General features: G+C 64.0%; 112 protein-coding genes (2 of these 112 running past the window's edge). 42 read left to right on the forward strand and 70 right to left on the reverse strand.

The features are described from left to right. The 15 genes from ACDK93_RS13350 to ACDK93_RS13420 all read right to left on the reverse strand — a co-directional run. Positions 1-111, reverse strand: the 5' end (the start) of a protein-coding gene (locus ACDK93_RS13350; RefSeq protein WP_458069265.1) for a sulfotransferase family protein. It extends 762 nt beyond the left edge of the window; only the first 111 of its 873 coding nucleotides appear in the window; the start codon lies at positions 109-111; its stop codon lies off the left edge, out of view. Positions 112-471: 360 nt separating this feature from the next. Then, on the reverse strand, positions 472-1470 hold the full coding sequence (locus tag ACDK93_RS13355) for a helix-turn-helix domain-containing protein (protein ID WP_458069266.1): 999 nt from the start codon (positions 1468-1470) through the stop codon (positions 472-474). Further along, positions 1467-2747 carry an MFS transporter gene (locus tag ACDK93_RS13360; protein WP_458069268.1) on the reverse strand — a complete coding sequence of 427 codons (1281 nt, stop codon included), beginning with the start codon at positions 2745-2747 and terminating at the stop codon, positions 1467-1469. Before ACDK93_RS13360 ends, ACDK93_RS13355 begins: the two co-directional genes overlap by 4 nt. Positions 2748-3106: 359 nt before the next feature. Beyond that, on the reverse strand, positions 3107-4363 hold the full coding sequence (locus tag ACDK93_RS13365) for a glutamate-5-semialdehyde dehydrogenase (protein ID WP_458069269.1): 1257 nt from the start codon (positions 4361-4363) through the stop codon (positions 3107-3109). Then, complete coding sequence (proB, locus tag ACDK93_RS13370; RefSeq protein ID WP_458069271.1) at positions 4360-5508, reverse strand: glutamate 5-kinase; 1149 nt, start codon at positions 5506-5508, stop codon at positions 4360-4362. Before proB ends, ACDK93_RS13365 begins: the two co-directional genes overlap by 4 nt. Beyond that, positions 5505-6800, reverse strand: a complete 1296-nt coding sequence (argH, locus tag ACDK93_RS13375; RefSeq protein WP_458069272.1) for an argininosuccinate lyase — start codon at positions 6798-6800, stop codon at positions 5505-5507. Before argH ends, proB begins: the two co-directional genes overlap by 4 nt. After that, positions 6797-8161: a proline--tRNA ligase gene (gene proS, locus ACDK93_RS13380; protein WP_458069274.1), complete on the reverse strand. Its 1365-nt coding sequence runs from the start codon at positions 8159-8161 to the stop codon at positions 6797-6799. Before proS ends, argH begins: the two co-directional genes overlap by 4 nt. 51 nt (positions 8162-8212) lie before the next feature. After that, a complete protein-coding gene (gene argC, locus ACDK93_RS13385) occupies positions 8213-9199 on the reverse strand; it encodes an N-acetyl-gamma-glutamyl-phosphate reductase (protein ID WP_458069276.1) in 987 nt (328 codons plus the stop codon). Between the two features lie 4 nt (positions 9200-9203). Continuing rightward, positions 9204-10520, reverse strand: coding sequence for an acetylglutamate kinase (locus tag ACDK93_RS13390; RefSeq protein ID WP_458069277.1), 1317 nt, complete (start codon positions 10518-10520; stop codon positions 9204-9206). Next, positions 10507-11646, reverse strand: coding sequence for an acetylornithine deacetylase (locus ACDK93_RS13395; RefSeq protein ID WP_458069278.1), 1140 nt, complete (start codon positions 11644-11646; stop codon positions 10507-10509). Before ACDK93_RS13395 ends, ACDK93_RS13390 begins: the two co-directional genes overlap by 14 nt. Next, entirely contained in the window at positions 11646-12854 is a 1209-nt protein-coding gene (locus ACDK93_RS13400; RefSeq protein WP_458069279.1) for an argininosuccinate synthase, read from the reverse strand. The genes ACDK93_RS13395 and ACDK93_RS13400 overlap by 1 nt, the downstream gene beginning before the upstream one ends. A 37-nt stretch (positions 12855-12891) precedes the next feature. Further along, positions 12892-13365, reverse strand: coding sequence for an OsmC family protein (locus tag ACDK93_RS13405; protein WP_458069281.1), 474 nt, complete (start codon positions 13363-13365; stop codon positions 12892-12894). A gap of 8 nt (positions 13366-13373) precedes the next feature. Further along, a complete protein-coding gene (locus tag ACDK93_RS13410; RefSeq protein WP_458069283.1) occupies positions 13374-14000 on the reverse strand; it encodes an FMN-binding negative transcriptional regulator in 627 nt (208 codons plus the stop codon). A 4-nt stretch (positions 14001-14004) separates the two neighbouring features. Then, positions 14005-15012, reverse strand: coding sequence for an N-acetylornithine carbamoyltransferase (locus ACDK93_RS13415; RefSeq protein ID WP_458069284.1), 1008 nt, complete (start codon positions 15010-15012; stop codon positions 14005-14007). A 355-nt stretch (positions 15013-15367) separates the two neighbouring features. Beyond that, a complete protein-coding gene (locus tag ACDK93_RS13420; RefSeq protein WP_458069286.1) occupies positions 15368-15949 on the reverse strand; it encodes a glycine zipper 2TM domain-containing protein in 582 nt (193 codons plus the stop codon). Positions 15950-16128: 179 nt separating this feature from the next. On the opposite strand from ACDK93_RS13420, the gene cysS reads away from it, so the two are divergent. Together cysS and ACDK93_RS13430 are read left to right on the forward strand one after the other, a co-directional pair. Further along, positions 16129-17499, forward strand: coding sequence for a cysteine--tRNA ligase (gene cysS / locus ACDK93_RS13425; protein ID WP_458069288.1), 1371 nt, complete (start codon positions 16129-16131; stop codon positions 17497-17499). A 50-nt stretch (positions 17500-17549) separates the two neighbouring features. Next, on the forward strand, positions 17550-17981 hold the full coding sequence (locus tag ACDK93_RS13430; protein ID WP_458069290.1) for a SufE family protein: 432 nt from the start codon (positions 17550-17552) through the stop codon (positions 17979-17981). A 93-nt stretch (positions 17982-18074) separates the two neighbouring features. Here ACDK93_RS13430 and ACDK93_RS13435 read toward each other — a convergent pair whose 3' ends face one another. Further along, positions 18075-19406 carry an IS4 family transposase gene (locus ACDK93_RS13435; RefSeq protein ID WP_458069291.1) on the reverse strand — a complete coding sequence of 444 codons (1332 nt, stop codon included), beginning with the start codon at positions 19404-19406 and terminating at the stop codon, positions 18075-18077. Between the two features lie 127 nt (positions 19407-19533). Then, positions 19534-20724, reverse strand: a complete 1191-nt coding sequence (gene dksA, locus ACDK93_RS13440) for an RNA polymerase-binding protein DksA (RefSeq protein WP_458069293.1) — start codon at positions 20722-20724, stop codon at positions 19534-19536. A 115-nt stretch (positions 20725-20839) separates the two neighbouring features. Here dksA and yidD point away from each other — a divergent pair, with 115 nt between their 5' ends. Then, positions 20840-21112 carry a membrane protein insertion efficiency factor YidD gene (gene yidD, locus ACDK93_RS13445; protein WP_458069295.1) on the forward strand — a complete coding sequence of 91 codons (273 nt, stop codon included), beginning with the start codon at positions 20840-20842 and terminating at the stop codon, positions 21110-21112. After that, positions 21102-21950, forward strand: coding sequence for a M23 family metallopeptidase (locus ACDK93_RS13450; RefSeq protein WP_458069297.1), 849 nt, complete (start codon positions 21102-21104; stop codon positions 21948-21950). Before yidD ends, ACDK93_RS13450 begins: the two co-directional genes overlap by 11 nt. A gap of 26 nt (positions 21951-21976) precedes the next feature. On the opposite strand, the gene folE2 is transcribed toward ACDK93_RS13450, so the two are convergent. From folE2 to efp, 7 genes are all read right to left on the reverse strand, one after another. Beyond that, positions 21977-22924, reverse strand: a complete 948-nt coding sequence (gene folE2, locus ACDK93_RS13455; protein ID WP_458069298.1) for a GTP cyclohydrolase FolE2 — start codon at positions 22922-22924, stop codon at positions 21977-21979. Positions 22925-23116: 192 nt separating this feature from the next. Beyond that, a complete protein-coding gene (locus tag ACDK93_RS13460) occupies positions 23117-23962 on the reverse strand; it encodes a squalene/phytoene synthase family protein (RefSeq protein ID WP_458069300.1) in 846 nt (281 codons plus the stop codon). A gap of 1 nt (position 23963) precedes the next feature. Beyond that, on the reverse strand, positions 23964-24635 hold the full coding sequence (gene gph / locus ACDK93_RS13465) for a phosphoglycolate phosphatase (protein ID WP_458072463.1): 672 nt from the start codon (positions 24633-24635) through the stop codon (positions 23964-23966). Between the two features lie 11 nt (positions 24636-24646). Then, positions 24647-25369, reverse strand: coding sequence for a bifunctional 2-polyprenyl-6-hydroxyphenol methylase/3-demethylubiquinol 3-O-methyltransferase UbiG (gene ubiG / locus ACDK93_RS13470; RefSeq protein WP_458069302.1), 723 nt, complete (start codon positions 25367-25369; stop codon positions 24647-24649). A gap of 26 nt (positions 25370-25395) precedes the next feature. After that, positions 25396-25650: a YciI family protein gene (locus tag ACDK93_RS13475; protein WP_458069304.1), complete on the reverse strand. Its 255-nt coding sequence runs from the start codon at positions 25648-25650 to the stop codon at positions 25396-25398. Between the two features lie 25 nt (positions 25651-25675). After that, the gene (locus tag ACDK93_RS13480) at positions 25676-27004 is read right to left on the reverse strand and encodes a TRZ/ATZ family hydrolase (protein ID WP_458069305.1); all 1329 of its coding nucleotides are present in this window, start codon (positions 27002-27004) and stop codon (positions 25676-25678) included. A 118-nt stretch (positions 27005-27122) separates the two neighbouring features. Further along, positions 27123-27701, reverse strand: coding sequence for an elongation factor P (gene efp / locus ACDK93_RS13485; protein WP_458069306.1), 579 nt, complete (start codon positions 27699-27701; stop codon positions 27123-27125). A 98-nt stretch (positions 27702-27799) separates the two neighbouring features. On the opposite strand from efp, the gene epmB reads away from it, so the two are divergent. Both epmB and ACDK93_RS13495 read left to right on the forward strand, forming a co-directional pair. Beyond that, positions 27800-28822 carry an EF-P beta-lysylation protein EpmB gene (gene epmB / locus ACDK93_RS13490; protein WP_458069308.1) on the forward strand — a complete coding sequence of 341 codons (1023 nt, stop codon included), beginning with the start codon at positions 27800-27802 and terminating at the stop codon, positions 28820-28822. 146 nt (positions 28823-28968) lie between these two features. Further along, entirely contained in the window at positions 28969-31047 is a 2079-nt protein-coding gene (locus ACDK93_RS13495) for an EAL domain-containing protein (RefSeq protein ID WP_458069309.1), read from the forward strand. Positions 31048-31145: 98 nt separating this feature from the next. Here the strand turns inward: ACDK93_RS13495 and rplS are convergent, their stop codons facing one another. The 5 genes from rplS to ffh form a co-directional block, all read right to left on the reverse strand. Then, positions 31146-31556 (reverse strand): 50S ribosomal protein L19, encoded by a 411-nt coding sequence (rplS, locus tag ACDK93_RS13500; protein ID WP_458069310.1) that lies wholly within the window; start codon positions 31554-31556, stop codon positions 31146-31148. Between the two features lie 71 nt (positions 31557-31627). Continuing rightward, on the reverse strand, positions 31628-32377 hold the full coding sequence (gene trmD, locus ACDK93_RS13505) for a tRNA (guanosine(37)-N1)-methyltransferase TrmD (RefSeq protein WP_458069311.1): 750 nt from the start codon (positions 32375-32377) through the stop codon (positions 31628-31630). 61 nt (positions 32378-32438) lie between these two features. Further along, on the reverse strand, positions 32439-32954 hold the full coding sequence (gene rimM, locus ACDK93_RS13510) for a ribosome maturation factor RimM (RefSeq protein ID WP_458069313.1): 516 nt from the start codon (positions 32952-32954) through the stop codon (positions 32439-32441). A 2-nt stretch (positions 32955-32956) separates the two neighbouring features. Continuing rightward, positions 32957-33211, reverse strand: coding sequence for a 30S ribosomal protein S16 (gene rpsP / locus ACDK93_RS13515; RefSeq protein WP_458069314.1), 255 nt, complete (start codon positions 33209-33211; stop codon positions 32957-32959). A gap of 284 nt (positions 33212-33495) precedes the next feature. Beyond that, the gene (gene ffh, locus ACDK93_RS13520) at positions 33496-34899 is read right to left on the reverse strand and encodes a signal recognition particle protein (RefSeq protein WP_458069316.1); all 1404 of its coding nucleotides are present in this window, start codon (positions 34897-34899) and stop codon (positions 33496-33498) included. Between the two features lie 96 nt (positions 34900-34995). Here ffh and ACDK93_RS13525 point away from each other — a divergent pair, with 96 nt between their 5' ends. After that, a complete protein-coding gene (locus ACDK93_RS13525; RefSeq protein ID WP_458069318.1) occupies positions 34996-35799 on the forward strand; it encodes a cytochrome C assembly family protein in 804 nt (267 codons plus the stop codon). Here the strand turns inward: ACDK93_RS13525 and radA are convergent, their stop codons facing one another. The 7 genes from radA to ACDK93_RS13560 form a co-directional block, all read right to left on the reverse strand. Continuing rightward, positions 35800-37185 (reverse strand): DNA repair protein RadA, encoded by a 1386-nt coding sequence (gene radA, locus ACDK93_RS13530; protein WP_458069319.1) that lies wholly within the window; start codon positions 37183-37185, stop codon positions 35800-35802. A gap of 111 nt (positions 37186-37296) precedes the next feature. Continuing rightward, a complete protein-coding gene (alr, locus tag ACDK93_RS13535; protein WP_458069321.1) occupies positions 37297-38385 on the reverse strand; it encodes an alanine racemase in 1089 nt (362 codons plus the stop codon). Between the two features lie 157 nt (positions 38386-38542). After that, entirely contained in the window at positions 38543-39937 is a 1395-nt protein-coding gene (locus tag ACDK93_RS13540; protein ID WP_458069323.1) for a replicative DNA helicase, read from the reverse strand. 238 nt (positions 39938-40175) lie between these two features. After that, entirely contained in the window at positions 40176-40625 is a 450-nt protein-coding gene (rplI, locus tag ACDK93_RS13545) for a 50S ribosomal protein L9 (protein ID WP_458069324.1), read from the reverse strand. A 133-nt stretch (positions 40626-40758) separates the two neighbouring features. Continuing rightward, positions 40759-40989, reverse strand: a complete 231-nt coding sequence (gene rpsR, locus ACDK93_RS13550) for a 30S ribosomal protein S18 (protein WP_007081973.1) — start codon at positions 40987-40989, stop codon at positions 40759-40761. Positions 40990-41004: 15 nt separating this feature from the next. Continuing rightward, a complete protein-coding gene (gene rpsF / locus ACDK93_RS13555) occupies positions 41005-41415 on the reverse strand; it encodes a 30S ribosomal protein S6 (protein WP_458069326.1) in 411 nt (136 codons plus the stop codon). Between the two features lie 258 nt (positions 41416-41673). Beyond that, on the reverse strand, positions 41674-42000 hold the full coding sequence (locus tag ACDK93_RS13560) for a HesB/IscA family protein (RefSeq protein WP_458072465.1): 327 nt from the start codon (positions 41998-42000) through the stop codon (positions 41674-41676). Positions 42001-42222: 222 nt separating this feature from the next. Between ACDK93_RS13560 and asnS the strand changes: the two genes are divergently transcribed. From asnS to ACDK93_RS13595, 7 genes are all read left to right on the forward strand, one after another. Continuing rightward, positions 42223-43638 carry an asparagine--tRNA ligase gene (gene asnS / locus ACDK93_RS13565; protein WP_458069327.1) on the forward strand — a complete coding sequence of 472 codons (1416 nt, stop codon included), beginning with the start codon at positions 42223-42225 and terminating at the stop codon, positions 43636-43638. A 14-nt stretch (positions 43639-43652) separates the two neighbouring features. After that, entirely contained in the window at positions 43653-44522 is an 870-nt protein-coding gene (locus tag ACDK93_RS13570) for a hypothetical protein (RefSeq protein ID WP_458069328.1), read from the forward strand. Further along, positions 44519-44830 (forward strand): hypothetical protein, encoded by a 312-nt coding sequence (locus ACDK93_RS13575; RefSeq protein WP_458069330.1) that lies wholly within the window; start codon positions 44519-44521, stop codon positions 44828-44830. Before ACDK93_RS13570 ends, ACDK93_RS13575 begins: the two co-directional genes overlap by 4 nt. Before the next feature lie 19 nt (positions 44831-44849). Then, complete coding sequence (locus ACDK93_RS13580) at positions 44850-45641, forward strand: SDR family oxidoreductase (protein WP_458069332.1); 792 nt, start codon at positions 44850-44852, stop codon at positions 45639-45641. 11 nt (positions 45642-45652) lie between these two features. Continuing rightward, positions 45653-46444, forward strand: coding sequence for an endonuclease VIII (gene nei, locus ACDK93_RS13585; protein ID WP_458069334.1), 792 nt, complete (start codon positions 45653-45655; stop codon positions 46442-46444). Between the two features lie 58 nt (positions 46445-46502). Beyond that, the gene (can, locus tag ACDK93_RS13590; RefSeq protein WP_458069335.1) at positions 46503-47171 is read left to right on the forward strand and encodes a carbonate dehydratase; all 669 of its coding nucleotides are present in this window, start codon (positions 46503-46505) and stop codon (positions 47169-47171) included. A 322-nt stretch (positions 47172-47493) separates the two neighbouring features. Then, positions 47494-47640, forward strand: a complete 147-nt coding sequence (locus ACDK93_RS13595; RefSeq protein WP_458069337.1) for a hypothetical protein — start codon at positions 47494-47496, stop codon at positions 47638-47640. An 82-nt stretch (positions 47641-47722) separates the two neighbouring features. Here ACDK93_RS13595 and hutG read toward each other — a convergent pair whose 3' ends face one another. The 3 genes from hutG to ACDK93_RS13610 all read right to left on the reverse strand — a co-directional run bounded on the left by hutG (position 47723) and on the right by ACDK93_RS13610 (position 51261). Then, positions 47723-48502, reverse strand: a complete 780-nt coding sequence (hutG, locus tag ACDK93_RS13600) for an N-formylglutamate deformylase (protein WP_458069338.1) — start codon at positions 48500-48502, stop codon at positions 47723-47725. A gap of 53 nt (positions 48503-48555) precedes the next feature. Continuing rightward, positions 48556-49905 carry a glutathione-disulfide reductase gene (gorA, locus tag ACDK93_RS13605; RefSeq protein WP_458069339.1) on the reverse strand — a complete coding sequence of 450 codons (1350 nt, stop codon included), beginning with the start codon at positions 49903-49905 and terminating at the stop codon, positions 48556-48558. A gap of 96 nt (positions 49906-50001) precedes the next feature. Further along, complete coding sequence (locus tag ACDK93_RS13610) at positions 50002-51261, reverse strand: NAD(P)/FAD-dependent oxidoreductase (RefSeq protein ID WP_458069341.1); 1260 nt, start codon at positions 51259-51261, stop codon at positions 50002-50004. A gap of 159 nt (positions 51262-51420) precedes the next feature. Between ACDK93_RS13610 and ACDK93_RS13615 the strand changes: the two genes are divergently transcribed. The 3 genes from ACDK93_RS13615 (at position 51421) to ACDK93_RS13625 (ending at position 53725) form a co-directional block, all read left to right on the forward strand. After that, positions 51421-51813 carry a BlaI/MecI/CopY family transcriptional regulator gene (locus ACDK93_RS13615; RefSeq protein WP_458069342.1) on the forward strand — a complete coding sequence of 131 codons (393 nt, stop codon included), beginning with the start codon at positions 51421-51423 and terminating at the stop codon, positions 51811-51813. Further along, positions 51810-53090, forward strand: a complete 1281-nt coding sequence (locus tag ACDK93_RS13620; protein ID WP_458069344.1) for a M56 family metallopeptidase — start codon at positions 51810-51812, stop codon at positions 53088-53090. Before ACDK93_RS13615 ends, ACDK93_RS13620 begins: the two co-directional genes overlap by 4 nt. A 137-nt stretch (positions 53091-53227) precedes the next feature. Further along, positions 53228-53725: a C40 family peptidase gene (locus ACDK93_RS13625; protein WP_458072467.1), complete on the forward strand. Its 498-nt coding sequence runs from the start codon at positions 53228-53230 to the stop codon at positions 53723-53725. 66 nt (positions 53726-53791) lie between these two features. On the opposite strand, the gene ACDK93_RS13630 is transcribed toward ACDK93_RS13625, so the two are convergent. Together ACDK93_RS13630 and ACDK93_RS13635 are read right to left on the reverse strand one after the other, a co-directional pair. After that, on the reverse strand, positions 53792-54277 hold the full coding sequence (locus ACDK93_RS13630) for an FKBP-type peptidyl-prolyl cis-trans isomerase (protein ID WP_458069345.1): 486 nt from the start codon (positions 54275-54277) through the stop codon (positions 53792-53794). 36 nt (positions 54278-54313) lie between these two features. Next, entirely contained in the window at positions 54314-55546 is a 1233-nt protein-coding gene (locus ACDK93_RS13635; protein ID WP_458069346.1) for an MFS transporter, read from the reverse strand. A gap of 302 nt (positions 55547-55848) precedes the next feature. On the opposite strand from ACDK93_RS13635, the gene ACDK93_RS13640 reads away from it, so the two are divergent. Beyond that, positions 55849-57177, forward strand: coding sequence for a DEAD/DEAH box helicase (locus tag ACDK93_RS13640; protein WP_458069348.1), 1329 nt, complete (start codon positions 55849-55851; stop codon positions 57175-57177). Between the two features lie 72 nt (positions 57178-57249). Here the strand turns inward: ACDK93_RS13640 and fghA are convergent, their stop codons facing one another. Both fghA and ACDK93_RS13650 read right to left on the reverse strand, forming a co-directional pair. Then, positions 57250-58098 carry an S-formylglutathione hydrolase gene (gene fghA / locus ACDK93_RS13645; protein ID WP_458069349.1) on the reverse strand — a complete coding sequence of 283 codons (849 nt, stop codon included), beginning with the start codon at positions 58096-58098 and terminating at the stop codon, positions 57250-57252. 5 nt (positions 58099-58103) lie between these two features. Continuing rightward, positions 58104-58853, reverse strand: coding sequence for an SDR family oxidoreductase (locus ACDK93_RS13650; RefSeq protein WP_458069350.1), 750 nt, complete (start codon positions 58851-58853; stop codon positions 58104-58106). 153 nt (positions 58854-59006) lie between these two features. Between ACDK93_RS13650 and ACDK93_RS13655 the strand changes: the two genes are divergently transcribed. Together ACDK93_RS13655 and ACDK93_RS13660 are read left to right on the forward strand one after the other, a co-directional pair. Further along, the gene (locus ACDK93_RS13655) at positions 59007-60998 is read left to right on the forward strand and encodes a DEAD/DEAH box helicase (RefSeq protein WP_458069352.1); all 1992 of its coding nucleotides are present in this window, start codon (positions 59007-59009) and stop codon (positions 60996-60998) included. A 175-nt stretch (positions 60999-61173) separates the two neighbouring features. Then, positions 61174-61956 (forward strand): dioxygenase family protein, encoded by a 783-nt coding sequence (locus ACDK93_RS13660; RefSeq protein WP_458069353.1) that lies wholly within the window; start codon positions 61174-61176, stop codon positions 61954-61956. A gap of 27 nt (positions 61957-61983) precedes the next feature. Here the strand turns inward: ACDK93_RS13660 and ACDK93_RS13665 are convergent, their stop codons facing one another. After that, on the reverse strand, positions 61984-62358 hold the full coding sequence (locus ACDK93_RS13665; RefSeq protein ID WP_458069355.1) for a YkgJ family cysteine cluster protein: 375 nt from the start codon (positions 62356-62358) through the stop codon (positions 61984-61986). A 69-nt stretch (positions 62359-62427) separates the two neighbouring features. Next, complete coding sequence (gene ypfJ, locus ACDK93_RS13670) at positions 62428-63288, reverse strand: KPN_02809 family neutral zinc metallopeptidase (protein ID WP_458069356.1); 861 nt, start codon at positions 63286-63288, stop codon at positions 62428-62430. Positions 63289-63408: 120 nt separating this feature from the next. Here ypfJ and ACDK93_RS13675 point away from each other — a divergent pair, with 120 nt between their 5' ends. Both ACDK93_RS13675 and ACDK93_RS13680 read left to right on the forward strand, forming a co-directional pair. Continuing rightward, a complete protein-coding gene (locus tag ACDK93_RS13675; protein ID WP_458069358.1) occupies positions 63409-63804 on the forward strand; it encodes an MAPEG family protein in 396 nt (131 codons plus the stop codon). Between the two features lie 35 nt (positions 63805-63839). Then, positions 63840-64661, forward strand: a complete 822-nt coding sequence (locus ACDK93_RS13680) for a CPBP family intramembrane glutamic endopeptidase (RefSeq protein WP_458069360.1) — start codon at positions 63840-63842, stop codon at positions 64659-64661. A 20-nt stretch (positions 64662-64681) separates the two neighbouring features. On the opposite strand, the gene ACDK93_RS13685 is transcribed toward ACDK93_RS13680, so the two are convergent. From ACDK93_RS13685 to ACDK93_RS13715, 7 genes are all read right to left on the reverse strand, one after another. Next, on the reverse strand, positions 64682-65254 hold the full coding sequence (locus ACDK93_RS13685) for a Maf family protein (protein WP_458069361.1): 573 nt from the start codon (positions 65252-65254) through the stop codon (positions 64682-64684). Between the two features lie 77 nt (positions 65255-65331). Further along, entirely contained in the window at positions 65332-65802 is a 471-nt protein-coding gene (gene rlmH / locus ACDK93_RS13690) for a 23S rRNA (pseudouridine(1915)-N(3))-methyltransferase RlmH (RefSeq protein WP_458069363.1), read from the reverse strand. 109 nt (positions 65803-65911) lie between these two features. Beyond that, positions 65912-66298 carry a ribosome silencing factor gene (gene rsfS / locus ACDK93_RS13695; RefSeq protein WP_179479612.1) on the reverse strand — a complete coding sequence of 129 codons (387 nt, stop codon included), beginning with the start codon at positions 66296-66298 and terminating at the stop codon, positions 65912-65914. Between the two features lie 74 nt (positions 66299-66372). After that, the gene (locus tag ACDK93_RS13700; protein ID WP_458069365.1) at positions 66373-67467 is read right to left on the reverse strand and encodes an NAD(P)H-dependent flavin oxidoreductase; all 1095 of its coding nucleotides are present in this window, start codon (positions 67465-67467) and stop codon (positions 66373-66375) included. A gap of 113 nt (positions 67468-67580) precedes the next feature. Then, on the reverse strand, positions 67581-67877 hold the full coding sequence (locus ACDK93_RS13705; protein ID WP_458069366.1) for a pentapeptide MXKDX repeat protein: 297 nt from the start codon (positions 67875-67877) through the stop codon (positions 67581-67583). A 121-nt stretch (positions 67878-67998) separates the two neighbouring features. Further along, a complete protein-coding gene (locus ACDK93_RS13710; protein ID WP_458069368.1) occupies positions 67999-68757 on the reverse strand; it encodes a DUF1345 domain-containing protein in 759 nt (252 codons plus the stop codon). A gap of 151 nt (positions 68758-68908) precedes the next feature. Next, positions 68909-69196 (reverse strand): GNAT family N-acetyltransferase, encoded by a 288-nt coding sequence (locus tag ACDK93_RS13715; protein ID WP_458069370.1) that lies wholly within the window; start codon positions 69194-69196, stop codon positions 68909-68911. A gap of 151 nt (positions 69197-69347) precedes the next feature. Between ACDK93_RS13715 and ACDK93_RS13720 the strand changes: the two genes are divergently transcribed. Continuing rightward, positions 69348-69770, forward strand: a complete 423-nt coding sequence (locus ACDK93_RS13720) for an OsmC family protein (RefSeq protein WP_458069371.1) — start codon at positions 69348-69350, stop codon at positions 69768-69770. 97 nt (positions 69771-69867) lie between these two features. On the opposite strand, the gene ACDK93_RS13725 is transcribed toward ACDK93_RS13720, so the two are convergent. Next, entirely contained in the window at positions 69868-70956 is a 1089-nt protein-coding gene (locus ACDK93_RS13725) for a 3-deoxy-7-phosphoheptulonate synthase (protein WP_458069372.1), read from the reverse strand. A gap of 289 nt (positions 70957-71245) precedes the next feature. Between ACDK93_RS13725 and ACDK93_RS13730 the strand changes: the two genes are divergently transcribed. Further along, positions 71246-72217, forward strand: coding sequence for an oxygenase MpaB family protein (locus tag ACDK93_RS13730; RefSeq protein ID WP_458069374.1), 972 nt, complete (start codon positions 71246-71248; stop codon positions 72215-72217). Between the two features lie 3 nt (positions 72218-72220). Here ACDK93_RS13730 and ACDK93_RS13735 read toward each other — a convergent pair whose 3' ends face one another. Further along, positions 72221-73438, reverse strand: coding sequence for a GGDEF domain-containing protein (locus ACDK93_RS13735; protein ID WP_458069376.1), 1218 nt, complete (start codon positions 73436-73438; stop codon positions 72221-72223). 175 nt (positions 73439-73613) lie between these two features. Between ACDK93_RS13735 and ACDK93_RS13740 the strand changes: the two genes are divergently transcribed. From ACDK93_RS13740 to msrB, 3 genes are all read left to right on the forward strand, one after another. Then, positions 73614-75482 carry a 3'-5' exonuclease gene (locus ACDK93_RS13740; protein WP_458069377.1) on the forward strand — a complete coding sequence of 623 codons (1869 nt, stop codon included), beginning with the start codon at positions 73614-73616 and terminating at the stop codon, positions 75480-75482. Positions 75483-75616: 134 nt separating this feature from the next. Continuing rightward, positions 75617-75781, forward strand: coding sequence for a hypothetical protein (locus ACDK93_RS13745; protein WP_458069378.1), 165 nt, complete (start codon positions 75617-75619; stop codon positions 75779-75781). Positions 75782-75909: 128 nt separating this feature from the next. Next, positions 75910-76380, forward strand: coding sequence for a peptide-methionine (R)-S-oxide reductase MsrB (gene msrB / locus ACDK93_RS13750; protein ID WP_458069380.1), 471 nt, complete (start codon positions 75910-75912; stop codon positions 76378-76380). Positions 76381-76489: 109 nt separating this feature from the next. On the opposite strand, the gene nadD is transcribed toward msrB, so the two are convergent. The 8 genes from nadD to ACDK93_RS13790 all read right to left on the reverse strand — a co-directional run bounded on the left by nadD (position 76490) and on the right by ACDK93_RS13790 (position 85254). Further along, positions 76490-77128 (reverse strand): nicotinate-nucleotide adenylyltransferase, encoded by a 639-nt coding sequence (gene nadD / locus ACDK93_RS13755; protein ID WP_458069382.1) that lies wholly within the window; start codon positions 77126-77128, stop codon positions 76490-76492. Next, complete coding sequence (gene holA, locus ACDK93_RS13760; RefSeq protein WP_458069384.1) at positions 77128-78150, reverse strand: DNA polymerase III subunit delta; 1023 nt, start codon at positions 78148-78150, stop codon at positions 77128-77130. Before holA ends, nadD begins: the two co-directional genes overlap by 1 nt. Beyond that, positions 78150-78728, reverse strand: coding sequence for an LPS-assembly lipoprotein LptE (locus ACDK93_RS13765; protein ID WP_458069385.1), 579 nt, complete (start codon positions 78726-78728; stop codon positions 78150-78152). Before ACDK93_RS13765 ends, holA begins: the two co-directional genes overlap by 1 nt. A 5-nt stretch (positions 78729-78733) precedes the next feature. Next, the gene (leuS, locus tag ACDK93_RS13770; protein ID WP_458069387.1) at positions 78734-81541 is read right to left on the reverse strand and encodes a leucine--tRNA ligase; all 2808 of its coding nucleotides are present in this window, start codon (positions 81539-81541) and stop codon (positions 78734-78736) included. Positions 81542-81658: 117 nt separating this feature from the next. Beyond that, a complete protein-coding gene (locus ACDK93_RS13775; RefSeq protein WP_458069389.1) occupies positions 81659-82306 on the reverse strand; it encodes a PqiC family protein in 648 nt (215 codons plus the stop codon). Then, the gene (locus ACDK93_RS13780; protein ID WP_458069391.1) at positions 82303-84000 is read right to left on the reverse strand and encodes a PqiB family protein; all 1698 of its coding nucleotides are present in this window, start codon (positions 83998-84000) and stop codon (positions 82303-82305) included. Before ACDK93_RS13780 ends, ACDK93_RS13775 begins: the two co-directional genes overlap by 4 nt. Further along, a complete protein-coding gene (locus ACDK93_RS13785; protein WP_458072469.1) occupies positions 83993-84622 on the reverse strand; it encodes a paraquat-inducible protein A in 630 nt (209 codons plus the stop codon). Before ACDK93_RS13785 ends, ACDK93_RS13780 begins: the two co-directional genes overlap by 8 nt. Before the next feature lie 14 nt (positions 84623-84636). Further along, complete coding sequence (locus ACDK93_RS13790) at positions 84637-85254, reverse strand: paraquat-inducible protein A (RefSeq protein WP_458069392.1); 618 nt, start codon at positions 85252-85254, stop codon at positions 84637-84639. Between the two features lie 161 nt (positions 85255-85415). On the opposite strand from ACDK93_RS13790, the gene trxA reads away from it, so the two are divergent. Continuing rightward, positions 85416-86285, forward strand: a complete 870-nt coding sequence (trxA, locus tag ACDK93_RS13795; protein WP_458069394.1) for a thioredoxin — start codon at positions 85416-85418, stop codon at positions 86283-86285. A 34-nt stretch (positions 86286-86319) separates the two neighbouring features. Beyond that, positions 86320-86772 carry a DUF4442 domain-containing protein gene (locus tag ACDK93_RS13800; RefSeq protein WP_458069396.1) on the forward strand — a complete coding sequence of 151 codons (453 nt, stop codon included), beginning with the start codon at positions 86320-86322 and terminating at the stop codon, positions 86770-86772. A 43-nt stretch (positions 86773-86815) separates the two neighbouring features. Here ACDK93_RS13800 and ACDK93_RS13805 read toward each other — a convergent pair whose 3' ends face one another. Together ACDK93_RS13805 and ACDK93_RS13810 are read right to left on the reverse strand one after the other, a co-directional pair. Then, positions 86816-87466, reverse strand: a complete 651-nt coding sequence (locus ACDK93_RS13805) for a hypothetical protein (RefSeq protein WP_458069397.1) — start codon at positions 87464-87466, stop codon at positions 86816-86818. A 2-nt stretch (positions 87467-87468) separates the two neighbouring features. Beyond that, positions 87469-87996 (reverse strand): RNA polymerase sigma factor, encoded by a 528-nt coding sequence (locus ACDK93_RS13810; protein WP_458069398.1) that lies wholly within the window; start codon positions 87994-87996, stop codon positions 87469-87471. 133 nt (positions 87997-88129) lie between these two features. Here ACDK93_RS13810 and ACDK93_RS13815 point away from each other — a divergent pair, with 133 nt between their 5' ends. From ACDK93_RS13815 to rapA, 6 genes are all read left to right on the forward strand, one after another. After that, positions 88130-88807 carry a DUF502 domain-containing protein gene (locus ACDK93_RS13815; RefSeq protein ID WP_458069399.1) on the forward strand — a complete coding sequence of 226 codons (678 nt, stop codon included), beginning with the start codon at positions 88130-88132 and terminating at the stop codon, positions 88805-88807. A 44-nt stretch (positions 88808-88851) separates the two neighbouring features. After that, positions 88852-90621 (forward strand): M14 family metallopeptidase, encoded by a 1770-nt coding sequence (locus ACDK93_RS13820; protein ID WP_458072471.1) that lies wholly within the window; start codon positions 88852-88854, stop codon positions 90619-90621. A gap of 283 nt (positions 90622-90904) precedes the next feature. Beyond that, positions 90905-93046 (forward strand): M13 family metallopeptidase, encoded by a 2142-nt coding sequence (locus ACDK93_RS13825; RefSeq protein ID WP_458069401.1) that lies wholly within the window; start codon positions 90905-90907, stop codon positions 93044-93046. 372 nt (positions 93047-93418) lie between these two features. Continuing rightward, on the forward strand, positions 93419-95779 hold the full coding sequence (locus tag ACDK93_RS13830) for a catecholate siderophore receptor Fiu (RefSeq protein ID WP_458069403.1): 2361 nt from the start codon (positions 93419-93421) through the stop codon (positions 95777-95779). A gap of 105 nt (positions 95780-95884) precedes the next feature. Further along, positions 95885-96562, forward strand: coding sequence for a Fe2+-dependent dioxygenase (locus ACDK93_RS13835; RefSeq protein WP_458069404.1), 678 nt, complete (start codon positions 95885-95887; stop codon positions 96560-96562). Positions 96563-96685: 123 nt separating this feature from the next. Continuing rightward, positions 96686-99541: an RNA polymerase-associated protein RapA gene (rapA, locus tag ACDK93_RS13840; RefSeq protein ID WP_458069405.1), complete on the forward strand. Its 2856-nt coding sequence runs from the start codon at positions 96686-96688 to the stop codon at positions 99539-99541. Positions 99542-99543: 2 nt separating this feature from the next. Here the strand turns inward: rapA and ACDK93_RS13845 are convergent, their stop codons facing one another. The 4 genes from ACDK93_RS13845 to ACDK93_RS13860 form a co-directional block, all read right to left on the reverse strand. Next, a complete protein-coding gene (locus ACDK93_RS13845) occupies positions 99544-100209 on the reverse strand; it encodes a rhomboid family intramembrane serine protease (RefSeq protein ID WP_458069406.1) in 666 nt (221 codons plus the stop codon). A 221-nt stretch (positions 100210-100430) separates the two neighbouring features. After that, entirely contained in the window at positions 100431-101150 is a 720-nt protein-coding gene (locus tag ACDK93_RS13850; protein WP_458069407.1) for a C40 family peptidase, read from the reverse strand. A gap of 243 nt (positions 101151-101393) precedes the next feature. Next, positions 101394-102104, reverse strand: a complete 711-nt coding sequence (locus ACDK93_RS13855) for a YggS family pyridoxal phosphate-dependent enzyme (protein WP_458069408.1) — start codon at positions 102102-102104, stop codon at positions 101394-101396. A 16-nt stretch (positions 102105-102120) separates the two neighbouring features. Continuing rightward, positions 102121-103545 (reverse strand): M20 family metallopeptidase, encoded by a 1425-nt coding sequence (locus ACDK93_RS13860; protein WP_458072473.1) that lies wholly within the window; start codon positions 103543-103545, stop codon positions 102121-102123. Between the two features lie 233 nt (positions 103546-103778). Between ACDK93_RS13860 and ACDK93_RS13865 the strand changes: the two genes are divergently transcribed. From ACDK93_RS13865 to ACDK93_RS13875, 3 genes are all read left to right on the forward strand, one after another. Continuing rightward, the gene (locus ACDK93_RS13865) at positions 103779-104150 is read left to right on the forward strand and encodes a ComEA family DNA-binding protein (protein ID WP_458069409.1); all 372 of its coding nucleotides are present in this window, start codon (positions 103779-103781) and stop codon (positions 104148-104150) included. Between the two features lie 132 nt (positions 104151-104282). Further along, positions 104283-104768: an SET domain-containing protein-lysine N-methyltransferase gene (locus ACDK93_RS13870; protein WP_458069410.1), complete on the forward strand. Its 486-nt coding sequence runs from the start codon at positions 104283-104285 to the stop codon at positions 104766-104768. After that, positions 104761-105300 carry a GNAT family N-acetyltransferase gene (locus ACDK93_RS13875; RefSeq protein WP_458069411.1) on the forward strand — a complete coding sequence of 180 codons (540 nt, stop codon included), beginning with the start codon at positions 104761-104763 and terminating at the stop codon, positions 105298-105300. The genes ACDK93_RS13870 and ACDK93_RS13875 overlap by 8 nt, the downstream gene beginning before the upstream one ends. A gap of 120 nt (positions 105301-105420) precedes the next feature. On the opposite strand, the gene ACDK93_RS13880 is transcribed toward ACDK93_RS13875, so the two are convergent. Together ACDK93_RS13880 and ACDK93_RS13885 are read right to left on the reverse strand one after the other, a co-directional pair. Continuing rightward, positions 105421-106266, reverse strand: coding sequence for a hypothetical protein (locus ACDK93_RS13880; protein ID WP_458069412.1), 846 nt, complete (start codon positions 106264-106266; stop codon positions 105421-105423). 50 nt (positions 106267-106316) lie between these two features. After that, the gene (locus ACDK93_RS13885) at positions 106317-108593 is read right to left on the reverse strand and encodes a M1 family metallopeptidase (protein ID WP_458069413.1); all 2277 of its coding nucleotides are present in this window, start codon (positions 108591-108593) and stop codon (positions 106317-106319) included. A gap of 276 nt (positions 108594-108869) precedes the next feature. Here ACDK93_RS13885 and ACDK93_RS13890 point away from each other — a divergent pair, with 276 nt between their 5' ends. The 4 genes from ACDK93_RS13890 to ACDK93_RS13905 form a co-directional block, all read left to right on the forward strand. Then, positions 108870-109559, forward strand: a complete 690-nt coding sequence (locus tag ACDK93_RS13890) for a response regulator (RefSeq protein WP_458069414.1) — start codon at positions 108870-108872, stop codon at positions 109557-109559. Further along, the gene (locus tag ACDK93_RS13895; protein ID WP_458069415.1) at positions 109556-110965 is read left to right on the forward strand and encodes a sensor histidine kinase N-terminal domain-containing protein; all 1410 of its coding nucleotides are present in this window, start codon (positions 109556-109558) and stop codon (positions 110963-110965) included. The genes ACDK93_RS13890 and ACDK93_RS13895 overlap by 4 nt, the downstream gene beginning before the upstream one ends. 213 nt (positions 110966-111178) lie before the next feature. Further along, a complete protein-coding gene (locus ACDK93_RS13900) occupies positions 111179-112639 on the forward strand; it encodes an efflux transporter outer membrane subunit (protein WP_458069416.1) in 1461 nt (486 codons plus the stop codon). Then, positions 112639-113061 carry the 5' end (the start) of an ABC transporter permease gene (locus ACDK93_RS13905; protein WP_458069418.1) on the forward strand. The gene runs 708 nt beyond the window's last position, so the window shows 423 of its 1131 coding nt (coding positions 1-423); the start codon lies at positions 112639-112641; the stop codon falls past the right edge of the window. The genes ACDK93_RS13900 and ACDK93_RS13905 overlap by 1 nt, the downstream gene beginning before the upstream one ends.

Raw genomic sequence — 113061 nt, forward strand, 5'->3', positions numbered from 1 at the left:
CAACGTGGAACCCGATCTCGGGAGACCCGAGATGAAGTGAACTGGACGCACTGACTTTCCCCCTGCTGTTGCGACGCTGAATTCCGTTAGCTGTGGTGGAGCAACGTCCATGCCATCAATGCAACCGAGTCACTCCATCGCCCCTCACGTTGACCTAGGCCTGACGAGTCCTTTGAATCCCGTTTACCTGCAAAAGATTTCGATGACGCCATCAACACAGATTTCGTCCGTCAACTGTTGAGCAACTTCTTCGCGTAACCGCCCTCTCTACCTCAAGTTTTTGCGGATTACGACAACCTCCCCGCATGCCTCGAGCAATCTCTTACGCCGATCGCAACGATTAGATAAACGATTCGTGACGTGGATCACACTCTGGATGTTAGAAGTCCATGCCGTAAATCAACATGTCTGTCCGTCGCATGTTCGGGACGGGAGTGCATGACGCTGGAGCGCAACAGCTGCCGTGATCGACTACTTCAGCTCGCTCATGCTGTTGAACCAGCGCCTTGTCATCAGGTCGACAGACGGGTTTTGCGCGCCGCGGATGCTCGCAGCTCGGTAGGCGCCAGGCGCCATGCCGAACGCCTGTTTGAATAGTCGACTTGCGTGACTTTCACCGGAAAATCCGGAGAGTGGTGCAAGCTCCGCGAGCGGCTGGCTGTCGAAGGCGCGGTCATCCAGGCGATCGCGAAGATGTTGCAACCGACGCAACTGGATAAACCGCGCCACGCCTCCCTGTGGCTCAAATAGGCGGTAAAGGCTGGCGCGAGCGATACCGGTGGCGCTGACGATGTCCTGTACGGAAAAATCGGACCTGCACAGGTTTGCCTCAATAACGCGAACAGAAGCTTCGCGACGCACATATTCCAGCCGATGGAAATCGGATCGGGCTGCAGTGCCTCCCGGATTGAGTGCAACAGCCAGCAGGTCAACGATGATGCGCGTAATCGCGGCATATGCGCCCAGCGGCAGCCGCGAGGCCTCCCTCACCAGTGCCTGCAGCATCGGCGATAGCAACGCTCCCTCCGTTACACCAATACGATAGCCATGCAGGCCCGACAAACTGCCAGCGGCGGCATGCATCGCATCGCGAGTTAGGCTTACCGTGATGAGCTTCACCGAGCGCGCGCCGCTTTCCATCGGCTTGCTGGTATCGAGCACCAGCGTCTCTCCTGCAGCGATCGACTTGGGGCTGCCATCGGCACCGCCGGTCAATTCGCCGCTCAGCACGTGGTGCAGCACAAAATGATCGAATCCGTCGCGCTTGACCCGCTCGCCGCGCCGATGACGCACCCCGCCGTACTCCCGCATGAACAACAGCGTGCGATCCAGCCTCCAGCTTTGTACTCGTGCGAAAAAAGGACCTGACACACGTTCCGTATCGCTGCCGTACGCATAAAGATCGCAATACCTGGCAAACCCGGTGGCGGGATCGTAGTCGGCGCTGTCGAATGCAAATATCTCGCTCATCGGGCTATCGCCGCCCAACCCTTTCGCCACAGAAGGTGGGCGATCGCCGCGGCCGCGATGCCGGCAAGCGCTACGGACACGCATACCTGATAAAGAGCAAGCGACAGACGATGCCCCCCCATTCCCAAGCCGTCACTGACCACGCCGGCCATGAACGGGCCCAGCGAAAAGCCAAGCAAGGTGATGGTGGCTAGGAACAGCCGCAGCCCGACATCGCGCAACGATGAGGGCAGCAGCCACGGGACGCCGGCGAGCGCCGCCACCGCTGCCGTACCCCCGACCAGCGAGACAAGTGCGAACAAACCGCAGGCTACCGCAGGCGATGAGGCCCGCGGCATCTCCCAAAGCAGGGGCACGGCAAGCAACAGTGCGAGTGCCACGACCGCCATCGGCGACAATTTTTTTATACGCATGTCGACCAAGGTGCCTGCCAGCATGTGGCCCAAGGGTGAAGCTGCCATCAGCGATACACCGAAAACGAGCGCCGCGGTTCCAGGCACCAGCCCCTGCTCACGATGCAGCACCGAGGGCGCCCACGCGCCAATGGTCTGGATAATCAGCACGCTGGCGCAGGCGCTAAACGCGTAAGCGCACATAAGCGTGGGTTGTTGCCGCAACGCGCTCAAAAGTGACCTGAAGATACGCGGCTGCGAAGGCGCAGATGCCGGCGACAATTCGTCGCGATGCAGCAGCAAGAGGATGAGCACGAGATTCGGCGTCGCCATGACCAGAAACAGAAGCCGCCAGTGCGCAAGATAAGACGGCGATTCCCATCGGGAAAGCAGGGTCAAGGCAGCGCCACCTAGCAGCGCAGCCAGGCTTCGGCCAATCACGGCTGCCGCCGTGAAAATGGCGATCGAGCGCGCGCGCCACCGTGCTGCACTGCGTTCCACAATCAGGCTCAATGCCAGCGGCACAAACGCCGACTGCCCGAAGCCGACGACCGCGCGAGCCACGACGAGCACGCCGAACGATTTTCCCAACGCAAACACGAGCATGCCCAGTGCCCAGATGGCAACGCAACCGGCCAGCAGCCGAAACCGATATCGCGAATTCGTCAGCGGCAGGCTCGCAAACATGCCGAGGACGTAAGGCAGGGCAAATGCCGGACCATCCAGAAACCCCAGCCGGGCGTCCGATAGCGACAGGTCGAGCTTCAGCAGCGGCGCCGCCACGCCGGACAGGTTTCGGTCGATGAACGCCATGCCGTGGCCGACAGCGAGCAGAAACACCAGCGACATCGACCGGCGTGTTGAATCTCCGTGTGAATCAGACAACGCGCTGCACCTTATCCATATGCACCAGCAATAACTTCATCGTTCGATTTAAAAAAGGGCCATAGCGAGTGCCCGCATGCATTTCTGGATATTTTCTGTCGGCCCGCTGTTGGCCGGCGTTGTTGAGTGACAGCACAAACCGCACCGCTCATGAAATATCGGATCGCTGTTCCCCTTCATTAAGCAGCTGTAGCTTGAATCCCACGGTTGCGCGACCCGACCACGGATGCCCAGCAACCCCGGCGCGCGGCGTCATGACTCGTTCGTTTGTCGGTGAGACGAGGCGTCGCAAAGCACGGCTTGTGCCAACACGATGATCTACCGGAATGACGCTCCCGTCCAATCCAACGTGGCGAACTTCAGCCTGCTGGGTGCCTTACTTGCCCGTGTCCACGCACAACGAACCGTTCGACGGTGAGCGACTCGGCTCCCATCGGCCCGTAGGCATGCAGGCGGCTGGTGGAGATGCCGATTTCGGCACCGAGGCCGAGCTGGCCGCCGTCGGAGAAACGCGAGGAGGCGTTGACCATGACGACGGCCGAACGTAGCGCGTGCACGAAGCGATTCGATGCCACCTCGTCGGCGGTGGCAATGACTTCGGTGTGGTCCGAACCGTAGCGCTGGATATGTGCGAGGGCGTCGTCGAGATCGTCGACCACGCGAACGGCGAGGATCAGATCGAGGAACTCGGCGGCGTAGTCGTCATCCGTCGCTGACTTTATACCGGGCACAAGGCGGCAGCTGCGCTCGCAGCCGCGCATTTCTACCTGATGGTCGTGCAAAGCTGCCGCTGCCATGGGCAGGAACTTGTCCGCGATATCTGCGTGCACCAGCAGCGTCTCCAGCGCATTGCACACGCCCGGACGAGTCGTCTTGCCGTCGATCAGCAAGGCCAGCGCGAGTTTCAGATCGGCGGCCCGGTCCACGTAAAGGTGGCATACACCCTTGTAGTGCTTGATCACCGGCACGCGAGCGTGTTCGGCAACAAAGCGAATTAGACCTTCGCCGCCGCGCGGAATCGCCAGGTCCACGATATCGGTGAGCTGCAGAACTTCGACCATCGCCTCGCGACTAAGATCGTCGATCAAGGTCAGCGCCGCCGTCGGCACGTCGTGGGCATGCAGCGCCGCATGCAGTGCGGCAGCAATAGCCAGGTTGGAACGCCGCGCCTCCGAACCGCCGCGCAGGATCACGCCATTGCCTGCGAACAGGCACAGCGCTGCGGCGTCGGCGGTTACGTTGGGGCGCGCCTCGTAGATCATCGCAATCACACCCAGCGGCACGCGCACGCGCTCGATGCTGAGGCCGTTCGGCCGCGTTTCGCGGCGTGTGACCATGCCAACCGGATCGGGCAGTCCGGCGACTTCGCGCAGCGCCACGGCAATGGCCTGCACACGCGGTGCATCGAGCTTCAGGCGATCGAACATCGCACCCTGTACGCCTCTCTCCGCGGCCAGCCGCATGTCCTCGACGTTGGCTTCGAGCACGGCATCCGTTTGGGATTCGAGCGAACTTGCCATAGCGCGCAGCAGTTGCCGCTTGGCGGCGGTATCCAGGGCAGCCACGGATCGGGCCGCGTCACGGCAGGCCAGTGCCTGGTTACGTATCGCACTCATGCTCTGCTCTCCTTCGCGCCGATGGTCGCCATGTCGTCGCGGTGAACCATCTCACCGCCATAGCTGTAGCCGAGCAGCGCGGCAATCTCGCGACTGTGATGCCCTGCCAATCGACGTACTTCGACGGCGGCGTATTGGCTGAGGCCACGCGCAATGGCGCGCTGATCAACGTCCACGATCTCGACGATGTCACCGCGATGGAACTCACCCTCCGCACCCAGCACCCCGCCCGGCAACAGCGAGGCGTGGCCTGCGGCGAGCGCGAGCGCTGCGCCGGCATCCACCACGATGCGCCCGGGTGCGGCCGGCGCATGGCGCAGCCAGTATTTGCGTGCCTGCATGCGGCTGCCAGACGCGTGCACCAGCGTGCCACGCAGCCTGCCCTCGCCCAGCGCCTGCACGGTCGCTGCGTCGCTGCCGCAAAACAACGCCGTGGGAATGCCGGCGGCGGCGGCCTTGGTTGCCGCTTCCAGTTTCGTGCGCATCCCCCCGGTGCCGACGCGACTGCCGCTGCCTCCGGCCATCGCCAAGATGGCCGGAGTGAGTTCGGTAACGTTCGCGATCGGTGTCGCCGCGTGATCGATACGCGGATCGGCGGTATACAACGCATCGACATCCGACGCGATCAGCAGCAGGTCGGCGTCGACCAGCGCGGCCACGATGGCCGCGAGATTGTCGTTGTCGCCGAGCTTCAATTCGTCGACGGCCACGGTGTCGTTCTCGTTGATCACCGGCAGCACGTCGAGCGCCAGCAGTTCGCGCAGCGTGGCACGCGCATTGAGGTAGCGCCGACGGTGACGCAGATCGTCGTGCGTCAGCAGCACCTGCGCCACCGGGCGCATCGAGAGACCTTGCCACAGCGCAATCATCGGGGCCTGCCCCAGCGCCGCCAGCGCCTGCCGCGCGACCAGATCACCGCCGCTAGCCGCGTGCTTGCGCAGCAACGCGCGTCCCGCAGCCACCGCGCCGGAGGAAACCAGCACCACCTGTTTGCCCTGCGCATGGCTGTCCGCGATGAATTGCACCAGCGCCGACGCATGACGCGCGGTGAGGCCGCCGCCATCGGCCGCGAGCAGGTTGCTGCCGACCTTGAGCACCGCGCGGCGCCAGGGCGGCAAGGTCTGCGCGGGCAGCGCGACGCTCATGCGTCCAGCTGCGCCAGCCGTGCAGCGAGTTCATCCAGGCGCAGATCGTGGCCGGCACCGGGCGACGTGCGCGCCGCCAGGCTGGATTCGGGCGTGCGACCTTCGCCGGCATTCGCTGCGGCTTCGGCCGCCGCGCGATATGCATCGCGGAACGGCACGCCGGCCGCAGCCTGCTCGATCGCCACATCCGTGGCGTACATCGCCGGGTCGATCGCCGCGCGCATCGGCGCCTCGTTCCACTGCAGCCGCGCCAGCAGATCGGGCACCAGCGACAGCGCCATCAGGCCGCGTCGGCAGCCGTGAAACAGCGAACCCTTGGAAAACTGCAGATCGCGCTGGTAGCCCGACGGCAGCGACAGCAGCTGCTCGATCTCGGTACGCGCCGCCGCCACGCTCGCGTAACTGGCACGCAACAGCTCCACCACGTCGGGATTGCGCTTGTTCGGCATGATTGAGCTGCCGGTGGTGTACTCCGACGGCAGGCTGATGAAATTGAATTCCGCGGTGGTGAACAGCGACAAATCCCAGGCCAGCCGCCGCAGGTCGAGCAGCGCGCTGGCGATGGCCTCAAGCACGGCCATCTCGAACTTGCCGCGCGACAGCTGCGCGTAGATCGGCGACACCTGCATGCGCGCAAAACCCAGAGCCCGCGTAGTGTGCTCCCGATCCAGCTTGAGGTTGACGCCGTAGCCGGCCGCGGTACCCAGCGGATTGGCATCGACCCATTCGGATGTCTGTTTGGCACGCAGCGCGTTGTCGATAAAGCCTTCGGCAAAGCCGGCGAACCACATACCTGTCGACGAAACCACCGCGCGTTGCAGGTGCGTGTAACCCGGCAGCGGTATTGCCGGTTGCGCAGCGCGGTCGAGGCAGACCTGCGCAATTGCGCGGCAGTACGACTGCAGCGTGGCGAGCTGCTCTTTCAGCCACAGGCGCGTGGCAACCAGGATCTGGTCGTTGCGGCTGCGACCCGTGTGCACGCGACGACCGGCATCGCCGAGTCGTTCGGTGAGGCGCGCCTCGATCGCCGAGTGACCGTCTTCGTAGCGATCGTCCAGCACGAAAGCGCCACTGCGAAAGTCGTCAGCCAAAGCGTCGAGCTCGCGCTTCAGCGACGCGGCTTCATCAGCCGTGACGACGTTGATGTTGGCGAGGCCTTCGACATGGGCCTTGCTGGCGGCGACGTCGTGCAGAAAGAACTCGCGATCGAGCAGGACATCGTCACCGGCGAGAAACGCCATGATGCGTGCATTCGTCGTTACGCCCGCTTTTTGCCACAGAAGATCAGTCATGATCTCGTTTCACCTGAATAATTGCCGGCCAGATTGGCATGCGATGCCGTCAGTAATTTTATGGCTGCCTCGATCGGAAATTCCTGACGCTCACCATTGGCGCGCTGCTTTAGTTCTACCACGCCCGCATCGAGGCCACGCGGACCCACGATGAGTTGCCAGGGCAGCCCGATCAGATCCATCTTGGAAAACTTCGCGCCGGCGCGGTCGTCGGTGTTGTCGTAAAGCACGCTCACGCCCGCTGCCTGGAGCTGTGCGTAGAGCGTTTCGCAGGCTTCATCGGTGCGCGTATCGCCGAACTTCAAGTTGACCAGACCGACATCAAACGGGGCTACCGTTGCAGGCCACACGATGCCCTGCTCGTCATGGCTTGCTTCGATGATGGCACCAATCAGGCGTGATATGCCCACGCCGTAACAGCCTCCGTGAATCGGGCGAGCCACTCCATCCGCGCCGGTTACCGTCGCCTTCATCGGCAGCGAATATTTGGTGCCGAAGTAGAAAATTTGTCCAACTTCGATGCCGCGCGTGTGCACACGATTCGGTGGCGCCACCTCGCGCTCGAAGCGCGCGGGATCATGCACGTCCTCGGTCGCCGCGTAGAGTCGAGTCCATTGATCGATCACCGGCTGCAGATCGCCGGCGTAGTCGACGTCTGAGGCTGGCACCGGCAGATCGAGTACGTCGCGGTCGCAGTAGACGGCCGACTCGCCGGTCTGCGCCAGCACGATGAACTCGTGCGACAGGTCGCCACCGATCGGGCCGGTTTCCGCGCGCATGGGAATCGCCTTCAGGCCCATGCGCGCGAACATGCGCAGGTAGGCGACGAACATCCGCCGATAGGAGCGCTTCGCGCCGGCTTCGTCCAGGTCGAACGAATAGGCATCCTTCATCAGAAATTCGCGTCCGCGCATCAGGCCGAAGCGCGGGCGCTGCTCGTCGCGAAATTTCCACTGCACCTGGTAGAGGTTCAGCGGCAGGCTCCGCCAGGAGCTGACGTGGCTGCGAAAAATATCGGTCACCATTTCCTCGTTGGTCGGCCCATAAAGCAGTTCGCGGTCGTGCCGGTCGGTAATGCGTAGCATTTCCGGACCATAGGCATCGTAGCGACCGCTTTCACGCCATAAATCGGCCAACTGCAGGGTCGGCATCAGCAGCTCGACCGCCCCCGCCCGATCCATTTCCTCGCGCACAATGCGCTCGACGTTGCGCAGCACGCGCAGGCCCAGCGGCAACCACGCATAGATGCCGGCGGCTTCCTGCCGGATCATGCCTGTGCGCAGCATCAGTCGGTGCGAGACGATCTGCGCTTCGGCGGGATCGTTTTTCAAGGTGGGTAATAAATAGCGGGACAAACGCATGGTGGATCTCCGGAAGTGGACATAGGCGACGATGCGAGCGGCTGTGACGCTTCACGGTCGTGCCGTCGCTTCCGGATCGATGCCGGCCAGCTCGGCGCAGCCGATGGGCAGGTTGATGTTCTGCATCGCCTGCGTGGCCGCGCCCTTGAGCAGGTTGTCCAGTGTCGCCACGATCACCACGCGCTTGCCGTCGGCGGACAAGGCAAAGCCGCCGATCTCGGCATGGTGACGATGCGCGATGCGGCTGACCCAGGGCGCCTCGTCGACCACGCTGACCAGCGGCTCGTCGTCGTAGGCATGACGAAAGCGCTGCAGCACGTCCTCGCGCGTCATCTTGCGCGACAGATACAGATTGGTGGTGACGGTAAGCCCGCGAAAATGCGGCGCCACGTGCGGCATGAATTCCACCGGCACGCCGAGATGGCGCGAGGCTTCCTTCTCGTGCATGTGGCCGGTCAGCGCATACGGCATCAGGTTGTCGCGCAGCTTTTCCGGATCGTTCTTGTCCGATGGCGTGGTGCCCGCACCCGAATAGCCCGATACACCAAAGCACACCGGCGGCGCGGCGAGCAGATCTTTCAGCGGCGCGATGGAAAGCTGCATGGCGGTCGCATAGCAACCGGGGTTGCTGATGCGCGTCTGACCGCGCCACTTGTCGCGGGTGAGTTCGGGCAGGCCGTAATACCAGCGCTCGTCGAAGCGGTAGTCGGCCGACAGATCCAGCATCAGCGTCTGCGGATGCGCGGCCTCGATCGCCTCCACGTACGGGGCCGCCTTGCCGTTGGGCAAGGCCAGGATCACCACATCGGCTGCCTGCGCCGCCACCGCCGACGCATCCAGACTGGCATAGCGCAGCCCACCGATATAGCCGTCCACATGGTCGGCGACGCGCTGGCCGTCGAGCTCTCGCGAGGACACGAACGTCAGCTCGAGCGAGGGATGCGCCGCGATCAAGCGGATCAGCTCGACGCCGGTGTGACCGCGTGCACCGACGATGCCGATGGATTTTTTTTGTGCCACGTTGCTCGACAAAGTCATGGCGTCAGTCCAGCAGCGTCGGCTGCCGCGTGGCGCAATGTGCGACGCAGCGGGCGATGGTGTCGAAGTCGGGCAGGCCATACCAGAACACTTTCCAGCGCGGCTGCTTGAGGCTGCCGTCGGACTCGGCGTAATAGAAATGGTTGACCACATTGCCATGGCGCGAGCGCCAGAATAGCTGCGGGTTTTCCTCGCGCATCACCTGCCACACCGCGCGGCCGAGGCCTTCGCCCTGCGCGTCGTCGAGCACGGCGAACTTGTCCAGATAGGGCAGGCCTTCTTCATCGGTGAGAATCATCGCGGCGCGATAGTTTTCACTGAGATAAATGCGCCGCGGCTTGGTGCGTTCGAAATAATCATCCACCAGCGTGCGGCCGAAGCTCGACTCGATCAGCACGCGCATGCGCGCCAGATCGATGCCTTCCCACGAGTTGAACGTCAGCACCCGCTCGCCGCGCCGCACCAGGGTGCCCGAGCCTTTGTGCGTAAACAGCTCCTTGGCCAGCTCGGCCGGCCGCGTGATCGAGACAGATGAGGTCAGCGGCAGATCGTTCAGCAGATCGGCGATCTGCTCGATCTTCACCCGCATACCGCCGTTGATCCACGGCTGCGCCATCAGATGATCGAACTCGGTGCTGAGGTTGATCGAATCGATCACCGTGCCCTTGTCATCGAGCAGGCCGCCCGTGCCGGTAAGAAACACGATCTTGTACGGCTGCAGCACGCGCACCAGTTCGTTGGCGGCGAAGTCGGCGTTGATATTGAGGATCTGGCCCTGCTCGGTTTCGCCCAGGCTGGCGATGACCGGAATGGAACCGGCGCGCAGGCTGGCCTCGATCGGCGCAAGATTGATGCTCTGCACCTTGCCCACCAGGCCGTACACGTCCTGATCGAGATAGGTCGAGGTGAACACGCCTGACGGTACTGACGTGGCGCGCGTATCCATCGACTGTAGCGCTTCGACCAGGCGCAGGTTCTGTTGCTGGAAAACCTTGCGCACGATCGCCAGCGCCTGTGGCGAGGTCACACGCAGGCCGTTGACGGTCTGCTTCTCGATGCCTGCCGCAGACAGCTCCTCATCGAGCTGCGGGCCGGCACCGTGCAGCACGATCGGCGTCAGGCCGACCTGCTGCAGAAAGGTCAGCGACGACGTCAGCTCGGGCAGCTCGTCGCGCAGCACGGCGCCGCCGACCTTGACCACGGCAAAGCGCTTCGCATCGAGCTGCGAAAAGCGCTTTAGGTATTGCTGGATTTCCTTCGCGCTGCCCATGCTTTCCAGCAGGCGCACGATGGTCTGGCGGGTGTTTTTATGTTCGTGCACGATTGATGATCCGATCGATGGTTTCTGCGTAGTGCTGCAACTGGGCCAGCGTTACCCATTCGTCGGCGGTGTGCGCCTGCGCGATGTCGCCGGGGCCATAGACGAAGGCGGTGTAGCCCGCGGCGGAAAACAGCGCGGCCTCGGTCCAGAAATCCACGGCGTTGCCGACGGGAATCTCCAGCTCGTCGGCCAGGTCGCGCGCCGCGAGGCGATTGGATTCCGCATTCGCGGTGTCGCCGGCCGGCAGTGAGGCACCGCGGAAGGTCTCCTCGAATTCGGTCGGCTGCGGTTCCACCAGCGTACGGAATTGACGCAGCAGCTGATCCGGATTCATCGTCGGCAGCGGCCGAAATCCGAAGCGCACGTCGGCCGACGGCGCGATCATGTTCGCCTTGATGCCGCCTTCGACGCGGCCGATATTGAAGCGCAGTCCGGTGAGTCCGCCAAAGCGCTCGTGCGCCTGCGCCGCCACGAAATCGAGCGCGGCATCGCCCCAGCGCATCACCTGATGCAGAGCGCTGTCGCTGGCCTTCTGCTCACCCGACGCATGGCCGGCGTGACCGGCAAAGCGCATCAGCACCGAATGGATGCCCCGATGCGTCAGCGCGGCCTCGCCCTTGGTTGGCTCGGCTACGATGATCGCCTCGTAGGGATGCGATTCGCTGAGGAAGCCGGCTATGCAGCGCGCATCGTTGGCCTCTTCGTCGGTGGAAAACAGCATCGCCATGTCGCCGTCGCCGGCGTTCGCCACCGCGATCAACGCCGCCGCCGCGCCCTTGATATCGCAGGCGCCCAGTCCGATCGCCCGGGTTTCGGTGAGGCGCAGCGTGTGCGGATCGGCCGTCCAGTTCGGCGAATCGGGCACGGTGTCCAGATGCACGTTGAACAGCACTTTCGGCGTACCCCGTACTGCATGCAGCGTTACCGCACCGGCGCCGTAATCGGTCAGGGTCAGCGTGAAGCCCGGCAGCTGCGCGCGCAGATAATCGAACAAACCATCCGTGCCGATGGCCCGCGGTGGATTGCGCGTATCGAACGCGACCAAGGTTTTGAGATGACTCAGGGTCGCCCGCAGCAGCTCGCTACCGTGTTCCCCGTTCCCTGTTCCCTGTTCCCGGTGGCCCATCAGCGGTTGATCTCCGCCCACAGCGTGCTGCTCATGCCGAACAGCTTGATAAAGCCCTCGGCCTCGGCCACGCCCCAGTCGGCCGACTGGGCGTAGACGGCACCCTTCGCGTTGAGGATATGCGGCGACCGCACTTCGACGGCAGTGACCTGCGCACCGTAGGTTTCCAGCACTACTTCGCCGTTGACGCAGCTCTGGCTGGAGGCGAGGAACGCTTCGAGATCGGTTTTCAGCGGATCGTGATAGAAACCCTCGTACACCAGTTCGACCCATTTGCGCGCCACTTCGGGCTTGAAGCGATTCTGCTGCTTGGTCAGCACGGCCTCTTCCAGCGCGCGATGCGCGGTCAGCAGCGAGACGATGCCCGGCGCCTCGTACAAGATGCGTCCCTTGAGGCCGATCGTGGTGTCGCCGGTATACATGCCGCGACCCACGCCATAGGCGGCAAACAGCTCGTTGAGCTTGACCAACAACTTGTCGCCGGCCATTTTCTGGCTATCGATCGACACCGCTTCGCCCTTCTCGAAGCCCAGCGTCACGCTGAGTTTTTCGGACGGCCATTCGCTGCGCGGCTTGCACCAGCCGCGCGCTCCGTCGCCCGGCGTTTTCCAGTGGTCGATCTCGCCACCGGACATGGTCACGCCCAGCACGTTCTCGTTGATCGTGTAGCTCTTCTGCTTGGCGCGCACTTCGAAGCCGCGCTCCTCCAAATACGCCTGCTCGTAGGCGCGGGTCTGCGTGTGCTCTTTCTGGATTTCGCGAATCGGCGCGACGATCTCGTAATCACCGAGCGACTTGACCGCCAGATCGAAGCGCACCTGGTCGTTGCCCATGCCGGTGCAGCCGTGCGCGATTACCTTGGTGCCCAGCTCGCCAGCGCGCTTCAACGCCGCTTCCACGATCAGGTAGCGGTCGGATACCAGCAGCGGATACTGGCCCTGATAGCCTTCGCCAGCCCACACGAACGGCTTGACGAAGCCCTGCCAGATCGCCGGGCCGCCGTCGACCGTGAGATGCGAGGCCACGCCCAGCTCGGCGGCGCGCTGCTCGATAAAGGCGCGCTCTTCCGCATCGACGCCGCCGGTATCGGCAAACACGGTGTGCACGGCCCAGCCGCGCTCCTGCAGATACGGCACGCAGAAGCTGGTATCGAGGCCGCCGGAAAAGGCGAGGACGATGTCTTTTTTGGAGGCGCTGGCTTGGCTCATGAGATACGAATCCTTGAGAGGAAATGAAGTGTGGGGTTCAGGCGGTTTCGACCACGATGCATAGCTCGCAGTGCACCGGAAAATTGACGGAGCTGGCAATAAAGCAGGCGTGATGCGCGTCGGCATGCAGCGCTGCGGCTTTCGCCGCGTCGCTGGTCGCGCTGATGGTCACCGTGGGACGCAGCACCACTTCGACGAAGCGGCCGCCGCCGGCCTCGGTTTCCATCATGCCTTCGGCGACATCGCTATACGCCGTCACCACCACCTTGGCGGTCGCTGCCAGATGTAGATACGCCAGCATGTGGCACGAAGAAAGGGCCGCGACCAGCATATCTTCCGGGTTGTGGCGCGAGGCATCGCCGCGAAACGCGACATCGGATGAACCGGCCAGCGCGGGCTTGCCCGACACGCGAATCTCGTGGCTGCGCTCATAGCCGCGGTAGCTTTCGGTACCGCTACCGAGATTGCCAGTCCAGTCGACGTCCACGCGATAGCGATGTTGATGTGGCATGACGTGACTCATGATCTGGTCTCGTTCGTTTCGACCATCAGCTGCGCCAGCTCGACATCACCATCGGCGTCGCGCTGGCGCAGGCCGTCGACGACGCCCGCCTGATTGCGCGCCGGATGATTCTGGCTCAGCTTGAACTTGCCTTCGATGCGCTTGATCGTTACCGCGATGCCGACGATTGCCTTCAGCGATTTTTCGATATGGTCGGCCGGCGCATCGGCGACACGCCACGGCGACGACTGGCCGGCTTCGTGGTGATCGGTGAGCACGTCCAGCAGCGTGCGCTTCCACGCCGCATCGTCGATTACCCGCAGGCGCCCGTGCACGTGCACGACGGCGTAATTCCAGGTCGGCACTTCGCGGCCGGTCTCGTGTTTGCTCGGATACCAGTTCGGGCTGATGTAGCCGTCCGGCCCCTGAAAGATCAGCAGCACCTCGGCGCCATCCATGGTTGCCAGCTCGTTGCCGCGCGCCACGTGGCCGTGCAACAGCGCATCGCCAATCACTTCAAACGGCAGGTGATTGGCGACAAACCCATTCACGCCGTTCGCCACCACGGTGGCAAACGGATACGCGCGCATCAGGTCCTGCAGGACGTCGATGCGCGATTCGCGAAAGGAGGCTGGCGTGTACATGGAATCAGCGCTGACCGATCAGCGACGCCATCACCGCTTTCTGCACGTGCAGGCGGTTTTCGGCTTCGTCGATGGCGATGCAGGCCGGCGAGTCCATCACCTCGTCCGTGGCCTTGATGTTACGGCGCAGCGGCAGGCAGTGGCTGAAGAGTCCGTTGTTGGTAAGCGCCATCTTGGCCGAGTCGACGATGAAGTGCTTGCTCGCTTCGCGCACCGGTTTTTCCTTGTCCCACTGGCCGAAATACGGCAGCGCGCCCCAGCTCTTGGCGTAGACCACGTCGGCGCCGCGGTAAGCTTCCTCGATGTTGTGGCTGACCTTCAGCGAGCCGCCGTTCTGATCGGCGTTTAGACGGCCATATTCCATATAGAGTTCGTCCAGCACGTAGTCCGGCGTCGGGCATAGCAGGGTCACGTCCATGCCGAGCTTGGTCGCGATCAGCAGCGCGGAGTTGGCCACGGCGGTATTCAGCGGTTTGGGGTGATAGGTCCAGGTCAGCACGTACTTCTTGTTCTGCAGATCGCCAAGATGCTCCTTCAGCGCCAGCGCATGAGCCAGTTCCTGGCAAGGATGGGTAATCGTCTCCATGTTGATCACCGGTACCGTGGCGTACTGCGCGAACGCCTTGATCACGCGGTCCTGCCGGTCGACCGCCCAGTCCTGGAATGTGGGAAACGCTCGCACGGCGATCAGGTCGACGTAACGCGACAGCACCCGCGCCACTTCGGCAATGTGCTCCTCCGTATCGCCATCCATCACCGAGCCTACTTCGAACTCGATCGGCCACGCGTCCTTGCCTGGCGACAGCACGATCGCGTGGCCACCCAGATGGAAGGCACCGAGCTCGAAGCTGGTGCGCGTGCGCATCGAGGGATTGAAGAACAGCAGCGCAATCGACTTGCCGGCCAGCTGTTGGCCACGCGGCGAGCACTTGAACTCCGCGGCTTGCGCCAGCAAGGCATCGATCTCGGCGCGGCTGTAATCCTGGGTGGTGATGAAATGTCGAATCGTCATGAGTGGCAGCTCTTGGTGATTAACCGATGGAACGGCGTGATGGATCCCAAACCTAAAAACAAAAAACCCGGCACATGGCCGGGTTTTATCGTCGATACACATGAAACGCGTGCGACAGCCTACCCGGCCGAATGTCGATATAACGGTCGGCGCGCACGCGACGTCATCCCAGCAGCCATGCGGGCGCTAGTCAGGACATTGGCGGTATAGACGGCTGCGGACATGGAGATTCCAGCGGGTGAGTTCACATCATGGCGAGAATTTCGCTGCCGTGCAACAGAAAATTCGGCGTCCCAAACGAGGAACGCCGCCCGAAGGCGGCGATCCAGTGAAACGAGGCTGACCGGCCAGGCTATCAATCGGCCGGCTGCACCTGTACTCGAACGCGCAGGCGCTCGCCCGGGTCATAGTTCAGACGCGAGGTGTAAACCTCACCGCGGTAGCGATACTCGACGTCATAGCCGATGATCCGGCGCTGATCGCTGACCGTGTTTACCTGCTGGCAGTTGGTCTGGTTGGTGGTGTAATCGCCGCCGTGATCCGACACGTGATTGCCCACCGCGCCGCCGACGACGGCTCCGCCCACCGTTGCTGCAACCCGGCCATCACCCTTGCCGATCGTGTGGCCGAGCACGCCACCGACGACAGCGCCAAGCACGGTGCCGACGCCGCTGTTGCCCGGGTCGTGCTGAACCACCTGCTGGTTATAGCACTGCTGCTGCGGTACGGTGGTGCGAACGATGCCCTGCACCGGATCGGCGCGCAGCACGTCGGCCCAGCCGAAGTGCGCATTGTCATCGGGGCCGGGGCCGGGACCTGCCGGACCGGGCGCGCCCGGAGGCGGCGGGGGTGGCTGGTCGGAATAACGCACGTCCTGCGCGTGGATGCTGGTGGCCACAAGGGCCAGCGCCAGCGTGGAAAGCCATAACCTGGTCATTGCGACCTCCAATCTCGGGACGTGGAGCGCGAGGTGTGCTCCCTGCTCTCATTGCATCAAGTTCACGCTGAATACAGGCTTAGAATTAACGGTACGCAACCGTTCCACTTACATCTTGTTAAGATGCTGGGCTAAGTTTGCCTGCTCAGCACGACGCCTCCGTTGCGGATTTTTCGCCCATGCCGATTTCGCTCTACAACAGCCTGACGCGCCGCACGGAGCTTTTCGCACCGCTCGATCCCCAGCGCGTGACGATGTATCTGTGCGGCCCTACGGTCTACAACTACGTACATATCGGCAACGCGCGCGGTCCGGTTGTGTTCGACGTGCTGGCGCGCCTGCTGCGCCGGCACTATCCGAATGTCGTTTACGCTCGCAACATCACCGACGTCGAGGACAAGATCAACGCTGCCGCGCAGCGCGAGGGCGCGCCGATCAGCACGATCACCGATCGCTACACCCGCGCCTACCACGAGGACATGGCCGGCTTGGGCATCGTTCCGCCGGATCTGGAGCCGCACGCGACCGCGCATATCGGCGAGATCATCGCGATGAACAAGGCGCTGATCGCCAACGGCCACGCCTACGCCGCCGAAGGCCATGTGCTGTTCGACGTCGACTCCTATCCAGCCTATGGCGCTTTATCCGGCCGCGACACCGAGGAACTGATCGCCGGCGCGCGCGTGGAGATCGCGCCGTACAAAAAGAATCCCGCCGATTTCGTGCTGTGGAAGCCCTCCACGCCGGATCTCGCGGGCTGGGACAGCCCCTGGGGCCGAGGTCGCCCCGGCTGGCATATCGAATGCTCGGCGATGTGCGCCGCCCAGCTCGGCGAGACGATCGACATCCACGCCGGCGGCGTCGACCTGCTGTTTCCGCATCACGAAAACGAAATCGCCCAGTCGACCAGCGCGCACGGCGGCAAGACGTTTGCGCGCTGGTGGATGCACAACGGCATGCTGACCTTCGACGGCCGCAAGATGTCCAAGTCGCTGGGAAACGTGCTGCTGGTGCACGAACTGCTCAAGCTGCATCCGCCCGAGGCGCTGCGCCTGCTGTTGTTGCGCGGGCACTACCGCCAGCCGCTGGACTGGTCGGAAAGCGCCATCCAGCAGGCGATCAGCACGCTGGATGGCTGGTATCGCGTGCTGCGTGATCTAGCGCCTATCGAGATTCCCACTGGCGACCTGCCGGTGCCCGAGCGCATCGAAGCGGCGCTCTGCGACGACCTCAACACGCCGCAGGCGCTGGCCGAGCTGTCGCAGCTGGCCGATCGGGCGCGGCACAGCGGCAGCAGCGAGGCCAAGGCCGCCCTGCTCGGCGGCGGCGCCCTGCTCGGGTTGCTGCAGCAAGACCCCGAGGCATGGCTCAAGCGCGGCGAGAACGAGGTAGACGCCGCACGCGTCGATGATCTGCTGGAGCAGCGTCGTGCCGCGCGCGCTGCCCGTGACTTTGCCCGCGCCGATGCCATCCGCGACGAGCTGACGGCGATGGGTATCGTGATCGAAGATGGCGCGCAGGGCACGCGCTGGAGCGTGCTGAAAAGCTGAGGCATTCGGACACGCCCCGGATTTCACCCGAAGCGCGCGATAATGCCGTCATGACTACACATGCAACCACCAGCGCTACCGAAGCGCAGCGCGAGATCGCCGAAGAGTTCGCCTTTTTCGGCGACTGGACCGAGCGTTACCAGTACTTGATCGATCTGGGCAAGCAGCTGCCGCCCTTCCCCGAGGAATGGAAAACCGAAAGCTATCGCGTGCACGGCTGCCAGTCGATGGTGTGGCTGGTGCCCGGCGGAGACGCGGCAAGCATGCACTTCGACGCGATCAGCGACTCGGCCATCGTATCGGGCCTGATCGCTCTGGTGCTGCGCGTTTACTCCGACCGCTCGGCGCAGGAGATCGTTGATACCGAGCCGAAGTTTATCGGCACCATTGGCTTGGCCAAGCATCTGTCGCCGACGCGCTCCAATGGACTAGCCGCCATGCTGAGCCAGCTGAAGCAATACGCGGCGCAGGCGTTGAGGTAAGTCGGATCCTTCGTCACCGCGATACATGCGTCGAACGCTCAGCTCTCACTAACCGATAAGCAAAAAAAGCCCCGCATTCAGGCGTAATGCTGTTCACTTAAGCGGAGCAGCCTTTCGATTCACGGGGTAGCGAGTCTTGGATATTTTGACGGACCTTGGCCTGGAAGGCCGAGGTCGTCTATTCAGAAACAGGTTGCCGATTCCGGCCCTGAGTTGAGCCAGTCGCACTCCGGTGCGTGATAGAGGTTGCGCTGCCGCCATGACAATGAGTTGGGCGGCGATGTATTGATAGGCGAACTTGAAGCGCACTCGGGCTGGCTCTTGGCCGTGCGCTACGGCGGCCTGACTGGCCTCGCGACGGATCACGTTGTAGCCCAGGAGCAAACCCCAGACTTCCTGATAGATCAACGCGACGGTCTTGCTGCGCAGCGTGACGGCATTGTGTTGCAGGGAGCTCTTGATGTCCCGGAAGCCCAACTCGATTTCCCAGCGCTCCCGATACAACTGTGCAACGGCTTCGCTGGAGTAGTGCTCGGCTGGCAGCGAGGTGTAGACCGTTCTTCGCTGTCCCTTGTGCATGTAGCTCACGGCTCGCACTTCCCAGACCGCAGGCAGTTCGGGGTTACGTTTGCGTGCCTGCGGCGAGACCTTCATCTGCACCCACTGATCATCGGCGTGGTAAGTCTCCCGTGTCTCGCACACCAGATTTTTGCGAGCAGGAATCAGCCAATGCCGTTGTTGGCCGCCACCGGCCAGACGCAGCAGCAGGTCAGCGCTCCAGAAGCCCTTGTCCAACAGGGTGATTGAGCGGTCCGGTATGCGGTCGATGAACTCATCGGCCAAGCGAATTTCGCTGCGCCGATAAGGACTAAGCTGGGCATCCAGCATGACGTGCGAACGGACATTCATCAGGGCGACCAGTCGCATCATCGGGAACGGTGTCTGGCGATCGGTGCTGGTATTGCCCGAGCCGAAGTGTTCACGCAATGCCGGGGTGTCCGGGGTGCGCAACACCGCGCCATCGGCGGCCAGCACCTGCAAGCCGTGCCAGTCATCGCCGGGATAGCGCTCCTTGCCCCAGCACTCGCCGGTCTGACGGAACAGGCATTGCAGCGGCTCGGCGCCAAGGCGCTGACGCGCCTGAGAGACGCCACTGCGCGCCAACAGACTGTCGCTGGCCAAGCCTTGTGCGCAGATGTTCAGCCGACGAGCCACCTCCGAGATCGGCTCGTTACGAAACAGTGCCATGCCCAGCACCAGCCACAGCACCTGATCTGACGGCAAACGCCGGCGGCGAATTGTGGCCGAGGAGGAAAGAGCCAGCGCCGAGGCTACCCACTCGACCGGAATATGCTGCGCGAAGGTACTCAGATCAGAGAACGAGTGCAGCTCATCGATATCAAACAGAACACTTTGCAGGGACACAAAAAAATCCGGCCTTCAACAGGTGAAGGCCGGATTCTTGGGACGCCTTGGCTACGATGCAATGCTTAAGTGAACAGCATTACGCATTCAGGCGGGGCTTTTTGTATGAACGAGTATTGCAGCAAGCTCAGTCGCCCATCTGCTTCTGCAAGTGCTCGCGACGCTCCTGCGCATCGAGCGACAGCGTGGCGATGGGGCGCGCGTCGAGACGCTCCACGCCGATCTCCTCGTCGGTTTCTTCGCAGAAGCCGTAGCTGCCGTCTTCGATGCGGCGCAGGGCCTTGTCGATCTTGGAGATCAGCTTGCGGTAGCGATCGCGGGTGCGCAGCTCGAGCGAATTTTCCGTTTCGCGCGTGGCGCGCTCGGCTTCGTCGCCCACGTCGCGCACTTCGTCACGCAGGTTGTCCATGGTCTGGCGCGACTCTTCCACGAGCTGGTCGCGCCAGTCGCGAAGCTTGTTACGGAAGTAGGCCAGGTGCTCGGGGTTCATGTACTCCTCTTTGCTGGAGGGTTTGTAACCCTTCGGCAACACAATCACGCTGGTCGCGGGTAATGCGTAACGCCCGTCTTCGCGGGTGACGCCGTTATCGAGTTTTTTCGTAGCCAATTTATTCATTGATGATGACGAGTTTTTCTGATTTTTGTTGGGGGAAGCATGGTGCGGATCGGCTTCGTCAGCGCGAGGCTTCACCATGGCGGTAGCACTGGCGACCTTGCCTTTGAAAAGGTTGGTCGCCGAGGCCGTGGATGCGTTCCTGGGTGCAGCAGCGGGGGCTGCCTTTTCCACCGACTTGGCCGGCGTTGCTTTCACCGCGGCAGCTTTGCTGACAACGGCAGGTTGCGCGACCGGCTTGGTGGCCGGCTTGACCGGAGCCGGCGCTTTTTTGGCGGGAGGCGCGGCATGGGTTTTTGCTGGAGCTGCCTTGGCCACCGGCTTCGGTGCCGGCGCTTTCTTTGCAGGTGCGGCTTTGGGAGCTGGTTTTTTCACTATTACCTTTTTCGGTGCGGCTTTCTGGGCGACGGGCTTTTGGGAAAGGATGGCTTTTTTGGGTTGCGGTTTGGCGACGGCCTTTTTCACGGCGGACTTGGCGGCCGGTTTCTTGGCAGCGACCGGTTTCGCCACCGGCTTTTTCGCCGCCGCTTTCTTGACCGGCTTTGCAGCCGGCGTTTTCTTCGCAGGTACCTTGCTAGCGCTCTTCACGGCTGATCCTTTTTTCTGAGCTGCCTTCGACGCTCCGCCTTTGCCAGCATGCGCCTTGGCCGAAGTCGTTCCTTTTTGCGCCTTGGCGGCGTTTGAACTACGCGTCGTATTCGCCATATCCCTTCACCGTTTCGGCCGTGACGACCGGGTGTTATAGCCCAAAGTGTTTACCACCAGCAAGCTCGCATCTGGAATAATCGCGCCACTAGACGCTGTACTTCGTGCCGGCAACGTGAATTCCCCTACCCGATTGATACTGTGGCTGCTCCGTCTGTACAAGCGCTGGATCAGTCCACTGCTCGGCAAACGCTGCCGCTTCCATCCCAGCTGTTCGGATTATGCACGCATTGCCGTGCTGCGCTTTGGTCCATGGCGCGGCAGCCTGCTGTCCGGCTGGCGGCTGCTGCGCTGCCAGCCGTTCTGCCACGGCGGCGACGATCCGGTGCCCGATCACTTCCACTATGCACCATGCCGCGCCCCGGAGGACTCAGCCGATGCCCCGTAACCGGCTGACCACGAAGTTCGCTCTTGTACTCGCGCTGTTGATCGGTCTTTTGCACTGCGGATCCTCGCTCGCAGGCAGCCCTGTGGCCAGCAGCCTTCCCGACACGCTGTCGCAGGGTGGTCTGGTGGTTGTAAGACTCAAGCCCGGCAGCCGGCTCGACGTCGCCGGCAAACGCGTGCATGTCGGCGACGACGGCGTAGCCGTTTTTGGCGCCGGTCGCGACGAGCACGGCCCGCTGGCGGTCAGCGTCGTCGAGCCGGACGGCCTGCGGCGCGATACCCTCATCGCCATCGCGCCGCGCGACTGGCCGATCGAGTACGTCAACGGCGTGCCGCCGGCCACGGTGAACCCGCCGCCAGCGCTCGCCGCCCGCATCGAGCGCGAACAGGCCGCGGTGACGGCGGTCCGCAGCCGCGACGACGACCGCGAAGATTTCCTCAGCGGATTCATTTGGCCGGTGCAGGGCCGCATCAGCGGCCGATTCGGCAACCAGCGTGTCTACAACGGCGACCCGAAAGCGCCGCACTCCGGCATGGACATCGCCGTGCCGCAGGGCACACCGGTGCGAGCGCCCGCCGCCGGCATCGTCACCTTCGCCCAGCCGGACCTTTACCTCACCGGCGGCACCATCGTGCTCGACCACGGCTTCGGCCTCAGCTCCAACTTTCTGCACCTGTCCAACCTGGAGGTGACGGTCGGCCAACGCGTCAGCCAGGGGCAAGTCATCGCCCGGTCAGGTATGACCGGCCGAGTGACCGGCCCGCACCTGCACTGGGGCTTCAACTGGTTCGGCGTGAGGCTCGATCCGCTGCTGCTGCCCGGGATCGCGACGCCTTGAGACAGCGGCGCGCAGCTCGATGCGAATTACGGCGTCGAGCCGAAACCACCTTCCACGCCCTTGCTGGCATAGGCCACCGCATCGTGCGGATGCAGGCTTTCCTGATGTTCGACGCGAACGTGGAAGTCGCTGAGCCGCGGGTCGGCATAGAGCGCTTTCTGGATGCGTCGCGCGGCGTCTTCGCAGAACATCAGATTGCTGCCGTTGGCCAAGGCGAAGGCCTGTTCGTCCTCGCGCTTGACCGCAGTCTGCACCGGCGTGCCCAGCGCGTGCTCGACGCGGTCGATCAGGTCGATCAAATTCAGCCCTACGCCAACGCTGGGGCGCACGCGCAGGCAGGCGACGCTGCGCTGCGCATGCGGTGTGGCGACGATGCCCTGCTCGCTGCCGAGCCAGGCCAGCACGGCCGCGGCATCGATCGGCTTACCGGCGTCGAAGTCTTTCGAAAACTGGTCCTGAATCAGCTGACGCGATAGCGCGGCCGAGGCCGGACAGGTCGAGGAGTAAACGACCTCGGTGCCGAGCTCCAGCAGAAAGCTATCGCCGGTAAGGCTCGCCTCGATCGTCACCGGATAGGAGCGCCAGCCGCTGTTGTCACTGCGCAGCGCGGGGCGGCGCACCAGCTGTTCGAACTTGACGCTGAGGCAGGCGCGGTCGGAGAGATCCTTGTGCGACTCCAGAAAGCCGCGCAGCAGCTGCTGCAGCGTATCGACCGTGAGCGGCTGCGCGCTGAGCACCTGCTCGACCTGCAGATACAGCCGCGACATATGGATGCCGCGCTTGTCCGGCCGCTTCAGATTGACGAAGGCGCCGACCTTGGCGCTGGTGCGATGCACTTCGCCGTCACCGGCGTCGAAATGCACGGGCACCTGGATATCGGCCATGCCGACCCAGTCGAGCGCGCCGGCCAGATGGGGCTGCGCATGCACGGCGACGTCGGGCAGCAGGCGGGCGGTATTTTCCTGATTTGACATGGATCAATCCTGACAGCGGCGGGTAGTTGGCCGCGAGAGCGGTGAATCTTGGGGCAAGCCTTGCTTCACGCAATAGTGGCCTGCTGGAAACGGTGCGTCTCGCAGAAGGCCCGAACCGACCCGCCCGCGTCCCGCATACCGAACATCATAACGACGGTATCTGTCCGTCCGATGTCGGCCGTGATGGGCGATTCAGCCCGCGTGCCGCCGCCAGGCGCGCGCCGCGGACCAGGCTTGCAGCGTGGTGGCAAGCCCGCTGCGCGGCTGCCCCGCCTGCAACGCGGCGAGCGAATCCGACGCGCGTGCGGCATTTTGCGTCAGTCGGCTGCCGTGCCGCGATTCCAGCGCGCGAAACACGCTGAGCGGCCCGGGCAATCGGGCCGATTCACGCCAGCTGACCAGCAAATCATCGAGTTGCGCCTTTACCGCTTGCTGGCGCGCGTCGCTTGATGCGCGCAGCTGGGCGCGGCTCAGTCCGTAACGCGCCATGCGCGACATCGGCAGCGGCAGCCGATCGCGCTCGGCATCCGTCTGCAGCCGCAGCAGCGCGTACAGCAGATGATTGAGTGCCGCGACGCGCGAGGCACGCTCCGCAGAAGCCTCGGGCCCGAACCACCAGGCTGTTTCCAGCGCGGCCAGCGCGCCGTGGAGAGGCTCCGCCGCGACTATCTGTGCCGAAAAGTCTGCCGCGGTGCCCTGCTCCAGCTGCGCCATCGCCGCCAGCACGGGCGCCAACCAACGCTCGCCGTCGATCGCGTGCGCCCGCTCGTCGTCAAAGATCACCTGAGTCAGCGGATGACGTCCGCCGCTGGTGGCCGCGCCGGATAATTCTTCAGCCCACCAGTTGAGCTTGGCCACGGCAACCTGCGGCTCGCGGATGCCATAGGCCGCGGCAAGCAGTTCCTGCTCCAGCGCCGCCAGCGCGATATGACCGGGGTATTGCCGCCCGTCGACGAAGGCGAGCGCCACGCGCTGCTGCGGCTGCACCGCCAGCCACTTGTCGATGAAGCTCTGCAGCTTGGCGCTTTGTTCGACCATGTCAGGCCTGCAGCCGCAGCAGCTCGGCCAGCTGGTCCGGATGATCGACCACCGCGTCGGCGCCCCAGGTGTGCGGATCGCCGCCGTCCAGGTAGCCCCAGCTCACCGCAACGGTGTAAAGGCCCGCGGCAGCACCGGCCTGGATGTCGCGCCGATCGTCGCCGACGAAGACGCCGTGCGCAGGCTTCAGCCCCGCGCGCTCACAGGCCAGCAGCACCGGCGCGGGATCGGGTTTTTTCACCGGCAGCGTGTCGCCGGAAACCACCGCATGCGCGCGGCCGCCCCAGCCGATGCGCACCAGCAGATCGTCGGTGAGAAACGCCGCCTTGTTGGTAACGACGCCCCAGCGCATGCCTCGCGTTTCGATACGTTCCAGCAGGGCGTCGATGCCGTCGAAGGTGGTCGTCTGCTCGCCCATCACGCGCTGGTAGATATCCAGATAGCGCGGCACCAGCGCTTCGATCGCCGGCTTGCCGCGGTCTTCAAACGCGCAGCGCAGCACGGCCCGCGCGCCGCGTGACACCACGGCACGCACGGGGGCATAAGGTGGCGGGGATATGTTCTCTTCGCCGCATTGGACGACCAGCGCGGCGTAGAGATCCGGCGCGCTGTCGAGCAAGGTGCCGTCGAGATCGAACAGCACGCCATCGATGGTGTCGGGCAACGATTTCAGCGCGTTTGATTTCATAAGGGCTTTTGCGCGCACAGAATGTAATTGACCGCGGTGATGCGGCTCAGCCACGCTTTGCGGCTGAGCGGGTTGTAGGCAAGGCCAGAAACCTCTTCCAGCTCAAGCCCGGTGTGACGAAGCAGGCGCCCCAGCTCGGATGGCTTGAGAAACTGCGCGTAGTGATGCGTGCCCTTGGGCAGCATGCGCATCACGTATTCGGCGCCGAGAATCGCCGCACCAAAAGACGCGGGCGTGCGATTCAGGGTGGACATGAACAGCCAGCCGCCGGGTTTGAGCAGCGTGGCCAGATCCTGCACCAGCGCCGCCGGATCGGGCACGTGCTCGATCAGCTCCATGCAGCACACCGCGTCGAAAGCTGCGGGTTCGGCGGCCGCCAGCTCGGACGACGACTGCACCCGGTAGTCGACGCTGAGGTTGGACTCGTACAGATGCAGCCTGGCGATGTCGATCACCTTCTGGCTCAGATCGATGCCGGTGACCTGGGCGCCGGCGCGCGCCAGCGCCTCGCTGAGCAGGCCGCCACCGCAGCCGACGTCGGCCACGCGCGCGCCGCGCAGGTCGACGTGTTTGGCGACGTACGCCGCACGCACCGGATTCAGATCATGCAGCGGGCGCGATTCGCCGTCCGGGTCCCACCAGCGTGCGGCGAGCTTGTCGAAATGGGCAATTTCTTCGGCGCTTACATTGGCGCCGGCGTGCGGGTCGGTCTGCATCATCGAATTCTCCGGAACAGGACGCGAGTTTAGCGGGCTGCCCATTCGTACAGCGTGATATCCCAGCCGCCGCTGGTATGCGCCGGATCGCGATGGGCGATTGCCTGCGCCTCGGTAAGATCCTCGGCAAGCAAGAGATACGCACCACCCGACTTGTCGCCGAACGGGCCGGACAATTCGATCCGCCCCTGAGTGCGCAGGTCCTCAAGAAACCGCTGATGCAGCGGCACCACGGCGGCATCGAAACTGGCGCGACGCATGGCGAGGACGAGATAACGATGCATGCTGGCTCCGGTGTCCAATGGCAACTCAATGCGCGGCGATGCGTTCGCGCCAGGCGCGCGTTCGGGCAATCACTGCGTCGGTATCGATGTTCAGCAGGACGCGATTGGCGAGCTTGCGCCGACCGGCAATCCACACGTCGCTGACCTGATGACGCCCGGCCGCGTAGACCAGCTGCGACACCACATGAAACATCGGCTGCGTTTCCAGATCGCTCAACCGTACCGCCGCAAGATCGGCCTGCTTGCCGACTTCGATGGAACCGATTTTCGCTTCCAGGCCAATCGCCTTTGCGCCGTTGAGCGTGGCCGCGCGTAGCGTATAGCTCGCATCGAAAGCCGCCGCATCGTCGGCGACCGCCTTGGCCATCAGCGCGGCGCTGCGCATCTCGCCAAACATGTCCAGGTCGTTGTTCGAGGCGCAGCCGTCGGTGCCGATCGCCACATTGACGCCGGCGCGGCGCAGCTTTTCCGCAGGGCAAAACCCCGAGGCCAGCTTCATGTTCGACTCCGCGCAATGCACCACCGACACGCCAGATTCGGCGCAGACGGCGATCTCGCCGTCGGTGAGCTGGGTCATGTGCACGGCGATCAAACGGTCGTTAATCAGGCCCAGTTTCTGCAGGCGCTGGAATGGGCGCAGGCCGCTCTTTTTCTTTTCTTCCTCAACTTCGTGCGCGGTTTCATGCGTATGCAGATGCACCGGAATATCCAGCTGATCGGACAGCACGCGGATGCGCTTGAAGCTCTCGTCGGACACCGTATACGGCGCATGCGGCGCGAAGGCGGTGGTGATTAACGCCTCGCCAAGAAAGCTGTCATGCACTTCACCGGCACGTTCGAAATATTCGTCGTCGCTTTTTGCCCAGGCAGTCGGGAAATCGATCACCGGCAAACCGACCACCGCGCGAAAGCCGAGCTGGCGATACGTGGCGCCGATCACGTCGGGGAAAAAATAGTTCTCGTTGACGCAGGTGGTGCCGCCGCGCAGCATCTCGGCCACGGCCAGCTCCACGCCATCGCGCACGAACTCCGGCCCGATGACCTTGGCCTCGGCCGGCCAGATGTGCTGCTGCAGCCAAACCATCAGCGGCAGATCGTCGGCCAGGCCGCGCAGCAGGGTCATGGGATTGTGCGTGTGGCTGTTGATGAGGCCGGGAATCAGCGCGTGCTCGCTGAGCTCGACGCGTTCGCGCGGCGCATAGCGCGCACGCGCCTGGGCGATCGGCAGCAGCGCGACGATCCGGTCGCCGTTCACCGCGACGGCGTGATCTTCCAGCACCACCGCGTGCGGTTCCACCGGTACCACCCAGCGCGCCTCGATCAGAAGGTCGATCGGCTGCAAAGTTTCACTCATCGTAGGCTCGCTCCCGTGGGCCGCTGGTTGGTCCGGAGTTTATAAAACAAGAGGCGGCACGTCCTGCGACGTCCGCCCCTCGATGCTGACGCTCCGGCATGACCGGAGCTTGACGCGCTTACTTGACGCGGCTGTCGTACTCGCCGGTGCGGGTATCGACCTTGATGATTTCGTCCTGGTTGACGAACAGCGGCACGCGCACCACGGCGCCGGTTTCCAGCGTGGCCGGCTTGCCGCCACCGCCGGAGGTGTCGCCGCGCACGCCCGGATCGGTCTGCACGATCTTCAGCTCGACGAACTTTGGCGGCTGCACCGCAACGATCTGCCCGTTGAACAGGGTGACCACGCACTCCTCCTCACCCTTGAGCCACTTCCAGGCGTCGCCCATCGCGGTCAGCGGGGCCTGCGCCATCTCGAAGGTCTCCATCTGCATGAAGTTCCACACGCGGTCCTTACCGACGCCGTCGATGAAAGACAGCTGCATATCGGTATCAGCCACGTCGGCTTCCTCGAACGAGTCGCTGGACTTCAGCGTCTGCTCGGTGGTGCGGCCATCCTTCAGGTTGCGGATGCGGATGCGGGTGAAGGCCTGACCCTTGCCCGGCTTGACGAAGTCGGCTTCGGTGATGATCCATGGATCACCGTTGTGAAGAATCTTCTTGCCCGTTTTGACATCATTGAGGCCAAGGGTCGCCATGCATTTCGCTCCGAAAAAGAAGAAGTGACATCAAACCGCTGCCATCAGCGGCTAAAATAATAGGTCAGTCGGGCAACACGCCCGCACCGAGGCCGCACATGATACCTGCAAGCACCGCCGCCCGCCTAACCTCAGCCACCGGCACCGAGGGCGGCGACTGGCGTCACCACTGGCGCGATGCGGTCACGGAGCCCGACGAGTTGCTCGCCCTGCTCGGCCTGCAGCAGCTGGCGACCCGGCTGCCTGCCGAGGATGCCGGCTTCGCGCTGCGTGTGCCGCGCGGTTTTGTGCGACGTATGCGCCACGGCGACGCGCGCGACCCGCTGTTGCTGCAGGTGCTGCCTCAGCTCGCCGAGCTCGATGACGTACCCGGCTTCGTCACGGACGCGGTGGGCGACATGGACGCCCGCGCCGCCCACGGCGTGCTGCACAAATACCATGGCCGCGCGCTGCTGATCGCCAGCGGCAGCTGTGCGATCAACTGCCGCTACTGCTTCCGCCGGCACTTCCCCTACGCCGAAGAAATGGCCGCCGCCGGCCAGTGGCGGCAGGCGCTGGCCCATCTGCGCGAGGACAGCTCGATCACCGAACTGATTCTCTCCGGCGGCGATCCGCTGGCGCTGGCGACCGCAAAACTGGAAGAGCTGAGCGCCGGGCTGGCCGACATTCCTCACGTCACCCGGCTGCGCATCCACACGCGGCTGCCGGTGGTGCTCCCCGAGCGGGTCGACGCCGCCCTGCTGGCATGGCTGGCCGCGTTGCCGTTGCAGAAAGTCATCGTGCTGCATGCCAACCACGCCAACGAATTCGATGTCGGCGTCGACCGCGCTTGCGCGCAACTGCGCGAGGCGGGCGTCACATTGCTCAATCAGGCGGTGCTGCTGCGCGGGATCAACGACAGCACCGATGCGCTGGCCGAACTATCCGAGCGACTGTTTGCCGCGGGCGTGCTGCCGTATTACCTGCACCAGCTCGATCGGGTGCAGGGTGCCGCGCATTTCGAAGTGGATGACGCCCGCGCGCTGGATCTTGTGAAGAACCTGCGTGCCAGGTTGCCCGGCTATCTGGTTCCCACGCTGGTCCGCGAAGTGGGCGGCGAGGCCTCGAAGCTGCCGCTGTAGTTTCTGTGCAACTTTCCACGGCGACGCTTTTTGCTGGCGGCTGCGGGAAGAATCCGCTACAAACACAGGCATGAATGTGGTCAGCCGGATGCGCCGGAAACCAGCCAGGTAGAGTCAGCGGTGCCCAACGGACAGTTCGACGCCTCATGAAAAAAGATTACGTCATCAAGATCCTCTTCATCGAGAACTCGCTCGAAGAGGCCGAACAGATCATCAGCCTGATGCGCAACAGCGGCATCGCCGTGCGCCCGGCCCGCGCCACCAGCGCCGAGCAGCTGCAGAAGGCGATCGACGAGCTGGAGCCGGACATCGTGATGTTCGACCCGTCGATCAAGGGTCTGGCGTTGCGCGAAGTCGTGCAGGCGCTGGACGCGAACGGCCGCGACTACTCGATCATCGGCCTGCTGGACAAGGTGGACGGCCAGCAGGTGGCTGATCTTTTCGTGGCCGGCGCCCGCGGCGTCGCGCCGCGCAATCAGCCCAAGCAGCTGATCATCGTGCTGCAGCGCGAATTCGAGGCCTTGCAGACGCGCCGGCAGGTGCGCCGGCTGGAAACCTCGCTGCGCGAATCCGAGCGTCGTTGCGATGCGCTGCTGGACTCGTCCAACGACGCCATCGCCTACGTCCACGAAGGCATGCACGTGCGCGCCAATCAGGCCTACCTGGACAATTTCGGCTATCTCAGCTTCGATGACCTGCTCGGGCTGCCCGTGATGGACATGGTGGATTCGGCCAATGCTGATGAATTCAAGCTGCTGCTGAAGGGCCACGCCCGGCACGAAAAAGTGCCCTCGCAAATGGCGCTGCACGCGCGTCGCGCCGACGGCAGCCAGTTCGAGGCCACCGTGGAATTTGCCCCGGCCACGTTCGAGGGCGAGCCCTGCCTGCAGATCGTATTCCGCCGGCAGCAGGTCGATCCGGCCGTCCTCGAGCAGCTGCAGCGTGATCCCGTGACGGGCCTGTTCAACCGTTCACGCATGCTCGAGTGTGTGGACAACGCGGTCGCCAGCGCCACCAACGGCAAGAAGGGGCAGTCTCTGCTGCTGGTGGAACCGGACAACTGGAAAGCGCTGGTGGCCGGCATCGGCCTGAGCAAGGCCGATGAGCTGCTCGCCGCGTTCGCCGGTCGCGTGCGCATGCTGCTCGGTACCGACGACGTCGCGGGCATGTTGGCGGAGCACACCTTCGGTATCGTGCTCGATTCGCGCGAAGACGACGCCGTCAGGGATTGGATTGCCAGATTGCAGGAAAGCATCAGCACGGAAATCTTCGACGCAGGCGAACGCTCATTGAGCCTTACCGCCAGCATCGGCGGCAGCCTGCTGGGCGAAAAGAACGCCAATGCCGATCAGCTGCTCAACGAAGCCAGCCAGGCACTGCGCATGGCGCAGAGCCTGGGCGGCAACAAGGTCGAATTGAACGATCCCGCCGCCGGCGAAAAAGCCGATCAGGAGCGCGACCTCTATTGGCTCGACCTGCTCAAAGAATCGCTGGAGAAAAACGGCCTGGTGCTCTATCACCAGCAGATCATCAGCCTGCAGGACGCCGAAGGCGAGTATTCGGAAATCCTGCTGCGCATGAACGGGCCGAAGGGCGAAGTCATGCCGGCCTTCTTCATGCCGATCGCCGAAAAGAACAAGCTCAACAGCGCCATCGATCGCTGGGTGCTGCACCGGATCATCAGCGCGCTGCAGATTCGCGAAAGCCAGGGCATCCACACCACGTTTTTCGTCAAGCTGACCGCCGACTCGATCAGCGACGAAACCCTGCTGCCCTGGCTGGCCGAGCGACTCAAGCGGGCGGCGCTCAAGCATGGGCGCATCGTGCTGGAAATGACTGAAAGCAAGATCATGACCATGCTTCGGCCGGCGCAGGAATTCGTCAATGGCTGGAAAAAACTGGGCGGACAGTTTGCGCTGGAGCAGTTCGGCTCGGGCCTGAACTCGTTCCAGTTGCTCAACCATATCGATGCGGATTACCTGAAGATCGACCGCAGCTACATGGCCGATTTGCCGCAGCACGCGGAGAGCCAGAAGAAAATCGCCGAGATTTGCGAACAAGCGAAAGCGCTCAATCGCCAGACCATTGCCGAGTGGGTGGAGGATGCCACCAGCACCTCGCTGCTGTTCGCTTGCGGCGTGGACTTCGTGCAGGGCAACTTCCTGCAGATACCGCAGAGGCTGACCTCTTCCGGCAGCGTCGTCATGCAGGCGGTCGGCAACTGACCGAGCCGCGAGTTGTTCAGAAACGTAAAAAGCCCGCAGATCGCTCCGCGGGCTTTTTGTTGTGCCAGACGATCCCGGGCGGGATCGTCCGAACGTTCTTACTCGGCGCTGGAAGCGGCAGCGGCAGCCTTGGCTTTGTTCGCGGCCTTGGCAGCAGCGGCGGCGGCCACGTCTTCCTTGATGCGGGCAGCCTTGCCTTCCAGACCACGCAGGTAATACAGCTTGGCGCCGCGGACCTTGCCCTTGCGCTTCACGGTGACCGAATCGATCGCCTGGCTATGCGACTGGAACACGCGCTCCACCCCGGTGCCGTGCGAAATCTTGCGCACGGTGAAGGCCGAATGCAGGCCGCGGCTGCGACGGGCGATGACGATGCCCTCGAACGCCTGCACGCGCTCGCGGTTGCCTTCCTTCACCTTGACGTTGACGACCACGGTATCGCCGGGGCCGAATTCCGGCAGCTGGCGGGTAATCTGCTCGGCTTCGAACTGTTCAATGATCTTGTTCATGGCAACCTCTGGGTTTTTGCGCTCATCCCTGATCGCAAGAATCAATCAGCGGCCATCCATGGCCGCACTATTTAATTTCGAGCCGTCACGTATTCGCGACGGAATTCATCTAGCAGCGCACGGGATTCAGCATCCAGTACCCGCTGCGCCAACAGCTCCGGGCGGCGCAACCAGGTTCGTCCCAGCGACTGCTTGTGGCGCCAGCGGGCAATGGCCGCATGGTCACCGGAAAGCAGAACCTCCGGTACCGAACCCAGCGCATCGTGCACCGGTTTCGCATAGTGCGGACAATCGAGCAGGCCATCCGAAAATGAATCCTGTTCGGCCGACTGCGCATCGTTCAATGCACCGTCCTGCAAGCGACCCACCGCGTCGATGATCACCGCCGCCGCCAACTCGCCACCTGACAGCACATAATCGCCGATCGACAGCTCTTCGTCGACCTCGTGCGCCAGCAGACGTTCGTCCACACCTTCATAACGCCCGCAAAGCAGAGCGATGCGCGGCAACTTCGCCAGCGCTTCTACCCTGCCCTGCGTCAGCCGCGCTCCTTGCGGACTTAGATAAATCACGTGCGCCGGTTCCGGCGCCGCATTGCGAACAACCTCAAGGGTTTTACGCAACGGTTCAATCAACATCACCATACCGGGACCGCCACCGTAGGAGCTGCTGTCCACCGTACGGTGCCGATCGGTGGTGTAGTCGCGCGGGTTCCAGGTTTCCACCTGCAGCAGCTTGCGCTGCTGCGCGCGTCCTACCACACCTACCGCAGCACACTCGCGCACGAAGTCGGGAAACAGAGTAACGACGTCGATACGCACAATGCTTGACCTCGGTATCGGCTTTTTGCGTTCCCAACTCTATTGTCGCCGTCCGGCGACCTCAGAATTCAGGATCCCAATCCACCACCATGCGTTTTGCGGACATGTCCACCGAACGCACGTACGAACCCTGGATAAAAGGAATGAGCCGCTCGCGCGCACCATCCCGAACTACCACGACATCATTGGCGCCGGTCGCGAACAGGTGACTGACCCGACCCAGCGGCACATCCTGCGTGGTGACAACCTCAAGGCCCTCGAGATCGACCCAGTAATACTCATCCTTGCCAGGCGGCGGCAGCTGCTCGCGAGCGACGTGGATATCCATGCCGATCAGCGCGGCGGCCTGCTCGCGATCGTCGATACCGGGCAGTTGGGCCACCATGCCCTTGCCCTGCTGACGACCTTTCGCACCCGCGATCTGCGTTTCCGCGCCGGACTCTGTGCTGAGCAGCCACGGCTGGTAATCGAAGATCTTCATGCGCGGCTCGGCCCAGGATTCGATCTTGAGCCAGCCCTGCACGCCATACAGTCCGACGATGCGTCCGATAAGGACGCGCCGACCGGATTCACTCACGCTCAGGCAGCCTGCTGCTTACCAGCTTCCTTCACCAGCGCGGCAACCTTGTCGCTCAGCTGGGCGCCCTTGCCGACCCATTCCTTGACGCGATCGACGTTCAGCTCAAGGCGCTTGTCCTTGCCTGCCGCAACCGGGTTGTAATAGCCGATGTTCTCGATGTTGCGGCCGTCGCGCTTGTTGCGCTGATCGGTGACGACAACGTGGTAGAACGGACGGCCCTTGGCGCCGCCGCGCGAAAGACGAATCTTAACCATAGTAAAGCTCCAGAATTGCCGGATATCGGCAGGCGCACGAGAGACGTGCGCGGTAAACGAAGCATTTTAGCGGTTTTTCGCCAAAAGGGAATAGCTGGGTGAATCGCGGAACGGGGAACGGGGAACGGGGAACGGGGAACGGGGAACGGGGAACGGGGAACGGGGATGAGCGTAACTGCCAAAAGCCCGAAATAAGAAAACCATTCCTGCCGCGCACTCAACAAGTCCAGCAAAGCCAATGTTCCCCGTTCCCCGTTCCCCGTTCCCCGTTCCCCGCCTTCACATCAGCGCATCGGCGGCAAGCCGCCACCGCCCATGCCACCCATTCCGCCCGTGCCACCCATACCCTTCATCGCGCCGCGCATCTGGCGCATCAGGCCCTTGGTGCCGCCCTTGGACAGCTTGGACATCATTTTTTCCATCTGCATGTACTGCTTGAGCAGGCGGTTGACGTCGGCCGGCTGGGTGCCGGAGCCGCGCGCCACGCGGGCGCGGCGCGAGCCGTTCAGCAGATCCGGATGGCGGCGCTCTTTCTTGGTCATCGAGCTGATGATGGCGATCATGCGCTTCATCTCGCTGTCGTTGACCTTGGACTTGACGCTGTCCGGCAGGCTGGAGACGCCGGGCAACTTGTCCATCAAGCCGGCCAGACCGCCCATATTGCCCATCTGCTCGAGCTGATCCTTCATATCGTTCAAGTCGAAGCGTTTGCCCTTCATCACCTTCTGGGCAAGCTTCTGGGCCTTTTCCTGATCGACCTTGCGCTCGACTTCCTCGACCAGCGACAGCACGTCGCCCATGCCTAGGATGCGCTGGGCCAGACGATCGGGATGGAACGGCTCGAGCGCATCGGTCTTCTCGCCCGCACCCAGAAACTTGATCGGCCGGCCGGTGATGTAGCGCACCGACAGCGCCGCGCCGCCGCGGGCGTCGCCATCGGTCTTGGTCAGGATCACGCCGGTCAGCGGCAGCGCCTCGCTGAACGCCTTCGCCGTGGTGGCGGCATCCTGGCCGGTCATCGAGTCGACCACAAACAAGGTCTCGATCGGATTGATCGCCGAGTGCAGCGCCTTGATCTCGGCCATCATCGCTTCGTCGACGGCCAGACGGCCGGCAGTGTCGACCAGCAGCACGTCGATCACTTCGCGCTTGGCCGCGGCGATCGCGGCCTTGGCGATGTCGACCGGACTCTGCGACGCGTCCGACGGGAAGAACTTCACCCCGACCTGCTCGGCCAGCGTGCGTAGCTGTTCGATCGCGGCCGGACGGTAGACGTCACAGCTCACCACCATTACCTTTTTCTTCTTGCGCTCGGTCAGCAGGCGCGCCAGCTTGGCCACCGTGGTCGTTTTGCCGGCACCCTGCAGGCCGGCCAGCAAAACGACCGCCGGCGGCTGCTGGGCCAGGTTCAGTTCGGTATTGGCGGTGCCCATCACCGTGGTCAGCTCGTCGCTGACGACTTTCACCAGGGCCTGGCCCGGACTCAGGCTCTTCATCACGTCCTGGCCCACCGCACGCACCTTGATGCGCTGGATCAGCGCCTGCACCACGGGCAGCGCGACGTCGGCTTCCAAGAGAGCGATGCGCACTTCGCGCAGCGACTCGCGGATGTTTTCCTCGGTCAGTCGGCCGCGGCCGCGCAGGCGATTGACGGTGGTGGAAAGGCGTTGGCTGAGCGACTCGAACATGACAGGACCGGCGAACAGGAAAGTATCTGATTATAGCGGACGGATCGATGCCCGCTGTCTGCACGTGCCGCAAAGCCTGTGCGACACTTCCGGCCTATGCTCATCCACACCCTCGCCGCGTTCGCCATCGCGCTTTATCTCGCCGCCTCAGCGGCGCTGGCACGGCCGTTGTTTAACGGCGGCCAGCCGCTGAACAGGCTGGCCTTAGCCCTTGCCGGCAGCGCCGTGGTGCTGCATGCCGCCATTCTTCTCGGCGCACATCGCGGCGCGCTGGATCTGCACTTTTTTGCTGCGCTTTCGCTGGTGGCGTTTGTGGTGGCGACGCTGACCCTGCTGGTGAATCTATCGCGCCCGGTCGCGGCGCTGGGCGTGATCGTATTTCCGCTGACGGCGCTGCTGGTTTTTGTCGACAGCTTTATCGCACCGCCGACCCTGCCCCACCCGATGGACTGGCAGATCAAGCTGCACGTGACGGTAGCCCTCATTGCCTTCAGCGTGCTCTCGATAGCGGCCGTGTTGGCAATTTTGCTGGCGGTGCAGGAACGCGCGCTGCGTCATCGCCAGTTCAGTCCGTGGATGCGCGCGCTACCGCCGCTGACCTTGACCGAAACGCTGCTTTTCCGGCTGATCGCCGCGGGTTTTCTGCTGCTGACGCTGACCTTGATCACCGGCGCGCTGTTTGTCGACAACCTTTTCAGCCAGCACCTGGCGCACAAGACCGTGCTATCGATCGTCGCGTGGCTGGTCTTCGGCCTGCTGCTGTATGGCCGCTGGCGTCACGGCTGGCGTGGCCAGCGCGCGGTCAATCTCACCTTGATCGGCATGGCCGTGCTGCTGCTGGCTTTTTTCGGCTCGAAGTTCGTGCTGGAACTGATCCTGCATCGCGGCATCGACAGCTGATTAACGGCAGGCGTCGATCGCGTCCGACAGGCGCTCTACCCCGATCACTTCCATCTCCCCAACGCGGCCTTTCTTCGGCGCATTCGCCTTCGGCACGATGGCGCGTTTGAAGCCGTGGGTCGCCGCTTCTTTCAATCGTTCTTCGCCATTGGGTATCGGACGAATTTCGCCGGAAAGTCCCACTTCGCCGAAGGTGACGGTCTGATCAGGCAAAGGCCGATCGCGCAGTGATGACAGCACCGCCAGCAGCACCGGCAGATCGGCGGCCGTTTCCTGCACGCGGATGCCGCCAACCACGTTGACGAACACATCCTGATCGTACGCCGCGACGCCCCCGTGGCGATGCAGCACGGCCAGCAGCATGGCCAGTCGATTCTGATCCAGACCCAGCGCCACGCGACGCGGATTGCCCAGCGACGACTGATCGACCAAGGCCTGCACCTCGACCAGCAGCGGCCGCGAACCTTCGCGAGTGACCATCACCGCACTGCCGGAGGTCGGCCCGGTATGTGCGGACAAAAAAATGGCCGAGGGATTGGGCACCTCACGCAGGCCCTTGTCCGACATCGCGAACACGCCCAGCTCGTTCACCGCGCCGAAGCGGTTCTTGAATGCGCGCAGGATGCGAAACCGGCTGCCCGATTCGCCCTCGAAGTACAGCACCGCATCGACCATGTGTTCGAGCACGCGTGGGCCAGCGATGCCGCCCTCTTTCGTGACGTGGCCGACCAGAAACACCGAGGTTCCGGTCTCCTTGGCGAAGCGCGTGAGCTTGGCCGCCGACTCGCGCACCTGGCTCACCGAGCCTGGCGCCGCGGTCAGCAGTTCGGTCCAGATGGTCTGGATCGAGTCGATCACCAGCACGCGCGGTCGGGTGGCGAGGGCCTGCTCCAGAATCCGCTCGATGCAGGTTTCCGCCAGCGCCTGCAGCGGCTCCAGCGGCAGACCCAGCCGCTGCGCGCGCGAAGCGACCTGCGACAGCGATTCCTCGCCGGTGACATAGACGCTGGAAAGCTGGGCGCCCAACGTGCCCAAGACCTGCAGCAGCAGGGTCGATTTGCCAATGCCCGGATCACCGCCGATCAGCACCACCGAGCCCTGCACCAGACCACCGCCGAGCACGCGATCAAGCTCGCCGATGCCGGTATGCGTGCGCGCCTCTGTCGTCAATGCCACTTCGGTCAGCGGCGTGATGCGCGCGCTGCCTGCCGCATTGCCGGCATAGCTGGAACGCTGCGCGCCGACCGACGCCTTGGCCACCGACGACGGCGTCAGCACGATCTCGCTCAGCGTGTTCCACACGCCGCACTCGATGCACTGACCTTGCCACTTGCTGTGCTCGCCGCCGCACTCGGTGCAGACATAGGCGGTTTTGGCTTTGGCCATCGGACTCTCGTTACGCGATGCAATCAATACGCGAGCTTAGCCTGCCGCGGTCGCAAATCGCGAGACGAATGAACGGATACGGCTGTCGGCCTTGATCGCCGGCCGACGTGGCTAGTTTTCGTCTTCGACGACCAGCACGCGGCGCGTCATGCCGCAGGTGAGATCGTAGGAGATCGTTCCCGCCTGGGCCGCAATGCGCTCGACCGGCAGCGACGGTCCCCACAGCGTGACTCGATCACCTACCCTGGCCTGCGGCGCACCGCGCAGATCCAGCGTGATCAGATCCATCGACACACGACCGATCAGCGGCACCGTCTGCTCGCCAAGCAAGACCGGTGTGCCCGCCGGCGCACTGCGCGGGTAACCGTCACCGTATCCGACGGCGGCCACGCCGACATTCATGTCTTCGGGGCAAGTCCAGGTGCCGTTGTAGCCGATCCGTTCGCCGCGCTTGATCGGATTGATCGCGATGAGCCGCGTACTCAGGCTCATCGCTGGACGAAAGCCGAAATCCGCGCCGGTCTTGCCGTCCACCACGGACAGGCCGTAGAGCAAACCGCCGGTGCGCACCCAGTCGGCGCGCGCGTCGGGCCAGCCGATCGCGGCGGCGGAATTGGACAACGATCGCGGACCGGGCAGGCCCTGGGTCGCCTCACTAAAACGCGCCATCTGCAGCGGCGTCTGCTCGCCATCGGTGACTTCTGACTCGGAGAAGTGCGTCATCAGACCGATCTCGGGATCGACACCCGGCATGGCCAGCAGCCGCGCATGCACCTCGGCCACGCGCTCGGGCGCAAAGCCCAGCCGGTGCATGCCGCTGTCGATCTTCAGCCACACGCGCAGCTTGCCGCGCTCGGGCGTGGTGTGCGCCAACCACTGCAGCTGCGATTCGTGATGAATCGCCGCCTCCAGCATCAGCCGCTGCATCTCGGTGATGTCACTGGCGTTATCGGGTCCGGACAGCACCACGATGCGCTGGTGGTGCCCCGCCGCGCGCAGGCGCAGCCCATCGCCGATCGCCGCCACCGCAAACATGTCGGCATCGGCGGCCAGCGCGCGCGCCACGCGCTCCAGCCCGTGGCCGTAAGCGTCGGCCTTGACCACGGCCATCACTTTCGCCGGCGCAGCGATCGCCTTCAGCCGCGCCAGGTTGTGGCGAAGCGCACCGAGATGGATGGTGGCGACGGTGGTGCGGCTCATGGGATTTTGAAGACGGGAACAGGGAACGGGGAATGGGGAACATGCAGCACGCGCGCGGCAATCGTTTGCCGCGTCATAGCTACAATTCGATAAATCAGAGAACGGCACTCTACCGAAAACTTTGTGTTCCCCATTCCCCGTTCCCCATTCCCCGCTCTCAATCGAACGTCCCCCCGAACGAATCGGAAGCGTAGTTCTCGAACTTGGTGTAGTGGCCGAGAAAGGTCAGCTTGCACGTGTCGGTGGGGCCGTTACGCTGCTTGCCGATGATGATTTCGGCCATACCCTTGTCGGGGGATTCCTTGTTGTAGTAATCGTCGCGGTAGATAAACATGATCACGTCCGCGTCCTGCTCGATAGCGCCGGACTCGCGCAGATCGGACATCATCGGCCGCTTGTCGGCGCGCTGCTCGAGCGAGCGGTTCAACTGAGAGAGTGCGATCACGGGTACGTTCAACTCCTTGGCCAGGCCCTTGAGTGAACGCGAAATTTCTGAAATTTCGGTGGCGCGATTCTCCTTGTTGCCGGGCACCTGCATCAGCTGCAGGTAATCGATCACGATCAGGCCCAGGCCGCCGTGCTCGCGATGCAGTCGGCGCGCGCGCGAGCGCAGCTCGACTGGCGACAGGCTGGGCGTGTCGTCGATGAAAATTTTCGCCTCGGACAGAATCTGGATGGCGTTGGAAACGCGCGGCCAGTCTTCCTCCTGCAGGTCGCCGTTGCGCAGATGCTGCTGGTGGATGCGCCCGACCGAGGAAATCAGGCGGAACGCCAGCTGCGAGGCCGACATTTCCATCGAGAACACCACCACCGCCTTCTTGCTTCGGATGGCTGCGGTCTCGGCAATGTTCAGTGCAAAGGCGGTCTTGCCCATCGAGGGGCGCGCCGCCACGATGATCAAATCCGACGGCTGCAGGCCCGAGGTGAGATTGTCCAGATCGGTGAAGCCGGTGGTGATGCCGGTGAGCTGGCCGCGGTTTTCGTAGCGCTCGGTCAGCAGGCGGAATGCGTCTTTCACCGCCTCACGCATGGAGACGGAATCCTTCTTGCCGCGCGCGCCGGATTCAGCGATATGGAATACGCGCTGCTCGGCGCTTTCCAGCACCTCCTGCATGCTCTTGCCTTCCGGGCGATAGCCGTCTTCGGTGATCGACGTGCCCGCGTCGATCAGCTGACGCATCACCGACTTCTCGCGCACGATGCCGGCGTAAGCGGTAATGTTCGCCGCGCTGGGCGTGCTGTTGGCCAGTTCGATCAGATAGCCCGCGCCGCCAACCATCTCAGCCAGTCCGTTGCTCTCGAACCAGTCGCCCAGGGTTACCGCGTCGCATGGCATGCCCTTGTTGGCAAGCTCGTTGATCGCCCGCCAGATCAGCCGGTGATCCTTGCGGTAGAAGTCCAGCTCGGACAGTTTGTCGGCCACCTTGTCCAGCGCGTCAGGCGCCAGCATGAGGCCACCGAGCACGGCCTGCTCCGCGTCGATCGAATGCGGCGGCACGCGCAGCGCCTCGATCGCCGAGGAAGATGACTTGCGTTCGGGCACGAAGGACATGGAATTACCTCACGGAAAAACGAGCCGGCGCCGACACCGGAGGCGTGGCAGCTCTGACGGTCATCATACGCGGCGTCATCTCAGCCGCCGAGACAATAACTCTGTGGATAAGCTGTGCGTTGCTGTGGATAGAAGTGCGAGCGGACCCTCAAATCACGCCGATCCCGTAGCCGCGTCCGCCAAAGAAAACGGGCGCCCGAAGGCGCCCGTTTCATGGCATCGAAGCAAGCTCTAAAGCTTACTTGTCGCCGACCACGATCACCTTGACGGTGGTGTGGATGTCTGCATGCAGATGCACGGCTACGTCGTACTCGCCAGTGTTGCGCAGCGGGCCTTCGCCCAGAATCACTTCGTTCTTGTTCACGACAAAGCCAGCGGTCGTGAGCGCTTCGGCGATGTCGCGCGGACCGACCGAACCGAATAGCTTGCCTTCGGCACTGGCGTGCGCCGAAATGGTGACGGACGCATCGGCCAGCTTGGTCTGACGGGCCTGGGCGTCGGCCAGCAGGCTGTCGGCCTTGGCTTCGTACTCGGCACGGCGCTGCTCGAACGCAGCCAGGTTGGCGGCATTGACGCGAACGGCCTTGCCCTGCGGCAGGAGGAAGTTGCGGCCGTAGCCCGGCTTCACGACGACCTTGTCGCCGAGCGTGCCGAGGTTGCGGACTTTCTGCAGAAGAATGAGTTCCATGGTGTATCCCTATTCGTTAGCGCCGGTGTGGCCCGACGCAGCCGTGGACGGCTGTCCGAAATATCTGAGAGTCCCGCCCGACGTAGCCGGCGAAACCGAAGGCAGGCAACCCGAAGGTCGCCTGCCGGCACGATCAGACGTCGTGGTTGTCGGTGTACGGCAGCAGCGAGAGGAAGCGCGCGCGCTTGATCGCCGTGGCCAGCTGACGCTGATAGCGCGCCTTGGTTCCGGTGATGCGGCTGGGCACGATCTTGCCATTCTCGGTCACGTACTGGCGCAGCGTATTGAGATCCTTGTAGTCGATCTCTTTGACGTCTTCGGCAGTGAAGCGGCAGAACTTGCGGCGGCGAAAAAACTTGGACATGGTCTTGAGCTCCTATCAGTCGTCGCTGTCGCGATCGTTGTCGCGGTCGAGACCGCCATCGTCGTCATCGCGGCGACGCGAGGACTTGGCATCATCTTTCTCTTTGCTCTTGATGATGAAGGACGGCTCGGTATCCGCCTCGTCGCGACGCACCACCAGGTGGCGCAGCACGGCGTCGTTGAAGCGGAAGCCCGACTCCAGTTCGTTCAGCGCGTTCTGGCTCACTTCGATATTGAGCATCACGTAGTGAGCCTTGGCCAGGTTCACGATCGGATAGGCCAGCTGACGGCGGCCCCAGTCTTCCAGGCGGTGCAGTTTGCCACCGTCGGTCTCGACCAGCGCCTTGTAGCGCTCGATCATCGCCGGAACCTGTTCGCTCTGGTCAGGGTGGACCAGAAACACAACTTCGTAATGACGCAGGGTCATTGGGGTTTGACTCCTTCTGGATGCGGCCTTGCGGCCTTGCAGCCTCCCGCCGTTGCGGTGAGGCAAGTGCCCGCACGGACGCGTGAGGTCCGGACAGAAGCGGAATTGTACGGCGTCGGCGGGGGATCGCGCAAGTTATTGGTGCGCAAGGGCTTAAGCCAGGGACGAGGCTCGAGCAGCGAGGGCGCGAAAAACGAGACCGGCGGGACGATTACCGTATGACGACAATCCCCGCCGCTCGCCTCTTCCCCGTCCTTCTTACCCCACCGTAAAGCTTTCGCCGCAGCCGCATTCGCCGGTGGCGTTGGGGTTGTGGAAAACGAAGCTCGCGTTGAGCCCCTGGCGTTGAAAATCGATCACTGTGCCTTCGACCAACGCGAGGCTCTTGTCGTTGACGATCAGCGGCACGCCGTCCACATCGACCGTTTTGTCACCCTCATCCAGGGACTCGGCCAGATCAACCACGTAGGCGAAACCGGAGCAGCCGGTGCGCTTGACGCCAAAACGCACGCCCGCGGCGGTCGGCGTGTTCGCCAGGAAATGGCGCATGCGGTCGCTGGCGGCAGGAGTGATCGTGATGGTCATGGCGGCAGGTAGAACCTCAAACGGTAGCGCGGAGCAGGAGTGCGAAACGGACGCGATGCGCTGATTGGACAAACGGGTCGGACAAACAGGCCGCTGCAAAGTCGCGGCATCCGTGAAAGCTACATTATCATGGCGGTTCAACCTGCACGCCCAATGCGCGGCGTGCGCTTTCATTATCGGCGCTCTCCTTTAGATAAGGCGTCCAGGCAGGAGTTTCAATTCATGGCAGCGGTCAGCCCAACGGTGTGCAGCGTCAAACAGGCCCTATACGGTGCCATCGAGGCCGGCAGCAGCGTCACCGTGCGCGGCTGGGTGCGGACGCGGCGCGATTCGAAGGCGGGCCTGTCCTTCGTCAATGTCACCGACGGCTCCTGCTTCGACCCTATCCAGGCGGTGGTGCCGGCCACGCTGGCCAATTACGACACCGAAGTGAAGCACCTCACGGCCGGTGCCGGCGTCATCGTCAGCGGCACCCTGGTGCCTTCGCAGGGCAAGGGCCAGAGCTTCGAGCTGCAGGCCACGTCGGTTGAAGTAACCGGCCTGGTCGATGATCCGGAAACCTATCCGATCCAGCCCAAGAAGCACTCGATGGAGTTCCTGCGCGAGGTCGCCCACCTGCGCCCGCGCACCAACCTGTTTGGCGCGGTGACCCGCGTGCGCCACACGATGATGATGGCGATCCATCGGCATCTCACCGAGCGCGGCTACTTCTGGATCAACACGCCGATCATCACCACCTCCGACGCCGAGGGCGCCGGCGACATGTTTCGCCTGTCCACGCTGGACCTGGCCAACCTGCCGCGCGACGATAAGGGCAAGATCGACTTCCGCAAGGATTTCTTTGGCCGCGAAGCCTTTCTGACCGTTTCGGGCCAGCTCAACGTCGAGTCGTACTGCATGGCGATGAGCAAGGTCTATACCTTTGGACCAACCTTCCGCGCGGAAAACTCCAACACGCCGAGGCATCTGGCCGAGTTCTGGATGGTGGAGCCGGAGATCGCCTTCGCCGACCTCAGCGTCAACGCCGACGAGGCCGAAGCGTTGCTCAAGGCCATCTTCAAAACGATTCTCGACGAGCGCGCGGACGACATGGCGTTTTTTGCCGAGCGCGTGCAGAGCGACGCCATCAGCCGTCTAGAAGCTTTTATTGCCAAACCGTTCGAACGCATTGATTACACCGATGCGATTACCATCCTTCAGAAGTCCGGACAGACCTTCGATTACCCTGTCGCCTGGGGTATCGACCTGCAGACCGAGCACGAGCGTTACCTGGCCGAGAAACATATTGGCCGGCCTGTGGTCGTTATGAACTACCCCGAGGCAATCAAGGCCTTCTACATGCGCTTGAACGATGACGAAAAGACCGTGGCGGCGATGGACGTGCTGGCGCCCGGCATCGGTGAAATCATCGGCGGTGCGCAGCGCGAGGAGCGGCTGGATTATCTGGACCGGCGGATGACCCAGTTCGGTCTCGATACGGCCACTTATGGCTGGTACCGTGACCTGCGCCGCTACGGCACGGTGCCGCATGCGGGCTTCGGCCTGGGCTTCGAACGTCTGCTGGTTTACGTGTGCGGGCTGTCGAACATCCGCGATGCCATCCCCTTCCCTCGCGCCGCTGGCACGGCCGAATTCTGAGTAACGCCAAGGCAATGACGTATCGATTACCCGCACTGTTCATCGCGCTGATATCCATTGCCCTGCTGGGCGGCTGCCATACCGCCAAAAGCCTGTTGCCGGACACGCTGATTCCACCGAATCTCAGGCCGCCGGCCGAAAACAGCGGCGACGCCCTGAAGCTGGCGCAAAAAAAACTTCAGGACGCCTCGCCGTGCTGCAGCAGCTTCGCCGATTTTTCCTACCAGACCATCCTGCCGTGGCAGCCGCAGAAGTTCGTCCTCGGCAGCGATGCCATGGTGGCGAACTTGAACGGCACACACAGCTACTTTCTGGCCTTTCGCCTGCCGACCGGCATGAAGCTGCCCTATCGCGTGGCGATCAAGTCGGAATTGAACGGCCGCTGGCTGAGTTCGAGCTATCTGTTTGCACCCACCATCGTCACGCTTGATGGCGGGTTCCAGCCCATCGGCACGAGCGACATCACCCTGTGCGAACACGTGGGCTGGAGCAGCGAAACCACGGGGGCGTTTGGCGCCGTCTCGATCAAGGATGAAAAGGCGCGGTATCTGCTCGTCTACAGCTCGGCGGCGCAACAGTCAGGCAAGACCTACTGGGAACAGTCGCCTGCGGCAGCAACCACAAACGCGACAGGCTCGGTGCCTTCGGTGTCCATGAGTGCCAGCGGCAGCTTCAGCGTGCCGCACGGCCCGGACGGCACGCTGTGGGTTGGCATGATGGACAAGACCTATGCCAAGGCCGTGGATAACGCGATCTGCAAGAAGCCGCCACCCGGCAGCGGCGTGCTCAATACATTGCGGGCCGACTTGCCGATTCCATGGATCAACGGCAAGGACTCTGAGAACAGCAGCAACAAGTCCGACGACAGCAAAAGCACGCAATGATCACTCTTTATCTGGCGCTGCTACTGGTTGGCATCATTGCGTTCGTGCTCTCGTACGTCGCCCAGTTCAGGCTCGCCAGCCTGATGCGGCAACGCCATCCGCAGCAGTGGAAGATCATCGCCGAGCCGGAATCCGGCAAGCCCTCGGGTCTGCGCACCTGGGTTCGCATGCAGCATGCGATGCGCTCGCCCGCCATCGCCGTGCTGGAAAACGCGGCCATCAACGGCTGGCTGCGCGTATGGCGAACCAGCCCGTGGCTAGGCTGGGCCTGCTGGCTGGCCGCGCTGGCCATGCGCATGCTGCACTGACCGAACAAAGGAGCGCCGCGTGAAACTCGATCTGACGGGACGACATGCGCTGGTCTGCGGCGCGTCGCAGGGCATCGGCCGCGCCAGCGCCGTCGAACTGGCCGAACTCGGCGCCGACGTCACGCTGCTGGCGCGGTCAGGCGATGCGCTGAAGTCCCTCGTCGAAAGCCTGCCGCGCATTCACGGTGCGCAGCGCCACCGCTGGCACGCCGTCGACATGCACGACACGGCCGCGCTGCAAACCACGGCAGCAAGCATCGTCGCCGAAGCGCGGGTGCACATCCTTATCAACAACACCGGCGGGCCACCCGGCGGCCCGATCCAGAACGCGCCACTGGCCGAATTCGAGAGCGCTTTTCGTCAACAACTGCTGGCTGGCCAGGTGCTGCTGCAGGCGGTGCTTCCGGGCATGCGTGCCAGCGGTTACGGGCGCCTGGTCAACGTGATCTCCACCTCGGTCAAGGAGCCGATTGCAGGGCTTGGCGTTTCCAATACCGTGCGCGCCGCCGTGGCGGCGTGGGCCAAGACGCTGGCCGGCGAGCTGGCGGCCGACGGCATCACCGTCAACAGCGTGCTGCCCGGCTACACCCGCACCCAGCGGCTGGACAGCCTGCTGGCCGCCCAGGCGACATCCAGCGGACGCAGCGAGCAGGAAATCGCCGAAAGCCTTCTGGCCACAGTGCCGGCTCGCCGCTTTGGCGAGACCAGCGAAGTGGCCGCCGTTATCGCCTTTCTCTGCACGCCGGCCGCGGCTTACGTCAACGGCGTGAGCATCGCCGTCGACGGCGGCCGCACCCGTGCGCTGAGCTGAGCTGACCGACGATGCCGGAAGGTCCTGAAATCCGCCGAGCGGCCGATGCGCTGGCCGCCGCCGTGGTCGGGCAGCCGCTGCGCACGGTCTGGTTTGCCTATGCCGAGCTGAAGCCGTACGAAAAGAAACTGCAGGGTCGTCGCATCGAAGCGATCACTCCTCAGGGAAAAGCCCTGCTCACCCGCTTCGACAACGGCCTGACGCTTTACAGCCACAACCAGCTTTACGGCGTGTGGCGCGTCGCAAAAGCGGGCCAGCGCCCGGCGACCAGTCGCGTGCTGCGCGTGGCGCTTGAAACCGCCGAGCACGCCATTCTTCTGTACAGCGCCTCCGATATATCGATCTGGCCGACCGCGCGCGTGCACGAGCATCCGTTTCTTCAGCGCATCGGGCCGGACGTGCTCGACGAAACGCTTGATGAAATCAGGGTCGAAGCACAATTGAGCGATCGCCGATTTGCGCGGCGCCAGCTGGGCGCATTGCTGCTCGACCAGGCGTTTCTGGCTGGACTCGGCAATTATCTGCGGGTGGAAATTCTGTGGCAGGCGCAGCTGCTGCCGACGCGCCGGCCGGCGGATCTGGACGATACCGAACGGTATGCGCTGACCCATGCCCTGCTCGACCTGCCGCGGCGCTCCTACAAAACCCGCGGCCGTCGCGGCGCCGGCCACCTGCAGGACACGCCGTTCAAATTCCGCGCGTACGAGCGCGAAGGCAAACCGTGCCCGCGCTGCAAAACCCTTCTGCAAAAAAGCATGGTGGCCAGCCGGCCCTTCTATTTCTGTCCCGGGTGTCAGCACTGAGCTCGCGTTATGCTCATACGGGCGATGCCATCCAACCGCCGCACCGGAGAGTCCCGCGTTGACCAACCCCCTGCAAGACTTGATCGAAGGCAACCGGCGCTGGTCTGCCGCAATGCGCGACGCCGATCCGAATTTTTTCAGGAACCTCGCCGAGCAGCAGTCGCCGAAATATCTGTGGATCGGCTGCTCCGATTCGCGCGTGCCGGCCACACAGATCGTCGATCTGCCGCCCGGCGAAATCTTCGTGCAGCGCAACGTCGCCAACGTGGTGTCGCACACTGATCTCAACTGCCTCAGCACCATCCAGTTTGCCGTCGACGTACTCAAGGTCGAGCACATCATCGTGGTCGGCCATTACGGCTGCGGCGGCGTTCAGGCCGTGCTCGATCAGCGCCGGATGGGGCTGGTCGACAACTGGCTGCGCCACGTTGGCGATGTCGCGCAGAGGCACGACATCATGCTGTCCGCGCTCGATACAATGAAACTTCGCAACATGCGCCTGTGCGAACTCAATTCGATCGAGCAGGTGGTCAACGTCTGCCACACCACGATGGTGATGGATGCGTGGGAACGTGGCCAGAAACTGTCTGTCCACGCCTGGTGCTACAGCCTGGACGACGGGCATATGCATGACCTGGACATGCATGTCGATGCGCGCGACGCACTCTGGCCAACCTATGCGAAGTCATTGCAGCGTCTCGATACGCTCGCCGGCAAATCCGGCTGAGCAAGTGCTGGCGTCAGCTCGTCGCCCCATCGTCCTGGCCGGGGTCCTTGCTCGCGCCGCCAACGGTGACCGTGCAAACAACATCTGGCAATAAAAAACCCCGCCTGATCCACCGGCGGGGTTTTTGATATACGCCTGTCGTGGGACAGGGGGCGCCAGGTATCAGCCAGCCGTCGACGCAGACGCGGGGGCAGCGGTCTTCTTGGCAGCTTTCTTGTGGGTCTTCGTCTTGTGTTTGGTGGTGTGAGCAGCCTTGGTGCTGGACGAAGCTGTCGGGGCGGAACTCGCCGCTGCCTGGGCTAACACAGAGCCGGAAAGAGCCATGCCAGCCACCAGCAGGGAAGCGATCGCAAGTTTACGCATCATGATGTTGGGCCTCGAAATGGGTGTCGCGATTCCGGCCGGAACCCGGCGTCTCGGTTGGCGCGACGAGATGACCTTAGCAGCAGCGGGGGGATACCAAGGCTGAACAAAATACGGGAAATTCACGGTGAAACGGACGCAAAATATTGACTTTCCGAAGCGTTAACCTGAAGCGAAATAACTTGCGCTCAGGCCAGCGTCGCCTGCAGCAAACGGGCGATCACATCCTGCACCTGCGAGGCTTTTTCCACATCGTAGGTGAAGCTTTCCTCATCCATATAGTTGATCTGGGCCAGCTCCAGTTGCACCGTTTGCACGCCGGCATCTGGTTCGCCGTAATGCCGGGTGATGTAGCCCCCTTTGAACCGTCCGTTGACGGCAAAGGTGAAGCGCGACTGGGCTTCGAGCTCTTGCTTGAGCCGGTGCTGCAGTGACTCGTCGCAGCTCGCGCCGGCGGCGGTACCCAGATTGAAATCAGGCAGCCTGCCATCGAACAGCATTGGCACGTGGCTGCGGATGGAGTGACCCTCCCACAGCACCACGCGGCCGTGTTCAGCGCACAGGCGCGCAATTTCCTGCGTCAACGTCCGATGATAGGGCTCCCAGAATTCGTTTACGCGCCGTTGCACTTCAGCACCGTCAGGCTCGCAGCCATCCAGATAAAGCGCCTCTCCGTTGAAGCCGATCGTCGGGACCAGACCGGTCTCGCGCTGACCGGGATAAAGCGCGCGGCCGTCGGCCGGACGATTCAAATCGATGACGTAACGCGACGCCCTGGGCTTCAGCACGCTGGCGCCGAACTGCAGGGCTAGCGGTCCGTAGAGGCGGCCAACGTGCCAGTCGGTATCGCGCGAAGAACGCGCGGCGGGGTGCATCCGCGCGGCAATCTCGTCCGGGATGAAGCTGCCGTCGTGCGGCAAGCTGATCAACAAAGGCACACTGCCGCGATGAAGAGTGAGGTTTTCCATACGGGCATTCTAAAGCCGACCGGCGATCGAAGCCGCGAGCGCCGGTGGCGTGGTCAGCCCATGACCAGCAGCTCTTCGGCCACCGTCGGATGAATCGCCACGGCCATTTCCAGATCGCGCTTGCGCAGGCCCAGTTTCATGGCGACGGCAAAACCCTGCAGCATCTCGTCGGTGCCCGGGCCAAGCAGATGGATGCCGAGCACGCGCTCGTGCTCACCCACACAAACTAGCTTCATCAGGCTCGGCTCCCTGCGCTCGACCAGCATGAACTGCATCGGAGTGAAATGACTGCGGTAAATTCTCGTCGCGTCGCCGTACCGTTTGCGCGCCTGCTCCTCGCTCAGCCCGACGCTGCCCAGCGGGGGGTCGGAAAACACAACGCTCGGTATTACCTCACCATCGTTGAAGCCGTCTGCTTGACCGCCGAAAAGGCGATCGGCGAGCCGTCGTCCGTTGGCCACGGCGACCGGCGTCAGCGCCTTGTCCGGCGTGACGTCGCCCACCGCATAGACACCGGGCACGCTGGTGTTCTGCTGCGCGTCGACCGGCACGTGGCCGGAACCGTCGGTGGCCAAGCCGATCACGTCCAGTCCCAGGCTTTCGCTGTTCGGCACGCGGCCCACGGCCCACAGCACGGCATCGTAAGGGCCGCGTGATCCGGCGTCGGCATCGTCCAGAATGACGCCTTCGGCTGTCCGTCGGGCACTTTTTATCGCACTCTTGGTATCGATAAAAATACCTTGCGCCTGCATTTTCTCTCGCAGCGCATCGACCATCTCGACATCAAAATTTTTCAGCAGCCGCTCGACTGCCAGCACCTCCACTTCGGCGCCGAGGGCGTTGAGCAGGCCGGCAAATTCCACCGCGATATAACCGCCGCCAACCACAGCCACGCGGCGCGGCATGGATTCCAGGGAAAACATGTCGTCCGACAGCAGTCCGAGCTCGAAACCCGGCAGATCGAGCGTCCGTGGTCGTGCACCGGTGGCGATCACGATATGCGCCGCCTGCAGCCGCGCGCCGTCGGCCAGCTCGACGGTATCGGCGGCGGCGAAGCGAGCCATCCGATACGCCACGTCGATGTGCTTTTCTTTCAGCCGCTTGGCATAGCGTTCGTTGATACCTGCAATGTAACGGTCGCGCTGATGGCGAAAGTGCGCCCAGTCCAGCGCACCGGGTTTGGAGTCAAAACCGAATTCCACCGCCAACCGCTGCGCCTGCGCCAGCTGCGCGGATAACCACAGACTTTTCTTGGGTACACAGCCACGATTGACGCAGGTCCCACCCAATGCCATCGCGGGATCGACCAACGCGACGCGAGCTCCATGACGCGCCGCGCGAAATGCCACCGACAATCCGCCCGAGCCCGCACCCAATACGATCACGTCATACGTTGCATTCATGGGTGCGCTCTTTGATCTGGAATTTACACGCTAGCGTGTGACGCGCGAAGCCGATGTCAGATTGAACGACGTGCCCGCACAAAAGTCGCCAACTCGCTAGAGTCCGAATCGCGCCGGCGCGTATGGGGACGCGTCGACCGGCGAACCTTGGCCTGCAAGCATGGACGCCACCAGCTCGGCCGTACCCGTCGACATGCTGACACCGAGCATGCCGTGGCCCGTTGCCAGCAAGAGATTGGACCAGCGCGCGCTGCGGCCGATGATCGGCAGCTCGTCCACGCTCATCGGCCGCCAGCCCCACCATTCCTCCAAAAGCTGCGGACCTTCCGGCTCGCGCAGGCCTGCTTCCGCGCCGCGTCGCAGCGCGTCGATGCGGGTGCGATTGAGGCCTTCGGCATAACCGGAAAACTCCATCGTGCTGCCCAGCCGATAGCCGCTGTTCCAGGTCGTGACGCAAACGGAGGCCTCGCGCAGCACCAGCGTGTGACGCGGGGCCAGTGCCGGCCGGGTGTAGGTCAGCGAATACCCCTTGCCCGGCTGCATCGGCAGCCGCATACCGAGCTTCTTCGACAGCAGCGGCGACCACGCGCCCAGCGCCAGCAGCACGCTGTCGCCTTCGAACGCACCCCGACTCGTGATGACCTGACGGATGCGACCTTCGCCGGTTGCGAAGTCATCGATGCGCGCGTTTGTTTCGATGAGGCCGCCACGTTCAATTACGCGCCGCGCCAGTTCCGCCGCGTAATGGTCCGGCCGCAGTCGCGCGTCACCCGGATGAAACAGGCCGCCAGCGACACCCGGTTTCAGGGCGGGCTCCAGCGTCTCGACGTCATCGCCGCGCAGCCGCTGCACCTCGACACCGAGGCGATCGAGTACCGCCGCATGATGGTGCTCGTCCGCCGCCTGCTTTGCGACCGTGCGGTAGGCGTAGAGCACGCCGGATTCGGCGAATTCGCAATGCAGCTTTTCGTTGTGCACCAGCTCGGCCAGCAGCTGGCGCGAGCGCTGCAGGATGGCAAGGCGCGCTGAAGCGGCATGATGGAAATCGCGCCAGTTGCAGCGCCTGGCAAACCCCAGCAGCCAGCGCAGGCGTGGACCGTCGACGCGCGGATTGAGATACAGCGGCGCATCCGTCTTGAGCATCGAGCGCAGCGCCACGCCGATCATGCCCGGCATGGCCAGCGGCGCTGCATGGCTGGGGGTAATCGTGCCGCAGTTGCCGTGCGAGCTGCCGCAACCCGGCGTGCCCTGCTCCAGCACGCGCACGCTCGCGCCCGCTTTCAGCAGATACAGCGCGCACGCCAGCCCGATGACGCCGCCGCCAAGAATCAGCACATCGCTGCGTGAATCGCTCATGGCTGCAGTCTAACGCCCGGCTCGCGGCTGAATCACGTCTTCGCATACCCCGCATGCTGCGCCCCGCATTCAGGACTTGCATCCTAAATATTACGAGCGTAATCTCAATGACGACTACACGCGTAATCTTTCATAACGCCGATCGGAACGGGAGCCATCATGTCATCGCCATCGATTGCCATAAGCGACGCCGAGAGCCGCGTGATGGAGGTGCTGTGGCAGACCTCGCCGCTGGCCTCTGAAGACATCGTCGCCGCGTTGTCTGAGCCGACCGGCTGGCACGAAAAAACCATCAAGACCCTGCTCAACCGCCTGCTGGGCAAGGGTGCCGTCAGCGCCGAGAAAGACGGCCGGCGTTATCTGTATTCACCACTGCTGCGCCGTGAGGACTGGCAGCAGCGCGAAAGCCGCAGCCTGCTCGACCGCGTGTTCGGCGGCAAGGTGGCGCCGCTGCTGGCGCATTTCAGCCAGCACGAAAAGCTGACAGCGAAGGACGTGGCCGAGCTGCGCAAGCTGATCGACGCCATTGACAAGAAAGGGCGCCGGTCATGATCGATATGCTGCTTTATGTCAGCGTGGGTTTGCTGCTTGTGCTGGTCTGTCGCAAGCCGGCGCGGCGGTTCTTTGGTGCTGGTCCGGCGTTCACCTTGTGGCTCTTGCCGTTGCTGCTGGCGACGCTGCCATATTGGCCTGCCGTGCCAGCCACCTGGGCGGTAACGCCGACTATTCTGGTGCTTCCTGCGGCGCGCACGCTCATGGCGCAGGCCTCGCCTTCGCTATCGGCGATGCACTGGGCCGTGATGCTCTGGGCCTCCGGCGCGCTGTTGTGCGCCATCCGCCTGATCGTTCATTACTGGCGACTGATGCGCGAAGCCAAACCGCTTCCCGCCGACATGGCACAAGCGCTGCCATTCGATCAGGTCGATATACGTCGGCTGCGCCTGCACTCGAATGGCCCCGCGGTGCTCTGGGCGCCGCGCAGCCTGCTGTTGCTGCCGCCGGATTTTTTCGATCGCTTCGGCCGCGCCGAACAGCGCCTCGTGCTGCGCCACGAACTGGCGCATCTGCGCCGCGGCGATACCTGGTGGAACCTGTTTGCTGAACTGGCGCTGGCCTTGCTCTGGTTTCATCCGCTGGCCTGGCTGGCCATGCCGCGTTTTCGCCTGGATCAGGAGCTGGCCTGTGACGAACGCGTCCTGCGCCAGTGGCCGCAGGACGAAACCGCTTACGCCAGCACCCTGCTGCACAGCATTGGCGTGCACTCAGCGCCCGCGGTTATTCCCTGGCTCGCCGAGCCCCAACTGAAGGAGCGACTGACCATGATTCAACGACTTCGTCCCGGCGCGCTGCGTCGGCGTGTGGGCTTTATCGGGCTGGCTTCGCTGATGCTCGGTAGTGCGATCGTGGCGCGGGCTGCGGGGAGTGACCACACTAACCAGAACGCCGAGGCAGAACTCAGCTATAACGCAACTGTACGTCCGCAGTATCCGGCTGACGCCATAAAACATCACGAGCAGGGAACGGTGATCTTGACCGCGCTTGTTGGCACCGACGGCAAGGTAGATCAAATCAAGGTCGATCCGACAACGCAGGCTTCACCAGCCCTGATCAAGGCCGCAAGCGATGCCGTCGCCCAGTGGCACTTCAATCCGGCGATGAAAAACGGCAGACCGGTTGCTTCGTACGCGAGGGTGCCGGTCAACTTTGCTATGACCAAGCCACCGGCAGAACCGCCTGCGGATCTACCGCCTCCACCGCCACCAGCACCACCGGTTCCACCACCCCCACCACCGCCACTGGCCCCGTCACATGCCTCGCCCAGTCTCTGAGAACTTCCTTATAAGCCATTGATTTGATAACCTCGGCGCCTCACTTGTCGAGGTTCTTTATGCGCCAGGATCCTGCCGTCCGTTTTGCGCATGCGCTGCCGTCATGGCGGACCGCTCGCCGCATTGTTCTTGCGGGCATGCTTGGCCTGCTGGCCGCCTGCTCCAGCGCGCCGCATCGGCGCGAAGCGACGTTCAAGGACTCGCATTCATTGCTGGCCGACCTGCCGGCCCGCGCGCCGTCGACGGCCAGCGCCGGAACGGCAAATGACGTGCTGTTTCGCGCCATCGCCCTGGTCGGCACGCCGTATCGCTGGGGCGGCAATACGCCCGACGGCGGCTTCGATTGCAGCGGCCTCGTGGACTACATCTACCGCAACGCCGCCGACCTGCTGCTGCCGCACAGCTCGCGCGAGATGGCCGCCATGAGCGGCGAAAAGGTTCGGCAGATGGCCGATCTGGCCAGCGGCGATCTGGTTTTTTTCGGCGGCAGCGGCGGCGTCAGCCACGTCGGGGTGTATGTCGGCAAGGGGCGTTTCGTGCATGCGCCGAACAGCGGCGGCACGGTGCGGCTGGATGACATCGACGGCCCATACTGGCGCGATCATTTTGTTTACGGCAAGCGGTTGCTGGATTGAGCCCATATCAAATTTCACAAAAAAACGGCGCTCAACGGCGCCGTTTTTTATGCGCGATACAAACGATCAGTGCGCGGCGGCGTCCGGCGCATGCGCATGGCCGTGCTGCAGCTCTTCCTCGGTCGCATCGCGCACGTCGGTCACGCTGACGTCGAAATGCAGATCCTTGCCGGCCATCGGATGGTTGAGGTCCACGTCGATCGTGCTCATGCCGACCTTGTGCACCGTCACCGCGCGCTGGCCGCCTTCCTTCAGCTGCAGGATCGTGACCATGCCGGCCTTCAGACGATTGGCCTGCGGAAAGTATTTTTTCGACATGCGCTGGATCTGGCCTTCCTGCCGCTCGCCGTAGCCGTCGGCAGCCGCCACGTCCACTTCCAGCGTGTCGCCGGCCTCGTGGCCCTCCAGCGCCTTTTCCAGACCCGGAATCAGCTGACCATGGCCCAGCAGCACCCACAGCTGCTGTTCGCGATCGTGCGAACTCTCGACCTTCTCACCGTCGACCGTCAGCGTGTAGTGGAGTGCGATGACCTTGTCCTTCCCAGCCTTCATTGCCTGTCTCTCGAATGATGAAAGACTACGATTCTATCAGGTGACCTCTTTCTCGAAATCCAGCCCGCGCGCTTCCGGCCCCAGCCAGACCAGCAGCGCCAGAATGACCGCCACCACGGCAATCCAGAGCGACATCGCGAAAGCAAAGTCGTGACCGTGCCGGTCCGCAATCCAGGTCTGCGCCGTTGCCGTGCCTGCCGCCAGCAGATTGCCCATCTGGTAGGCAAAACCCGGCAGCGTGGCGCGCATGGGTCCCGGCGACAGCTCATTGAGGTGGGTCGGCACCACGCCCCAGGCGCCCTGTACCATCACCTGGATCAGGAACGCGCCCAGGCCCAGCAGCAGCAGCGAACCGCCGTACGCCCACAGCGGGATCACCGGAATCGCCAGCAGCGCGGCGATGATCATTGCCTTGCGCCGGCCGATGCGCTCGGACAGCACGCCGAAAAACAGCCCGCCGACCAGGGCGCCCAGATTGAGCAGCGCGACCAGCATGAAGGCGGTGCCGGAGCTGGTATCCAGATGCAGGTTGACCTCTTCAAAGGTGTGGTACATGTCCTGCGAGCCGTGGCTGAACATGTTGAACGCGGCCATCAGCAGCATCAGGTAAATGCCGAGCTTCCAGTGCCCGCGCATGGATTCGCGCAGCGTCTGCTTTTGCCGCGTGGCCTTGCCACTTTCCCATACCGGCGACTCCGGCACGCTGCGGCGGATATACAGCACCAGCAGCGCCGGCACCGCGCCGACGATGAACAAGCCACGCCAGCCGATGTGATCGACCAGCAGCCAGTTCGCCAGCGCCGCGAGGAAAAAGCCGCACGGGTAACCGCTCTGCAGCAGCCCGGAAATCAGGCCCCGTGACTTGGCCGGAATCGACTCCATCGCCAGCGAGGCGCCGATACCCCATTCGCCGCCCATCGCAACGCCGAACAGAAAACGCAGCACCAGCAGCACGGTCAGCGACGGCGACAACGCGGTCGCCAGTTCGAACACCGAGAACAGGATGATGTCGAGCATCAGAATCGGCCGGCGGCCAAAACGGTCGGCCAGCCGTCCGAACAGCAGCGCGCCGATGGGGCGCGCCGCCAGAGTCAAGAACAAGCCGTAGGTCACGGCCTTGTTGTCGACGCCAAACTCCTTGGCCACACCGACGATGACGAAGGTCAGCAGAAAATAGTCGAACGCATCGAGCGTCCATCCAAGAAAACTGGCGAGCACGGTATGCCGCTGGGTGTGGTTGAGTTCCCGCAGGGGCGCAAGCAGCGACATCTGGCTTTCCTTGAATTCAATCGACGAATAGCCTTTATCGTATGCCCCACGGGCATCTCGTTTGCAACGCTAAAGATGAAGATTTCGCACAAGTAATCGTCGAACCCGTTAGCGAACGTCAGTGTTGCGCGCAGACGTTGCCCGGCAGCTCTTTTGCTTCGCTGCAACAAAAAACAAGCGCGACGATGGTTCTCGCGCTATACTTGGCGGCGAGGTCGTTCTGACTTCAGCGGCATCCGCCGCATCTATCCCCAAGTCTGCAACACGGTATGAACACTCCGGGTTGCTCAGGAGTGTTATTCATGTCTTTCGATTCGCTGGGCCTTGCGCCCGCGTTGTTGCGTGCGCTTGCCGATTACGGCTACACCAAACCCACCCCGATCCAGGCCGCCGCGATTCCAGCCGCGCTGGAAGGTCACGACCTGCTCGCCGCCGCGCAAACCGGCACTGGCAAAACGGCCGCTTTCGTTCTTCCCCTGCTGCAGCGTCTGTCGACCAGCGGCCAGACCATGACGCGCCGTCCGCGTGCGCTCATTCTCACCCCGACCCGAGAGCTGGCAGCCCAGGTTCACGAGAACCTGCGCGACTACGGCAAGCACATCCAGGTCAGCGCCACCACGATCTTCGGCGGCGTCAGCATGGGCCCGCAGATCAACGCGCTGCGCCGCGGCGTCGACGTGGTCATCGCCACGCCGGGTCGTTTGATGGATCACATGCAGCAGCGCACGCTGGATCTGTCCGGTGTCGAGACGCTGATCCTTGACGAAGCCGACCGCATGCTCGACATGGGCTTTCTGCCGGCGCTGAAGCGCATTCTGGCGGCGCTGCCGAAGAAGCGTCATACGATGCTGTTCTCGGCCACGTTCGCTCCGGCGATCAAGGCGCTGGCGATGGAGTTCATGCACAACCCGAAAGAGATTTCGGTCTCCGCGCCGAACACCGTCACCACCCTGGTCAGCCACCAGGTGCATCCGGTCGACGCCGCGAAAAAGGGCGACTTGCTGCTGCATCTGCTGTCGGTCGACAGCCGTCGCCAGTCGCTGGTGTTCAGCCGCACCAAGCATGGCGCCGACAAGCTGGTCACCTTTCTCAATGCCTCGGGCCTACGCTCCGCCGCGATCCACGGCAACAAGAGCCAGAACGCACGTACCCGCGCCCTGAGCGATTTCAAGAGCGGCCGCATCACCGTGCTGGTGGCCACCGATATCGCCGCGCGCGGTATCGATATCGACCAGCTGCCGATCGTGATCAACTTCGATCTGCCGTCGGTGGCCGAGGACTACGTGCATCGCATCGGCCGCACCGGTCGCGCCGGCATGGAAGGCCTGGCGATTTCGCTGGTCAGCCACGACGAGAGCGGCCTGCTGCACGACATCCGCAAACTGCTGAAGCAGGACATCGCGATCAACCCGGTGCCCGGCTACGAGCCCTCCGCACCGCTGCGACTGGATGCGGGCGCGCCGCGTCCGAAGCAGGGTGGCGGCGGCGGTCAGCGCCAGTCGCGCGCGCCGCGCCAGGGCAAGCCGGCCGGTTCCGCACGTCCCGCGGGCTACGCGCCGCAGGGCCGTGGCGATCATGCCGCCGGCAACCAGCGCCGTCGTTCGAACCAGCGGCCAGCCGCCAAGGCCTGAGTTGGTTTGATGTGAGCTAAAAAAAAGCGACCTTCGGGTCGCTTTTTTTTATCACGACCAGCAACTGCCGGATCACGAATCGGCCAGCGCCGCCGCGTGATGACGGATGTGGTCTTCCATGAAGGTCGAGATAAACCAGTAGCTGTGGTCGTAGCCAGCCTGCCGGCGCAGCAACAGCGCCTGCCCGGCCTCGGCGCAGGCCTGGTCGAACAGCTCCGGTTTCAGCTGGCCTTCCAGAAACTGATCGGCCTCGCCCTGATCGATCAGGATGGTGCCAGGGAACGTTTGTTTTCGCACCAGCTCGCAGGCGTCGTAGGCAGCCCAGGTCGAGGTGTCGTCGCTGAGATAGCGCGGCAGCGCCTTCAGCCCCCACGGCACCTGGCTGGGCGCGACGATGGGGGCGAACGCGGACACCGAGCGGTAGCGCTGCGGATTTTTCAGCGCAATGGTCAAGGCGCCATGCCCGCCCATCGAATGGCCGAAGATGCTGCTGCGCGATGCATCGACCGGAAAGTTTTCCGCGATAAGAGCCGGCAGCTCGTCGACGATGTAGCTGTACATGCGGAAGTTCTTCGACCAGGGCGCCTGCGTGGCGTCGAGGTAAAAACCGGCGCCTTCACCGAACTCCCAGTCGCCGGTGGCGCCTTCAATATTGGTGCCGCGCGGGCTGGTATCGGGCATCACCAGGATCAGTCCCAGCTTGGCAGCCACCCGCTGCGCGCCGGCCTTGATGGTGGCGGTTTCTTCGGTGCAGGTAAGCCCGGCCAGGTAATACAGCACGGGGCAAGGCCCTTTTTCGGCCTGCGGCGGCTGATACACCGCCAAACGCATCGGCCCCGCGCACGCGGTCGAGTCATGCCGGTAAATGCCCTGCACGCCGCCGAAGCTGCGCTGTTCGGAGATTTTCTCGAGGGTGCTCATGGCGGCTATCGCTCCTGGTCGGTGGGTCGCATCAGTATTTCATTGATGTTGACGTGCGCTGGCTGGCTGACGCAGAACACAATCGCTTCGGCGACATTCTCCGGCTGCAGCTGCCGTAAGGTGTCGGCCCAGGCGTTGATGGTCTTCTTCACCTCCGCGTGGCCGATGTGATCGCGCAGTTCGGTCGCCACCAGCCCGGGCTCGATCACGCTGACGCGGATATTGTGCTGGTAGACCTCACGTCGTAGCGCCTCCGAAAAGCCAACGACGCCGAACTTGCTGGCCGAATAGCCGGCCGAGTTGGGATTGGCGATGCGCCCGGCGGTGGATGCCACATTGACGATATGCCCTTCGCGCCGCTTCGTCATGCCCGCCAGAGCCGCCTGCGACGAGGCGATCAGGCTAAGCACGTTCAGTTCCAGCATGCGGCGCCAACGCCCCAGGTCGGCCTCGGCGACAGGCTCCAGATACATCACGCCCGCATTGTTGATGAGGATATCGAGCTGACCGAAGTGCGCCTCGGTGTCGGCAACGATGCGCTGTGCCGCCTGTCCGTCGAGCAGATCGGCCACAAGTACCAGCGGCTGCGCGCCCAGCTCTCGCAGGCGCGCAGCCAGTGCCTGCAGGCGATCGTCGCGCCGCGCGGCAATCGCCACCTTGGCGCCCGCTTCGGCCAACGCCAGCGCGGTCGCCTCGCCGATGCCGGAGGAAGCGCCGGTAATCAGCGCCACGCGGTCCTTGAGTCGAGGGTGCATGCTTTCTCCCAGGGAATATTGGAATGTTGGTGCAATGGATTAGCACAAAGCCGCGCCAGGACGCATGTTGCAGCGGGCCTTGACGCGAGGGGCTGTTACAATAGAGCTCTTCTTACACCCTTGCATGCCCTCTGCATGACATCGAAGGCTCCCATGTCCCCCGCGTCCCCCGATTCCACCCCGGCTACTGCTGCCGATTTCAACACTCTTGGCCTCCCCCCCGAGGTGATCCGCGTTCTCAGTGACGTCGGCTACGAGTCGCCCTCGCCGATCCAGGCCGCCACCATTCCGCCGCTGATGGAGGGCCGAGACGTGCTGGGTCAGGCGCAGACCGGCACCGGCAAGACCGCCGCGTTCGCGCTGCCGATCCTGTCGCGCATCCATCCGCGCGCCGGCAAGCCGCAGGCGCTGGTGCTGGCACCCACGCGCGAATTGGCCATCCAGGTGGCCGAAGCGTTTCAGCGCTACGCCGCGCATATTCCCGGCTTCCAGGTGCTGCCGATTTACGGCGGCCAGAGCTACGGCCCCCAGCTGCATTCGCTCAAGCGCGGCGTGCACGTCGTGGTCGGCACGCCGGGCCGGGTGATCGATCATCTGGACAAGGGCACGCTGGATCTGTCCGAGCTGCGCTTCCTGGTGCTGGATGAAGCCGATGAAATGCTGCGCATGGGCTTTATCGACGACGTCGAGAAAGTGCTGCAGGCTACCCCGCCGGAGCGCCAGGTCGCGCTGTTTTCCGCGACCATGCCGTCGGTGATCCGCAAGATCGCGCAAAAGCATCTGAAGGACCCGGTCGAAATCACGATCAAGTCGTCGACCACCACGGCGCCGAACATCCGCCAGCGTTACTGGTTTGTCAGCGGCATCCACAAGCTCGATGCGTTGACCCGTATCCTCGAGGCCGAGCCGTTCGATGCGATGATCATCTTCGCGCGCACCAAGCAGGCCACCGAAGAGCTGGCCGGCAAGCTGCAGGCGCGCGGCCTGGCGGCGGCTGCGATCAACGGCGACATTGCGCAGGCGCAGCGCGAGCGGGTGGTGCAGCAGCTGAAAGACGGCAAGCTCGACATCCTCGTCGCTACCGACGTCGCCGCACGCGGCCTCGACGTGGATCGCATCAGCCACGTATTCAACTACGACATTCCGTACGACACCGAAAGCTACGTGCACCGCATCGGCCGCACCGGTCGCGCCGGTCGCAGCGGCGAGGCGATCCTGTTCGTCAGCCCGCGCGAGCGCGGCATGCTCGGCGCGATCGAGCGCGCCACGCGTCAGCCGATCGAGCAGATGCAGCTGCCGTCGGTCGATGTGGTCAACGATGTGCGCATCGGCAAGTTCAAGCAGCGCATCAGCGACATGCTGGCGCAGGGCGATCTGGGCGAGTTCCAGAAGCTGATCGAGCAGTACGAGCAGGAGCACAACGTGCCGGCGATCGAAATCGCCGCCGCACTGGCGCGCATTGCCCAGGGCGATCAGCCGCTGCTGCTGGCGCCGCCGCCGAAGCGCGAAAAGTACGAGTCGGCGCCGCGCGAAAGTTCGTCGCAGGAGAGGCCTACACACGATAACGGCCGGCACGATAACGGCAGGCATGAACGCGCCTCGTCGGATCGCCCAACGCGCGATCGGCCAACGGGCGAACGTCGTCCGCCGTCGGATCGCGACAGCGCCAGCAGTCGTCCTGCGCGTGATTTCCAGTCGCGCGAGTCTTCCTCACACGACGGCGGGCCGTCGCGCGAGTTCGGCAATCGTCCGGTTCGCGCGCACGCCACCGAGGAAGGCAAGCGCACGTATCGCGTCGAAGTCGGCCACGAGCACGGCGTGAAGCCGGGCAATATCATCGGCGCCATCGCCAACGAGGCCGGTCTGGAAAGCCAGTTCATCGGCCGACTCAGCATTCGCGACCACTACAGCCTGATCGACCTGCCGGACGGCATGCCGAAGGAAGTGTTCGAGCATCTGAAAAAGGTCTGGGTGGTGCAGCAGCAGTTGCGCATCCATGAGTGGGACGGCAACGACACCGCCTCCAGCAGCGCGACGCCGGCACGCAAGCCGGGCGGTTCGGGCAAGCCCGGTTTCAAGCCCGGTGGTCCGAAGTCCGGCGGCTTCAAGCCGGGCGGCGGCAAGCCACCGCATCGCAAGCCGTAATCCAAAGCTAGACCGAAAGCCGCAGCACACGCTGCGGCTTTTTTATTTCGCCAACCCTGCGCTCTCGGATTGTTCCGATCGCGCGACGGATCGTTTCTCCTCAGCGCGTATCACGGCGGATGCAAATGCCGGCATTGCCCCTATCTTTGCTGTATCCCCTCAATACGCTGCCGTCATGACCTCCTTTCCCAGTCTGTACATTTCGCACGGCTCGCCGATGACTGCGCTGCAGCCTGGCCTCACCGGCCAGCGGCTGGCCGAGCTGGCCGCACTGCTGCCGAAGCCGCGCGCCATCGTCATGGCCAGCGCCCACTGGCTGTCAAGCACGCCGCAGGTCGGAGGCGCGGCCGTGCCGGAAACCATCCGCGATTTTCGCGGCTTCCCGGCTCCGCTGTATCAGTTGAACTACCCCGCACCGGGCGCACCCGATTTGGCCGTAAAGGTGGCTGAACGGCTGACGCATGCCAATCTCCCCGCAACGATCGACCCCAACCGCGGACTCGATCACGGCGCCTGGGTGCCGCTTCGCCTGCTTTATCCAGACGCCGATATTCCGGTGGTGCCCCTCACCATCCAACCCGAACTTGGACCAGCCCATCAGTACGCCATCGGGCGGGCATTGGCTTCGCTGCGCGACGAGGGCGTCTTGATCATCGGCTCGGGCAGCATCACGCACAACCTGCATGATTTTGGCGCCGGCTACAGCGAGCAGCGGCTCGCGCCCTATGTGCAGCCCTTCATTGAATGGATCGAACAGCGGCTGGCCGCCGGCGATGTCGATGCCCTGCTCGACTACCGTCGCCAGGCACCCGGCGCCGAGCGCGCCCATCCCACCGACGAGCATCTGCTGCCGCTGTTCGTGGCGCTGGGCGCAGCCGGCCCGAACGCGCACGCACAGCGCATCGATGCCGGCATCGACCTCGGCTTTCTGGCGATGGATATCTATCGCTTCAACTGATTCAACGCGACGAGTAAACGCAGCAAATCAATCGTTCGACGACGACACGTGCGGCACGGCCGGCCAGTCCGCTGGCGTCAGCAGCGGCAGCCCATGTCCCAGGCGCGCCTTGTCGCACTGTGCGCTCGCCCTGCCGAATTCCCACGACGGCTCCACGTCGCGGCATACCGACGGGCGCTGCTCGTAGATACCGCAACGCGCCGCCTGACCCACCACGCCGACCAGGGCGACGCAGCGCGGTTTTGCTTCATTCGTGCCGCGCATCGCCAGTCGATGCGGGTCGAGTTTCTCGGTCAGCGCCAGCGGCACGCTGCCGCCGGTCACGCCCTCCGCTTCGGACCAGTGGAACGCCACGCGAAAAAACGCGCAGCAGGCGCCGCATTGCAGGCAGAGATGGTCCATGGGTCAGTCAAACTTGGCAACGCGCGAAACAGCAAATGGAAATATACGCCAGGGCCGCGCCGGCCAACCTCACGGCTCACCGGCGAACGTATTGCACTGGGCCATATCGCCGCTGTTGAGGCCGGCCTTGAACCACTTCACTCGCTGCGCCGAGGTGCCGTGCGTGAACGAATCGGGCACCACGCGTCCCTGCGTCTGCTGCTGCAGCGTGTCGTCGCCTATCTGGCTGGCCGCATTGAGCGCCGACTCCACGTCGCCCGGCTGCAGCCACTGCAGGCGCGCCTGGGTGCGGTTGGCCCACACGCCGGCATAACAGTCCGCCTGCAGCTCCTGCCGTACCGAGAGTCCGTCGGCGCCGTCCATCGGCGCGCCGCGACGACGCGCGGCGTCGACCTGATCGAACACGCCCGTGAGCTTCTGCACGTGATGGCCGACTTCATGCGCAATGACGTAGGCGCGGGCAAAATCGCCGGACGCGTGAAAACGATTCTGCAACTCCTGGAAGAACGCGAGATCCAGATAGACCTTCTGATCACCCGGGCAGTAGAACGGACCCACCGCGGTCGACGCCGCGCCGCAGGCGGTGTTCACGCCACCGCTGAACAACTCGAGCTTCGGATCGACATACGTCCTGCCCTGCGCCGCAAACATATCGCCCCAGGTTTTTTCGGTCGAACCCAGAATGCGGCTGACAAAATCCTTTTGCTGCGGGTCGACCTGCGCCGGCTGCGAGGTCTGCGTCGGCGCAACGTTCTGGCCGCCGCTTTGATCCAGCAGCGCCAGCGGGTTCTTGAAGAAGATCCAGCCCAGGATCGCCAGCACCACGATGCCTCCGATACCCATGCGGCCGCCGCCGAAGCGCGGACCACCGCCGCCGCTGCCGCTGTCGACTTCAACATTGTTGCTGCTTTCGCCCTTCTGCCAATCCATATGTCCCCCGTTCGACTGGTGTCGCAACCCTACTCAGGCCGCTGACAATAACTTCTTGCGACGGTTAGCGCCACGCAGGCGCTGCGGTTACAGTGGCCGCTTTTCCCACGAGTCGCGACCATGATCGAACTGCCTGCCCTGGTAACCCTGCTCACCGTTCTGCTGCTGTTCGGCACCATGTTCGTCACCGGCAAGGCGCGCGGCAAGTACGACATCAAGGCGCCGGCGATCAGCGGGCACCCCGGCTTCGAACGCGCCTACCGCGTGCAGATGAACACCATCGAGAACACGGTGATGTTTCTGCCGGTGCTGTGGCTGGCGGCGACGCACGGATTTGGCGGACTGTGGGCCGGTGCGGCCGGCCTGATCTGGCTGGTCGGCCGCGCGTGGTATGCCCTCGCCTATCTTAAAGACCCGGCCCATCGCGGCGGCGGCTTTATCGTGAGCATGCTGGGCTGGGCCGCACTGGTGCTGATGGCCGGCATCGGCGTCGTGCGGGCGATGATGATCGGCTGAGCGCGGTACGCCGTCGCGCTTCACGGCACCCATCGATGACCGCCTCTTACCCTGACACAGCACGGCCGCCCCCGCTGGACGTGGCGCGCCGCATCGAGCCGCCCGGCCTGGCCGCGGCGGTCGGCCTTATCGCGCTGTATTTTTTGCTGCAGGCTGTCGCCAGCGGTCTCATCGCGCTGCTCATGGCCGTCGCTACCGGGTTTGTGCAGATCGATCGTGGCATCCAGCCCGTCGGCGCGGAAATTCGCGCGATGCTGGCGCAACCGGGCATGCTGGCGATCGTGGTGATGCTGACGCTGTGCCTGGCGGCTGCGTTGGTGATTGCACTGGTTCGCTGGCAGTGGCCTGCGCTGTGGTCAATGGCGCACTCGCCGGGTTTCGGCATGCTGCTGCCGGTGAATCCGGCGTTCTTCGTGCTGGCCGTTGCCGTCGGCATGGCCGCGCCGCTGCTGGGCGGTCTGCTGACCTCGCTGCTGGCGAACGGCAAGACGGTAACGCAGGACGTCCAGAACTTAGGGATGCATACGCCACTTGGGCTGCGCTTAGCGCTGGTCGTGGTGGTGACGAGCGTCGGTCCGCTGGTCGAAGAAATCCTGTTTCGCGGCGTGCTGCTGTCGGCGCTGACGAAGCGCTGGCGCATCGGCTGGAGCGTGGTCATCAGCGCGCTCCTGTTTGCCGTGTCTCACCTGCCAAGCATGCAGTGGCAATGGTACGCGCTGCCGGATCTGATGCTGCTTGCCGGCGCCCTGGCATGGCTGCGCCTGCGCGCGCGATCGCTGTGGCCAGCGGTGCTGGCGCATGGCGTCAACAATCTGCTGGCGGTGGCGGCCTGGTTCGTGACGACCGGATCGGTCTGACTGAGACGACCGAATGGACATCACAGAATCGCAGCGTCAAAGCCTCGCAGCAACCGTGCCGTTTCAAAGACCGGCAGGCCCATCACGCCGGAATAGCTGCCTTCCAGATGCTCGATCAGCGTCGCACCGCGGCCCTGGATGGCATACGCGCCCGCCTTGCCGAACGGTTCCCCGGTGGCGACATAGGCCGCGATGGTCGCCTCGTCGAGCGTCGTGAAACGGACCCGCGACACGCAGGTCTCCGACCGCTCGTCATTCGCCTCGACCAGCCACACCGCGGAAATCACAGCATGGGTTTTGCCGGAGAGGCGACGCAGCATGGAGACGGCATCCTCGGCATCGCGGGGTTTGCCGAATACTTCATCGTCGAGCACGACTTCGGTATCCGCGCCGAGCACCCGCGCGTCCGGCGCGCCGACAAGGCTTTGCAAGCCCGCACGGGCCTTCTCACGCGCGACACGACTGACGTAATCCCGCGGTGATTCGCCCGGGGCCCGCTGTTCGGGCACATCGACATCGATCACGGCGAAATCGACGCCCAACTGCTCCAGCAGCTGGCGACGGCGCGGTGATTGCGAGGCGAGATAGAGCATGAACGTTCCGGCGAAGGATTAAACCGTCAGCATAGCGGCGACCATGGGCGAGGCAGCGTCAAGTGGCGCACGCAGCATTAAGCCCGATGGTAGGGATGCCCGGCCAGCAGCGTGGCCGCCCGATACAGCTGCTCGGCCACGACCAGACGCACCAGCATGTGCGGCAGGGTCAATGGACCCAGCGACCAGCTCTGCTCGGCACGCGCCAGCACCTCGGGCGCGTGCCCGTCAGGGCCACCGATCAGAAAGGCCAGATCGCGCCCGCTCATGCGCCAGCGCGCCAACTGGTCGGCGAGTGCTTCGCTGGACCAGGTCTTGCCACGGCCGTCGAGAGCGATGACGTGCGTGTCGCGCGGCAGCGCGGCAAGCATCGATGCACCTTCATCCTGCATGGCGCGAGCATCGTCGCGGCCTTTGCCACGCGTGCCGGGCTTGAGTTCAATCAGTTCCAGCGGCAGATCGTGCGAGAGGCGCTTGCGGTATTCGGCAAAGCCTTCCGCCACCCAGCCGGGCATGCGTTCGCCCACGGCAATCAGGCGTGCGCGCATGCGGAGGTTCCAGCAGGTGAATCGCGCACAGCGCTTGGCTTGCTTCCTCTCCCCGCCGGGGAGAGGATTGAGGTGAGGGGCCAATCTGGCATTGCGCCCCACATTGAAATTACCCAGCTTGCGCGGCGTCGAAGTCGTGGCCGTGATCGCCCACGGTCCACAGGCGCTCGAGGCCGTAGAACTCGCGTATGCGCGGCAGCATTACGTGGACGATGACGTCGCCCAGATCCACCAGTACCCACTCACCCTCGACCTCGCCCTCGACGCCCAGAGGGGCAACGCCCGCCTGCTTGGCGAACTTGGTGACTTCGTTGGCGATGGACTTGACGTGGCGGGCCGAGGTACCGGAAGCGATGACCAGCAGATCGGCGATGGAGGTCTTGCCGCGAACGTCGATTTCGCGAACGTCCTTGGCCTTCAGTTCTTCCAGCGCGTCGATCACCGACTTGCGCAAGGTGGCCGTGGTGACGGCCTTGTTGGTACGGGCAGTACTCAAGAGGGGGAGCCTCGATACAGATAACCGCGCGGAATGGCGCGGGCGCAGTATAACCGGCCTGCCCCGACGGCAGGTCAAACGGTCAGGGAGCGCCTGGCAGCCCGGTATTCGTCCATCAGCACGCCGACCAGCTGCGCAGCCGGCATCGGCCGCACCAGCGTTGCCGCCTGCCCGCACCATTCCGACAGCAGATCGCCCCGACCCGCATCGGCGGCGGCGCGGCGCAGGGGCGCGGTGAGCGCGTTCAGGACAGGGTATGCCGGCAAATTCGATACACCAGGCTCCATCGCCTCTACATAGCGATTGCGCAAACCGCGCGCGGCACGGCCGGAAAAGCTGCGGATGGTGGTGACACGGTGCTCTTGGGCCTGCGAAAGATCCTGCTTCCATGCTTCGGCGGCCGAGCTTTCAGGGCAGCTCAGAAACGCTGTTCCCAGCTGGCTGGCCGATGCGCCGAGAATTTCTGCGGCAAGCATGCCGCGACCGTCCATGATGCCGCCCGCGGCAACGACGGGAATATTTATTGCGCGCACCACCATCGGCAGCAGCGCGAACAGGCCGATCATCGCGTCATCGACATCATGCAGAAACGTGCCGCGATGGCCGCCGGCCTCGGCACTCTGGAGACTCACGGCATCGGCGCCGCGCTCGGCCCAGGCGCGCGCTTCGGCCACCGTGGTCGCCGTGCCGATCACCGCGATCTGGCGCTGTTTCAGCTCTCGTACCTGCGCGGCATCAATCAGACCAAATGCGAAGATCGCGGCCGCGGGTCGCGCCTCGCAGAGCGCGGCGAACTGATCGGAAAACCGCGGCGCCCAGCGCTTTGGCAGACGGGTGCGTTCCGCCAGACCCTCCCGCTGCATCAGCGCATCGAGCTGCTCGCGCGCCCTGCTCACCGCTGCCGCGTCGACAGCAAATTCGTCAGGCAGAACGAACAGACCGATGGCGTGCGGGCGATCGGTGAGCCGTCGAATCTGCGCCGCCTGATCCAGTAACACCTGCGGCTCCAGGTACCCGGCGCCCAGAGAACCCAATCCACCGGCGCCCGATACGGCCGCGACCAGATCCGGCGTGGTGCAACCGGCCATGGGTGCTTGGATCAGGGAATATTGAATACCAAGCTTGCGGACGAACGAGTCATGCAAAGCAGATGGCCGGTGATTGAACACCGGCCAATTATGCGCAAAACACCCGGTTGTTGAGTGCGTCACTATGCATTACGTACGTCATCGACAGGGCGCGTCGTGATAGCGCGCGCCTCATTGACAAACCCGCCGGTCGCTCAGTGGCCCGCGCTGCTGCCGCTGGTGGGAGCCTTCATCGAGTCGGACTTCATCGCGTCATGCGACATGGAATCGTGCTTCATCGAATCGCCCTTTTTCATGGAGTCGTGCTTCATCGAGTCGTGCTTCATCGAATCATGTTTCATGGAGTCGCCCTTCATGGCGTCACCTTTCATGGCATCGTGCGACATGGCCGAGCTCGAGCTGTGCGCCATGGCGTCCTGCGCAAACGTGGTGGTGGTCGCGAAACCGCAGGTCATGGCGGCGACAAGAAGGCTTGCAAGACGTACGTTCATGGGAGTGTCCTTGAGTAAGAGGGATGAAGACATTTGTCATGTCTCCATACCCTTATTCGCCGATCGTTCGCCGGCGGTTACCTCGCCTGCGAAAGTGTTTCGACGCCTCTGCCCCGCTCCATCAATTTTGTCCCGCCACGATATTCACCGTGATCGCGATGATGAACACGTTGAAGAAGAAGGCGATGACGCTGTGCAACAACACCACGCGGCGCAGGTAGCGGCTGGTGATCTGCACGTCGGACACCTGAAAGCACATGCCGATCACCAGGGAAAAATAGGCAAAGTCCCAATAGTCCGGCTCCGGCGTTTCGGGAAAATCCAGGCCGGTGTGCTTCTCGCCATAATCACCGTAAAAGCCGTGCGCATAGTGCATGGCAAACATGGTGTTCAAGAACAGCCAGGTCAGCACCACGCTGACCACGCCGATCACCAGCGACTGGATGCCGCCACCTTTGGCAGCGTGAAGCTCGTTGCTCAATGCCACCAGCACCACCGATGACAGCACAATGCCGCTCCAGAGAATGCCCCAGCGACCAGTGTCCTGCGCACGCGCCTGGCGGCGCATGCGCGTCGGCGGCGACTTGGCAAACAATCGCGCGATGATGCCCAGAAAGACGAGGGCGCCGAGGTCGAAACCCAGCAAGACCGCGTTGGACACGTGCATGCCGGTGCCTATCAGCACGCCGCTGGTCACCAGAAAAATGGCCAGCGACACCAGCATGCGGGGCCGTGCCCTGAAAAAGTGCAGCGGCCGCCAGTGATGCGACGGATGCTTGCCGCCATCGTCAGTTTTTGACGCCGATGCACCGGCACCGCCCGCGTTCGATGATGCAGGCTTCGCCGGCGATTTTTTTGTGGATTTGGAGGAGGCGCTCATGGCGCGCTACCCGCAGCCTGGATAATGGCGCGGCAGCTAACGGCGCGAACGGGCGAATCATCGATCAGTGCAGACAAGGTGGGCTCCCGCTCGCGCAGCGTCATTGCTGCGGCCAGCAGAATGATAGCCGCGTCCGGCGGCCGCGCCAGCCTCAGAGGCGCAAATCGCCGTAACCGGTGTGACGCTTCATCCAGGCATCAGCGTACGCGCACGCGGGCATCACCTTCCAGCCGTGCTTTCGCGCCGCATCCAGCGCCGCCTGCACCAGCGCCGACGCCACGCCTCGGCCGCCAACCTCGGCCGGCACATCGGTATGGGTGATCGTCATGACACAGGTGGCCACGCCGTCCGCGAGGGTGTAGTCGAGCAGACAGTGAACGCCGTCGACCGTGGTTTCGAAGCGCCGCGCGCCCGGATCATGCTGAATATCGAACGACATGGACATCTCTGCGCGGCGAGTGGAAGTCGAGCATACGGCCAGCCGGTCGAAACATCATGTTAAGTGCCGGCGGCCATTCTTTCGCGCCGCCTGCATGCTTGGTCTGACAACCTGATTGCCCATCGCAGCCAATAACCCAAAGGAGATCACCATGAAGAAATCCGCATCCGCCCACTGGTCTGGTGGCATCAAAGACGGCCAGGGCAGCATCTCGACCGAAACCGGCGTGCTGCGCGACGCGCCGTACGGTTTCAAGTCCCGCTTCGAAGACGGCCCGGGTACCAATCCGGAAGAACTGATCGGCGCTGCGCACGCCGGCTGTTATTCGATGGCGCTGTCGCTGGAGCTGGGCAAGGCCAACCTCACCGCCGACAGCATCGACACGAAGGCGGTGGTGACGCTGGACAAGGACGGCGACGGGTTTTCGATCACCGCCGTGCACCTGACCTGCAAGGCCAAGGTCCCCGGCGCCGACGCCGATGCCTTTGCAAAGATCGCGCAGGCCACAAAGGAAGGCTGCCCCGTATCGAAGGTGTTGAAGGCTACGATAACGCTGGACGCGTCGTTGGCCTGATCACAGTTGCCCATCGTTCGGCGCGGCCGGCGAGGCGTGCCGCAAAAAAGGTGGCACCCCGTTGCGGGCGCCGCTTTTTTGCCAGCCAACGATGAACTCAGGCCGCGTGCCGGGCGCGGCGCTGCCGACGCTCCGTTACCGCATCGGCAAGGCGCTGCAGCACGGTGACCGACGTATGCCAGTCGATGCAGCCGTCGGTGATGCTTTGACCATAGACCAGCGGCTTGCCTGGCTCGATATCCTGCCGCCCAGCCACCAGATGGCTCTCCACCATGACGCCGAGTATGCGCGTGTCGCCCGCGGCGACCTGGCCGGCAATGTCGGCCACCACCGCAGGCTGATTCTCCGGCTTCTTGCTGCTGTTGGCGTGGCTGGCGTCGATCATCAGCCGCGGCGTCAGGCCCGCCTTGGTGAGTACGGCGCAGGCCGCGTCGACGCTGGCAGCGTCGTAGTTCGGCGCACTGCCGCCGCGCAGGATCACGTGGCAATCCTCATTGCCGGCGGTCGCTGCGATAGCGGTGCGGCCGTCTTTGGTTACGGCGAGAAAATGATGCGGCTGCGATGCCGCCTGCACCGCGTCGGCTGCGATCCTCACGTTGCCGTCGGTGCCGTTCTTGAAGCCCACCGGACACGACAGTCCCGACGCCAGCTCGCGATGTACCTGGCTCTCGGTGGTGCGCGCGCCGATCGCGCCCCAGCTGACCATGTCGGCGATGTACTGCGGCGTGATCATGTCGAGAAACTCGCAGCCGGCCGGCACGCCGATCGCATTGATGCCGATCAGCAGACCCCGCGCCAGCCGAAGGCCGCGGTCGATACGGAAGCTGCCGTCCAGGGCAGGATCGTTGATCAGACCCTTCCAGCCCACCGTGGTACGCGGCTTTTCGAAATACACGCGCATCACGATTTCCAGCGTGCCGGCGTGCAGCTCGCGCTGCTGGCGCAAGAGCTCGGCGTATTCGAGCGCTGCGCGGGTATCGTGAATCGAACAGGGGCCGATCACCACCGCAAGGCGATCGTCACGACCGTCCAGAATGGCGTGCAGTTTGCTGCGCGTCGCGGCCACGGTAGCGCTGGCCGGCTCACTGCTGCCGCAGTCGCCGATCACCTCGGCGGGGGTGCTTAGGCGCTTGAGCTCGCGGATGCGAAGGTCGTCGTTGCGGGCATCGGTAAGAGCGGCGTTCATGCGGAGAGTCCTCGGTGATCGGATTCGCCGGCAGCCATGAAAAAAGCCGCCGGTGGTGAGCTGGCGGCTTTCGGAATGTGCTGAATCGGAAACTTACGATCGCACCCTTAGGTCCGCCTGCGGCATCGGATAGCCGTAAAACCAGAAATAAAGGCGGGCGGAGCGATTCGTCATGCCTGTAGGGATACCACATCGTGCATCCAAATCAAACCCCGACATCAAACCCCGACGCGCGGCAGCTATTGACGCGCAGAGCGCAGCGGCGCGGATTAGGACCTAACATCAGCACATGGCTTCCCCTCTGCAACTGCTCAGCCGCGCCGCCGGCGGACCGCTCAGTCCCGTTCGCGCCGCGATCCGGCACTGGGTACTCAGCGCCTTTCCACGCAGCGAGAATGGCGTCGACTACGATCGCCCCATCGGCGATGCCGGCCTGTTCGGCCCGCACAGCGCTACGTGGCGCGTGCACTCGGATTTCCCCGGCATGCTGGCCGGCGGCTTGGCCGCGCTGACGCTGCAGACGCTGCATCCGCTTGCGCTGGCCGGCGTGTGGGATCACTCCAATTTTCGCAATGACCTGATCGGCCGGCTTCGCCGCACCACGATGTTCGTCGGCGCGACGACCTACGCCTCGCTGGCGGACAGCGAGGCGCTGGTCGCGCGCGTCCGGCACATCCACAGCTTTGTCAAAGGCCACGCAGAAGATGGACGTCCGTACGCGGCCGACGATCCCGATCTGCTCACCTGGGTGCACGCCACCGAGGCATACAGCTTTCTGCAGGGTTACCGCCGTTACAGCCACAGCGAACTGCCGCACGGCGCAGCCGACCGCTACTACGACGAAGTACGCCGCATCGCCGAAGCACTCGGCGCCAGCCATGTGCCGGCGTCAGAGCAGGCGATGACCGACTACTTCAACCGTATCCGGCCCCAGCTGGCTTTTACCAAACGATCGCGCGAAGTGCTTGCCGTGCTGGCGCAGGTGAAGCTGCCCGTGCCTGTTGCAGGGCTATCGCGGAATCTGTTCCTGCTGGCCGGCGCCGCACTGCTGCCGGAGTGGGCCGCTCAGATGCTCGGACATACGCGGTGGCAGCAGCGCCAGGCGACGCTTGCCTCGCAGGCGCTGTGGTCGATCGCGCCGGTATTTCGTGCCGCGCTGAGCGACGGCATTGCCAGCCGCTCATGCCGACGCGTTGGCGTGCCTGCCGCCGTCCTCAATGACTGGTCTGGGGCCGCGGCAACGGCCCCACACCGCCATTGAGCGTCAGCTCAATGGCTTGACCACCAAGGGCTCGGCGATGCGCTGCTCCCTGCTTTTCGCGATGGCCGATTCCACGCGATTGCGGCCGGCGCGCTTGGCCTCGTAAAGCGCTGCATCGGCACGCTGAAGCAGGGTCGCACCATCGCGGTCGTCCCATGCCGCGACGGCAACGCCAACCGATACCGTCAAGGTCAGCGACTGCCCGTCGATGACCAGCGGCGTATTTTCTACGGTCGAGCGCACCCGCTCGGCCAGCAGCATGGCGCTGGCCAGGTCCGCACCCGGCGACAGCACGACAAACTCCTCGCCGCCGACCCGGCCGATCAGATCGCTTTCACGCAGGGTGGCGCGGATGCTGAAAACCAGCGAGCGCAGGACCTTGTCGCCGCCGTTGTGGCCGAAGCGATCGTTGACGTTTTTGAAGTGGTCCGCATCCAGCATCAGCACGCCCAGCGGCTGCCTGTACCTCGCCGAATGGGCCAGCATCAGCGTGGTCGCCTCGTTGATCGCCAGCCGATTGCTGACGCCGGTCAGCGGATCGATGCGCGCCAGCAGGCGCAGCTCCTGCTGCAGTATCTCGTTGTAGAGCAGCAGAAACCCGATGCCGGCAAACAGCGGCTGCAGGCCCGAAAACATCACGTAGAAAAAATTGATGTTGCTGGCCGTGGTGATGCCCGATAGCTGGGAGTCACCGATCCACAGCTGCAGATTGCGCCAGATCAGCAGCGCCGCCGCCATCGCAAAAACACCAAGCAGCACCGCTCGGGCACGCGAACTGCGACGCACAGAAACGCCAACCAGAGCCTCGACGCTGAGCAGAATATTGATGCCGATGGCCAGCGAACCCCACAACACGCGGGCCTGATAGTTCGGCTGGATCAGGCCGAACCAGGCCACCCCGAGCCAGCCCAGCACACCGACCGCCACCACCAGCTTGCCGCGCAGCGCCTCGCCGAGCAGCATGCGCAGAGCGATCACGCTCATCCCCTGGGCCACCAGATTGAAGGCATTGCCGCCCAGCAGGAGTGCGCTTTGCGAAAGGTAGGCGTGCGCAGCCAGCGAGCTCCAGCCGACCGCCTCGACCAGCAGCGCCGCCGAGCGGATGCGCAGACTGCGACGCACCCGACCCCCATCGCCATAGGTGCCGGCCCACAGCATCAGCGCCATAAGTGATGTCTGCAACGCGCTGATCAGGGAGAGCGTTTCGATGTGGAACGGCATCACGTATTCCCTTGGCGAAGTTCCGGCACCGCGTTCGAGTGCGGCCCGTTGTACCACTGTTGCCGGCCAGGCAACCTGATGATGACTAAAATACGGTATCGGCGATTCACAAACGTGAGCGTTGACACGCCTGCGCTTTTCGCTACCTTCGACGCAGAAACCTTCTGGACGCAGGATGGCCACGCTTACCCCGACCCGTAATGGCTGCCTGCCCCGCATGACCGGCGGCGAAAAGCGTCTCTCCGAACGACTGGAAAGCAAGCTCGAAGACGATTACCTGCTCTGGTACGACGTGCCTATCGGCCTGAAGCAGCGGCGCCCCGACTTTGTGGTATTCCATCCGCGCCGCGGCATGCTGGTGCTGGAGGTGAAGGACTGGAAGGCCGAGACCATCCAGCACGCCGACAGCACCCAGTTCACCCTGATAACCGACCGCGGTCTGGTGAAAGAGGCCAACCCGCTGCTGCAGGCCCGCGCCTATGCGCTGGAAATCGGCGTCGTGCTGGAGCGCGACCCGGCGCTGCGCCATCCGCCGGGCAGCCGCCATGCCGGCAAGCTGGTCATGCCGTGGGCCTACGGCGTGGTACTGGCCAATATCAGTCGCAAGCAGTTCGTCGATGGCGGCCTGGACTCCGTGATTCCGGCGCACCTCGCCCTGTGCCGCGAGGAGATCTACGAGACGGTTGACCCCGAGGCCTTTCAGGAGCAGCTGTGGGCCATGTTTCCGCAGGTGTTTCCCACGGCGATGACGCTGCCGCAGATTGACCGCGTGCGCTGGCATCTGTTTCCCGAAATCCGCATCGCCCCGGGCGAGGGTCAGTTCGGGCTGTTCGACGATACGGGCACGATCACGCGTCCGCTGGAAATTCCCGATCTGGTCAAAGTGATGGACGCGCAGCAGGAACAGCTGGCGCGCTCGCTGGGCGACGAGCACCGGGTCATCCACGGTGTGGCCGGGTCGGGCAAAACCATGATCCTGGGCTTTCGCGCGATGCAGCTGGCGCGCGAACTGGGCAAACCCATCCTGGTGCTTTGCTACAACAAGACGCTGGCGGCACGGCTGGACCAGCTGATCGGCGAGCGCGGCCTTGGCGAAAAGGTGCAGGTCTACAACTTCCACAAGTGGTGCCACAAGATGCTCACGGCTTACCATGTGGACCTGCCCGCGCAGGGCAGCAGGGATTTCTTCGCACAGATGGTGCAGAGGGTGATCGACGGCGTCGAGAAAGGCCAGATCCCGCGCTTCCAGTACGGCGCGGTGCTGATCGACGAAGGCCACGATTTCGAGCCGGACTGGTACAAGCTGATCGTGCAGATGATCGACCCGAACACCAACTCGCTGCTGGTGCTCTACGACGACGCGCAAAACATCAACGGCCGCACCGACAGGCGCAAGTTCACCTGGAAAAGCCTCGGCGTGCAGGCGCAGGGGCGCACCACCATCCTCAAACTCAACTACCGCAACACGCTGGAAATTCTCGCCGTGGCGCGCGGCTTTGCCAGCGAGTTGCTCGACGCGCAGGCCGGCGAGGACGACGGCGTGCCGCTGATTGCGCCGGAGAGCGCCGGTCGCCGCGGCGCCGTGCCCGAACTGATCCGTGTCAACAGCGCCGGCGAGGAAATCGCCACGCTGATCAGCCAGATCCGCGACGAGCAGGCGCACGGCCGGCGCCTGGACGATATCGCCGTGCTGTTCCGCCACAACAAACAGGGCGAGCAGTGGCGCGATGCGCTCGACCGTGCCGGCATCAGCTGTCGGCTGGCAGACGACAAGGGCAAGGCTTCGCTGTTCCTGGTCAAGGACGCCGTGCGCATCGTCAGCATGAAGTCGAGCAAGGGGCTGGAGTTTCCGCTGGTAATCATTCCGGGTCTGGGCCAGATGCCGGCCGCTGGCGAGGACGAAACGCATGAGGCGCGACTGCTCTACGTGGCCATGACCCGCGCCACCGAAAGGCTCGTCTTGATTCATCATGAGGACTCGATCTTCAGCGCGCGCATTCGCGCGTCGATCAACGACGTGAGCGGGCAGTTGAGCGCGATGTAGTTTCGCTTCACGGGAACGGGGAACGGGGAACGGGGAACGGGGAACGAGGAACGAGGAACGAGGAACGAAGCATTGTGCAGCTTCGAGTCCGAGGGCCGCTGCACTTTTCAATGGACGATGATGGATGCTCCCGCATGGCATCGCCGCAGCCTGACTATTTCAAGCGCGGGCTGCTGTTGTCGCGCGCATCAGTGGCGCGTCTGTCGGCGCGCCTCGTCGGTGTAGTCACCGGCGGCGTTATCGGGGCCGCGGGCGTTCCGATTTCCTTCTTCACCTTCCGCTGGTCGGTCCGGGCCTAGATTGTCGACCTGCTGCCACAGCGGTTGCCGGAGCCGCCGCCCTCTTGAACTCGCGGGTTGGATCGGACGCCGTGCATCCCAACATCATCAGCTCAAGCATTGCCTCGTCACCCACGTCAGGAGCCCGCATGACCACCTTCGACCTCACCCCGCCCAGCGACGCACAGCGCAAGGCGATTACCGCCGGGCTCGATCGCGATGAAAAGCGCGTGCTGCTGGAACATGGCACCGAAGCGGCGTTCTGCGGCGTGTTTCTCGACAACAAGAAGGACGGCGTTTACACCTGCCGCTTCTGTGGTTTACCGCTGTTCCGTTCCAGCGCAAAATTCGATTCCGGCACCGGCTGGCCCAGCTTCTTCCAGCCGTACGACGACGCGCATATCAAGCTGATCCGCGATACCAGCTACGGCATGATCCGCACCGAAGAAGTGTGCGCCCGCTGCGGCAGCCATCTCGGCCACGTGTTCCCCGACGGCCCCAAGCCCACCGGCGACCGCCACTGCCTCAACTCCGTCTCGCTGAGGTTTACCGAAAACGGTGAGTCGTTGCCGGATGTGCTGGGTCGCGGCGCGCCCGAGGGCGAACCGGCCGCCGCTTAAACGCTTAGGTAGGTTGGCGGTGACCGCAGCGATCCGCAACATCTGTGGCATGCCACGTTGGGGTTCGCCAGCGCTCACCGCCAACCTACGTTCGCAAGTCCGATCGAACTCACGACCGATACGGCGCCAGCAGCTGAGCGTCGTCAAACAACCCAGCCGGCAACAGATACCGCGGATCGCGCCCTGCCGCGAGCAGCTCGCGGACATGCGTGGCGGAAATTTCCAGCGGCGTTACGGCCAGCTCAATAACTTTGCCGGCCGGGCAGCCGCTTAAGCCACGCGCCGAATTCACCCGCCGATCCTGGACCGCCTGCATCAGCGCATCGGGCAATGTGACCTCGATACCCGGCCGACTCAGCACACCGATGTGCGCAACCTCGACGATCTCGCGCCAGCGATGCCAACTCGGCAAGCCGGCAAACGCATCGGCGCCGAGCAGCAGGATCAGCGGCCGATCGCCCTGCTCCGCGCGCAGCTCGGTAAGCGTGTCGATGGTGTACGACGGGCCCTCGCGCTGCAGCTCGCGGCCGTCGAGGGTCAGCCGTGACTGCCCCTGCAGCGCGGCGCGCAGCATGGCCATGCGCTGTTCGGCGCTTGCGGTCGGCGGCGACCGATGCGGCGGCACGCCGGCCGGCATCAGGCACACATCGGCATCGAGCAACTCGGAGGCTTCCCAGGCCACGCTGAGATGGCCGATATGCACGGGATCGAAGGTACCCCCAAATATCGCCAGCGGCCGCACGGCCATCAGACCAGGCTCTGCGCCAGCGCAGACGCCGCGCGCGGTTCGGCGATGGCCGCGATGAGCCGTTCGGCCTCCTGCCAGGGATTGCCGGCCTCGCGGCCCTTGGCCATGCGGTCGATGCGCGACGCACGGGCAAGGCACTGCAGCCAGTGATCGCGCGGCGCACGGCGCAGGGCCTGGCGAAACAGCTGCTCGCGCGCCTGCCACAGCCGCTCGGTCCTGGCCTGGGCGGCAAAGTCGGTGGCATTGGCCAGCCGCAGCGCCAGCTGCAGCTGATTGACCAGCCAGCCCATCAGCGCGATCAGCTCATCGCCTTCGGCACGCAGGCCGGCGAGGATGCGCAGCGCACGCGCGCCCTCACCCGCAAACGCCGCGTCGGTAAGCTTGAACGCATCGTAGCGGGCGCTGTCGGCGACCAGATTTTCCATCTCCCGGGCGTCGATGCGTCCCTGTCCGTGCAGCACGGCCAGCTTGTCGATCTCCTGCGCGGCGGCCAGCAGGTTGCCCTCGACGCGCTCGGCCAGCAGCGCGACCGCATCCGGCGAAGCGGACAGCCCATGCCTGGCGAGTCTGGCGCTGATCCAGGCACTCCACTCGTTCGCACGCGGCGCGTTGAACACGACCATCGTTCCGGTGGCGTCGAGCATCTTGCTCCAGGCGCCGTCGTGCTTGCTGCTCCACTCCATCGCGGTGATCAGCAGGGTCACGTCCGGCCGCAGATCCGCGCAGAACGCGTTGATCGCCTTGGCGCCCTCGGTACCCGGCCGGCCCGTGGGCAGGCGAAGATCGATAAGAAGCTTGGTGGAAAACAGCGACATGCCGGCGGCGGCGCGGGCCAGGTCGTCCCAGTCGAAATGCTGGCCTACCTCAAGCACTTCGCGTTCGGGATATCCGAGCTTTTTCGCCTGCGCGCGCAGTGCGTCCGCCGCCTCCAGCACCAGCAGTTCTTCGCCCGCCAGCAGGTAGACGGGGGCCAGCTGGTCCGCCGTCAGGGATTTCTGCCACTGGCCAGCGCTCAGCGGCATCAGCGCGCGCTGGAGGCCGCCGCCGATGCCGCCGTCGCGGGAGCTGGGGCCGCAACCGGCGGAGCAACCGGGTGCTTGCCGGCCGCCTGCAGGCGGAACAGGATCGCCTGCACCATGTCCTCGTTGAGGCTTTGCTGAATCTCGCTCACCTCGGACGCGTTGCCGATGGTGTTGGTCGCGTCATAACTGTATTCGCGCTGCATGCTGATGTTCTGCGGCGGGACGACCACGTTGCCAACGCCGTCGATGACGCTGAACGACACGTTGTAGCGCACGGCGTACTCGGTGATGCGCGCATAGCCGCCGGCGGTCAGCGTATCGGTGCTGAAATTCGCCACCGGCACGCGCAGCTCGGCGATGCCCGGACCGCCCTCGTCCGTCACGTCAACGCCGGCAACTTCAAGCGCGCGCGCGAGCATGCGCTGGAAATCGCCCACACCGGTGACGATGTGGATTTTCCGGATCGACGCCGGCAGCTTCACGTTTTCACGCAGATGAAAACCGCAGGCGGACAGCGCGATGGCGCAAACCAGCAACAGCGAAGCGTGGAACAGACGACCGACTTTCATGGAACTCATGGATTTCATCCTGCGACGATGTTGACGATCTTGCCCGGTACCACGATGACCTTGCGTACGTTGAGGCCTTCCAGAAAGTGCGCCACCTGCGGCTGAGCGCGCGCCAATGCCTCGGCCTCCTCCCTGGAGGCGCCGGCCGGCAGCTCGATGGTAGCGCGCAATTTGCCATTGACCTGAACCGCCAGCGTGAGCGTATCGCGAACCATCGCCGCCGGGTCGGCTTTCGGCCACGGCTGGTCTTCCAGTACGGTCTGCGGATGGCCCAGCACCTGCCACAGCGCGTGGCTGATGTGCGGCACCACCGGGTTCAGCAGCAGCACCATGCTTTCCAGCGCCTCATGCCGCACCGCCCGACCCTGCCCGCTCTGGTCGGTGAACTTGTTCAGCGCGTTGAGCAGCTCCATCAGCGCCGCGATCGCCGTGTTGAAGGCGTGGCGGCGGCCGAAATCGTCGCTGACCTTCTGGATGGTTTCGTGCACCTGCCGGCGCATGGCTTTCTGCCCGGGGTCCAGCGCGCCCGGATCGACCACCGGATGATCGGGGTTGGCCGCATGCGCCGTCACTTCGCGCCACACGCGCTTGAGGAAACGCGACATGCCCTCGACGCCGGCCTCGCTCCACTCCAGCGACTGCTCCGGCGGCGCGGCAAACATCGAGAACAATCGCACGGTATCAGCGCCGTACTTGCCGACCATCGACTGCGGATCGATGCCGTTGTTCTTCGACTTGGACATTTTTTCGATGCCGCCGATCTGCACCGGCTGGCCGTCGGCTTTCAAGCGTGCGCCGATCACGCGCGCTTTTTCATCGCGCTCGATTTCGACATCGGCCGGATTGATCCAGTCCTTCGAGCCATCGGTGTTGTCGCGGTAATACGTTTCGGCAATGACCATGCCCTGGCACAGCAGGTTGGTCGCCGGTTCGTCGCTGTGCACCAGACCTTCGTCGCGCAGCAGCTTGTAATAGAAGCGGAAATACAGCAGATGCAGGATCGCGTGCTCGATGCCGCCGATGTACTGGTCGACCGGCAGCCAGTAGTTGGCGCGGTCGTCCACCTGCGTGCTGGCGCCGGGGCTGGTGTAGCGGGCGTAATACCAGCTCGACTCCATGAAGGTGTCGAAGGTGTCTGTTTCGCGTTCGGCCGCGCCGCCGCAGGTGGGGCAGACCGTCTTGCGCCACTCGGGGTCGGCCTTGATCGGCGACTGCACGGTGCCGACCTTCGAATACGCGTCGGCCACGTCCTCGGGCAGGATCACCGGCAGCTGATCTTCCGGCACCGGCACGTCGCCGCAGGTCGCGCAACGGATCACCGGAATCGGGCAGCCCCAGTAGCGCTGGCGGCTGACGCCCCAGTCGCGCAGGCGATAGTTGACCCGGCGCGAGCCGGTGCCGTCGCGCTCGAAGCGCGCCGCCAGCGCATTCAGCGCCTGGCTGAAATCCATGCCATCGTATTCGCCGGAATTGACCAGGATGCCTTTAGCACCCCAGGCGGCCTCCTCGTGGATGCGTCGTTCGAATTCTTCCACGATGCGCAGCGGCGCGGAAATATCCTGCGCGTTGGCATCGCGACCGCTCAGCGCGGCCTGCATCGGATCGACGCCGACGCCCAATGCGATGTCGTGCTGAATTTCGTTCAGTGCGTCGATGACGGATGGATCGACAACCACCATGCGAATCGGCAGGCTGTACTTCTGCGCAAATTCCCAGTCGCGCTGATCGTGCGCCGGCACCGCCATCACCGCGCCGGTGCCGTAGCCCATCAGCACGAAGTTGGCCACGTAGACGGGAATTTCTTCGCCGCTGATCGGATGGATCGCGCGCAGGCCGGTATCCATGCCGCGCTTTTCCTGGGTCTCCAGCTCAGCCTCGGAGACGCCGCCCTGGCGCAGCTCGGCGATAAAGGCAGCCAGCGGCGGATTGCTTTGCGCCGCATGCATGGCCAGCGGATGTTCGGCCGCGATGGAGACGAAGGTCACGCCCATCAGGGTGTCGGGGCGCGTGGTGAACACATCGAGTGGCGCCAGCATTTGGCCGTCCGGATCGTTGACCGCAAAGCGGATCTCCAGACCCTCGCTGCGCCCGATCCAGTTGCGCTGCATGGTCTTTACCGCATCGGGCCAGCCCGGCAGGGTGTCCAGGCCTTCCAGCAGCTGCTGCGCGTAGTCGGTGATCTTGAGGAACCACTGCGGAATCTCGCGCTTTTCCACCAGCGCGCCGGTGCGCCAGCCGCGGCCGTCGATCACCTGCTCGTTGGCCAGCACGGTCTGGTCGACCGGGTCCCAGTTCACCACGGAATTCTTGCGGTAGGCCAGGCCCTTTTTCATCAGCCGCACGAACATCCGCTGCTCATGCACGTAGTAGTCGGGCCGGCAGGTGGCGAACTCGCGCGTCCAGTCGATCGCATAGCCCATCGACTGCAGCTGCGCGCGCATGTGCTCGATATTGGCGTAGGTCCACTTGGCCGGCGCGGTCTTGTTCTTGATCGCGGCGTTTTCAGCCGGCAGGCCAAACGCATCCCAGCCCATCGGCTGCAGCACGTTTTTGCCCTGCATGCGCTGGTAGCGGCTGATCACGTCGCCAATCGTGTAGTTGCGCACGTGACCCATGTGCAGCGCACCGGAGGGATACGGCAGCATCGACAGGCAGTAGAACTTCGGCTTGGAGGGATCCTCCTTTACCTCGTACGCGTGCTGTTCTCCCCAGTACCTCTGAGCGGCATTTTCCACGGCCGCGGCGGAGTAGCCCTGCTCCGGCGATTGCCCTGGCTCGGCAGCCCCCTGTGACAGGGAGCTGGTGTCTTGAATGTCCTGCATGAGTGCGGCGCCGTGATGCGGTGGGCCCGAGCCGGCGACGGCCGGCTGCGGTTAACGGATCAGACTAGCCCAGCGCGGCCCCGGCGCCAAGCCTTGACGCGTTGGCCGCGCGTACTCTCAAGCGCCTGGACAGGCCGGCGTCTGGCCGTTGCCCAGCGATTGCGCGGCAGCTGCGATCTGCGCCGCCAGCCTCGCAATCGCACGCTGATGGCCCTGTACCAGGGCGTCATAGCCTGCACCCACGGTCTCGCTGACCCGACTGTTGCAGGACAGCGCGCCGCCCTGACCGTTGCCACCGTGCATCAGCCGCACGCTCCAGCTGCCGTCAATGAGCGCATAGCTGCCCGGGAGCGAGTCGAAGCGCCGTACATCGAGCTTGATTCGCAGCAGCGGCTTGTCGTTACCGGGCAACGCACTGACGTCTTCGCTGTGCAGCTGGCGCGCCAGATCGGTCGACAGCGCACTGCGCAACTCGTCGCCCAGCGGCGCGATCCAGCGCTCGCCGTTGAGCAGCGCCACGCCCTGACTGCCATCGCGCACCACCAGCTGCGGCTGGTCGACCTGCGCCGGTACGGTGACTGGCAGCAGTTCGAACGGCAGCGACGCCATGGCCGGGCTCGACGACGCGGTGTCGGAAGTCGGGTCGGTCGCCGGTGGAACCAGCGTGTAGTAGTGCAGCGGCGCCGAGGCGCAGCCGGCCAGCGTCAGTGCGATGCCCCAGCCAAGCAGGCGCCTGCCGCGGTGAAAAAGGCCTGCACGAATCATGGCTTGCTCCCTTGCTGCGGTGAGTGGGGTGGCGCGGGCGGTGCCGCCGGTGCGGGCTTGGCGTCGGCGCCGCGGCCGCGGATAAGCGCCTCGGGGTGATCGCCCAGGTAGTCGATCAGCACGCGCACCGAGCGCGCCGCGCGCTGCACTTCCTGCAACGTCGTGCCGAGGTTCTGCTGCAGCGGCGAATCGCCGGACAGTGCATCGCCCGCCGTATTGACGGTTTTCTGCACGCCCTTCATGGTGGTGTCGAGCTCGGGCAAGGTCTTGCCGTTGACCTGCTTCAACGTCGCGCTGAGTCCGGCCAGCGTCTGGTTGAGGTTGTTGCCGATCGCCTCGAACGGGATCTTGTCGATCTTGTCGACAATCTCCGCCGCCTGCTCCTGCAACTTGTCGAAGCTGCCGGCAGCCGTCGGAATCATCAGCGGCCGGGCGTTCGTGTCGAATGCCACTTTCGGCGCGTTCTTGATGAAGTCCATCGAGATATACAGCTGGCCGGTGAGCAGGTTGCCGGTGCGCGCCTGCGCGCGCAGGCCGTGATCGACCAGGCGCCCCATCATCTGGGTCATGTCCGGATTTTCGCCGCGCGCCTTCACCAGCGCCTGCAGCTTGTCATAGGCGGTGCCCAGACGCTGCGGATACACCACCGCGCCGACGATCAGCGGGAAGGTCTGCGTCTTCTCGTCGTAATCCAGCCGGACCGAAACCACGTTGCCGATTTTCACGCCGAGGAACTCCACGGGCGCGTTGACGTCGAGGCCGCGCATCGATTTTTCGAAGCGCATGCGGATGTAGTGCGGCGTGCCATCGGGCGGCGCCATGGCCGTGCCCTGATCGGCAAACAGCTGGAACTGCGCATCCTGCGCCGCCGGCGTGCTGTCGTGCGGCCCCGGCGGGTCCTGAAACGCCAGACCGCCAGCCACAACCGTGGCCAGCGACTCGGTGTTGAGCTTCAGGCCATCCGCACCCAGCGACACATCCACGCCGCTGGCGTTCCAGAAGCGCGTCGAAGTGGTCACGAACCTGTCGTTCGGGCCGTCGATAAAGATCTGCATCGACACGCCTTTACCGTTCTGATCCAGCCGGTACGACACCACACGGCCGACTTGGATGCGCCGGTAGTAAACCGGCGAGCCGATGTCGAGCGAACCCAGGTCATCGCTATGCAATACGAAGCTTCGCCCCGGCGCCGAATGATTCACCGCCGGCGGCGTTTCCAGACCCTTGAAGTGCTCCTCGGAGGTCTGCGAATCGCCGACGTCGGCGCCGATGAAGGCCCCGGACAGCAGGGTATCGATGCCGGACACGCCGCCGATGCCGATGCGCGGACGCACCACCCAGAAGCGCGTGCCCTGGGTGGCGAAACTCTTGGCGCTCTTGGCCAGCGCCACTTTTACCTTGACGTGGGAGCGATCCTCGCTGAGCTCGATCTTGTCGACCTTGCCGATCACCACGTTCTTGTATTTCACCGGCGTCTTGCCGGCGTCCAGGCCTTCGGCGGTCTGGAAGGTGATGGTGATCTCCGGGCCGGCCTGCAGCACGCTGTTGACGATCAGCGAGATGCCGATCACCGCCGCCAGCGCCGGCACCAGCCAGATCAGCGAGGCGCTGAAACGCTTGCGGCGCTTGACCACGGGGTGTGGCAGCCCGTCGCGTTCGGGCTGGTCCAGTTCGTTGCTGCGTTCGTCAGTCATCGCTATCTCTGCTATCCCAAATCAGCCGGGGGTCGAAGCTCATCGACGCCAGCATGGTCAATACCACGGTCAGGCCGAAAAAAATCACGCCGGGCAACGGCTCCACCCTGCTCAATACACTGAAGCGCACCAGCGCCGACAGCAGCGCCACCACAAACACGTCCAGCATCGACCAGTAGCCGATGAACTCCACCAGCCGGTACAGCCGGGCGCGCTGCGGTTGCGCCCAGTCGGTGCGCATGTGGCTGCTGATCAGCAGGGTGCCCAGCACCAGGAACTTCAGCATCGGCACCATGATGCTGGCGACAAAGACAATGATCGCCAGATCGGCCGAGCCGTTGATCCACAGCTCCTTGACGCCGCTGAGGATGGTGTTGTCGTCCACATCGTTGAGGCTGGCCGTGCGCATGATCGGCAGAAAATTGGCCGGCAGGTACATCATGAACGCCGCCAGCAGCAGGGCCCAGGTACGCGCATAGGTGGCCGGCTTGCGCCGATGCAGCGCCGAACCGCAGCGCGGGCAGAACGCGTCCGCGACACCCTCGGCCGGCTGGCGGCAAACCAGCCGGCAGACGTGGCAGCCGATCAGGCCCAGATCAGCTGCCCGCGGCAGCGCTTGCACCTGCTCCGGCGCGCTCATGCCGAATCCTTCATGCGCATGTCCCACAGCTCGCGCATGTCAACGCGGGCGAAAATGGTGATAAGCACCGTCAGCACCGCGTAAGCGTAAATACCGGGATCGGCCACCACATCGAAATAGACCTTGGCCTTGACGATAGCCACCAGCGCGCCGAGCACGAACACCTCGCTCATGGTCCACGGCCCGATGTAGTGCAGCGTCACCATGATCGGCACAAAGCCCGGTGCGCAGCGCCGCTGCCGGGCGAACCAGAGCAACCAGCCAATAGACAGCATTTTGACCAGCGGAAAAAAGAACAGCGTGGCTGCCGCCAGTACAGCAATAACCTGAGCACTGGATTGCCACATCGTGATGATCGCGCCCCACAGCGTGGTGCTGCTGTGCTGCCCGTTGAGGCCCAGCGTGACGATGGGCCAGAGATTGGCCTGCACAAACACGATGAACGCGGTGAGCACCAGCGCCAGCATCGTGTTGGGATTGAGGCTGTGGAAGTGCTCCAGCGTGGCGCCGCAGCAGGCGCACTTGCCCACTTCGCCACGCGTCATCGCGCGGCGACGGTGAACCGTGTCGCACTCTTCGCAGATCTGCAGCGCTTCCAGAGACGTGGTGCTCATGCGGTCAAGAGGTTTGCTCGGACGTGGCCAGTGGTTGGATTCTCGCAAATCTGCGGCCCCGGCGCTGAACGTCGGGAACCGCATGCAGGCTTGATATGCTGACACCCGCCCCGATCTGGCAAGCACCGGATCGCACTGTATCTACCCCGATGGAAAATTCCGTGACTGAGAAAGCCGCCGTCTCCCACGTCTTCGATGTAACCCAGCAAGGCTTCGAGGCCGAGGTGCTGCAGGCCTCCATGAGCACACCCGTGCTGGTGGATTTCTGGGCCGAATGGTGCGAACCGTGCAAGACGCTCGGGCCGATGCTGGAAAAGCTCGCCGCCGAATACAACGGCGCGTTTCGCCTCGGCAAGGTCGACGTGGAGGCGCAGCAGGAACTGGCCGGCATGTTCGGCATCCGCAGCATCCCCACCGTGATGCTGGTGAAGGATGGCCAGGTGCTCGACGGCTTTGCCGGCGCGCTGCCGGAGAGCCAGCTGCGCGAATTCCTGTCCCGTCACGTGCAGCCGCTCGAAGCTGCGCCGCAACCGGACGCTGTCGATGAAGCCGCCCTGGAAACGCCCGAGCAGGCGATTGACCGGCTGCAGCAGGCGATCGCCGCCGAGCCGGACAAGGCCGAGCTGAAACTCGAGCTGGCGCTGGCGCTGATGCGCGGCGGCCAGGCGGATGCGGCAGAAGCCGAACTCACCGCCCTGCCGGCCAACCTCGCCATCGACGCGCGCGCGCAGCGCCTGCGCAGCCAGCTCGATCTGGCCCGCGCGCTGGAGGGTGCCCCTTCACTGGCCGAACTGCGTCAGCGCATTGCCGTCAACGCCAGCGACTGGGCCGCGCACGACCTGCTCGGCGTGCGCCTGCTGCTGGAAGACGAGCCCGCCGCCGGACTCGACGAATTTCTGCTCATCCTCAAGGGCGATCGCGAGTGGAACGACAACCAGGCCAAGAAGCGCCTGCTCGCCGCGTTCGCCACTTTGGATGACGCCGAACTGGTCGGCAGCTACCGCCGCAAGATGGCTTCGCTGCTGTTTTGATGCGCGGCGATCCAGCGCATGGAGCATTGACGCGATGAAAGCCTCCACCTTTCGTCGCGTGATGAACCTGTGGCCGCCGTTTCTGTTCAACAGCATTCGCGTGCAGAGCATCAGCCCCGATTACACGGAGGCGAAGGTCGTGCTGCGTCTGCGACCGTGGAACCGAAATTACGTCGGCAGCCAGTTTGGCGGCAACCTGTTCGCCATGACCGATCCGTTCTGGATGCTGCTGGTGATGCACCAGCTGGGCAACGACTACATCGTCTGGGACAAGGCCGGCGCCATCGATTTTGTTGCGCCCGGTCGCGAGAACGTCTACGCGCACTTCAAGCTTGATCCGGCCGTGGTAGATCAGCTGCGCGCCGCGGCCGCCGACGGCGGCAAGGTGCTGCACTGGTTCGAAACCGATGTGGTTACGGCATCGGGCGAAGTGATCGCCCGCGTGCGCAAACAGGTTTACGTACGGCTGAAGCCCAGAGCGCGCTGATCGCAGAAGGTGAAGTGGACGATGCCGCTCCCGTCGGGCGGCATCACTCCCGCTCGAAACGGACAATTTCATCTAGGAATTTGTCCATTCTTCGTACACTACGGCCTACTGCTTGGTTTTCTATCACATGGGCGTATCCCATGCGACGCATGAGCCAGATCACGAGCACCACCAGAAGAAGCCCGACGCAGCTGCTTGATAACGCCCAGTAGATGAAGGACGCCTTCTGTGTCCAAGGATCGATACCGTGCCAGGCGAGATTCATCCACGTCACCGGGATCCAGATGAAACAGCCGAGCACCGCGTGGAAGGGGGTCTCGACACGATATTTCCACGCGCGCAGATCAGCCAGACGGCTCTGGATCACGATCACCGACGCGGCGTAGTCGATTCGGTGGATCAGATAAAGATTTCGCGCGGCAAACACGACAAGCATCAGCCCAAACGCATGCACCACCAAACCGCAGATCAGCAGGTGCGTGATGTGCAAACGCGTTGCCCAAAATGCGCCTGCCATGATTGCCAATACCAAACCGATAGCCATCTGAATCCATTGTCCGAAGATCAACGGCCGCAGTCCCTTTCGCGCCTTGTCGAGTGTTGAGTCCTTGAATAGCCGCAGGCTCAGCGCATTCTGCTTTTCGAGTTGACGACTCAACGTCTGCCAGGCCAGTTTCATCTCGTCGAGTTCCATGGTCATGCTCCGGTTGTCGCTGCGCCGGTCATTTGCCCGCGCAGCGTGTGTTTTATGCGGCTTATCTTGGTTGCCACATTAGTTTCGCTGATGCCGAGAATCTCGGCGATCTCGCCGTAGCTGCGGTCCTCCAGATACAGCAGAATCAGCGCGCGATTGAGTTCATCGAGCTGGCCGATAAACGCATACAGCGCCGTCAGTCGCTCGTTGGGTTCCGCGATCGATTCGCCGCCGCCAACGGTTTCCAGATGCCTCGCCTCCAGCGGTTCGAAACGCTCGCCGTCGGACCAGCGCGCGCGGCGCGCCTGCGAAATGGCGACGTTCAACGCGATGCGATACATCCAGGTGGAAAACTTTGCCCGCGCCTCGTCGTAGCTGCCAAACGAGCGCCACAGCTGCGCGCTGATTTCCTGCATCAGATCATCGCGATCGGCCACGCTGCGGCTGTAAAGCGCGGCGACCTTGAACACGACACCGCGATGCTGCTGCAGCAGATGTTCGAAACGTTGCTGGTGGTGTCTGGCGGTCATCGACGCGGTGGTTTCCCCAAGGTTCCATCCATGATTCGCACGGGCGCAGAAAAAATCACAGCACGCGGCAGGCAGGTTGAGCGGTCAACGGCTCCCCTACAATGACGGCGTCCCCGCCCAATAGAATTTTTCGATGCCCCCTCTGCGCGTCAAACGCTACCTGATCACCGGCCTGCTGACCTTTATTCCGCTGTGGGTGACCTGGCTGGTCTTCAAATTTGTGCTGGGCCTGCTCGCCGGCATCGGCGCACCGATGGTTACCGCGCTGCTCGGCGCGCTGGCGCTGGTGGCACCGAAGGCCGCCAGCGCGCTCAACGCCGAATGGCTGGTTTCCATCATTGCGCTGCTGATTACCCTGGCCGCGCTTTACCTGCTGGGCTTTGTCGCCAACCGCGTGATCGGTCAGCGCTTCATCAACGCCTTCGACGGCCTGCTGGCGCGCATTCCCGTCGTGCAGACCATTTACGGCGGCACCAAGAAGCTAATGGCCGTGCTGCAGAACAAACCCTCCGGCGTGCAGCGCGTGGTGCTGGTGGAGTTTCCCCGGCGGGGCATGAAGGTCGTGGGGTTCGTCACCCGCGTCATGCACGAGGACGGCGGCAGCCGCGAAATGGCCTCGGTGTTCATCCCGACCACGCCCAACCCGACCGGCGGCTATCTGGTGGTGGTGCCGCTGGACGAGCTGACGCCGACCGACTGGACGATGGATCAGGCGATGGCCTTCATTATTTCCGGCGGCGCGGTGGCGCCCGACACGCTGCCCGCCTCGCCCGTGGCGTTTGGCGATCGCCTTGACGGAGATCGTCCATGAGTCGGCGCGCACGCCTGCTGATGCTTTCGACTCTGCTGGCCGGCATGGGCCTGACCGCGCAGGCAAACGCTTCCAGCGCCAAGGACTGGATCACGCCGGCCGAAGCGACCAAGTTCAGCACGACGCCAAGCTATGCCGAAACGCTCGCCTATCTGCAGCGGCTGCAGCAGGCGGCGCCCGGTGTGATTCATCTGCAAACCTTCGGCACCACGCCCGAGGGCCGGCCGATGATGGCGGTGATCGCCAGCGGCGACGGCAGCTTCGATCCCGCGGCGGCGCGCAAGGCCGGCAAGCCGGTGGTGCTGGTGCAGGCGGGCATTCATCCCGGCGAGATCGAGGGCAAGGATGCGGGCCTGATCCTGCTGCGCGATATCGCCATCACGCACAACTATCTGCATCTGCTCGATCACCTGGTGCTGGTCTATATCCCTGTGTTCAGCGTCGACGGCCACGAGAACTCGTCGCCCTACAACCGCATCAACCAGAACGGCCCCGCCAGCATGGGCTTTCGCGCGCAGTCGCAGTACCTCAACCTCAACCGCGATTACATCAAGGCCGACGCGCCGGAAATGCTGGCGTGGCTGAAGCTATGGCAGACCTGGCTGCCGGACTTGCTGATCGACGTGCACACCACCGACGGCGCCGATTATCAGTACGACCTGACCTGGTATACCGAAGACCCGCACAAACTCGACCCAGCCATCAGCGCCTGGCAGCACGACGCCATCGTCGATCACGCGATACCGGCGTACGAAAAGCGTGGCCATCTCGCATCGATCTATCTGGAATTCAAGGACGGCCGCGATCCGCGCAAGGGCATCGAGAATTTCGGTTCCGGCCCGCGCTTTTCCACCGGCTACGCGGCGCTGCAGAACCGCCCCGCCCTGCTGATCGAAACCCACATGCTGAAGAGTTACCGGACGCGCGTGCAGGCCACCGTCGATCTGGTCGAGCTGATGCTGGAACAGGTCAACCAGCACCCGGCCGCGCTGCTCGCCGCCACGGCCAAGGCCGATGCCAACGTCATTGCACGTGCGCGCGATGCGCAGGCCAGCATGCCGCTGACTTTCAAGGCCGATCCGCAGTCCACGCCGTTCACGCTGAAAGGCTATGCGTTCACCCTCACACACAGCGATATCTCCGACAGCGACTGGATTCAGTACGACCCCAGCAAGCCAAAAACCTATGCCATCGAAAACTGGAACGGCCTGCTGCCCGACCTATCCGTCGCGCCGCCAGCCGCCTACGCGGTACCCGCGCAGTGGACCGCAATCATCGACAAGCTCGACGCGCACGGCATTCGCTATCGGCGGCTCGATCATGCGGTGACCATCCACGCCGAGGGCTACCAGCTCGATCAACCGAAGTGGGCGAACCAGCCGTTCGAAGGCCATCTGATGCTGCGCAATTTCGCGCTGCACACGGTCGCGCGCGACGTCACCCTGCCGGCCGGCTCGGTGATCGTGCCGATGGATCAACGCGCCGCCAACGTCGCGATCAACCTGCTGGAACCGCAGGCGCCCGATTCGCTGCTGCAGTGGGGTTTCCTCAACGCGATCTTCGAGCAGAAGGAATACGGCGAGCCGCGCGTGCTGGAAAAACTGGCGCGCGAGCTGATGGCCAAGGATCCCGCGCTGAAAACGCAGTTCGAGAAGAAGCTGCACGATGACCCGGCATTCGCAGCCGACACCAATGCCCGGTTGAGCTTTTTCTACGAGCGCTCACCCTGGTACGCCGTGCAGCGCGTCGGCGCCTATCCGGTGCTTCGGCTTGGTGGGGCACAGGCTGCGGAGTTCATCACTTCCACGCCCTAACGCGCCGATCGCTTGCACGAAAAAAACCTCTGCCGATGTATCGAGTCTGCAGCCTCGACGGTCTGCGCTGGATTGCCCTCGTTTCGGCGATATCGTTGCCGCCGTCGGAACACGCTTTTAACAGACCGTTAGCCCCCCCCTGACCTTTGACACTGTCTCACCCATGACGTATGACCTAGCGTCGGCAGGTGCGGCTGCGTGTTGCGGGGCATCCGGCAACCCGCCGCCAAGGCATTACCACGCTATTCGCCCGACGGGCGACATCAATCACAGAGGGAAATCCATGACGAAGCAGTATTTGAAGCCCCTGGCGCTGGCCGTGAGCCTGGCCCTGTCACTGACCGCCTGCGGCAAGAGCGACGAGCAGGCCGCCGCGCCAACGCCCGCCCCGGCCGCCACCGCCGCAGCACCGGCGCCGAGCGCGAGCGCCGCACCGGCGGCAGCGGCGACGACAGCCAGCATTTTCGACGTCAGCGAACTCGACCCGAACCTCAAGGCATGCGCTGACTTCAACGGCTTCGTCAACGCCAAGTGGATCGCCGCCAATCCGATTCCGGCCGATCAAAGCAGCTGGGGCGCGTTCAATATTCTCAACGAAAAGAGCCTGAAGACCCAGCACGAGATCGTCGATGACGCCGCCAAGAATGCCGACAGCGCCAAGCCCGGTTCAATCGAACAGAAGATCGGTTGGCTCTATCACTCCGGCATGGACGAGGCGACCATCGAGAAGAACGGCTTCGATCCGATCAAGCCCAAGCTCGATGCGATCGCCGGCCTGAAGAGCGGCGCCGACGTGGCCAATTTCATCACCAAGAGCTACGCCGACGGTGACATGCAGGTGTTCCAGTTTGGCGCCAGCGGCGACTTCAAGCACGCTGACACGCAGATCGGCTTCGCCAACGAGGCAGGCCTGGGTCTGCCGACCAAGGACTACTACACCAAGCCGGAATACAAGGATATCCGCGACGCCTACGTGGCCTACATCGCCAAGTCGCTCGAGCTGACCGGCGTGTCCGAAGCCGACGCCAAGAAGCAGGCCGACGACGTGCTGAAGTTCGAGACCGCACTGGCAGCCGCCTCGCTGTCGCCGGTGGAAGAGCGCGACATCAAGAACGAGTACCACTTCGTCACCGTTAAAGAAGCCGACAGGGTCACCCCGCATTTCAGCTGGGAGAAATTCTTCGACGCCCAGGGCGTGAAGATCGACAAGGGATTCTCTCTGTCGCAGCCGAAGTTCTTCGCCCAGTTCGACAAGATGCTGGCCAGCACGCCGGTCGACCAGTGGCAGGCCTATCTGCGCTTCCACACGATCGACGATGCCTCGCCGTACCTGAGCAAGAATTTCCAGGACAACAAGTTCGCCTTCTACGGCACCACCCTGGCTGGTCAGCCGCAGCAGCGTCCGCAGTGGAAGCGCGTGCTTGGCGCGGTCAACGCCAGCATGGGTGAAGCCCTGGGTCAGCTCTACGTCGCCAAGGAGTTCACGCCGGAGGCCAAGCAGCGCGCCGAAGAGCTGGTCACCAACATCCGCAATGCGCTGAAGGCGCGCATCGAAAACCTCGACTGGATGAGCGCCGACACCAAGGCCAAGGCGATCGACAAGTGGAACAAGTTCCTGCCCAAGATCGGCTACCCCGACAAGTGGCGTGACTGGTCCGGCCTCGACATCAAGCCGGACAATTACTACGCCAATATCCAGGCTGCCAACAAGTTCAACTACGACTACGACATCGCCAAGATCGGCAAGCCGACCGACCGCAAGGAATGGGGCATGACCCCGCAGACGGTCAACGCGTACTACAACCCGAGCGACAACACGATCAATTTCCCGGCCGCGATTCTGCAGCCGCCGTTCTTCGATGCCAAGGCCGACGACGCGATCAACTACGGCGGCATCGGTGCCGTGATCGGTCACGAATCCAGCCACGGCTTCGACGACCAGGGCAGCCAGTTCGACGGCGACGGCAATCAGAGGGACTGGTGGACCAAGGACGACAAGGCCAAGTTCGACGCGCGCACCGACAAGTTGGTCAAGCAGTTTGACGAGTACGCACCGCTGAAGGACAAGCCGGACCTGCACGTCAACGGCAAGCTGACACTGGGCGAGAACATCGCCGACCTGGGTGGCCTCAACGTCGCCTACGACGCGCTGCAGACCGCGTTGAAAGCCAACCCGACCGAAGCGAACCAGAAAATCGACGGCTACACCGAAGATCAGCGCTTCTTCCTCAACTGGGCGCGCGTGTGGCGCGGCAGCATGCGCGAGAAGACCTCGATCCTGCGCATCAACACCGACCCGCATGCCCCGATGGGCCTGCGTGCGATCGGTGCGCCGTCGAACATGCCGGCCTTTGCTGCCGCGTTCGAGTGCAAGCCGGGCGATGCCATGGTGCGTCCGGCCGATACCCAGGTGAAGATCTGGTAAGTCGCGACACCCAATACCGCTGATCGAAGCGGTATCGAAACGAAAAGCCCCGCATGCGAATGCGGGGCTTTTTCATGGGCTCGCGCGCGACCTCGCAACCCGACTCCGGCAACTCGGATAAACTCGCCAATGCGATAAGTATTGCAAATCATTCTCATTAAAAATATCGTATGCAACTACTTGCGGTGCCAGCCAGAGCGGAAATGCCGCCGGATGCTGGTTGCTGCAATTCGTCAGGGGTTAGGCCGCGCCGAGCGTTGGCGTGGCTAATCCCGCTGATCCAACGCCCTGCATCCAGCCACTGCAGACTTTCTGCACTCGCAAGACGCGTCAGGTTTTTCGACACGAAACGCTTCAACAAACGGAATTTCCATGGCCTTCATCAAGAGCCGCAAGCACCCGACCGTCGCGAGCCATTACGCTTCACACTCCTCGAAAACCTGTTCCGGCGTGGTTGCCGCTGCCGCCCTGCTGACCGGTTTCGCGCTGGCGCTGCCGGCCGCCGCGGCGGATGGTTCAAGCGCGCCGATCACGACCGACGCACAGACCACCGATGCGAAGAATCTTCAGGGCGTCAAGGTCACCGCCAATGGCGTCAGCGATTACCGCGTCGACAAGGTGGCCTCACCGAAATTCACCCAGCCGCTGCTCGACACCACCCAGACCGTCAGCATCATAAGCAGGGACCTGATCCAGCAGCAGGGCGCCACTACGCTCACTGAAGCACTGAAAAACAGCCCGGGCGTCGGCACGTTCTACGCTGGCGAAAACGGCACCACATCGACCGGCGACGCCATCTACATGCGCGGGTTCGACACCTCCAACAGCATCTTCGTCGACGGCGTGCGCGATCTCGGCTCTATCTCGCGCGACACCTTCAATATCGAGCAGATCGAAGTGTTCAAGGGCCCGGCCGGCACGGACAACGGCCGGACCGCGCCGACCGGCGCGATCGATCTGGTGAGCAAGCAGCCGGTCATCGGCAACGCCGTGTCCGCTGGCGTGTCGTACGGCGGTGGCGGCAACCGCCGCCGCACGACCGCCGACGTGAACCAGACCATCAGCGACACCTCCGCCTTTCGTGTCAACGTGATGGGCCAGGATGCCGGCGTTCCCGGACGTGACAAGGTCGAAAACAATCGCTGGGGCGTTGCTCCAACCCTGGCCTTCGGCCTCGGCACGGCAACGCGGGTGTATCTGGATTACCTGCACATCAAGCAGAACAACGTGCCCGACGGCGGCGTGCCAACCATCGGCCTGCCCGGCTACAGCAGCCCCGATCCGACCCGCCCGCAGTTGTCCAACGCGGCGATGGTGGACTCGAGCAATTTCTACGGCACCGACAACGACTTCGATCGTGTCAAGGCCGACATGTTCACTGCACGCGTCGAGCACGATTTTTCGCCCGACGTCGCCTTGCACAACACCCTGCGCTGGGGCCGCACCAGCGAGGACTATCTGCTCACCTCGTTTCTCGGCAGCGCCGCCAACCTGCTGACGCCGGACATCAACAATCCGTCCACCTGGACCATCGCGCGCAGCAACCCGACGTTCAAGCAGCAGGTCAACACGATCCTCACCGACCAGGCCAACGTCACCGCGAATTTCGAAACCGGCAGCATCGTCCACAATCTCAGCGCTGGCGTCGAGCTGACCCAGGAAAAGCTGTCCACTGGCGGCCTTGGCGTACTCAACGCCAGCAAGTGGCCCGCGGCAAATCTGTACGACCCGTATGCGGACGTGCAGGGTCTGATCTACGGCAATACCGGTGCGCATTCGAACGGCAAGACCGATACCGAAGCGGCCTACCTCTTCGACACGCTGAAATTTGGCGAGCGGTGGCAAGTGAACGCCGGCGTGCGACTGGACCATTACTCCACCGATTTCAGCAGCGCCGTGGTGTGCGGGGCGCGCAACGGGCCGGCCTGCGGCGCGGCGCCGGCGGGCACCATTCTTCCGGGCGTCAATGCCAGCAAGTCCGGCAACCTGCCGAACTACAAGCTCGGCGTGCTGTACAAGCCGGCGGACAACGGCAGCATCTACGCCAACTTTGCCGTCTCCGAGGAGCCGCCGGGCGGCAGCAGCCTGTCGCTGAGTTCGTCAGCCAACAGCGCCGACAACCCGATCTTCGATCCGGAAAAGGCACGCACGATCGAGTTCGGCACCAAGTGGGATCTGCTCGGCCAGAAGCTTTTTGTTACGGCGGCGCTCTATCGCACGACAGTGAGCAACGACGTGGTGCAGGATCCGGTCGATCTGCAGTATTACCAGATCGGCAAAAAGCGTGTGCAGGGCATCGAACTCACCGCGGTGGGCAAGATCACCGAAAACTGGGCCGTCAGCACCGGCTTCACCACGATGAACGCCACCGTCGACAGCGGGCCCAACGTGTCGGCCGATGGCTCCAGCGATCTGGCGTACACGCCGAAGAGCGCCTTCACCGCGTGGACCACGTACCACTTGCCGTTCAACCTCACCATCGGCGGCGGCGTGCGTTACTCCGGCGAGCTCAAGCGCGGCACGGACAACGCCATCGGCACGCCGGCGTATACCGATGCCTACTGGGTGTTCGACGCCATGGCGAGCTACCCGGTAAACAAGCACCTCAGTCTGCAGCTCAACGTCTACAACCTGTTCGACAAGAGCTACGTCGCCTCGATCAACAAGAGCGGCTATCGTTACATTCCCGGAACCCCGCGCTCGGCCATGATCACGGCCAATCTGCAGTTTTGATCGAACGTGCGCCAGCCGGACCTCTTGATCGACAAGTGTTAGAAAACCGGCCCGCTGGAAAATCGCCCGGCGGGCCGAAACGACAGGCACGCGCCGGAGTTCGCCATGTTGCTGCATGTTCCCGCTGTTCTGAGTCGAGCTCAGGTCACCCAGATGCACGAGGCACTGGACGCTGCGGACTGGACCGACGGGCGCGAGACGGTGGGCCCGCAGGGCGCGCAGGTGAAGCAGAATCAGCAGTTGCCCAATGCGTCGCCGCTGCGCGCCGAACTGGGCAGGGTCGTTCTGTCAGCGCTCGCCAATCAACCGCTCTACCACTCCGCCACGCTGCCGCTGCGTACCCTGCATCCACGCTTCAACCGCTATGAGGGCGGCGGCCAGTATGGCTTGCACGTCGATGGTGCCGTGATGGGCCTGCCAGCCGGCGGCCACCTGCGCAGCGATATCTCCTGCACGCTTTTTCTCAGCGAGCCGGACGACTACGACGGCGGCGAGCTGATCGTCAGCGACACCTATGGCGAGCACGAGATCAAACTGCCGGCCGGCGATCTCATCATCTACCCGTCCAGCAGCCTCCACCGGGTGCAGCCGGTTTCCCGCGGCACGCGACTTGCGGCGTTTTTCTGGGTGCAGAGCATGATCCGCGACGGCGCGCGCCGGCGCATGCTGTTCGAACTGGACACCTCGGTGCAAACGCTCACGCGCGCCGGCGCCGACGCCGACGTGCTGCTGACGCTTACCGGCATCTATCACAATCTTCTGCGGCAATGGGCTGAAACCTGAGGCCGGCGGTCGCCGCTGTCGACATCGGTGGCAACGGGTGGCGCGGCTTGCGCGACGTCAGCGGTTCCCAGCGAGCGCGTGTGGGCGGATAATCGTCGGCCCTTGATGCAACACGGCGATTCAATGTTCGTTCCTGGTCAACGCTGGATCTCTTCCGCCGAACCCGAGCTGGGTCTCGGCACCGTTCTTCGCGTCGAAGGACGCGGTGTGCAGATACTTTTTGCCAAGGCGGGCATTCTTCGCCCCTATGCGATCGACTCCGCGCCGCTGTTGCGCGCTGAATTTCGCGCGGGGCAGCGTGTCTCGGGCAAGGGCATCGCCTTTCTGGTGGAACGCGTGGAGATTCGCGACGAGCTGCTGATCTATCGCGGCGAAGGCCGCGAGCTGGAGGAAGGCCAGCTCGACGACGAGCAGAGCGTAAGCCAGGCCGATGACCGCTTGATCGGTGGCCGCACCGATTCGGTCGCGCAGTTCGAGCTTCGATTGGAAGGTCTTAGGCGGCGTGCCGAGGGGCGCCGTTCGCCTGCATGGGGGCTCGGTGCCGCGCGCATCGGGCTGGTGCCGCATCAGCTGCGCGTGGCGGGTATCGCTTCCGCGCGCCGACCGCCGCGCGTGCTGCTGGCCGACGAGGTGGGTCTGGGCAAAACGATCGAAGCGGGCATGATCATCGCGCGCCAGCTCGCCACCGGCCGCGCGTCGCGCGTGCTGCTGCTGTTGCCCGATACGCTGGTCTATCAGTGGTTTGTCGAGCTGCTGCGCCGCTTCAACCTGAGCTTTGCCATCTACGACGAGGAGCGCTGCGAGGCGCTGCAGTCGTCCGGCGAGGACCACGCCGAAGATGCCGGCAATCCGTTCGAAGACGAACAGCTGGTGATCGCCGACTTCGGCTTTCTGGAAAACTCGCCGAAATACGCCGCGCAGCTGCTGGCCGCACCGTGGGATCTGCTGGTGGTGGACGAGGCGCATCATCTGGCCTGGTCACCGGAGGCGACCAGCCCGCGCTATGCGATGGTGGAGAAACTCGCCGCCGCAATTCCCGGCGTGATCCTGCTCACCGCCACGCCCGAGCAGCTTGGCCGCAGCGGTCACTTCGCCCGGCTGCGCCTGCTCGATCCCCAGCGTTACCACGATCTGGACGGCTATCTGGCCGAAGCCGACGACTATCAGGCGCTGTCAGCCATCGCCGATCGGCTGCTCGACGGTGTCGCGCTGGACGATGCCCAGCGGCAGACTCTGGCCAATGCTTTTGATGGCGACGAGACGCTGACCGCTTATCTGGCCGACGCCACCAAGCCCGCCCATGCGCGCGAGCTGCTGGCCGCGCTGATCGACCGCCACGGCACCGGCCGCGCGATGTTCCGCAACCGACGCGCCGGCATCGGCGGCTTTCCCAATCGCGTGCCCGAGTGGCATGTGCTGGATGCCGATACGGTCGAGGACAGCACGCGCCAGTCGCTGCTGGCCGAGTTCCATGCCGATATCCAGCAGCCGCCGGTGTTGATGGAGGTGAACTACGCCAACGATCCGCGCATCGACGCGCTGATCTCGCTGCTGGAAAAATTTCCGCAGGACAAGTTTCTGCTGATCTGCCGCAGCCAGGCCAAGGTGCTGGCGCTGGAAGAGGCGCTGCGCACGCGCAGCGGCGTCGGCGTGGCGCGTTTCCACGAAGGCCTGGGGATCATTCAGCGCGACCGCAACGCCGCGTATTTCGCCCAGCCCGACGGCGCGCGACTGCTGCTGTGTTCGGAGATCGGTTCGGAAGGCCGCAATTTCCAGTTCGCGCATCATTTGATCCTGTGGGATCTGCCGCTCGACCCCGACCTGCTCGAACAGCGCATCGGCCGACTCGACCGCATCGGCCAGCAGCACGACATCCAGATCCATATTCTGGTGGTCGCCGACAGCGCCCAGCACGTGCTGGCGCGCTGGTACGACGAGGGCGTCAACGCCTTCCGGGTCAGTCCTGCCGACGGCCGCGAGCTGCTGCGACGCTACGGCGAACCGCTGGCCAAGCTGGCCGACGAACACGCCCGCGGCGACGACAACCGCGACCAGGAGCTCGACGTGCTGCTGGCCGAGACGCGCAGCAGCCATGAGCAGATGGCCGAATTGATCAGCGCCGGCCGCGACCACCTGCTGGAGCTGGCCGCCAGCCGCGACCTGCATGCCGACGAGCTGCAGCAGGCGTTCTCGCGCGAGGATCGCGACCCCGGCCGCGACGGTTTCATCCAGCGCCTGCTGGAGGCCTTCGGCATCCACGCCGAGGAGCTGAGCAGCCAGGTGCTGCTGCTCGATCCGCAATACCTCTCCACCGACGCCCTTCCCGGCTTCGCCGAAGGCCCGCAGTCGGTCACCTTTTCGCGCGAAGTGGCGCTGGCGCGCGAGGACTTGCCGCTGCTGCGCCTCGATCACCCGCTGATCGCCGGCGCGATGGATCTGGCGCTGTCCGGCGAACAGGGCAACGCGGCCTTTATGGTCGACGACGAACTGCCGCCACGCTCGGCCCTGCTGCAGGCCGTCTACGTGCTCGAATGCGTGGCCGAGCGCAAGCTGGATGCGGAGCGCTTTCTGCCCACGCTGCCGATCGTGGTTACGGTGGATACAAAGCTGGCCGAGCGCGTCGATTTCCAGCCCAGCGAAACGGCCCTGCGCCGCGCCCCGCAGCGCACGATCGAAGTGGTCCGCTACCGCAAGTTTCTCAACAAGCTGGTGCCGCCGATGCTGGGGCGTGCGGAAAAGCTGGCCGAGGCCTGCGCGCAAACCAGCATCGACGACGCGCTGGCGCTGGCGACGAGCACGCTGGACGCGGAGCTGTCGCGTCTGGTGGCCCTGCACGCGGTCAACCCCTCGATCAGCGAGACCGAGATCACCGCCGTGGCCGACGAACGCACCGCCCTGCTGGCGGCGCTGCCACAGTCGCGGCTGCGGCTGGATGCGGTGCGCTTCGTGGTCAGCGCCGACTTTCTGGTGCTGCGCTGATCTCAGCGCAGCAGAAGTCGTTTGGGCTTGATCGGCAGCTTGCCGCGCCAGTACTGGATCATCGCGTAGCCGCCGACCATGCCGCCCAGGTGCGCAAAATGGGCGACACCGGCCTGTGTGCCGGTCACGCCGAGGAACAGCTCGATCACCGCATAGCCAGTGACGAATAGCCACGCCGGCATCGGCACGGGGAAAAACATCAGCATCATTTTTTCGTGCGGATACAGCATGCCGAAGGCCAGCAGCAGCCCGAAAATCGCCCCGGAGGCGCCGATCGTGGGATAGAAACCGTGGGTGAACCACTGCACGACGATCAGCTGCGCCACCGCCGCGACGATGGCGCAGACAAAATAATAGATAAGAAAGTTGCGCGTACCGAACGTGCGCTCGATCGTGCCGCCAAACATGTACAGCGCGATCATGTTGAACAGGATGTGGGTAAAACTCCCGTGCATGAACGCGTATGTCACCACCTGCCACGGCTGGAACCCTACAGTCACCACCTGACCATCGCCAAGAGCACCGCTGACGTCCGGCCCCCACGGCCAGAGAGCAAAGTGCTGGGTCAGCGCAAAGGTGCTCGAATCGTGCAGCAGATACTGGAGCGCAAACACCACCACGTTGGCGATCAGCAGATTGCGGGTGGCAACGGGTAAATCAGTGGGCATGGATCGTCTTCCGGGTAGCGGCGCGAACGGATCGCCCCGCGTTGCTTAAGTAGTGGAGTGCAAGACCGCCCGGCGCAAGGTATTCGCTCAAGCAAAAACGTTAACGATGGTGCTTCATTCATGTGCCGTGCGTATTCCATGTGCCGTGCGTCTTCGTGCCGGCCTGCAAGCAAAAGCCGCCTTGCGGCGGCCTTGACTACAACGGGGTGAGGGCCATTGCCTCAGCCGTGACGATCCACCATCGCAATCGCCTCAGGACGCTTGGCGCCGGCAAAGTGCTTGGCCCAGTAGGCCTCGTCCAGGCTGGACACCTGCACGCTCTGACCGGTGGTCGGCGAGTGGATGAACTGACCGTTGGAGATATAGATACCGACATGCGAAATGCTGCGCTTGCCGTGCGTGCGGAAAAACACCAGATCGCCTGGCTTCATGTCCGCGCGTGCCACTTTCAGACCCGACAGGAACTGCGAGGCGGAATTGGTCGGCAGCTGCATGCCGATGGCATGAGCGAACACATAACGCACGAAACCGCTGCAGTCGAAACCGGTGGACGGGTCACGGCCGCCGCGAACGTAGCGGATATCGCGAAGATTCATCGCCAGACCGATCAGCGCCTTGCGCACGTCGGAAATGTTCTGGAGGTTGGCGGTTGCCGAATTCTGGTCGTCCGAGCCGCTTTGGCCTGTGGCATTGCCGCTTTTGGCGCTGTTCTTTGCGAGAGAGGATTTTTCTTTGACGCCGGCAATCTCGGCGTAGGCGGGCGCGGCGGACTGGGCGAGCATGGCGGCAGGGCTGAAGGCCGATGCCTGGGTGAGGAGCTGGGGACCGACGGAAGCGATGACCGGGGCGGCGGTGGCGGCGTTGTTGCTGGCGAGTACGGGACCGGACGCGAAGAGTACGGAAACGAGCGCAGCAGCAAGGGTCAGTCGTTTGGTCGGCATGCGGGATATCCCCCTTTTTTATTGCAGAAATCCGTCGCTTTCGTGTTCGGCGACGTGATCGATAAGTGAAGTTAACAAGAACCGACCGTGCATATGTTCGATTGAAGTTAACTAAACTCTGTCGTTCCGGAAATGTGCAATAACGGCAAGTTAGAGGACAATCCATTGAATTGAAACAGTATTTTTTAGGCGATACGAGCCTAGACGAACGCGTCGCGTCAAAGTCTTTACGGATTAATTACGTTAAAAGGCCACACGCGGCGGCCGTGCGCCGAAGATGGCCGAGCCGATTCGCACCTCGGTGGCGCCTTCGGCGATGGCGAGGGCGAAGTCGCCACTCATGCCCATCGACAGTCTCGGCAGATCGTGCCCCCAGCCGGCGGCCTCATCCCGCAGCTGACGCAGTTGACGGAAGCATGCGCGCACTTCATCCGCCCGGTCGGATTGCACCGCCAGGGTCATCAATCCGCGCACAGCCAGGGCGTCGAAGCCGCGCAAGGCGTCCAGAAACCCGTGCAACTGCTCGGGAAGCAGGCCGTATTTGCTGGGTTCGGGCGAGGTCTTGACCTGCACCAGCACGTCGATGGCCCGCCCCTCATGCTGAAGACGGCGGTGCAGCGCCTCGGCCAGTTCGAGCCGGTCCAGCGACTGCACCTCGCTGGCCAGTCGGGCCACATCCTTGGCCTTGTTGGTCTGCAGGTGGCCGATCATCACCCAGTCGATGCCGCAGTCGGCCAGCGCGGGAGATTTTTCACGTACCTCCTGCGCCTTGTTTTCGCCGAAGCGGTGCAGGCCCAGCGCAACCGCCGCGCGTATCAGCTCGGGTCCAAACGTCTTGCTGACCGGAAGAATGGTGACTTCGGCCGGGTTGCGCCCGGCCTCGACGCAGGCCTGGGCGACGCGGCCACGCACTTGCGACCAGTTGACCGCCAGGTCATCGGTAGCGGTGCTCATGCGCGCGCCGGAACGCTCACGCCTTACCGCCTGCCTGAAAGTGCCGGGCGACAACCTCGGCCACGACCATAGTCACCTTCTTGCCGGTCGGGATATGCAGAAACTCGTTCGGCCCGTGTGCATTGGAGTGCGGCCCCAGCACGCCGGTGATGAGGAACTGCGCCCTGGGAAACTTCTCGCCCAGCATGCCCATGAACGGGATGCTGCCTCCCTCGCCCATGTATGCCGCCGGCGCGCCGAAATAATGCTGCGAGGCGTCGGCCACGGCCTGCTCCAGCCACGGCGACAGCTGCGGCGCGTTCCAGCCGCTGCCGTCCTTTTCCAGCTTGAAGCTGACCTTGGCGCCGTACGGCGGATCAGCTTCCAGCAGCTGCTTGACGAACTCGCCGGCCTTGGCGCCGTTGAGCGTGGGCGGCACGCGCAGGCTCAGCTTGACCGACGTCTGCGGCCGCAGCACGTTGCCGGCGCTGTCCAGCGGCGGCATGCCGCCGACACCGGTGACGGCCAGCTGCGGGCGCCAGGTGCGGTTGAGCACCAGTTCGGCCAGATCGGAGGTCACCGGCTGCATGCCCTCGACCCAGGGAAACTTGTCGTAGATCTCCGCGCCCAGCACCTCGGCGCAGACCTTGGCCTGCTCGATGCGCTGCGGCGGAATGTCAACGTGGAGTTCCTTCGGCTTGATCTGGCCGGTGACCGGATCCTCCAGCCGCGACAGCAGCTCGCGCAGAATGCGGAAGCTCGAAGGCACCACGCCGGACGCATCGCCCGAGTGCACGCCTTCCTCCAGCACCTGCACGGTGAGGTTGCCGCCGGTCATGCCGCGCAAAGAGGTGGTCAGCCACAGCTGGTCGTAGTTGGCGCAGCCCGAATCGAGGCAGACCACCAGCGACGGGCTGCCGATGCGCGGCGCCAGATGGTCGACGTAAAACGGCAGGTCGTAGCTGCCGGATTCCTCGCAGGCCTCGATCATGATCACGCAGCGCGCGTGCGGTACGCCCTGCTCGTGCAGCGCCAGCAGCGCTGCCAGCGAGCCGAAGATCGCATAGCCATCATCGGCGCCGCCGCGGCCGTAGAGCTTGTCGCCCTTGATCACCGGCGTCCACGGACCGAGGTCGTCGGCCCAGCCGGTCATTTCCGGCTGCTTGTCCAGATGGCCGTACAGCATGACGGTGTCGTCGCTGGCGCCGGGCACCTCGATATAAATGAGCGGCGTGCGGCCTTCCAGCCGGACCACCTCGAGCGTGGCGCCGGGCAGCTGGCTCAGTTTGGAGCGCGCCCAGTCTTCCATTAGCTTGACCGCCGCATCCATGTAGCCGTGTTCGGCCCACTGGGCGTCGAACATCGGCGACTTGTTGGGGATACGGATGTACTCGACCAGCTGCGGCACGATCTCGGCGTCCCACAGGCCGCTGACGAAATCAGAAAGGCGGTCGGGATCCATCTTGCGGGCAATGTCCATGGTCAACTTCCGGCAGCTAGCGATGCCGCATTCTACCGCGCCGGCCCGGCACGCCGCTGCAGGCACCGACAGGCAATCAGGCACTGCCCACGCGCATTGAGGAAGCTTGCCCACGCCGCCACTGCGGCCGAGCCGACTGCGTGGTTGATTGCCGCATGCCAGAGTTTCATGGCGGCGCGCGGATGCCGCCGTCCCATCTCACGGAGGAAACCACCATGCAGAAACTTCTTGCTCGAATCGCTCTCGCCCTCGCCCTGGCGCTGCCGGCACTGAGCTCTGCCGGCACACCGGTCAACATCAACAAGGCCGATGCCGCCACCATCGCCAAATCGCTCGATGGCATCGGTCAATCCAAGGCCGACGCCATCGTGGCCTGGCGCGATGCCAACGGGCCGTTCAAGAGCGCTGACGATCTGACCCAGATCAAGGGCATCGGCAAAGCCACGCTGGAGCGCAATCGCGCGTCAATCCTGCTTGCGGATGCGGCTCCCGCAGCAGATGCGGCGCCGGTCGCCAAAACCGATACGCCGGCCAAGAAAACCAAGCGCAGCAGCAAAAAGCCGGCTGCCGCAACTGCTGGCGAATAACCGTCAGGTCGCCCTCCCTACCCGGTAACGGCTTGGGAGGGTGATCGGGGCCGGCACGGGCCGACTCGACATCGGCACACATCCGGCTGAGCTACACTCCAGCGCCTTTCCCGTTCGTGCTGCGGCGTCGCCATGATTCTTCCGCGCTACCACATTGACGATTCCGCCATCCCTGGCGCCGGCAAGGGTTTATTTATCGATGAAACCGTGGCCGCGGGCCGCATCATTACCGCGCCCGACGGCATTGACCGCACCTACCGACGCGCCGATATCCATGCTTCGCCGGAGCTCAGCGCACAGTTCCACGCCAGCGCCCGCTGGTTCGAGGATCGCTACACTCTCTCGCCCGACTGGCCGGACGAGTGCTATATCAACCACAGCTTCCGGCCTAACGGGCTGTGGCACCTGGGCTTTGTCTTTGCCCTGACCGAGCTGCCGCCGGGGACAGAGATTACGGTCGACTATCGGCATCTGCTTGCGCCCGGTGAAAGCGAGGATTTTGCAGATTCGGCCACAGGTGAGACAATAACCGGCTTTTCCTGGTCCGAGAGCCTCGCCAGCAGCACGCGGGCGCTCGCCGAATTACTGGATTCTTCCAACGCCGATCGTGATGTCTGATATCCCTACTCTCGAAACGGCGCGACTGCGCCTGACTGCGCTGACGGAACAGCACTTCAATGATTACGCCAAGATGCTCGCCGACGCCGAAAGCACCCGCTGGATCGGTGACGGGCAGCCGCTGGACCGCACCAACGCCTGGCGCTCGCTGGCGATGCTGCTCGGCCACTGGCAGCTGCGCGACTGCGGCATGTGGGCACTGGAGCTGAAGGCCACCGGCGAATTCATCGGTCGTGCCGGCCTGATGTATCCCGACGGCTGGCCCGATCTGGAACTGGGCTGGATGCTCAAGCCGGGACACCGCCACCACGGATACGCTACCGAAGCGGGCAATGCGGTGCTCGATTTCGCCTGGAACCAGCTGCACGCCCCGCGCGTGATCAGCCTGGTACGGATCGGCAACGAGGCTTCCGATCGCGTGGCCGAGCGCCTGGGCGGCGAGCATATCGAAGATATGGATTTCTACGGCAGCCACAACCACGTGTTTGCCTATTATCCGCCGCGCGCCGCGCTCAGCCGGGCGTCGGCCTGAGCTTTCATCGGCCGCTGTATCGCGCCTCAAACATTCGGCAGTCGCGCCCTCGGCCGCTGTTGCGTAAGTGCCGCTGGGGGTCGCCTGCCCGTTACGGCTCCCGCAGCTGGTTGAGTACGGCTAGCCCAATCCCGCCCGGCGCAGCGAGCGGCCCAGGCTGGCCAGCGCGAACAACCGCGCGATACGCATCCAGCCCACTGCGACGACCATCAGCTGACTGAGCAGCAGCGCCGTCAGAAATCCGGCAGTGCCTACCGCCGCGACGTGGATGCGTCCCACCCCGGCTGCCGCGGCGACCGCAAAGCCAACGGCGCTTACCAGTAAATAGAAGAACATCGTGCGAAAGAAGCGCCGCAGCAGCTGGCCGATACCGCGGCCGAGGGCTCGAGTCGCCGATCGCAGCGTGGTGTCGGCAATGAACGCGGCACGCGCCGACTCCACAATGCACTGAGCCAGCACGAAAGCTGCCAGCAGCAGGCCGTGCGCGATACTCGCCCAGAGATCGGCCTGCGCTTGCAGCACGGCCTTGTCGGCATGATCGTCGGCCAGATGCGACCCGAGCATCGCCACCCCGCCCACGGCCAGATACGGCAGCAGCGACCACAGCATCAGGCGGAACATGCGGCCGTACTCGACCAGCCCGCTCTGCAGCAGTCCCGCAAAACCCAGGCGGCGTCCGGCCCGACCGCCGCCGATGATCATGCCGTCCAGAAACGGCGACATCGCCAGCGTAATCGCCAGCCCGAGCATCGCGGAACCGCCAAGCCAGCCGCCGTTCTCGCTCAGCGCGAAACCGACGTCGCCAAACATCATCGCGTTGACATGCTGCGCCCAGGCGGCGGCGTGCACCGAGTGATCCAGCATGCCGGCGAGCACGCGCCAGAACGGCAGCGCCGCGACCGTGGCAGGAATCAGCATGATCAGCAGCCACAGCAGAAGAAGCCGCCACTGCAGCGCGGCGAGCATGGCAGAAATCAGTGCGCCGAGCCCTGGCCGGCGAGCCGAGTTGCCCGCCATCACAGCGTCACCAGCGCAGCGTAGAACGCTTCAAGCGCGGCCGCGAAGTCGGCCGCCCAGCGACGCGAGGCGGCGCCGTTGGGCTTGGTCGTCAGGCTGTCGTTGAGTTTATTGGCGTCCAGATACACCAGCTGCGGCGAATCGAGTTCGGCCGACACGACCTTGCCCGGTTTGACGAAATCGAAGCGCGCCCAGCGGCGGTCGTCGTTCCAGCGCACGTCCTGATGCGTACCGTCGGCGAACGTGACGCGCAGTAGCTGCGGCAGCGAGGCGCCATCGCGGAAAACGGTGACCGTGCTGCGCCAGGGGAAAGGGCCTTCGTCGTCAAATGCCGGTTTGGGATGCGACTTTTTCCAGGCCGTACGCTGCTTCGTTATCTGCTTGTCCAACGCGTCCTGATCGCTCTCGACCGGCTTGCCGTTGGTCGCGACCACACCGGCATCGGGGAGCACTTCGGCCACGTCGATATCGGTAACGCTGTCGTCGATATGCGCCGTGCCATAAACGTACTGATCGAAGATCGCGTTGACGTCTTTCGCGTCGCCGGAGCCATCGATCAGCGCCGCGCGCAGGTCTGCCGATGAGGGGTGACGAAAGCGCCAGCGCTGATAGTAGAGGCGCATGGCGCGCTCCATCACGCTCTTGCCCAGGCGCTCTTCCAGATCGTGCATCGCCGTTGCGGTCCGTGAGTACACCGTGTTGTAGCTGCTGCTGGAAAGACGGTCCCAGCTGTTCTGGGAAAGGGGGTCGGCCGGCTGCTTCAGACCGGCCCCAAGGCGATCGAGCATGAAGCCGCTCATCGCCGGCGCCACGCCCAGGCGCTTCATCAACGGCGTCGCAAGCACCACGTCTTCGTTGCGCTCGCGCATCATGCGGTCGTCCCAGTACTCGTTCATGCCCTCGTCGAGCATCGGCTCCTCGAATTCATTGGAGGCGAGCAATCCATAAAAATAGCCGTGGCCAAATTCGTGGATGTTGACGAAGTCGCTCATGTATTCGTTGAGCGTGCCGGGCACGATCTCCTTGTAACCCTCCGAGGTAAAAAACGTCGGATATTCCATGCCGCCCGCTTCGCTGGCGTTGTACGGCGGCACCACGGCGGTGATCGTCTCGTAGGGATACGCGCCCAGTGTTCTCGAAAAATAGCCGAGCGAGTCGATCGTCGATTTCAGCGTCGGCGCCGCGCTGGCCGCATATTCCGCTGGATAGATCACGCGCACCGCGACCTTGGGACTGCCCGGCCCTTGCCACGTGCCGTCCAGCGTCTTGTAGCCCTTTGCTGCGACCCAGGCGAAATCGTGCACGTCGCCCTGCACGAAGTGATACGTGGTCTTGCCCTGCGCCTGGGTTGGCTGGTCGGCCAGCTTGCCAACGGCGCCGACGGTGTAGTCGCTGGGCGCCGTCAGATGCACGTCGAAGCTGCCGAAGTCGGCGTAGAACTCGCTGTTGAAGTGGAATTCGTGCACGTTCCAGCGCGGCGCCGTGGCGCCGCGCTCGCCGGCCAGTTCGAGCACGCCGATCTTCGGAAACCACTGGCCGACCAGGTTGAAATCGCCCCACCAGCCGGTGCGTTCGACCACGCGAGGCAGCTGGCTGAGAAAATCGATGTCCAGCGTCAGCGTGCCGCCGGCCGGAATCGGCTGCGCCAGCTCGATGCAGGCCACACTCTGATCGGTGGCAGGACCGCCGTCCGGCTGCACGTAATGCCAGGCCAGCGACGTGGAACCCTGCTTTACCTGCTTGAGGTCAATCCAGCCCCACTGGCCTTTTTCCAGCGACGCCGCGCCGCGCGACTGGCCATGCGCCGTGAGTACTTTGCGCTCGGTGAACCAGGTACTGCCGTTGTTCTTGAATCCGTTGAGATAGAGGTGAAAGTAGACCCGGCTCACCGCGCGATCGCTGCGGTTGCGCCAGGTCATGTGCTCACTGCCGGCCACCGCGTGCTTGACCGCGTCCAGATCGGCGTTTATCCAATAGCTCACCACGCGATCGGACAGCGTGGCTTGCCCGCCGGTGCGCTCGCCGCCCCAGGCGTTGGTGGTGCTAGGCGTGCTGGTTCCGGCAGCGTGCGCCGACGCAAAGGGAATGTCGGCCGGGTCGTCTGCAGCGGGCTTTATGGCGGTCGCGGCGGGCGCGGCGGGCGCGGCCGACGCCGGGCTGGCGACGGAGGCCGCGGCTGCGATTGACTCGGCGTGGACCGTATCGGTTACGACGCCTGCGGCGCCGGCCACCACCCACGCGCAAACCACCATCGAACCCACTGCGGCTGATCGCATCGCTATCTCCCCTTGCCCCGGGGCGCAGTTTGCACGCAACGCGGTGCGTCCGCATAGACCGAAGGTCATGCGCAAATGCGCCGCCCCATCGCGCCAATCGACGGCCGCCGCACCCGCACGCCGGAACGACCGCGTATACGCCCTGTCCGATCGGGAGATAAACTGGGAATTCGATCTCTTCATCGATGGAAAAGTCGGAATGGTCGGATGGCCGGGCGCGGCATCATGCAGCGCCGCCGGCGGCATCGACCGTCCCGTCAACCACAAGGACATACCATGCGCATTCTGCTCGCCGAGGACGACCCATCCATCGCCGAGGGCATCTGCAGTTCGCTGAGGCAAGGCGGCCATGCAGTGGATCACGTGGCCACCGGCAGCCTGGCCGACACCGCGCTGCGCGACCACGAGTACGACCTGCTGGTGCTGGATCTCGGACTGCCCCAGCTCGACGGCACTGAAGTGCTGAAGCGCCTGCGCAGCCGCGGCGCCGGCATGCCCGTGCTGGTGGTCACCGCGCGCGACGGCCTGCCCGAGCGCATCCGTGTGCTGGACCTGGGCGCCGACGATTATCTGGTGAAACCGTTTGCGCTGTCCGAGTTCGAGGCGCGCGTGCGTGCGCTGCTGCGCCGCGCCAGCAGCCGCGGCGTACCGGAGCTGCAGCTCGGACGACTGCGGCTGGACCTGCCCGGCCATCGCGCCTGGATCGACGACACCGCGCTCGAACTCACCGCGCGCGAGTTCGGCCTGCTCGAAGCGCTGGCGCTGCGGCCCGATCGCGTCACCAGCCGCGCGCAGTTGATCGAAGCGCTGTGCGACTGGGATCAGGAGCTGACCGACAACGGCCTCGATATCGCCATCCACCGCCTGCGCCGCAAGCTGCACGGCAGCGGCACCGGCGTGCGCACCATCCGCGGCCTGGGTTATTTGCTGGAAGAAGCCGAAGCATCGGACGGCGATACCGAATGAGTCCACCCCGCGTCATCCGCCTGCGCCCGAGCCTGCGTCGTCGGCTGCTGATCTTTCTGCTGATTCCGATGGCGGCACTGCTGCTGCTCGACGCGATGCTGACCTACGGCGTCGCGCTGTCCTACGCCAATCGTGTGCACGATCACGATCTCAGCGACGACGCGCTGACCCTGGCGACCATGCTCAGCAACGATGCGCTGGGCGGCGAACTCACGCCGCAGGCGAAGTTTCTGCTTGAATACGATCCCGACAGCCGCGGCTACTTCAACGTGCGCAGCGCCAAGCGCGGCGTACTGGCCGGCAGCGGACGGCTGCAGGCACCGGCACTGGCGATGGCATTGAATGCCAAACCCGTGCTCTACGACACCCGGCTGGACAACCACGAACTGCGCGCAGCCACCATCGAGCGTGCGTCGCTGAAAGACCCCAGCGACACACTGACCATCACCGTGGCCGAAACCTTCCGTGATCGCCATCAGCAGGCGCGCGAAATCCTCGTGCTGGCGACGGTGATGCAGACGCTGCTGATACTCAGCGTGCTGTCGCTGGTGTGGTTCGGCGTCAATCACGGCCTGCGCGTGCTCAATCCGCTGACCGAGCGCCTGGCCCGACGCTCGCACGAGCTGACGCCGATCGGTGGGGCCGATGTGCCGCAGGAAATCCTGCCGCTCACGCGCACCATCGACGCGCTGTTCGCACGCCTGCGCAGCATGCTGGCCCTGCACGACCGTTTCATCGCGGATGCTGCGCACCAGCTGCGCACGCCGCTGGCCGGACTGAGCCTGCACGTCGACCGCGCGCTGGCCGACTCGCGTCCCGAAACGATGTCCGACGCGCTCTCGCACATCCATAGGCTGACCCAGCGCGCCGCGCGCACCTCGTCGCAGCTCCTGTCGCTGACCCGTGCCCAGGCGTCACCGGTGGACACGATGGACAACGCCCTGCTCGAGCTGACGCGGCTGATTCCCGAAGCGGTGGCCTTGCGCGTGCACGAAGCGCTCGGCGCCGGCGTCGATCTGGGGTACCAGGGGCCCGTGCGCCAGCAACAGCTCTACATCGATGGCGATGTCGCCAGCCTGCAGGATCTGCTGGACAACCTCATCGACAACGCCATCCGCTACGCAGGCCGCGGCAGCAACGTCACCGTCAGCCTGCAGGCGCAGCCGGACGGGGGCGCCCGCCTCAGCGTGGAGGACGACGGCCCCGGCGTGCCGCCCGAGTTGCTGCCGCGCCTGAGCGAGCGCTTCTTCCGCGCCCCGGGCAGCAGCGAGGAAGGCAGCGGCCTGGGCCTGGCCATCGTTCAGCGCATTGCGGAACGACATCACGCCGAGGTGGTCTACCGCCTTGGCGACAAGCGCGGCCTCATCGTCAACGTTCGGTTCCCGCCGGCCGCTAAGCGGGATTAAAGCAAACGGCCATAACGTGAACTTCGGCCTTGACGGCGATGCTTGAGCTGCACGCGATCTGACTCCTGCGCCGATTCGAGGTATCGCGACAGTCCTCCTGCCCTCACAATATGTCGACACCATCGCGACCAACTCGGCCATGACCCTCCCGGATATCTCCATGCATCAGCGTCGGGCCCACGCCATCGGCACACGCGGCGAGCGCAGCGGCGCATGCTGAAGCGCACGCTCTTCGTTCGCCTGATGTGTGGCAGCCTGCTCGGTGCCGTGGCGGGCTGCGCGGCACCCGTGCCGAAAGTCAGCATGACAACGCCACTGCCCGCCCACTGGCAGCATGTGCTGGCGGCCGACCCGGCAAAGCCCAGCGATCTGCGGGGCTGGTGGCATGCGTTCAACGATCCCCAGCTCGATGCCCTGGTCGACCGCGCGCTGGCCAACAATCTGGATGTGGCTCAGGCGGTGGAGCGCATGCTCGCTACCCGCGCGATCCATGGCCGCGCCAACTACAAATACCTGCCAACCCTGAGCGCACGCACCGACGACGCGATCGATCCGAACGCCCATGCCTCCTATTTTGTTGCCGGTTTCGATACCAACTGGGAATTGGGATTATTCGGCCGGCGCGAAGGCACCCGCCGGGAAGCGCAGGGCGCAATGGACGCCAGCGTGGCCGATCTGCGCAGCGCCCGGGTCTCGCTGTTGGCCGAAGTCGTACGCGACTGGATCGCGCTGCGCACCGCCCAGCAGCAGGAACAGCTGCTCACACAGATAAGCCAGGCGCATCGGCAGCACCTGGATTTGCTGAAAGTGCGCGAGCGCCTGCAGCTGGTCGCACCCGCCGAAGTGGATCAGGCGCAGGCGCTGGCGGCGCAGGCCGAGGCGGCACTCGCCGCGCCGCGGCAGGCGATCAACGAGAGCGCGCAGCAGCTTGCCGTGCTGGTCGGGCAGAATCATCCCGACGCCGCGTGGCTGGCGCCGGGTCCGCAGCCGGACATCGGTGCGTTCCAGCTCAGCGCCGCGCCGGCCGATCTGCTGCGCACGCGCCCGGAAATTGCCCGCGCCGAAGCCGACGTGCTGCGCAGCGCCGGCGAACTCGCGCTGACGCACGCCGACGAATATCCCCAGGTGAGCCTCGGCGCATCGCTGGTCTGGGCCGTGAATATCGCCGACGACGACAACCACACGAAAACCCCGGGCGGCATTTTTTCACTCGGCCCTATCCTGAATATCCCGCTGTTCGACTGGGGCGTGCGCGTTGCCGCAACCCACGCAAAGAGCCACCAGCTGCAGGCCAGCGTGCAGGCGTATCAGCAAGCGGTGCTGCAGGGTGTCGCCGAAGTGGAAACCGCGCTCGGTTCGCTCCAGCAGCAGCAGCAGCGTGAAGCGCAGAACACCATTGCGTGGCAGTCGCTGCAGCGCGTCGATCGCGCTGTGCAGAGCCGCGTCCAGCTGAAGTTGACCAGCCCGCTGGACCGCATCGAAAGCCGGATCGCCGTGGATCAGGCCAATGCCGAACTCCTCGACGCCCGCGCCCAGCACAGCCTGGCCTACGTGGCACTGTTCAAGGCGCTGGGCGGCGCACCGCTGCCGACAGCGGCACAGCTCGGGTCGGCAGCGCCGAAAACGGCAAGCTCATCCAGCCCCGCGACCCCCAGCAACGAGACGCCACGCTGATGGTCGCGCTGGCGCGCAAAACGCTGATCTACGAGTGGCGCCGCTTTCTGCCGGCGATGCTGGCGGTGGGTTTTGCCGGGCTGCTGCAGCTGCTGCAGCTGGCGCTGGTACTGGGCATCTTCGGCAGCACCAGCCTCTACATCACCGGTTCATCGGCCGACGTGTGGATCGGTTATCCCGGCACGCAAAGCGTGGGTCAGGGTCGATCGATCGACTCCGACGTGGAATCGCGCATCCTGATGGACCCGGCCGTGCAGCGCGTGGAACCGTATATCTGGGTCGACGGCGACTGGCGCGGCGCTACCGAAACCGGCGGCGTTTCGGTGTTTGTTTCCGGCATCGACACGCACAGCGACGCGCTGATGTTTTCCAAGGCGCTGCCGCTCGATCTTCGTCAGCGGCTGAACGAGCCCGACGCGGTC

Source organism: Rhodanobacter sp. BL-MT-08 (genome assembly GCF_054161255.1).

Coding starts and splice junctions, on each gene's coding strand:
- ACDK93_RS13355 (WP_458069266.1), bottom strand. CDS start 1,470: ATGAGCGAGATATTTGCATTCGACAGCGCCGACTACGATCCCGCCACC.
- ACDK93_RS13365 (WP_458069269.1), bottom strand. CDS start 4,363: ATGAGTGCGATACGTAACCAGGCACTGGCCTGCCGTGACGCGGCCCGA.
- proB (WP_458069271.1), bottom strand. CDS start 5,508: ATGAGCGTCGCGCTGCCCGCGCAGACCTTGCCGCCCTGGCGCCGCGCG.
- argH (WP_458069272.1), bottom strand. CDS start 6,800: ATGACTGATCTTCTGTGGCAAAAAGCGGGCGTAACGACGAATGCACGC.
- proS (WP_458069274.1), bottom strand. CDS start 8,161: ATGCGTTTGTCCCGCTATTTATTACCCACCTTGAAAAACGATCCCGCC.
- argC (WP_458069276.1), bottom strand. CDS start 9,199: ATGACTTTGTCGAGCAACGTGGCACAAAAAAAATCCATCGGCATCGTC.
- ACDK93_RS13395 (WP_458069278.1), bottom strand. CDS start 11,646: ATGGGCCACCGGGAACAGGGAACAGGGAACGGGGAACACGGTAGCGAG.
- ACDK93_RS13400 (WP_458069279.1), bottom strand. CDS start 12,854: ATGAGCCAAGCCAGCGCCTCCAAAAAAGACATCGTCCTCGCCTTTTCC.
- ACDK93_RS13405 (WP_458069281.1), bottom strand. CDS start 13,365: ATGCCACATCAACATCGCTATCGCGTGGACGTCGACTGGACTGGCAAT.
- ACDK93_RS13410 (WP_458069283.1), bottom strand. CDS start 14,000: ATGTACACGCCAGCCTCCTTTCGCGAATCGCGCATCGACGTCCTGCAG.
- ACDK93_RS13415 (WP_458069284.1), bottom strand. CDS start 15,012: ATGACGATTCGACATTTCATCACCACCCAGGATTACAGCCGCGCCGAG.
- ACDK93_RS13420 (WP_458069286.1), bottom strand. CDS start 15,949: ATGACCAGGTTATGGCTTTCCACGCTGGCGCTGGCCCTTGTGGCCACC.
- cysS (WP_458069288.1), top strand. CDS start 16,129: ATGCCGATTTCGCTCTACAACAGCCTGACGCGCCGCACGGAGCTTTTC.
- ACDK93_RS13430 (WP_458069290.1), top strand. CDS start 17,550: ATGACTACACATGCAACCACCAGCGCTACCGAAGCGCAGCGCGAGATC.
- dksA (WP_458069293.1), bottom strand. CDS start 20,724: ATGGCGAATACGACGCGTAGTTCAAACGCCGCCAAGGCGCAAAAAGGA.
- ACDK93_RS13450 (WP_458069297.1), top strand. CDS start 21,102: ATGCCCCGTAACCGGCTGACCACGAAGTTCGCTCTTGTACTCGCGCTG.
- folE2 (WP_458069298.1), bottom strand. CDS start 22,924: ATGTCAAATCAGGAAAATACCGCCCGCCTGCTGCCCGACGTCGCCGTG.
- ACDK93_RS13460 (WP_458069300.1), bottom strand. CDS start 23,962: ATGGTCGAACAAAGCGCCAAGCTGCAGAGCTTCATCGACAAGTGGCTG.
- ubiG (WP_458069302.1), bottom strand. CDS start 25,369: ATGATGCAGACCGACCCGCACGCCGGCGCCAATGTAAGCGCCGAAGAA.
- ACDK93_RS13475 (WP_458069304.1), bottom strand. CDS start 25,650: ATGCATCGTTATCTCGTCCTCGCCATGCGTCGCGCCAGTTTCGATGCC.
- ACDK93_RS13480 (WP_458069305.1), bottom strand. CDS start 27,004: ATGAGTGAAACTTTGCAGCCGATCGACCTTCTGATCGAGGCGCGCTGG.
- efp (WP_458069306.1), bottom strand. CDS start 27,701: ATGGCGACCCTTGGCCTCAATGATGTCAAAACGGGCAAGAAGATTCTT.
- epmB (WP_458069308.1), top strand. CDS start 27,800: ATGATACCTGCAAGCACCGCCGCCCGCCTAACCTCAGCCACCGGCACC.
- ACDK93_RS13495 (WP_458069309.1), top strand. CDS start 28,969: ATGAAAAAAGATTACGTCATCAAGATCCTCTTCATCGAGAACTCGCTC.
- rplS (WP_458069310.1), bottom strand. CDS start 31,556: ATGAACAAGATCATTGAACAGTTCGAAGCCGAGCAGATTACCCGCCAG.
- rpsP (WP_458069314.1), bottom strand. CDS start 33,211: ATGGTTAAGATTCGTCTTTCGCGCGGCGGCGCCAAGGGCCGTCCGTTC.
- ffh (WP_458069316.1), bottom strand. CDS start 34,899: ATGTTCGAGTCGCTCAGCCAACGCCTTTCCACCACCGTCAATCGCCTG.
- ACDK93_RS13525 (WP_458069318.1), top strand. CDS start 34,996: ATGCTCATCCACACCCTCGCCGCGTTCGCCATCGCGCTTTATCTCGCC.
- radA (WP_458069319.1), bottom strand. CDS start 37,185: ATGGCCAAAGCCAAAACCGCCTATGTCTGCACCGAGTGCGGCGGCGAG.
- alr (WP_458069321.1), bottom strand. CDS start 38,385: ATGAGCCGCACCACCGTCGCCACCATCCATCTCGGTGCGCTTCGCCAC.
- ACDK93_RS13540 (WP_458069323.1), bottom strand. CDS start 39,937: ATGTCCTTCGTGCCCGAACGCAAGTCATCTTCCTCGGCGATCGAGGCG.
- rplI (WP_458069324.1), bottom strand. CDS start 40,625: ATGGAACTCATTCTTCTGCAGAAAGTCCGCAACCTCGGCACGCTCGGC.
- rpsR (WP_007081973.1), bottom strand. CDS start 40,989: ATGTCCAAGTTTTTTCGCCGCCGCAAGTTCTGCCGCTTCACTGCCGAA.
- rpsF (WP_458069326.1), bottom strand. CDS start 41,415: ATGACCCTGCGTCATTACGAAGTTGTGTTTCTGGTCCACCCTGACCAG.
- ACDK93_RS13560 (WP_458072465.1), bottom strand. CDS start 42,000: ATGACCATCACGATCACTCCTGCCGCCAGCGACCGCATGCGCCATTTC.
- asnS (WP_458069327.1), top strand. CDS start 42,223: ATGGCAGCGGTCAGCCCAACGGTGTGCAGCGTCAAACAGGCCCTATAC.
- ACDK93_RS13570 (WP_458069328.1), top strand. CDS start 43,653: ATGACGTATCGATTACCCGCACTGTTCATCGCGCTGATATCCATTGCC.
- ACDK93_RS13575 (WP_458069330.1), top strand. CDS start 44,519: ATGATCACTCTTTATCTGGCGCTGCTACTGGTTGGCATCATTGCGTTC.
- nei (WP_458069334.1), top strand. CDS start 45,653: ATGCCGGAAGGTCCTGAAATCCGCCGAGCGGCCGATGCGCTGGCCGCC.
- ACDK93_RS13595 (WP_458069337.1), top strand. CDS start 47,494: ATGCCAGCCACCAGCAGGGAAGCGATCGCAAGTTTACGCATCATGATG.
- hutG (WP_458069338.1), bottom strand. CDS start 48,502: ATGGAAAACCTCACTCTTCATCGCGGCAGTGTGCCTTTGTTGATCAGC.
- gorA (WP_458069339.1), bottom strand. CDS start 49,905: ATGAATGCAACGTATGACGTGATCGTATTGGGTGCGGGCTCGGGCGGA.
- ACDK93_RS13610 (WP_458069341.1), bottom strand. CDS start 51,261: ATGAGCGATTCACGCAGCGATGTGCTGATTCTTGGCGGCGGCGTCATC.
- ACDK93_RS13615 (WP_458069342.1), top strand. CDS start 51,421: ATGTCATCGCCATCGATTGCCATAAGCGACGCCGAGAGCCGCGTGATG.
- ACDK93_RS13620 (WP_458069344.1), top strand. CDS start 51,810: ATGATCGATATGCTGCTTTATGTCAGCGTGGGTTTGCTGCTTGTGCTG.
- ACDK93_RS13625 (WP_458072467.1), top strand. CDS start 53,228: ATGCTTGGCCTGCTGGCCGCCTGCTCCAGCGCGCCGCATCGGCGCGAA.
- ACDK93_RS13630 (WP_458069345.1), bottom strand. CDS start 54,277: ATGAAGGCTGGGAAGGACAAGGTCATCGCACTCCACTACACGCTGACG.
- ACDK93_RS13635 (WP_458069346.1), bottom strand. CDS start 55,546: ATGTCGCTGCTTGCGCCCCTGCGGGAACTCAACCACACCCAGCGGCAT.
- ACDK93_RS13640 (WP_458069348.1), top strand. CDS start 55,849: ATGTCTTTCGATTCGCTGGGCCTTGCGCCCGCGTTGTTGCGTGCGCTT.
- fghA (WP_458069349.1), bottom strand. CDS start 58,098: ATGAGCACCCTCGAGAAAATCTCCGAACAGCGCAGCTTCGGCGGCGTG.
- ACDK93_RS13650 (WP_458069350.1), bottom strand. CDS start 58,853: ATGCACCCTCGACTCAAGGACCGCGTGGCGCTGATTACCGGCGCTTCC.
- ACDK93_RS13655 (WP_458069352.1), top strand. CDS start 59,007: ATGTCCCCCGCGTCCCCCGATTCCACCCCGGCTACTGCTGCCGATTTC.
- ACDK93_RS13660 (WP_458069353.1), top strand. CDS start 61,174: ATGACCTCCTTTCCCAGTCTGTACATTTCGCACGGCTCGCCGATGACT.
- ACDK93_RS13665 (WP_458069355.1), bottom strand. CDS start 62,358: ATGGACCATCTCTGCCTGCAATGCGGCGCCTGCTGCGCGTTTTTTCGC.
- ypfJ (WP_458069356.1), bottom strand. CDS start 63,288: ATGGATTGGCAGAAGGGCGAAAGCAGCAACAATGTTGAAGTCGACAGC.
- ACDK93_RS13675 (WP_458069358.1), top strand. CDS start 63,409: ATGATCGAACTGCCTGCCCTGGTAACCCTGCTCACCGTTCTGCTGCTG.
- ACDK93_RS13680 (WP_458069360.1), top strand. CDS start 63,840: ATGACCGCCTCTTACCCTGACACAGCACGGCCGCCCCCGCTGGACGTG.
- ACDK93_RS13685 (WP_458069361.1), bottom strand. CDS start 65,254: ATGCTCTATCTCGCCTCGCAATCACCGCGCCGTCGCCAGCTGCTGGAG.
- rlmH (WP_458069363.1), bottom strand. CDS start 65,802: ATGCGCGCACGCCTGATTGCCGTGGGCGAACGCATGCCCGGCTGGGTG.
- ACDK93_RS13705 (WP_458069366.1), bottom strand. CDS start 67,877: ATGAACGTACGTCTTGCAAGCCTTCTTGTCGCCGCCATGACCTGCGGT.
- ACDK93_RS13710 (WP_458069368.1), bottom strand. CDS start 68,757: ATGAGCGCCTCCTCCAAATCCACAAAAAAATCGCCGGCGAAGCCTGCA.
- ACDK93_RS13715 (WP_458069370.1), bottom strand. CDS start 69,196: ATGTCGTTCGATATTCAGCATGATCCGGGCGCGCGGCGCTTCGAAACC.
- ACDK93_RS13720 (WP_458069371.1), top strand. CDS start 69,348: ATGAAGAAATCCGCATCCGCCCACTGGTCTGGTGGCATCAAAGACGGC.
- ACDK93_RS13725 (WP_458069372.1), bottom strand. CDS start 70,956: ATGAACGCCGCTCTTACCGATGCCCGCAACGACGACCTTCGCATCCGC.
- ACDK93_RS13730 (WP_458069374.1), top strand. CDS start 71,246: ATGGCTTCCCCTCTGCAACTGCTCAGCCGCGCCGCCGGCGGACCGCTC.
- ACDK93_RS13735 (WP_458069376.1), bottom strand. CDS start 73,438: ATGCCGTTCCACATCGAAACGCTCTCCCTGATCAGCGCGTTGCAGACA.
- ACDK93_RS13740 (WP_458069377.1), top strand. CDS start 73,614: ATGGCCACGCTTACCCCGACCCGTAATGGCTGCCTGCCCCGCATGACC.
- ACDK93_RS13745 (WP_458069378.1), top strand. CDS start 75,617: ATGGCATCGCCGCAGCCTGACTATTTCAAGCGCGGGCTGCTGTTGTCG.
- msrB (WP_458069380.1), top strand. CDS start 75,910: ATGACCACCTTCGACCTCACCCCGCCCAGCGACGCACAGCGCAAGGCG.
- nadD (WP_458069382.1), bottom strand. CDS start 77,128: ATGGCCGTGCGGCCGCTGGCGATATTTGGGGGTACCTTCGATCCCGTG.
- holA (WP_458069384.1), bottom strand. CDS start 78,150: ATGCCGCTGAGCGCTGGCCAGTGGCAGAAATCCCTGACGGCGGACCAG.
- ACDK93_RS13765 (WP_458069385.1), bottom strand. CDS start 78,728: ATGAGTTCCATGAAAGTCGGTCGTCTGTTCCACGCTTCGCTGTTGCTG.
- leuS (WP_458069387.1), bottom strand. CDS start 81,541: ATGCAGGACATTCAAGACACCAGCTCCCTGTCACAGGGGGCTGCCGAG.
- ACDK93_RS13775 (WP_458069389.1), bottom strand. CDS start 82,306: ATGATTCGTGCAGGCCTTTTTCACCGCGGCAGGCGCCTGCTTGGCTGG.
- ACDK93_RS13780 (WP_458069391.1), bottom strand. CDS start 84,000: ATGACTGACGAACGCAGCAACGAACTGGACCAGCCCGAACGCGACGGG.
- ACDK93_RS13790 (WP_458069392.1), bottom strand. CDS start 85,254: ATGAGCACCACGTCTCTGGAAGCGCTGCAGATCTGCGAAGAGTGCGAC.
- ACDK93_RS13800 (WP_458069396.1), top strand. CDS start 86,320: ATGAAAGCCTCCACCTTTCGTCGCGTGATGAACCTGTGGCCGCCGTTT.
- ACDK93_RS13805 (WP_458069397.1), bottom strand. CDS start 87,466: ATGGAACTCGACGAGATGAAACTGGCCTGGCAGACGTTGAGTCGTCAA.
- ACDK93_RS13810 (WP_458069398.1), bottom strand. CDS start 87,996: ATGACCGCCAGACACCACCAGCAACGTTTCGAACATCTGCTGCAGCAG.
- ACDK93_RS13815 (WP_458069399.1), top strand. CDS start 88,130: ATGCCCCCTCTGCGCGTCAAACGCTACCTGATCACCGGCCTGCTGACC.
- ACDK93_RS13820 (WP_458072471.1), top strand. CDS start 88,852: ATGGGCCTGACCGCGCAGGCAAACGCTTCCAGCGCCAAGGACTGGATC.
- ACDK93_RS13825 (WP_458069401.1), top strand. CDS start 90,905: ATGACGAAGCAGTATTTGAAGCCCCTGGCGCTGGCCGTGAGCCTGGCC.
- ACDK93_RS13830 (WP_458069403.1), top strand. CDS start 93,419: ATGGCCTTCATCAAGAGCCGCAAGCACCCGACCGTCGCGAGCCATTAC.
- ACDK93_RS13835 (WP_458069404.1), top strand. CDS start 95,885: ATGTTGCTGCATGTTCCCGCTGTTCTGAGTCGAGCTCAGGTCACCCAG.
- rapA (WP_458069405.1), top strand. CDS start 96,686: ATGTTCGTTCCTGGTCAACGCTGGATCTCTTCCGCCGAACCCGAGCTG.
- ACDK93_RS13845 (WP_458069406.1), bottom strand. CDS start 100,209: ATGCCCACTGATTTACCCGTTGCCACCCGCAATCTGCTGATCGCCAAC.
- ACDK93_RS13850 (WP_458069407.1), bottom strand. CDS start 101,150: ATGCCGACCAAACGACTGACCCTTGCTGCTGCGCTCGTTTCCGTACTC.
- ACDK93_RS13855 (WP_458069408.1), bottom strand. CDS start 102,104: ATGAGCACCGCTACCGATGACCTGGCGGTCAACTGGTCGCAAGTGCGT.
- ACDK93_RS13860 (WP_458072473.1), bottom strand. CDS start 103,545: ATGGATCCCGACCGCCTTTCTGATTTCGTCAGCGGCCTGTGGGACGCC.
- ACDK93_RS13865 (WP_458069409.1), top strand. CDS start 103,779: ATGCAGAAACTTCTTGCTCGAATCGCTCTCGCCCTCGCCCTGGCGCTG.
- ACDK93_RS13870 (WP_458069410.1), top strand. CDS start 104,283: ATGATTCTTCCGCGCTACCACATTGACGATTCCGCCATCCCTGGCGCC.
- ACDK93_RS13875 (WP_458069411.1), top strand. CDS start 104,761: ATGTCTGATATCCCTACTCTCGAAACGGCGCGACTGCGCCTGACTGCG.
- ACDK93_RS13880 (WP_458069412.1), bottom strand. CDS start 106,266: ATGCTCGCCGCGCTGCAGTGGCGGCTTCTTCTGCTGTGGCTGCTGATC.
- ACDK93_RS13885 (WP_458069413.1), bottom strand. CDS start 108,593: ATGCGATCAGCCGCAGTGGGTTCGATGGTGGTTTGCGCGTGGGTGGTG.
- ACDK93_RS13890 (WP_458069414.1), top strand. CDS start 108,870: ATGCGCATTCTGCTCGCCGAGGACGACCCATCCATCGCCGAGGGCATC.
- ACDK93_RS13895 (WP_458069415.1), top strand. CDS start 109,556: ATGAGTCCACCCCGCGTCATCCGCCTGCGCCCGAGCCTGCGTCGTCGG.
- ACDK93_RS13900 (WP_458069416.1), top strand. CDS start 111,179: ATGCTGAAGCGCACGCTCTTCGTTCGCCTGATGTGTGGCAGCCTGCTC.